Origin of the sequence: Gordonibacter massiliensis (ex Traore et al. 2017), assembly GCF_019731765.1 — a bacterium.
Classification (GTDB): domain Bacteria; phylum Actinomycetota; class Coriobacteriia; order Coriobacteriales; family Eggerthellaceae; genus Gordonibacter; species Gordonibacter massiliensis.
In genome coordinates, this window is sequence record NZ_JAASIO010000013.1 from 1 (window position 1) to 115,343 (window position 115,343).

The window sequence follows — 115,343 nt, forward strand, 5'->3', positions numbered from 1 at the left end:
AAGTCAGCGAGGCCCGCCCTCGTGCCCGAGATCGTGGGGATCGCGCGGGCGACGCGTACTTCGGTACGCGAGTCCGCGGGATCGCCGCGAGATCGGGTGCGAGGACGGGCCGCAGCGTCGAGTCGTTCCGGCGGCCGGCAGGCCGACGGAACCTGGAACGCGAAGTCCGCGGGATCGCCGCGAGATCGGGTGCGAGGACGGCCCGCAGCGTCGAGGGGTTCCGGCGGCCGTAGGCCGCCGGAACTCACCAGTTCCCGAACACGAAACGCTGTATGTCCTGGTTCGCCATGACCAGGAAGAAACCCAGGAACAGCAGCATGCCCGCTGCCGAGACGTAGTTGAGGGCCTTCGTGGACACGACGCGCCGCGAGATCTTCTGGAACACCTCCACCACGAAACGGCCGCCGTCGAGCGGCGGGATGGGCAGCAGGTTCATGATGCCAAGCGACACCGAGATCATGGCGGTGAACTGCAGAACCCCCATGAGCCCCATGTCCACCGCGCTCTTCGACATCACCGCGATGCCGATGATGGACGTGGAGTTCGACACGGTGTCGGCAGCCGTCGCCGGGTTGAACAGGCTGGCCACCATCAGCACCACCTGGCCGATGTAGGAGAAGCCGGCCTGCACCGATTGCAGCGGCGACATGACCGCATGGTAGAAGATGCCCGTGTTCGGGCTCTGCGCCTCGTAACCGATGACGGAGAACATCAGCACGAACAGCAGCACCGCGAACAGCAGGTTCACGAACACGCCGGCCACGAGGATGACCGAGCGCTTCCAGAACGGCAGCGCCCGGTACTGCTGCCGGTACTCGCTTTCGAACAGCGCAGGAGCGTCGGCCACGGGACGCGCCTCGCCGAGCGCATAGGACGGCGGGACAGCCTGCATGGCCGCCTCGGCGGCTTTGACCTGCTTCTTCGTGGGACGCACCTCGACGGCGCGGTACGTGTTGTACTGGTCCTTCTTCGTGGGGCCCTTGATGCTGCCCCATTCCACCAGCTCTTCGAGCGCCTCGTAGGCGTCGTCGTCGGATATGCCGCAGTCGCGCGCGATGTCCTCCATGTTGGCGGTGCCGCGGCGGTACAGCGCGGCGAGCGCCTGCTCCAAATGCGGGCTCATCTCGCCCGCTTCCATGCCGCACACCTTCGCGTACCCGCCGAGCGGCACGGCCGTCACGCCGAAGCGCGTGCCGCCCCGCGTGAAGCCGACGCTGGGACCGGGAAGGCCCAGCATGAACTCCGTCACCCGCACGCCGAACGCGCGCGCCGCCAGATAGTGCCCGCCCTCGTGGATGAACACGAGGAAGCCGAGCAGGATCGTGGCGTATATGATCATCAAAACTATATCCATGAACTCGAATCCTTTCGGGAACGAGACGAAAGCCTGCAACGCGCGGCCACCGCGCGTGCGCCCATTATAGGAAACGGGAAGCCCCGCAGGCCAGAGCACGGGAAAAACCTACAAGCGCTGTGGAAAACGTACACGAGTACGGAACGAAGAGCGCGTGCGGGCACCGGTGATCGGAGGCGCGAGCAAGAAGCGGACCGGAAACGGGGGGGTTCGCGACGAAAGCAAAACACCCGCCGCCGCAGCCAACCTAGCGCACTACGAGGCTGGCGAAGACGTCGTCCCAAAACGCCGGATCGGCGTCGTACTCGTAATCATGGTAGCCGCAAAGCACGAATCCGACGGTATCCCGATCCACCTCGACGAAGTACATCCTGGATATCCCCGTAGCGCCTTCGCGCGCGCTGGACTCGCCGAAAACGAAGGCGCGGCGCCCGTTCAACATGATGGACTCGGGCCCGGAGTAAACGACGTTTCGATAGTGCTCCGCCAGACCCCCGAACATCTGGGCCGATTGCTCCGATTCCTTGGCCTTCTCCTCCAGCATCGCAGCGCGCTCGGGAGCCTGCTCTTGCGCCTGCTCGGCGTATCCCAACAGATCGTCGAAGGCTATGCCCGAGACCTCCCCCACCGTGAACCCATGCGAGAAATCGTCATCGCCCACCAGGGCCTGCGAAACCGCGACCTCCTTGCCGAACAGATCCGTCGTCCTCGGCTCCGACTCGTCGATCACCCACAGGGTGTCGGGGTAGCCCAGGGAAACGCGGCCCACCGTCACCCTGTGGGGGAAGTCGACTGCGCCGTCGACCACCTGGACAAGCGGCGGGTTCTCCGTCGAGGACGGCGCGGAGGAACATCCCGTTGCTAACAGGCACCCGGCGAGCGTCGAAAGCGCGAGGGCGCAGCATGCCGCCCGAACGAAGCCGGGCCGCACCGCCCGTCCATACCTCGCGTCCATCTCGAACCTCCCTGCTGTCGAGTTCCGATCCGCCGCCCTTCGTTCTTAGCGCCCCGCGATCCACGCGCGCGCCTCGGCGCGGGCCCATGCGTCCACGGCTTCCAGCTGCTCCAAGCTCTCCACGCGCTCCACGTCGTGCGCGTCCATGACGGCCTCCACGCACTCCGCGATGCCCAAATACGTGCCCTCTTCAGCCAGGAACGCGGCCACGGCCACCTCGTTCGCGGCGTTCATGGCGCAGGGCAGCGTGCCGCCCCGCTCGCCGGCGGCGCGCGCGAGTGCGAGGCAGCGGAACGTATCGGTGTCGGGCGCGGCGAACTCGAGCGAGCCCAGCTTCGTGAAATCGAGCGGCTCCACCGGCGCGTCCCAGCGCGCGGGATACGACAGCGCGAACTGGATGGGGATGCGCATGTCGGTGGTGCCGAGGTGCGCCTTCACGCTGCCGTCGGCGAACTCCACCATGGAATGGATGGCGCTCTGCGGCTGCACCACCACGCTGATGCGGTCGTAGGGCATGGCGAACAGATGGTGCGCCTCGATGACCTCGAGGCCCTTGTTCATGAGCGTGGACGAGTCGATGGATATCTTCGCGCCCATGTTCCACGTGGGATGCGCGAGCGCCTGGGCGGGCGTGATGCCGCCCAGCTCGGCGCGCGTGCGCCCGCGGAACGGGCCGCCCGACGCGGTCACCCACAGGCGCGCCACCTCGCGCGCGTCCTCGCCCAGCAGGCACTGGTAGATGGCGCCGTGCTCCGAGTCGATGGGCATGAGCGCGCCGGCCGGCCCCGTGTCGGGTGCCGCGCCGTCCGCGCGTCGCTGCGCGTCGACGGCGGCCGCCAGCGGCATGATGAGGTCGCCGCCCACCACGAGCGACTCCTTGTTCGCCAGCGCCAGCACCTTGCCCGCGCGCAGCGTCTCGTAGCTCGCGCGCAGCCCGGCCGCGCCCACGAGCGCGTTCACCACGATGTCGGCCTCGGGCAGGCGCACGAGATCGACCACCGCTTGCGCGCCGAACCCGAGCGAGCCCCCGCCGCGCTGCGCCATGGCCTGGGCCAACGACGACGGCGCGCCGGCCGACGCCCCACGCGCCTGCGCGCGCAGCTCGTCGGCCACCGGCTCGCCCGCCAGCCGCTCGTCGCCCACCGCCAAATGGCGCACGCCGAACTCCCGCGCCTGCGCCAGCAGCTCGCCCGCTCGCGTGCCCACGGCCAAGCCCACGATCTCCAGCTCGTCGGCATGCCGTCGCGCCACGTCCAGCGTCTGCGTGCCGATGGACCCGGTTGATCCCAGAACCACGATGCGTTTCATGCGCGCCTCCTACAGCGATGGTGCATGCGTCCAACCATTCGCATTATCGCAGGTTGAGTATCGGTGTTACAAGTCGTTCGTAGAGTCAGCGAGAAGGCCCCCGGTGCGCCGAATTCGTGGGATCGCGAGGACGAAGCGTACTTTGGTACGCGAGCCCTCGAGATCGCGCGAAGGCGGTGCGCCGGGGGCCTTCGCAGCGTCGGCACGTTCCGGCGGTCGGCAGACCGCCGGAACCTAGTAGGGGATGCACCCTCCCCCAACCAGTAAGATAGCCGAGGTCACGGCCACCAGGAACAACGAGTCGCACCGATCGAGCAGGCCGCCGTGCCCCGGCATGATGGTGCCGGAGTCCTTGAACCCCGAATTGCGCTTGATGCGGCTCTCGGCCAGATCCCCCAACACGCCCATCAATCCGCTGATCAGGCCGAACGCCAGCGCCTGAAACACGCTCATCGTCACGCCGGGAATGAACGACATGCCCCACCAGAACAGCATCGAGGCCACGAGCCCGGCCAGGAAGCCCTCCCAGCTCTTCTTCGGCGACGTGCGCGGCGCCAGCTTGTGCTTCCCGAACTTGCTTCCCACCAGGTACGCGAACGAGTCGTTCGCCCACACGCTCAAGAATATGCCCAACACGAGCACCCCGCCCCACGGGTCGGGCAGCGCGCCGCGCACCACCACGATACCGGACAGCAGCAGCCCGGTGTAGGCGGCGCCGAAGAAGCTCACGCCCACGTCGGGCACGCGCGCCCGCATCCAGAACACGTACCATACGATCAGCGCCAGCAGCAACGCCAGGCTCACGTACAGCGCCCCGTTCAAGCCGAGGAAGAACACGCTCACGGGATACAGCATGGCCGCGATGATGCCCAGCATCTCGTTGGGCAGCTTCGCATCGGATCGCAGCATGTAGTAGAATTCGCCGGCCGAGATGCCGGCCGTGGCCACGAGCAGCGCGAGCGTGGTCCACTCGCTCGCCAGCACGCAGATCACGGAGACGGCGATGTAGATGAACCCCGTGCGGAACCGCACCTGGAAGTTCGTCGGGTTCTTCAGCTTCTTGGGCGTCTTGTCCTGCGCGAAATCCTTGAGCTTCTCCGTGCGCGTGCGCTCGTCGGCCGCACGCTCGGCCTCGAGCTCCGCATCGGGCCGCGCAGCCACCTACTTCACCGCCCCGAACCGCCGGTCGCGTCCCTGGAACTCCAACAGCGCGCGCAAGAACTCGTAGCGGTCGAAGTCGGGCCACAGCACGTCGGTGCACACGAACTCGGCATACGCGATCTGCCACAGCAGGAAGTTCGACACGCGCATTTCGCCGCTCGTGCGGATGAGCAGGTCGGGGTCGGGGATGTCGGCCGTGTACAGATGCCGCGCGAACGACTCCTCAGTGAGTTCCTCGGGGGCGCGCCCCGCGCGCACCGCCGCATGGGCCTCATCCATGAACGAGCGCATGGCATCCATCAGCTCCACGCGGCCGCCGTAGTTCACGGCCACCACGAGCGTCATGCCGTCGTTGTCCTTCGTCTTCTCCCACGCCTTGGCGAACGCGTCGCGCGTCTTCTTCGGCAGCGCGTCGGTGCGCCCGATGGTCATGACGCGCACGTGCTCCTCGTGCAGCCCGTCGACCTCGGCCAGCATGGTGGTGGCGAACAGGTTCATGAGGCCGATGACCTCGTCTTGGGGCCGCTTCCAGTTCTCCGACGAGAACGAGTAGATGGTGAGGTAGCGCACGCCCACGTCGGACGCGCAGCGGATGGTCTCGCGCACCGCCTCGATGCCGGCCTTGTGGCCGAACAGGCGGTTCTTTCCCCGCTCCTTCGCCCAGCGCCCGTTGCCGTCCATGATGACGGCCACATGCTCCGGCACCGCGGCAGCATCGAGCCGCGTCGGATCGAGGTCCGCCGGCGGATTCGGGAATATGTAGTCGAGCGGTTTGTTCATGTAAGGCACGTTTCGAACGAGGGAAGAGGGACGAACGCGGTTCGGGAGGGCGATCTCCCGATCGCCCGTTCGCGCGCTAGCGCGAAAACGCGAACCGCAGCTGCTTTTCCGGCTTCGCCGGAACGGGCGCTCTGGAGAGCGCCCCTACGGAATCAACCTGCGAGGTTTCCTTCGCAGCTAGATCTCCATCACTTCCGCTTCCTTCTTCTTGAAGGCATCGTCCACCTGGGCCACGTACTTGTCGGTGAGCTTCTGCACCTCGGCCTGCGCGCGGCGCTCGTCGTCCTCGGGGAGGTTGTCCTCCTTCACGGAGCGCTCGATGGCGGCGTTGGCGTCCTGACGAGCCTTGCGCACGGCCACGCGGGCCTCTTCGGCGTAGTTCTTGCACTGCTTCACCAGCTCGCGGCGGCGCTCCTCGGTGAGCGAGGGAAACGGCAGGCGGATGCACGAGCCGTCGTTCGACGGCGTCACGCCCAAGTCGCTCTCCATGATGGCGTGCTCGATGGCGCCCAGCACGCCTTTGTCCCACGGCTCGATGACCAGCATGTGCGCATCGGGCGTCTTGATGCCGGCCATCTGGTTCACCGGCGTGGGCACGCCGTAGTAATCGACCTTGATGCGGTCGAGCAGCATGGCGTTCGCCCGCCCCGTGCGCACCGAGCCGAACGCGTCGCCGAGCGACGTGAGCGCCTTCTCCATGCGCTCCTCGGCCTGCAGCATAATATCGTCAACCATAGCGGCTCCTTTCACCCAACTCCCTGCGGTGCGGCGGCGCGCACCGATCGTCCGCGCCGGAGCGCGGATGCATGTCTATTCTACCGTGGTTCCCACGTTTTCGCCCTTCAAAGCGCGCGAAATGTTGCCTTCGACCGTCAGGTCGAACACGATCATGGGCATGTCGTTGTCCATGCACAGCGACGTGGCCGTGGAATCCATGATGTTCAGCCCGCGCGAGAGCACGTCCATGTAGCTGATGCGGTCGAAGCGCTTCGCATCCGGGTTCTTGGACGGGTCGCTGTCGTAGACGCCGTCCACCTTCGTGGCCTTCATGAGGCAGTCCACGTCAAGCTCGCAGGCGCGCAGCGCGGCCGTGGTGTCGGTGGTGAAGTAGGGGTTGCCCGTGCCGGCGGCCAGGATGACCACGCGCCCCTTCTCCAGGTGGCGCACGGCGCGGCGGCGGATGTAGGGCTCGGACACCTCCTGCATGGTGATGGCGCTCTGCACACGGGAGAAGATGCCGTGGCGCTCGAAGGCGTCCTGCAAGGCCAAGGCGTTCATAACCGTGGCCAGCATGCCGATGTAGTCGGCCTGCGCGCGATCCATGCCCTCGGCCGATCCGGCCAAGCCGCGGAAGATGTTGCCGCCGCCCACGACCACGGCCACCTCGACCTCGTCCTCAACGATGTCGGCGATCTCGTCGGCCAGCGCGTCGACCACCTTCGGGTCGATGCCGTAGCCGACGTCGCCCGCCAGCGCCTCGCCCGAAAGCTTCAGCAGCACGCGCGGGTACGCGTAGCCGCGCTCGCGGACGCGCGCCCACTTCTCAAGCTCCTCGACGTTCTCTTCCGCCTTGGCCCTTTCATCCGCCATGAATCCAACCCCTTCGACGACCGTTCTGTGTGCATACGTTGAGCCAATCTTACCCGAAAACGCACGGGGTCGCGCTCTTTGCAGGGCCTTTTTCAGGCATTTCACGCAATGAGCAAACGCTAGGAGGGCCCTGACGCAAGCAGCCCCCTAGGCGAAAACCGAGGGGGCTGCGATGGCGCGTTGTTGCGAACGAGCGGGTGGCGAGGCTACGCCGCGTTCTGGTTGGAGCCGCCGTTTCCGCCGAGCAAGCGCTCGAGCATCGAGGACGACGAGCTGTTCTGCTGCGTGGCGCTCTGGGAGCTGTCGTCGGAGCCCAGCGTGACCTCGATCTGCTTCGTCTCGCCGTTGCGGTTCACCTCCAGCGTGACCTTGTCGCCGGGGTTCTTCGCGCGGATGTCCAGCATGAGGTCGCTCGCGGACTCCACGTTGTTCCCGTCGAACTTGGTGATGATGTCGCCCTTCTCGATGCCCGCCTCGGCCGCGCCGGAGCCGCTGTACACGTTGGCGACGTAGGCGCCGGAATCGACGGACAGGCCGTAGCGCTGGGCGTTCTGCGCGTTGACGTTCGACAGCGAGACGCCGAGCTGAGCGTGGGTGGGCGTCTTGCCGTCGATGATCTGCTGCGCGATGTTCACCGCGTAGTTCACCGGGATGGCGAAGCCGACGCCGGAGTAGTTGCCCGAATACGACGTGATGAGCGTGTTGATGCCGATGAGCTTGCCGTCGGAGTCGACGAGCGCGCCGCCCGAGTTGCCGGGGTTGATGGCGGCGTCGGTCTGGATCATGTTGGCGTAGATGGTGGTCGTGCCCGAGCCGCCTTGCTGGGCCGAACTGGAGCCGTCCATGATCTGGGAGCGGCTCGTGGCCGACACGATGCCGGTGGCCACGGACTGCTCGAGGCCGAACGGGCTGCCGATGGTCATGACCCATTCGCCGATGATGAGGTTGTCGGAATCGCCGATCTCGATGGGCTTGAGGTCGCTCGCGTTCTTGGCCTTCACCACGGCCAGATCGGAGCTGGGATCGGTGCCCACGACCTCGGCGTCGTACTGCTCGCCCTCGATGGTCACCTTGAGCGCGTCGGCGCCTTCCACCACGTGGTTGTTCGTGATGATGTAGCCGTCCTTCGTCAGCACGACGCCGCTGCCGAGCGACGACTGCGTGAGCGTGCCCGACCCGCTGTTGGAGCTGTAGCCGTATCCGTACATGCCGGCCGACTGGTTCGTGTACACGTCGATGGCCACGACGGAGGGCAGCGACTTCTTCGCCACGGCCTCGGGCAGCGTGAGGTCTTCGTCGTTCGCGTTGACGGAGCCGCCGTCCGTGGAGCCGATGACGGTTTGGGAGCCGCCGTTCGAGGACGAGCCGTTCGCGGCCTGCCAGATGCCGAACCCGCCAAGGACGATGACGCAGGCGAGCGCCGCGCCCGCGAAGGCGAGCAGGAACGTGCGCAAACCGTGCGACTTCTTCTCGACGGCGACCTTGCCGGGCGTGTGCTGCGGCTGGTAGGGCTGTTGGTAAGGCTGCTGGTAATAGGGCTGCTGGCCCGTTTGGGCAGCATGCTGGGCATGCTCGTCGCCCGGGTTCGGCGGAACGGGTCCGCCGACGGGGGTGTTTCCGTGCATATCGGTCATGTGGTTCACACTCCTTGGGTATCGTGGTGGTCGATGATCGCCATACTCAGTAGATGATGGCGCTACCATAGCACGTGAGGTATTTGATCAGGCCTCCTTTGACGCAAATGTCATCTTCGCGTCATGGAATTACACCGTTTGGTGTACAAGGCGTACACCGGCTGGATGAAGCCGTGCGAAAAGAAAACCCAGAACATGAGGACACCGACCGCACCAGAGCAACATACATACTTTCTCGTATTCAATAACCCGATATAAGCGTCAATTCATGATAATATACGAAATGGATGATGGAGAAAGACGCCTTTTCAAGGCTTGGACCACGAAAGATTGGGCAACAATGAAAGCGACCTCTTTGACCCTCAAACTCCTTCTCATTTGCCTGCTCGCCCTCGGTTTTTCACCTGCGCTCGCAAGCTGCTCGAGTTCGAACACCGTTTCGAACGCCCCTACTGCAAGGGAATCCGGATCGGATACGCCTGGCGTGAGTAAGAAGACAGATGACCAACAAACGATTTCGCCGAGGGAGCAACTCGTATCGAAGAAGCTCCGCTATTCCGACCAATCGAATTCCCCTTCGGCAACCTTTTATGCCTATGACGAAAACAATCAAATCGTTTCCGAGGAAACCAGCACTGCGTTTCAGCAATGGGAATATGATCTGGATGGCCGCGTTCTCTCTTGGTCGTCGGCCAAGTCAAAAGACGAACCTGTGGATGAAGCGAAATATTATCATTACGATGACTCCGGCTACCTTGCCGAGAAAATACAGGAGGGAGCCGAACTAGCGTGGATTGGGTGGACGCCTGCCATGATGCAGTATTCCCATCGCACGACGTTCGAATACGACAAGCCTTCCGACGTACTCACCATCACAGGCTACGGAGCCGAAGGCCAATTGGTGGGAACCGCAAAAACGTACTACGACGGAGGACGCAAATGGAGTGGACTTTCCGTCGATTTTGACGCAGGGGATAGCCCTGCGCGCATAGAAGTATTCGACCCCAGCGGATCATTGGCATTTCAACGCACCCGTCAATACGATGATTCCGGCAATCTCATAGAACTTACCGACTACTTCGTCCAAAGTGAAAGCACTATAGATACGACGTTTTGCTACGACAACTCGGGCAATTGCACAAGCAAATATCAATCGTATTCCAACGACGGTCCCATCTTGACGAAAATGACCGAGACTTACACTGCCGACGGTAAGCCTCTGCAAATCATGACATTAACAAAGGTGGACGGTGAAACAGATCAGTCGCTGGACATCCAAACATTCACCTACGATAGTTTGGGGAGACTCGCTTCAGAGATCAAATCAAGCGGATATTTGAACTCCTTCGATCCTCGATTTACATACGAAACGTATGAGTACGTTGAAAACAGCAAGTCCGCGGAAGCACCCGCTCTGCCCGATTTCTTCCAAAACCTGAAAAACAAATTCGCCATTGGAAAATGGGAAACCATAGATATGCAAAACGGAGAACCGCTCGTATCGATTGAGCTATTTGAGGACGGCACGGGAACGTTCAACGGAATCTTGGGCACATGGGAAAACGGGGGATCCGAATGCCTAACCTGTACGATAGAGAACAGGGTTCAATACATCATTTCCTTCAACGGAAATTCCCCAACAATATCGGGCTCGGCATCTGAGGGCGTACCCATAGTAGCATCCAGCCTCCAAAGAGAACTCGACGAAGAGGGCTATCCCCTCATCGCTTTTTAATCGTCTCATTCTCTAAAAGACGACTTATATCATCATGAGTATCTCGATCACCCGCGCATGCGCATTCGACCCTTTTTAATGGGAAGCACCTTCGCTGGTACGTACACGACGACACGATATAAGTGAGAAACAATAATAAGGAACAGGAAAAATGAAGCTCAAGTGAACTAAGTATCGAGAGGGAACGGAAGGAGAAACCAATGAAATTGCTTCGTACGGTACTCGCCATCGCCATAAGCGTGAGCATGGGGCTTTTGTCTGGTTGCAGCAACGGTGACGCAAGCAAAGAAGCGAGCTACCCTTCGAATCAAGCCGACGAAAATCGAGACAACGAGAGCGACTTTGTTCCCGAGGTCACGGACGGCTCGATCTCTCTCGACGAAGCCAGCTTTTCCGGCCCCCATACGTACATCGTAAAAAATGGTAGGTGCTATAAGGGATTCACGAGCTTCGCGCTATTCGAAGATCATGGACACATGGGGCTCGTATACGAGGACGGAAGCTTGAGCAAAGACACATACGGCTTCAACGTTGGCAACAGCGGCGACGAAACCTTGCTTACCGTCGACCGCAATAACGGCGACGGAATTATCTACACCTCTTCAGAGTTTTGTATGTATCCCGTCGTAGATTACGGTTATTGCCTCGGTTACGAACCAATAGACTTCGATGAGGTAAACGGAGTCGAAGTGAACGGGGATTATGACGCCACGGCAAAGGCTCTTGCCCAAACAGGTGTGTCTCTGAGAAAAAACTGGGTGACCAAGAGTCAAACGCTTCAATTCGGTCGCTACGTTAAATTTTTGCACTCCCAAACACCGAGCTCCGCCTCAGTCGGTTTTTACAAAGGCAGCCAATGGATAGATATGACTCTCCAAGTTAATCTTCCTTATTATGCATACGACTCCCTCGAAACCAATAATCTGAATTACGAGGACGCGCTTGTTGAAAAAACCAAGGACGGATACTTCAAAATAAATTTAGATAATGTGAGCCCCGGTATTTACATGATCGTAGACTACGATCCGAGCTCCTGGGAATATCTTCCAATCGAAATAATATAAAGAGACTTCAACATGATGCAGAAGAGCAGAATTTTCATTTTCTTTGATCGGAGAACCCTATGTTGAAACGCCTCACGAAAACACTGGCCATGTTGGCAATAGCGGCAACGACGCTGACGGCGTGCGCGCAGAACCCGGCTGATACCGCGACAGAGCAGGCCGATGCGTTTAATCAGGTTCCTGACGCGCTGCGGGCCGAGCCGTACACCGCAGCCACGTCCTTTGCGGCCGGATCGGGAACCGAGAGCGACCCTTACCAGATAGGCACAGCGGAGGAGCTCGCCTTCATGGCCGACAAGGTCAATTCCGATTTCACCGACGACAAGCCGTTCGCATCGGCCCACTACGTCCTCGTTTCCGACATCGTCCTCAATGACACAGGAGATTACGAGACGTGGACCGAAGCGGCCCCCCGCTTCGGCTGGGAGCCCATCGGCAACGGAACCGATCAAGCGCACGAATTCACGGGAACGTTTGATGGTGCCGGGCACGTTATCTCGGGCCTGTATCTCTGCACCGAAAGCACCGGTCACAACGTTTACCCGGCGCTTTTCGGCAAAGCGAACAAGGCATCGATCAAAAACGTCGACATCGAAAAATCGCTCGTGCGCACGTCCAACCAAGTGGGAGCATGTGGCGGATTGGTCGGCTTTGCCTATCGGTCGCAGGTGGAAAACTGCATCGTGGAAGCTGAGCTCGCATGCCAATCGGGAGCCCTCGGCGGAACGGGGGGCATTGTGGGCGAAACCATTAAAACGGACGTGCTCTCTTGCCAGTACAAGGGAAGCGCGACAGCGAACGAGGGCGCCGTCGGCGGCATCGTAGGGAGGTTTTCGGAAAAGTCGCTCGATTCCTGTACGAACAGCGGCTCGGTCACTTCCGCTGGTAGCGCAACCCCGGGAGGCATCGCGGGCGAAATCGCCGACGGAGGGAACACCAACTACAACGAAGGCACGTTCGAGGAAGTTCCCACGATGGTGACGAACTGCGCGAATAACGGCACCGTTGCATGCGATCAGGCCAACAGCGGGAATTTCGCCGGCGGTGTATGCGGGAGCGCATACTCCAGCCAATCATCGATCACTATCGACTCGTGCGAGAATTCCGGAACGGTACGGGCGAACGAGGGCACGCTGGGAGGGATCGCCGGAAAGGCGTGGGTCGACGAACCGCTGAATGCCGCCCTTGCCAACGAGAACCCGACCATCGTGATCTCTCGTTCAAAGAACACCGGATCAGTCGAAAGCGGGACCCCAGACTTCGCGCTTTCCAGCTCGGGGGGCATCGTCGGTTCCGCCCACGCGACAAAATCGGGCAGGTGCCGCATAGAATCCTGCGAGAACGCCGGGAGTATCTCAGGCACCAACTCCACCACAGGAGGTATTTGCGCCACTGCCCTCGTTCAAACCTCCGGTTCGCTGAACATTGACAGCTGCATGAACAAAGGAGAGCTCAACAGCAGCACAAATACCGGTTCCATCAAGGGAGGCATCCTCGGCTGGCTCCAAACCTGGACGTCAGGACAAGCCCCTTCGGATTCGAGCGATTATCTCGAAAACGGCACGCTGCCCGAGCCGCTCACTGCAGATGAGTTGGCATCCATCGACAAGGCAAACGGGGCAATCTCCATCACCGCCTGCTCGAACGAAACCGATGTGGCGCTTGACAAGGGAACGTTCGGCTCCGGCGGCATTGTGGGCATGCTCATGTCTCCCGGACGCCAAGAGTCCATGGCGATAGAGGTGTCACATTGCAACAATAGCGGAGCCGTAACGGCCAACGAATTCTGCTATCTGGGAGGCATTGTGGGAAACATCGCCTCCGAAGCCACTTGCATCACCTTAAGATCGTGCACGAACGATGGGAGCATAGCCACCGTGCTCGACAATCTCAGCAAAGACAATGATGAGATAACCGACGAGCAAGCGCTGCAAGCGCGACGAATGCTGGGCGGCATAGTGGGCGTTGCGCCGAAGCTGCTCACGACCATCGACCAATGTGCCAACACGGGAGACATTCGCATAGAGGGATCCGGCGAGCTCGTTTTCGCTAACGCCAAAAAGCGCATTGCCACCAACGGGGTAGCAGCCTGTCTGTACTAGAAAAGCTCCCGCGCATCTAGTCGAAACCGTCCCGCTCCGCACACTGCGGCTGGGCGGTTTCGCTTTCTCCACACATCAAGCGTGGTATGATGGGCATCATCGTCATCGAGGATGTGCAAGGAGCGCTCATGTCCGACCAAACGCCTCCGCGACGCACCGCCGCGCAGCGCTTCCAAACGCTGTACGTGCGCACGCTGCTGCGCCTGCTGCCGCACCTGCTATCGCTATTCCGGCATACGTCGCCGAGAATCCGCGCCGAAGTCGATTATCTGGCGCCGGGGTACACGTTCATGCTGTCCGTACGCGGGACGAATCTGACCTGCGTGTGCGCACGAACCGCCCAGGGCTCGTTCAAGCGCGTGCCCCCGCGGGACGTGGCCCGCGACGTGGAGCCGGGAAGCGGCCTCGACTCCGCCGACAAGAACGCGGCCACCGTCGACTACGTCATCGACTTCCGCTCGCTCGCCTACGCGTTCCTCTGCTTCTCGGGCGGCATGACGCTTCAGGACGCGCTCGCGCAGCGCGCGTTTTCCACGCGGGGCCCCAACAACACGGGCGTCGCCCTCACCTATATGTTCACGGCGCTGCTGAAGATGTTCTTCGGCTGGCGCAAGGCGTACCGCCCCAGCCCGTCGACGACGGCGACGTCGTAAGAGAGGAAGAGCCTGATTTGCCATAGCCTTCGTTTTTGTCCCCGTCCCGACAAGCGCTTGATCTGCTTTTATACGGAATAGCACCAGTTCATCGCGCTGGACAAAAAAGCGAGCTATGGTAGGTTTCGCACCGAAAGGCAAAGGAGTCAACGTGAAAGCATTCGAGTTCGCCTGCCCCACCAAGATCATCGCGGGAGTGCACGCGCTGGACAAGCTGCCCGACGAGCTGGCGGACCGCGGGGTAACGCATCCGCTGGTCATGACGGACGCTGGCCTGGTGAAGCTGGGAGTGGCGGCGAAGCTTACCGACGTGCTGGACGCGGCCGGCGTCGCCTACGACCTGTTCGACCAGGTGCCGCCCGACTCGTCGATGGACGTGGTGAACGAGGTGGCGCGCCTCTACGCCGAGCGCGGCTGCGACGGGTTCGCGGCCATCGGCGGCGGCTCGGTCATCGACACCACGAAGGGCGCGGCGGCCTCGCTCGCCTGCGAGGGCGTGGACTTCGCCACGCTGCAGGGCTCGGAGATCCTCCACGCGGACCTGCCGCCCTTCGTCGCCGTGCCCACCACGGCCGGCACCGGCAGCGAGGTCACGCTCGTGGCCGTGGTGGCCGACACGCACAAGCACGCGAAGCTGTCGTTCACCTCGTACAAGCTGGTGCCGCACGCGGCCATCCTCGACCCGGCGCTCACCTCGTCGCTGCCGCCGAAGCTCACGGCCACCACCGGCATGGACGCGCTCACGCACGCCATCGAGGCGTACACGTCCATCCAGAAGAACCCCGTGTCCGACGCGTTCGCCGTGAAGGCCATCGAGCTCATCGCGCAGAACCTGCCGCGCGCCTGCGCGCAAGGCGACGACGCCGACGCGCGTGCGAACCTGGCGCTGGCCTCGCTTTTGGCGGGTGCGGCGTTCTCGAACGCCATGGTGGGCGTCGTGCACGCGCTCGGTCATTCGCTGGGCGGCCTCTGCCACATACCGCACGGCCAGGCCATGATGATGCTGCTCCCCCACTGCGTGCGCTTCAACCTCTACCACGGCGTCCACGCGGGAGTGTGCGGCGAGCTGCTGGCGCACCTGGCGCCCGACCGCGCGGCCGAACTGGGTCCAGCGGCGATGCCCGCCGAGCGCGACCTGGCCTTCTGCGACGAGCTGTTCGCGCTGAACGAGCGTTACCACCGCGACTACGGCGTGCCCCTCAGGCTGTCCGAGCTGGGCGTGGAGCACGACCAGCTGGCCGCCGTGGCCAAGCAGGCCCGTTACGACGGCGCGGCCCTGTACAACGAAGTGGAGATAACGCTGGAAGACGCTCTGGAGATTCTGGAAGCGACGTACTAGCCACAAGGACGACCATCGTAGGGGCGGCCTGCTTGCCGCCCCTACGGGAAACCGACGAGCGCCGAGAGCAAAGGAACTGCCATGACCACCGCACCAACCTTCGAAAGCGTCGCCGACGTCGAGGCGCAGGCGCAGCGGATGCGCGATTGCTATCTGACGGGCGCCACGCTCGACATCGAGTTCCGTCGCCAGGCGCTCGTGAAGCTGAAAGCGTACCTCAAGGCCAACGAGGAGCGCATCCTGGCCGCGCTCACCGCCGACCTGGGGAAAGCGCCCTTCGAAGGCTACGCCACGGAGCTCGGCTTGGTGTACGACGAGATCAACGCCTGCCTCAAGCACCTGAACTCGTGGACGCGCCCGCGCCACGTGCGCACGCCCATCGTGCACTTCCACTCCACGTCGAAGGTGTACCCGAGCCCGCTCGGCGTGGTGCTGGTGCTGAGCCCGTGGAACTACCCCGTGCAGCTGGCGCTCGTGCCGATGGTGGACGCCATCGCGGCCGGCAACTGCGTGGGCTTGAAGCCGTCGCGCACGTCGAAGCACACGAGCGAGCTTTTGATCGACATCCTGGCCAACGTGTTCCCGCCCGAGTTCGCGTGCGGGTTCCCCGGATCGGGCGCCATGAACGACTGGCTGCTGGACGTGCGCTGGGACAAGCTGTTCTTCACCGGCAGCCCGAACGTGGGGCACACCATCATGGAGGCGGCGGCGAAGTTCCTCACGCCCGTCACGCTGGAGCTGGGCGGCAAGAGCCCGTGCATCGTGGACGAAACGGCCAACGTGAAGCGCGCGGCACAGCGCATCGCCTGGGGCAAGGGCATCAACTGCGGACAGACCTGCGTGGCGCCCGACTACTTCCTCGTGCACGAGAGCGTGGCGGACGGCCTGGTGAAACAGCTGGACGCATGCTTCCACCAGTATTACGGTGCGGACATCCTCGCGTGCGAGCAGTGGCCGCACATGATATCTCAGCGTCACTTCGAGCGCGTGATGGGGCTCATCGAGCACCGCAACCCGAACGCGTCGGTGGCGTTCGGCGGCCACGGCGACCCGGACACGCTGCGCATCGAGCCCACGTGCTTGCGCGGCGTGACGCTGGACGACCCCGTCATGGGCGAGGAGATATTCGGCCCCGTGCTGCCGGTGCTGACGTACCGCACGCTGGACGAGGCGTTCGCTATCGTGCGCACGTTCGAGAAGCCGCTCGCCACCTACGTGTTCAGCGACGACAAGAACGTGCAGCAGCGCGTGATCCGCGAGCTGCCGTTCGGCGGCGCCACCGTCAACGACGTGGTCATCCACCTGGCGAACAACCACATGGGATTCGGCGGTGTGGGCAACTCCGGCATGGGCGCCTACCACGGCAAGGTGGGCTTCGACTGCTTCACGCACTACAAGTCCACGCTGAAGAAGGGCACCTGGTTGGAGATGCCCATCCGCAACCCTCCCTTTGACGATGCGAAGATGAGGCTTTTGAAGATGCTGATGAAGTAGCGGCTTGGGCGCCCTCGCCCGGGGCTATGCCGTACGGCGCTCCTCACACACTTCGCGAAAGTTCGTCGCACCGCACGGCATAGCCCCGGGCGAGGGCGGCGAGCTTTTTTGTGGCGGCTTACAACCTACGCGGCTGTTGCGGGGAGGGCGGGTTGCGGACTGTTCATAGATGAGAGGGGGTCAACCTACGAATGAGGCGTGAGCTGCGCGACCCATTCGCGTTGCTCGGTCGCTATGCTCGTTCGATGGGCACTTGGATCTCGGTGAGCCAGTCGGCTTCGGGCGTGTTGCTCCATACGCCGTCGATGTAGCTCTCCCGCGGGGTGTCGGCCACGCGGTAGCCGTTCTTCTCCACCCAATCCAGCGCGAAGGCGTAGGCTTGCGGCAGGTCGGCGTACGAGCCGCGGTGCATGACCGACGCCACCGTCACGGCGGGGATCTCGCGGAACACGATGCCGTCGGTTTCCACGCCGAACGAGGTCACGGCCTCGTTGTATTCGAAGCTGATGTCGTGCTCCTTGTATTCGGCATCCAAGTAGCTGATGAAACAGTACTCGGGCACGGCGCACTGCAGATCGGGGTTCGCGGCGGCCACCGCGCGGCCGATGGCGGGGATGACGTCGAAATACGAGCGATAATCGGGCACGGTGAGCTGCTTCGTGAACACGATGCAGCTGGGGATGTCCTTGACGGTTGCCTGGTAGTCCATGATGTTCTCCTTGTCCTCACGGTGCAGAATGAATGCGATGCGCGCGAGCCGCTCTTCGCGCTCGCGGAGTTCCCGGGCCACTTCGGCCTGGCGACGCTCCAGCACGGGCCGGGGATCGGCGCCGTCCACGATGGCGGCGACCTCGTCCACCGACAGCCCCGCCTGCCTCAGCGACTGGATGCGGTGCAGGTCGAACAGCTGCCCCGTGGTGTAGAGGCGGTAGCCGGTCGCACCGTCCACCGCCGCCGGGCGCAAGAGCCCGATGCGGTCGTAGTAGTGCAGCGTCTTGACGGTGGTCTTTCCCATTTTCGAGAACTCTCCGATGTAGTACATGCGCACCTCCTTTCGCATCGCATTCAACAGCCTCCCGCACGGGGAGGGTCAAGGGCTTTTCCAAAAAAATTCGCGCTCCGCGCAAACCGCTCTTGCACGCACGGCCCGCGAGCGGCGCGGCGCCCTCGCGCGCCGTGCGCCCACTGCGGAAATGAGGAGATTCCGCAGCGGGCGAAACGTTCCGACGGCATCGCGCGTGTTCTTGATAGGAGCCGAACATCGTGGAATCGCGATGGGCGGCGCAGGCGAGGGCGCGGGCTTTCAGGTTGTTTTCAAGTTCGAACGATACCCTCGTGGTCTGAGAAACCGCACGAAAGGGCACGCATGGCGGACAGGCAGACGAAACGCCAAAGCACCATCCATGGTATCACGACGTACCGGCACCGACCCTGTGCAAAGGGCTGTCGCCGCGGCAACCGCCCGCTCTTCCGCCGCGGTTTCGCCGACCGCGCAAGCAGCATGCTGGTCCGATGGAAAGCAGCGCTCGCCTGCTTCGGAGCCGGCATCCTCGTGCTTGCGGGCGCGCTCGCGCTTCCGCTGCTCGCCTCTTCCTCCGCAGCGGCCGACGTCGACATCGAGGCGCGGGCGGCGGCAGAGGTGACCAGGCTGCAAAGCGATACTAACAGCAGGGCCCGCAGCGCGGCGCTCGACGTGCCGGCGCTTCCCCAGTACCCCGAGCTCCCCACGGGGTGCGAATCGGTGGCGCTGACGAACGCGCTCATCGCCTGCGGGTTCGACCTGCGGAAAACCGAGATTGCCGAAGCCTGGCTCCCCACGAGCGACCAAGACTTCGTGCGTGCCTTCCTGGGCGATCCCGCCTCTCCCGACGGGAACTCCTGCATGGCGCCCGCCGTCGCCAGCACGGCCGCCGCCTACCTCGAGGCCCACAGAGCCGACCTCGAAGCCGTTGACCTCACGGGCGCCTCGTTCCAGGACCTGCTGGACGAGGTTGCCGCCGGGAACCCCGTCATCGCCTGGTGCACCATCGGCATGGACGAGCCGGGCGACTGCTATCGTACGGCTCAGGTGGACGGCCGCATGTACCGTTTGCTCACGAACAGCCATTGCGTGGTCGTGCGCGGCTACGACCTCGATGCTGGCATCGTGCTGGTCAGCGATTCCTTGGCCGGGCAGGTGGCCTACCCCCTGGACACGTTCGCCGCCCGTTACTACGCCCTGGGCGCGCAGGCCGTGGTGCTGCGCTGAAACGCTATCGGTCGATGCGGGGAACGAGCGTGAGAAAATCCCGCTCGAAGCGATCTTGAAACGAACGGCACGTGTCGAGCAGCCACCCGCGCTCCTCATGGTAGTTCGCCAATCCTCGCAGGTAGAAGAGCTTGCGATCGTCTGCCACGATGAACGGCACGACGCCTGCGACGAGGCACGAGCGAAACATGAGCATGCGCCCCACGCGGCCGTTGCCGTCTTGGAATGGGTGGATGCACTCGAATCGCCAATGGAAGTCGGCGATATCCTCGAGCGATGCCGCATGCTCGTCGAACGAGGCGAGCAACGCGCCGAGTTCGGACTCGACCGCCTCTGGCGCAACGGTAAGAATGCCGCCCACTTCGTTGGGAAGCGACTTGAACGCGCCCGGCTCAAACACGGCATCGGATGCCGCTTGGGCCGTGTTTTGTTTCAGCGTCCGGTGGAACGCGCGAACGAGTTCAGGGGCAAGGGGCTCGTCCGCCGTGTCCAGCATGAGGTCGAACAGCTTGAAGTGGTTCTCGGTTTCCGCGATATCGTCCAGACGGGCATCGCCCGACACGGTGCGCGTTTCGAATATCTGGCGCGTCTGATCGGCCGAGAGGCGGCTCCCCTCGATGCGGTTCGAGTTGTAGGCCAGCTCGACCTGCGTTTTGTGATAAAGGTTGCCCTCGAGCCTGATGGCCTTCTGGCGTCGGTATTCTTCGAGCAGTTGCGTCACGCGGAACCCCCCCCTTCTCAAACAAATTCAATATTACCACTTTTTAATATGACATTAGTTTGCTTGCCATCCACGCACCAGCGGCGGAGCCGAGATTCCCGGCCCCGCCGCCGACGTTCGCTACCCGCGAGCAGGCTCCTGCTGGGTGATGCAGTGGATGTTGCCGCCGCCGTAGGCGATCTCGCGGGTGGGCACGCCCACGATCTCGCGGTCGGGGAACATCTCCTGCGCCTGCTCACACGCCATCTCGTCGTACTCGTCGCCGTACTGCGGGAAGATCACGGCGTCGTTCACGATGAGGAAGTTCATGTACGAGGCGATAGCGTAGTCCTCGGTCGTGCGCGGCAGCGTGCCCTCCACGACGTCGATGGCGTCCACTTCCTCCTGCGACATATAGGTGGGCACCTTCGGCATGGTGAGCTTGTGCACCTTGAGCTGGCGGCCCTTCGCGTCGGTGGCGTTCGACAGCGTGTCGTAGGCGGCGTGGGCGGCCTCGTAGAACGGGTTGTCCTCGTCATCGGTCCAGATGCAGGCCACCTCGCCGGGAGCCACGAAGCAGGCCACGTCATCGATGTGCCCGTTCGTCTCCTCGGGGTCGATACCGTCCTTGATCCAAATGACCTTTTCCGCACCCAGGTACTGGCGCAGGTAGCCCTCGATGTCCTCCTTGGAGAGCTCCGGGTTGCGGCCTTCGGACAACAGGCACATCTCGGTGGTCAAGACCGTGCCCTCGCCGTCCACGTGGATGGAGCCGCCTTCCAGCACGAAGTCGTCCGGGCGGTAGCGCACGGCGCCGGCCAGATCGGCCACCTTCACGCCCACGAGCGCGTCCTGGTCCCACGGGAAGTACAGGCCGTCGACGAGGCCGCCCCAGGCGTTGAAATGCCAGTGCACGGCGCGCACGTCGCCCTCGTCGTTCTTGACGAACGTGGGGCCGCAGTCGCGGATCCACGCGTCGTCGGACTCCATCTCGATGACGAGGATGTTGTCGTTGTCGGACAGCGCGTAGCGCGCGGCCTCGTAATCCTCGGGCTTCACGCCCACGCACACGGGCTCGAAGCGCGCGATGGCGCGCGCCACCTCGGCATAGGCCCTCTGCGCGGGCTTCGCGCCGTCGCGCCAGTTGTCGGGCCGGTGCGGCCACAGCATCCAAACGCGCTCCTGCGGCTCGAACTCGGCCGGCATGCGGTAGCCGTCCTGCTTGGGGGTGGATTCGTTCTCGTATATCGTATTCATAAGTACGTCCTTTCAGGTTTGGTGTCATCCTGAGCGAAGCGCTACAGGATGGGTCTCCCGTCATCCTGAGCTCAGGCGGCGAAACCGCCGGAGTCGAAGGATCCCGCGTGGTGCCAACCGCAAGCGCCATTGCTGTCGCCATACGGGATCCTTCGACTCCGCGCCTGCGGCGCTCCGCTCAGGATGACAGAGGACGGGCGCTCGCGCTCCGCTCAGGATGACAGGGGATTATACCAAGTCGCGCGGTTCGCGGCCGATGAGCTCGTCTTCCTCGATGGCGATCTTCTCCGACTCGGGCATTTCCTCGTAGCCATGGGCCACGTCGAACGCCAGCGGGTCGCCGTGCGATCCCATACCGCCGTAATCGTCCTTGCGTCCGCGTGCCGACAGCACGCGCACGATCTCGCCTATCACCACGAAGCACAGCACGCCGATGAGCATGGGTATCTTCGACAGCTCTTCCTCGGAGCCGTTCAGCGGCACGATGGTGGCGATGATGGCCAGCACCAGCAGCACGACCGGCAGCCACGTAACCACCATGAGCACGCCGCGGCCGCCCGGCACCTTGAACACGCGGTTCGCGGCGGGATCCACGCGGCGCAGCTTCAGGAACGCGGGGAACATGGGGATGTAGCTGATGAGCAGGAACACGATGTTCATGGAGAAGAATATCCAGAAGAAGCCGTCGAACCCGGCCATCTCCATAAGCGGCGAGAGCAGCACGAGCACGCTCGCCACGATGCCGTTGATGATGGCGGCGCCGGTGGGCATCTGGTTCTTCTTGCTCTCGTGCGCGAAGGGCTTGGGCATGTTCTTCTTGCGGGCCGCGTGCTCGGCGACGAAGTTCACGCCGAACGACCAGCTGACCATGTTGCCGAACAGCGTGACAAGGAACACGACGCCCACGGCGATGAACAGCACGCTGCCCACGCCGGACATGATGCCCACCGCGTCCATGATGCCCGAGTCGAGCGACACGTCGAACGTGGGGATGGCCGCGCTGATGCCGAACGAGCTGAACAGGTACAGCGCCGCGATGGCGATGCCGCCGGCGATGATGGCCTTGGGGATTTGCTTGCTGGGATTCTCCATCGACCCCACGTAGGTGGTGATGACCTCGAAGCCCATGAAGTTGAACAGGATGATGGACAGGTACGTGAGGCTGTTCGAGTCGAGGGTGGGCAGGAACGTCTCGGGCGCCATGTCGTTGGCGAAGCCGTAGTTCACGGCGTACCAGATGCCGAGGCCGCCCACCACCACGGCGATGGCCACCTTGAGCACGGCCGCCAGGTTGAGGATCCACGCCGAGTCCGACACCTTCGAAAAGCTCAGGAACACGACGATCCAGATGAACGCCAGCTCGATGACGAGCGACGGCACCACGCCCATCTCCATCCCCGTGATCATGGCGATGGTCTCGGGGAACAGGAAGGCGAGCGACGCCATCCACAACGGGAAGTTGATCCAGTAGTACCAGCTCACGCGGCTGCCCCACTTATCGCCGAACGCGCGGCGCACCCAGTCGTACAGGCCGCCCTCGTCGTCGTAGGTGGTGCCCAGCTCGCTCACCACCAGACCGTACGGCAGCAAAAACGCGATGATGAGGAATATCCACCAGAAGAACTGCGAGTTGCCGATGGCGGCGGCCGGAGCCGCCGCCTCCGCCACGAACACGACCGTGATGACCGAGAGGATCGCGTCGACGAGGCGGAATTTCTTGTTTTTTGCCATGAGACAGGCTCCTTCCGCCTTACGCCACCGGCACTTTCCCGATCTTCTCCAGCATCTCGTTCACGCGGTCGCGGGCGTCGGCCGTGGCGTCCTCGTCCTTCACGGTTTCGGGGCAGAAGTACGCCAGCAGGCCGCGGATGGAATGCTTGCGGTTCTCGGCCTCGTCCCAGCAGATGGACTGGGGGCCGTCGATCACGGCGTCGGTCACTTCCTCGCCGCGGGAGGCGGGCAGGCAGTGCATGAACTTCGCGTCAGGCGCCGCCATGTCCATGAGCTCGGGCGTCACCTGGTACGTGGGGTAGAAGATGGCCATGCGCTCGTCCTTCGACAGCTCCTTGTCGTACAGGCCGTACCACACGTCGGTGTACACGAAGTCGGCGTCCTTCATAGCCGCCTCGCGGTCGTCGGTCACGGACACGCTGCCGCCCGACACCTCGCAGTTCTTCTTGCCGATGGCCAGCAGCTCGTCGCCGATCTGATGGCCCTGGGGGCCGTACTGCACGAAGTCCATGCCCATCTTCGAGCAGATGAACATCTCGGACACGCACACCTGCGTGGCGTCGCCCACGAACACCATCTTGCAGTCCTCGATGCGCTTGCCCTCGGGCAGGTGCTCGATCATGGTCATGAGGTCGCCCATCTCCTGCGTGGGGTGGTTGTAGTCCGACATGCCGTTGATGACCGGCGCCGGCGAGTACTTCGCCAGGTTCACCAGGTCCTCGTGGCGGTCGACGCGGGCCATGAGGATGTCCAGCAGGCGGCCCATGACGCGGGCGGAGTCCTCGATGGTCTCGTGCCCGCCCAGCTGGATGGTGCCCGGCGCGAAGAACTCGCCGGCACCGCCCAGGTCGGTCATGGCCGTCTCGAACGAGATGCGCGTGCGCGTGGACACCTGTTGGAAGATCATGCCGAGCGAGCGGTGCTTGAGGATGAGCGGGTAGGCGCCCGCCTCGATCATCTCCTTCATGGCGAGCGAAAGGTCGATGATGTCGAGCAGCTCCTCTTTCGTGAAATCGTTGGTGTCGATGAAGTCTTTCTTGGTCGAACGTGCCATTGCTTCCTCCCATCGGACGGGGTTTTCCGGTTCGCATCGCACCGATTCTGACCACTCGCCGGCACACGCCCGCTGCCACCTCGTGGGTTGACGATGAGCCGTTGTCCGTCCATCATGGTGGCGTTACCGACCGAAAGGACCCCCGCCATGCAGCTACCCGGACTCGTCACCGTACCGCACGACCAGGCCGCGCTCCTCGACGAGCTCGCCGCCATGGTGGGCACGTGTTTCCTCGAGGAGATGTGGTACGCGACCTGGCTCGAAGCCCTCGACGACCTCGGAGCGGATCGGAGCCGCAAGCTGGCCATCACGCAGGCCGTCATCCGCGCGGACTACGAGGTCACCTCCCCTTACGGATGCGTCTACACGCTGGACGACCGTGCGGGGGCGGCGAACGTGTACCTGCGCAGCGAGCTGGGCGGCGCAAGCTGGCCCGCGTTGGAGGAGCAGTCGGCGCGCCGTTTGGAAAGCGTGCTCACCGCAGACGAGCAGGAGGTGCTCGTCCCGCGCGCCGAGGCCATGGAGCCCCTTTCGGACACGAACTGGCCGCTCGCGCTGGCCGGCGATGACGACTACCTGTACTTCATCTCCGCCGGCGTCGACCCCGCACGCCGCGGAAGCGGCGCGTTCGGGCGGCTGTTCAAACCCTTCCTGGCCTACGCCGACGAGCACGGCTTGCGCTGCTATCTCGATTGCTACACCGACCGCCTCGAAGGCATCTACGGGCATTACGGCTTCGAGACGGTGGAGCGCAAGACGGCCCCCGGCTTCGACCTGGTCGAGCGCTGCATGGTGCGCAGCCCCCGGTAGCGGCAGCGAGAAGGGAGGCGCCGTGCGCTCGAAGGAACTAGCCGACCTGGCCGGCGTCTCGGTGCGCACCCTGCGCCACTACCACGCCATCGGCTTGCTGCCCGAACCCGCCCGCCACGCCAACGGCTACCGCGACTACGGCGCGGAAGATCTTGCGCGGGTGCTGCGTATCAAGCGGTTGGCATCGCTGGGTTTTCCCCTCGACCAGATCGGGAGCATGCTCGACGAACTGGACGTTGCCGCGGACGGTCCTTGCGCCGCCACGGCCCGCCTCGACGAGCTGGACGCCGAACTCGCCGCCGAAATCGAGAGGCTGGAAGCGCAACGCGCCCTCATAGCCCAGATCAAACACGACCACGTGGCGCCCGACCTCCCCACGCGCGGCGGGTATCTCATGAACCTCATGCACGACCTCAAACGCGAGGCGGGCTACGATGTGTCCGCCTTCGAGGAAACGTACGATCGCACGGCTCTCTTGCTGGCATCGCACCTGTACGACGATGACGAATTCGCGGAGATGAAAGAAGCGCTCGTGGCAATCGGCGAGCGCGGATTATCCGACGCGATGTACGCCGTCGGCCAGCGCATCGACGATTTGGCGCCCGATGCGTCGGAGTCGGAGCGCGCAGCCCTCGCAGAAGAGACCGTCGATGTTCTTCTGCAGATGCTCGACTGCTTCAAGCCCGAGAATTGGCTTCGCGATTACAATGCCGGTGAGAAGATCGTCCTCTCCTACACGCGCAGCGCGTTCAATCCAGCGCAGAACGACGTGGTCGAGCGCGTCGAGGCGGCTATCGGGCGGCACATGTACGATCTTTTGGATGATTCTTCCAAGAAGGCGCTTGACCCCGACGCAACGTCGTAGTTTTAGATCGTTCCCGAACCGAACGCACCCGGTAAGGAACGATCATGGCACACCGACCGACCACCGTACGATTCCTCGCCTCGAGCGCGCTGTCGCTGCTGGGCAACTCCGTTGCCGGCGTCGTGCTGCCCCTCGTGCTGCTCGCCCGCACCGGCGATGCGTTGGCGGCGGGAACCCTCGCCCTCGTCTGCGCGGTGCCGCAGATGCTGGCCGGCCTGTTGGGCGGGGCGCTGCTCGACCGGCTGAACCGCCGCAACGTGTCCATCGTGTCCGACTTCGTGTCGGCCGCGAGCATCGCGCTCATGCCCGTGGCGGATGCGGTTTGGGGCTTGAGCTTCGGCTGGTTCGTGGTGCTGGGCCTGCTGGGAGCCGTGGGCGACATCCCCGGCATGACGGCGCGCGACACGCTGCTTCCGGCCGTGACCAAGCGCGACGGCGTGGACCTGCAGCAGTTTCTCGGCGTGAGCCAGTCCCTCGAATCGCTCGTTACCATCGTCGGCCCCGCGCTCGCGGCCTTCCTCATCGGATTCGGCGGCGACATCAACGCGCTGTGGGTCACGGCGATCCTCTCCTGTTCGGCGGCGCTCGTCACTGCCACGCTGCCCCGCGAGGTGGGAGCCGTGGCCAACAGGGCGAGCGCCCCCGCGAGCTTCGGAGCCGCAGCGGACGACGAGATGGAAACGGTCGTCGCCCCCGCCGCCTCTCCCCTGCTAAGCATCGCGGATGCAGCGCGCTCGTCGCTTGTCGACGGCGTGCGCGTCCTCTTCAAGAACGATGCCGTGCTGCGGGCATCCACCCTGCTCACGTTCGGCGTTGTCATGGTCATGGGAAGCTTCCAGGGGCTCGTGCTGCCCGTGCACTTCACCGAGACGGGGCATCCGGAGCAACTGGGCTACGTGCTCTCGGCGCTCTCGGCCGGCATGCTGGCAGGATCGCTCGGCTACGCCGCCCTGGCGCCGCGCGCCCGCAAGCGCGCGTGGTACGTCGCGTCGCTCGCAGGCATGGCGGCGGGCGTGGCCGTTATGGGCACGCTGCCCTCCTTCCCCGTCCTGATCGCCGGCGCGATCGTGATGGGCGTCACCGCCGGGCCCGCCTCGGCCCTGCTCGGCTACTTCGCCTTCGACCGCATTCCCGCCGAGCGCCGCGGCAGCGCCCTCGGCACGCAGAACGCGCTTCTGCTGGCGGCCGCTCCAATCGCCATGTTCGCCACCTCGGTGGTGGTGTCTGCGGCGGGGACGTCTGTCGCTGGGCTCGTGCTGGTAGGGGTTTGGCTGCTGGTCACGGCGGGCGCCCTGGTCGCCAAGAGCATGCGGAAACTGGATTTCCTCGATGGAGGCGAGCCGGCGAACGCCGCCGACCTCGCCCGAGAGCCGGACGCTTCCTAGCAAACGAGGCCCCGTTCCAACCCGTGCGGCGGCCGCCCTTTCAGGTTGATGGCGCGTGCGTTGCGCCTTCGCAACGCACGTAGGGCATCCGGAACGGGTCCCTTCCCAGCGGCGTACCATGCAGGCTCCACGGCCCGGGCGCCGCGCAGAAGTCGGCGCCCCCAACGAAAGGAGCGCCCCATGGCTGAAACCGCCTTGGTAACCGGCGCGACGAGCGGCATCGGCGAATCACTCTGCCTGCTGTTCGCCAGCGACGGCTACAACCTGGTCACTGTCGCCCGCGACGAGAAAGCCCTGAACAAGCAAGCCGAAGAGCTGCGCATACTCGGCATCGACGTGCTGCCCGTCGCCTGCGACCTGTCCGACCCCGACTCCGCGCGCACCATATTCAAGCGCGTATGCGAAGCGGGCAAGCACATTGACGTCCTCGTCAACGACGCTGGCTACAGCCCTGCCGGCCAGTTCTCCGACCTTCCCGTCGCGGACATACGCGCCATGATCCAGGTGAGCGTCACGAGCCTGGCCGAGCTCACGCGCGTGTTCCTGCACCCCATGCTCGAACGCGGGCACGGCCGCATCCTCAACATGAGCTCCATGATGGCGAAAACCCCTTGCCCCTACAACGCGCTCTACGGCGCGGCGAAGGTGTTCGTGCTGTCGTTCTCCACCGCGCTCGCCCGCGAGCTCAAAGGCACGGGCGTGACCGTGACCACCGCCTGCCCCGGTGCCACGCGCACGAACTTCCCGAAGAACGCCGGCCTCCAGAACGCACCGGCTTGGAAGTACTTCTCCATGAACGCCGACGAGACCGCCATCCGCGTGTACCGCGCGCTCATGCGCGGCGAGCTGTGCGCCGTGACCGGCTGGTACAACAAAGTGGGCGCCGTTTCGGTGCGCCTTATGCCCATGGACATGCAGCTGAGCGTGGGCGAATGGCTCATAGGCACGCGCAAGCACCCGCTCGACCACGAAGGCGAGGACCCGAGCAAGGCCCCGAGCAAGGGCGAAGACAAACGCGCCGGCAAGGACGGCAACGAAGCGAAGACGAAGCAACAGGAAGGCGGCGGAAAGGAGGGCAAGCGCTACGCACGCAAGCATCCGCTCGGGCGCGACGGCAAACGCGGTTATTACCACGGCGGCGACGCCGGCACCGACCACCAACCCGAACCGTGGCCCGCAACGGCGCGGCCGCAGGATCCCTGCGGAAGAAGCCATGGCTGGCGCGCGGCCACGATCGGCTGCGCGACGTTGCGCCAGCAAGGCCAAAAGAACCAAGCCGGAACGCAGGAAACGTCCAACAAGCAGAACGAACAAGGTGGACGGGGAGCGCAAGCGCACCAAGGCCGGCAGCAAGCGCAAAGCCAGCAAGGTGGCGGCAAGGGCTTCCACCCCGCCTCCGGACGCCACCACGGCCCCACCAGCGACGGGCTTCCCGCCAGCCTCGGCCGCTTCGCATGGCACGGCCCCTTCGCCAAATAAACTAGCTCTGACCTGCGAATTCATGACCTTATGCCCTCCTCATACCGATGGTATGAGGAGGGCATACATACATAAATCACCTCTCGAAACTTTCATATACGTTCAGCGAGCGATATCCCTACGCGCACCGCTGTGAAACGATGCCAACAGGCTTTGGCCCGACACGGCCCCGCCCTGCGCGACGGCCGCGTCAAAACCAGAGGTTTTGGGGAACATGAAAGGAGAGGGAGCGTGATGGTAGAGAAAAGAGACTACACCACCGTCGAACATGAAAAGCCGTATCGCTACGACGAAGACGGACTGCACGTGACCAGAGGGTGCGGATGGTCCGCACCGGGATGCCATCTGGGTTGCGGCGTCCTGCTGTACACCGACGACAACGGCAAGCTCGTCAAAGTGGAGGGAGACCCAGAGAACCCCTTCAACCAAGGGCGCCTGTGCGTCCGCTGCCTCGATTTGCCCGAGGTCGTCTATTCGCCGGACCGCATCCTGCATCCGATGAAGCGCGATCCCGAGAACCGCGGCAAGAACCGGTGGGAACAGGTGGGCTGGGACGAAGCGCTCGACGAAATCGCCCAGATAATGCTGGGCGTCAAGGAAGAATACGGCCCGGAATCCGTTGCGTTCTACTCCGGAACCGGCCGCGACATCGGACAGTACATCACGCGCTTGTGCTGGGGATTCAACAGCCCTAACTTCGTGTTCATGATGTCGGGCCAGTCGTGCTATTCCCCCCGCGTCGCAGGCTGCTTCTCCACCTCGGGCTCGTTCTGGGTCGGCGACTACGCGCAGCAGTTCCCCGACCGCTACGACAACCCGCAGTGGCAGCAGCCCGAACTCATCGTCATCTGGGGCAACAACCCCGTCGTCTCGAATTCCGACGGCCTGTACGGGCACTGGGTGGTCGACTGCATGAAGCGGGGCACGGCGGCCATCGTCGTCGATCCCCGCCTCACCTGGCTCGCCTCGCGGGCCGAGCTCTTCCTGCAGATTCGACCCGGCACCGACGGCGCCCTCGCCCTCGGCATGGTGAACTACCTCGTGGAAAACGACCTCTACGACCACGAGTTCGTCGATCTGTGGTGCTACGGCTTCGACGAGCTGGCGAAACGTGCCCAGGACTATCCGCTTGACGAGGTTGCCGAGATCACGGAGATCCCGGCGGAAGAGATCGTCGCCGCCGCTCGCCGCATCGGAGAGGCCGAGCGGGCCATCCTCCAATGGGGCGTCGCCATCGACCAGATCAAAGAGACCATCCCAACCGCGCAGGCCGTGCTCGCCCTGTTCGAGATAACCGGCAACATCGGCAAGCCCGGCACGATGCAGCAGCCCGCGAGCATCCTCAACTACGCAGCCGGCTGGGGCTCCGAATTCCTCACGCCGGAGCAGGAGGCGAAGCGCATCGGCCAAGAGGAACATCCGCTCATCAAGATGGGCTTTCAGGAATGCGTGACCGACGACTACATCAGGTGCCTCGAGACGGGCAAGCCCTACCCTATCAAGGTCGCGTGGATGCAGACCACCAACCCCCTGGCCTGCACGGGCGTCGACGCGAAGCGCACCCTCGCCGCGCACCTGAACATCGACACCATCGTGTGCGTGGACCTGTTCATGACGCCGACGGCGATGGCGCTGGCAGACTACTTCCTGCCCGCGTGCACGTACGCGGAGCGCAACGGGCTGCGCATCGGCGACGGCGCGCAGCGTGCCGAGACCATCAACAAGGCGATAGAGCCCTTGGGCGAGTCGAAGTCCGACATGCAGATAGCCCTCGAAATCGGCAAACGCATCTCGCCGGAGGCTTGGCCTTGGGAAACCGTAGAGGACATGTACTCCGACATCCTCGAAGAGACGGGGCATTCCTTCGAGGAAATGCAAGAGCTGGCGCCCGGCTATCCGCCGTTCGATTACCGCATGCACGAGAAGGGGCTGCTGCGCGCCGATGGCAACCCCGGTTTCCAAACCGCAACCGGGCGCATCGAGCTGTGGTGCACCATGTACAACTCCTTAGGCCTCGACCCGCTTCCCTCGTACGAGGAGCCCGTTCCCAGTCCTCGGTCGACGCCGGAGCTGTTCGAGGAGTATCCGCTCGTGCTCACGACGGGCGCCCGCGTTTGGAGCATGTTCCACTCGGAGCATCGTCAGATACCGCGCCTGCGCGCCCTTCACCCCGAGCCGCTCGTGTACGTCAACCCGGCTACCGCCGCGAAGCACGGCGTGAAAGACGGCGACTGGGTGTGGCTGGAGAACCAGCACGGGCGATGCAAGCGCCAGGTGCGCGAAACCCCCAGTGTGAACGAGCACACCATCAACACCGACCACGCCTGGTGGCGTCCGGAGGCGCCCTGCGAGCTCGACGACGGCCTCTACGACCTGTGGGACCTCACCGTCGAGAACCTCCTGCCCTACGATTGCGGCGCATCCGGCTTCGGCGCGAACTACAAGAACACGATCTGCAAGATGTATCCGGTAGGGGAAGGAGAATAGGCAATGGGAGCAAAAGGATTGCTCGTCGATTACGAGTGGTGCTCGGGCTGCCACACCTGCGAGGTGGCCTGCCAGCTTGAGCACGGCTACCCGAGCGACCAGTGGGGCATCAAGGTGCACGAGGTGGGCCCGTGGGAATACGCCCCGAAGACGTGGCAGTACGGCTATCTGCCCGCGCCCACCGACCAGTGCGACCTGTGCGCCGACCGCGTTGCGAAGGGGCATGAGCCCACCTGCGTGAAGCATTGCCAGGCGCAGGTTTTGAAGTACGGGGATCTTGAAAGCCTGGCGAAGGAGCTTGCCTGCAAACCGAAGCAAACCCTGTTCTGCTGCGACGCATCGGCGTAAAAACCAAAACTGTTCGTGTCGGCACCCGGCAAGAGGGGAAACAGATCGGCGCCGGCACCACCAAGAAAGGGGATACCAACAATGAGCAAGAAAAGTCGGGCATGGATACCCGTATGGGCCATCATCATAGCCAGCGTGTTCATCGCGTTCGAGTACGGCAAGGTGCCGCCCGCCGCGCCGAACATGATGGAGGTGCTCGGCATCTCCTACACCACCCAGGGCCTCATGATGACGATGTTCTCCATCGCGGCCGTGGTCATGGCGCTGTTCGGCGGCGCGCTCATGGACCGTTTCGGCGCGCGCAAAGTGGTCAGCATCGCCCTGATCGTTTCCATCGTGGGCAACATCGCGGGTTTGTTCTGGACGAGCGACGTGGGAATCCTGGTAACCCGTGCGCTCGAGGGCTGCGGGTACGGCGCGGCCATGACCGCCGGACCGGGCATTATCGCCATGTGGTACGAGCCGAAGAAGCGCGGGCTCGCCAACGGCGTGTGGGGCGCGAACGTCGGCTTCGTCATGATGATCGTGACGTTGTCCGCCACCCCCATCATGGAGAACGGCAACTGGACCGGCATGTGGGTGTTCGGCCTCGTAGGAGCCGTGCTGGCCTTCCTGCTGGTGATCGTGTGCGTCAAGGCTCCCGCCGAATCCGAGCGCAAGGACTTGGAGGAATCCGTCGACGGCAAAGAGGATTCCGAGAAGCACGGGGTTCTGTGGGGCTACCTTGCGCCGCTCTCCCTCTTGAGCGCCGTCATGTTCTTCCTCGTCGGCGGCTCGACCGACGCGTTCAACGCTTTCACCATTCCGTTCCTGAACGTCGAGAACGGCTGGAGCGAGGGTGCGGCGAACCTGTGCGCGACCATCGCGGCGGCGGGCATGCTGGTCGGCGGCACCGCCATGGGCCTCGTTCTTGCGCGGACGAAGGACAAGGGCATGCTTCTTTTCGTCGATATGCTGGTGTGCGCCATCGGCCTCTTCCTGTGGTTTAATCTGGACATCGGCGTTGTCGGAACGTATGTCGTCGCCTTTGTCCTCGGATGCTTCCTCGGTGCCGCCCCGACCGTGTTCTTCGCGATGGCTCCCGAAGTCGCGCGCTCGCCGAAAACGGTTGGCGCCGCAACCGCCGTCGTGGTGCTCGGGCAAAACGGCGGCACGTTGGCCGTACCCGCGATCGTCGGCATGATTCTCGACAGCGCCGGCTACGGCGCGGCAGCGATAACCATGGGCGCGTTGTCTTTGGCAGCATGCGCGATCTGCCTGTTCGCGTTCCGCCGCATCTACAACAAGAGCAACCGCAGCACGCTCGAATAGCGACAGGCCGAATACGCGGTTTAAAACGGTGGGCGTCGGTTTCGACCGACGCCCACCTTGAAGGTTCGAGATGAGGTAGCGTTATGAGGGAGCATTGCTTTCCGTGCCGAAACTGCGGGAAATGCCATCCCCCCTTCCGCCAAGGTTTGTGCCCCGCCTGCATGAGCATGAACGAAAGCGGTGCGAAGACGTGCAAAACCTGCGGTTTCGTCTTCCCCGGCTTGCCCGGAACGAAAGGCGGTTTGGATGGCTTTCACCGCACGGCGCAGAAAAGACGAGGCTTAGCCGAGACCACAGGAGAAGACCGTTGATCGCTCAAGAGAGGCAGCTATTTCCCGGAAACGAAGACGCGAAGCCAACCGAAGACGTCGCCCGCGACCTGCTCATCGGCAATAGCTCGAGACGCGTCATCTTGGGCATCGTCGCGCTGGCCGCCTACTGGGCCTGGATCTTCTCGATTTTCCATGCGAACGTGCTGAACCCGTTCTCCACGCCGGATTTCAGCACCTATCTTCTGCTTTGCGTTGTCGTTGCAGGCAGCTCCGCGCTCAGCATGATCGTGTTCGCCCTGCTCGGTTGGTATCTGCAGCGTCTCGTCGACCGCGGGTGGTTTGCGGTCGGCGTCGCTTTACTGTCGATTTTGGCGGAGGTTCCCGCGTTTCTCGGACAGGTGGGAGGCGAACTCGACTTCATGCAAGCGGGCGCGCTGTTCGCTCTCGGAGGATTCGCGTCCTCGTTCGTCTATTTGAAGACCGGTCCCTTCTTCGTATGGCTTCGGCGTGCCAAGCTCATGCGCAGCATTGCGCTTGCGTTCCTCTTGGCGTCGCTTTTATACGTTCTGCCGCTGTTCATGAATCCCGTGGTGGGCATCGTCATGATAGCCTCCTTCCCCGTCGTTTCCGTTGCGTGCTCGCACCTGGCGAACAAAGGCATAGGACCGAAGCGGCTCGAGGCCGCCACGTCGTACCGCGCCTACCTCAAAGCGGTGCTCGAACGGTTCCGCGAGTTCGTCCCCACGTTGCCCCGTACCCTTTTGTACGCGCTTGTGTTCGGCGTGACGTCCTACGCCGTGCTCAACCTCGCCGTGGAGAACGGGTTGGTTGCGGTGATCGCCGCCTCGATTGCGGTATCGTCTTTGGCGTTTGCGGTGTACGTGCTGTCGAAGAAAGTGGAGGCCGACTCCGATTTGTACCGTATGCTCCTTCTTCCGCTTATCGCCCTTGCGGTGCTGCCGTTTCCCTATGTTCCAGAACTGCTCAAGATCTTTTTCCTAGCGCTGGTCATTTTTGGGTTCACCTGCTTCGACGCTATAACCTGGGGCGATTTGGCCGACGAGATAAGCGACCGCCAGCTGCCGATATACGTGTCGTACGCGCCGCCCACCATCGGCAACTTCGTGGGCATCTTCATCGGATGGTCGGTGGGGGCGCTGCTGTATGCCGAGCTGGGAAGCGCGGGGTTCGATACGGGATTCTCCATCTTTTCGATAATCATCGTGATCGCGCTGGTGGTGCTGCTGGCGTGGGATCTCGTGAAAAGTCGGAAGGAAGAATCCGGCGAGCCGCAGGCGGACGCGTTTCTGGACAAGTGGAAAGCGGCGTGCGAAGAGATCGCCGAAGCGCACGAGCTGACCAACCAGGAGACGAGAATCCACACGATGCTGGCGCGTGGGCGAAACCAGCACTACATTGCGGAAGAGCTGGTCATCTCGCCGCACACCATCAAGACCCACACCTACCATATATACAAGAAGCTGGGCGTGCACTCGCAGCAGGAACTGATCGACATGGTCGAGGCCAAGCTGTAGAGAGAGGCGGGTAGCCGTCTAACCGCGCAGCTTTCGCAATCGCCCTGTAGGGGCTGTATCAAAAGTGTCGTTTTCGCTAATCGTGTAGGGCAAGGGCTCTGCCCTTGCCGCTCAACAAAGCACGTTACCGCAGGTAGACGGCAAGGCAGAGCCCTTGCTCTACAGGGACAACTACGAGAAACGCGTATTCTGACGACTTTTGATACAGGCCCTACGAAAAGCCGAGCTTGTCGGCGCGTTCGGCGCCTCTCTTTGCTCAGGCCTTTTGCCAGCTCGTGGAGCCTATCTCGCCCAGCGAGAACGCGTGGCCGTCGTAGCCGATGCGGGTGACGCTGGCGTTTGGGATCTTCACCGGGTCGTTGACGCGCGGCGGGTCCAGCAGGTACACCAGCGTGCGAACCACGAACGAGTGCGTGACCACCAGGGCGTTTCCGCCGCCGGCCAGCCTCACGGCCTCCCCCGCTTCCGCGAAGAAGCCGGACAGCCTTCGCTCGATGGCGTCGAAGCGCTCGGCACGGCCCGACGTGTCGGCACGCGCGATGACGTCGGCCACCTCGGGCAGTCGGCGGTTGTGCTCCTCGAAGGGCAGTTCCTCGCCGAACCCGGCGGTGAGCGCCGCATGCAGCAGTTCGCCTGGCTCGCCTTCCAAATCTCCGTAGCACCATTCGCGCAAGCGCGGGTCGTGGGCAAGGGGGAACGGCGTGTCGGCGCAGCGCACGGGACGCAGCCCGCCGTATTCGATGGCCGACGAGGGGCCGTTCGGCACGCAGGTGGGCGGGAACGTCTCGGGCGGCGCGTATGCCTCGCCGCGCTGCACGGCCCGGGCCCCCAACAGCGCGTCGAGCGTCTGCACGGCCCGCCCGCTGTCGCTGGAGAACGCCGCGGCGAACTCCACGTCGGCTAAACCGCGCCCGAGCGCCTCTGCCCCGCGCACGCCCTCATCCGTGAGCGGCGTGTCGCACCAGCCCTGCACCTTGCCCATGACGTTGAACAGCGTCTGACCGTGGCGCACCATGTAGAACGTCACCGGTGCGTTGTCGACGGGAAAGTCGGCGGCAGGCAGCGCGAGCGTCCGGCGAGACGCGGCAAGCCCGTCGGCGCAAGACGCGGGCGCGCCTTTTCCGCATCGCTCCCCCGTCATGGCAGCTTGCACACGTCGACCCACGTGCAGGGCTCGGCGCAGCGTTCCAACTCGTCGGGAGCTAGGCGCACGGCGCTTGCCGCGCTGCCCGCCGCCGGGTACACGGTGTCGAACCGGCGCAGGGATTCGTCCAGGTACACGTCCACATCGTCGTTCACGGCGAAGGGGCACACGCCGCCCACGCCGTGGCCGATGAGCGGCTCGGCTTCCTCGGCTTTGAGCATCTTCGCCTTGCAACCGAACCGCGCTTTGAACTTCGCGTTGTCGATGCGCGCGTCGCCAGCCGCCACCACGAGCGCCACCCGCTCGCCCACGTGGAACGACAGCGTCTTGGCGATGCGCGCCGGCTCGCAGCCAACGGCCGCGGCCGCCAACTCCACCGTCGCGCTCGATGTCTCGAACTCCAGCACGCGGTCGTCCATGCCGCGCTCCCGCAGATACGCCTTCACTTTGTCGATAGCCATGCCGAGCCTTCCATCCCGCAGCCATTTTTCACCACAGTATACCAGCGGATGCACGCTGATCTCCGCGTTCCGCGTCTGCGCGCCCGCGCGGCGCGCGGGCGGCGCCTCCCTCATCGAACCGAAGGAATCCGTGGGCTTTTATCGCGAACCGAGCTGGCAGCTCGACGCAAAGCGCCGGAAGACGGCGGCAGGGCGCCGCCTTGACCAAGCCTTGCCAGTGACGGTTTTGGGGCAGAGGCGCTCCCGCTTGCTAGGCATCGGCATGCGTTGGCAACGATGCCCTCCCGGAAAGAGACAAGCTTTCGATCGCCAACCATCGACGCGCGCTGATGACCGCATGTTCACCTTCAGGAGGGGCGACCTGCTCCGATGCGAGAACGCCGACGAGCTCGCCGACAGCGGTCCGGCGCAAGAGTGCGGGGCGTTTGGTGCAAAAATCACCGATGTCCCCCTGCGACTCGAACCCAAAGGCCCCGCATTGCCGCACCCTCCGCACACATTGCCAGTATTTCCCCAGTTCGCAGCATTTCCGCACAGAATAAATGCTTGCACCAAGAGTGGCAAAACGGGGGTGTCGGTGATTTTTGCACCACGGAAGGCATGAAACGACGCATTGGAGGCTGAAAGGCGCTTTACGCATCTGCCGTACCCAGAACGGCAACCGCCTTATTTCCGGCGCGCCATGCACGACCGGCCAAATCGGGCACGTTGCACGCAGCGATGCCAATCCCGACGCCTATGCGCGGCTGCGCTAATACCGCATACCCACGTGCTGCGGCACCGATCCTGTATGTCAACGTGCGGCGGCGCCAATCCCTCGCGCTATCGCGCGGATGCGCCAGCTTGGCGCGCCGCGCGACCGACCAAGGACAGCGCCTGCACAAGGCTGCCGTCGAGCCGTCTGAAGAACCCGAACAGCAGCAAGGAGCCCGAGCGGCGCCTCGAACGCGAAGAGCCCTACCCTTCGTACTTCGCGAGGAACGCCTTCGTGCGCTCGTGCTGCGGGTTGTTGATAACCTGGTCGGGCGCGCCTTCCTCCACCACGTAGCCGTCCGCCATGAACACGATGCGATCGGCCACGTCGCGCGCGAAGCTCATCTCGTGCGTGACGATAACCATGGTCATGTGCTCCGCCGCCAGATCGCGGATGACCCTGAGAACCTCCTGTGTGAGCTCCGGGTCGAGCGCGCTCGTAGGCTCGTCGAAGTAAAGGATGTCGGGGTTGAGCGCGAGGGCCCGGGCGATGGCGACCCGCTGCTGCTGTCCGCCCGACAGCTCGCAAGGCACCATGTCCTCTTTCCCGGCCAAGCCCATCTTCGCCAGCACGGCACGCGCCTGGCGTTCGGCCTCGGCCTTGTCGCGCTTCTGCACGCGAATGGGCGCGTCGGTTACGTTGCGCAACACGCTGTAGTGCGGAAACAGGTTGAAGTTTTGGAACACCAGGCCGAAACGCGACTTCGCCTCACGCTGCACGGTCTTTCCCGCATACACGGCGCGTCCGTCCACACCGCTTTGCACGACTTCCAGATCACCGTAAGACAGCGATCCGCGCTCGAACGTTTCCAGCAGCGTCGCGCAGCGCAGAAACGTCGACTTGCCCGATCCGCTGGGGCCGATGATGGCCACCACCTCGCCCCGCCGCACCGAAAGGCTGATATCATGCAGCACCTCGGTATCGCCGAAGCTCTTCTCTATGCTCTCGAGGCTGACGACGACGTCCGCCTTCGACCCGCTTGCGGTTTGAGCCATATCAGCGCTCGCCTCCTTATTCATGATAGTAGTCCAGCTTCTTCTCAATGCGGTTCAAAATGACTTCGATGATGAAGTTGAACACCCAGTAGAACAATCCGGCCACGGCGAACGCCCACAGGTTCTTCATGGATGCCACCAGGGCCTTCGCCTCGCTGAACATCTCGGCCACGCCGATGACGAACGCGAGCGACGTGTCCTTCACCAACGTGATGATCTCGTTGCCCATGGCGGGCAGAATGCGCTTGATAACCTGCGGCAGAACGATAAGCATGAACGTCTGGAAGCGCGAGTAGCCCAGCACATGCGCGGCCTCGTACTGCCCTTGCGGAATGGACTGGATGCCGCTGCGGTAGATTTCGGCGAAGTACGCCGCGTAGTTGATGATGAACGCGATGATGCAGGCGGTGAACTTGTAATCGGTTCCCAACGAGATGCCGAACAGGTAGTACGGTCCGAAGAAGATGGCGAACATCTGCAGCATGAGCGGGGTTCCGCGCATGACCGAGATGTAGAAGCGCGTGATCAGGGCAAGGGGCTTGAACCTGCTCATGCGGGCGAGCGCCACCACCACGCCCAGGGGCAGCGCCCCCAGAAGCGTGAGGAAGAATATCTGCAGCGAGACGCCGAACCCTTGGGCCAACATGCCCACCATCGTAGAAAACTCCACCGATCAACCTCTCTCACGACGCGACAACGGGCGGGAACCTCGTCCCCGCCCGTCTCGAACCTTCTTGCCCGCACGCCCTTCGCGGCGCACGCGCGGCGCTTGCGCGGCGGCTGCCGCGAAACCGCATCGGCCTACTTCAGCACCCAGTTGTCGAACGACACGCCGTATTCGGCGTACTTCTCGCACAGCTGCTTGATGGTACCGTCGGCGTACATCTCCTTGAGCGTGGCCGTCACCTTGTCGGCCATCTCGGTATTGCCCTTCTTGAAGCCCACGCCGTAGTGCTCGGACGACAGCGGCTCGGCCAATTTCACGTACTTGTCGTTGCCCGCCATGTTGTAGTCGGCGATGGACAGGTCGCAGGCCACGGCATCGACGGCACCGGACTCCAGCTGCATGAACGCCGTGTTGTAGTCGGCGATGGTGTCGAGCGCGGCGAACTTGGCCACGGCGTCGGCGTAGTCCTCGCCCTCCAGCACGTCGAGCGCGGCGGAATCGACCTGCGTCATGACCGTCTTGCCGGCCAGATCGTCGATCGACTTGACGTCGCTGCCCTTCTTCACCACGATGACCTGCTCGTTGAGCATGTACGGCTCGGTGAAGGCGTAGTCGGCCTCGCGTCCTTCGATGGTGAAGCCGTTCCAGATGCACGTGATGGCGCCGCTGTCGATGAGCGCGTCTTTGGCATCCCAGTCAATGGCCTCGAGCTTCAGGTCCCAACCGTTGCGCTCGCACACTTCCTTGGCCATGTCGAGGTCGATGCCGGCGAACTCGCCGTCGTCGCCCACGAATCCGTAGGGCGGGTACGCCTTGTCGAAGCCGACGGTGAACGTGGTGGCGTCTGCAGCGCCGTCTCCCGCTCCTTCGGACTTCTGCGCGTCGCCGCCGCTGGAGCAGCCGGCCAGCATGACCGCCGTGAGCGCGAGCGTCGCCGCCGCGACGACGAGCGCCTTGAGATTCTTCTTCATAGGTTCATCCTCCCGTGTCCCTGCAGCCGACGCCCGCTTCCCCCGGTCGCGCGCCCCTCGGCTGCTTTTCTACTTTACTGCGCTAAAGTGCTTGCGCCAGTATAGCATACGAATCCGTAACGTACACGTCCCTCCGATATCTGCGCTGGACACGGGCGCCAGCGGCACAGCGTCTTACTTCCGCACGCCGGTCATGGTTTGCTCCACGATGCTGTTCATGACGTCGGCCGTGAGCGTGCCCGCCACGTAACCGAACACGTTGCCGTCCTTGTCGATCATGAACGTGGTGGGGAACGACCCCACGCCGTACGCGGAGAACATCTTGCCGGACGTGTCCATGAGCACGGGGTACGTCATGCCCTCCTTGTCGATGAAGGCCTTGACCTCGTCCACGGACACGTCGCTGTTCTGCGGGCGGTCCGCCGTCTTGGGGTTCGCCACGCCCAGCACCACCAGGTCGCCCTCGTTCTCGCCGCGGTCGCGGTACAGCGCCTCGATGTCGGGTATCTCGCGTTGGCACGGGCCGCACCAGGTGGCCCAGAAGTTCAGGAACACCGTCTTGCCGCGGTAGTCGGACAGCTTGTGCTCCACCCCGTTCTGATCGACCAGCACCATGTCGGACAGCGGGGCCGCTTGGGCGTTCGCGTTAGACGGCGCCGCGCTTCCCCCATCGCCCGAAGCATCCGTCGAGCCGCCGCCCGACGCGCCCGCAGACGCATCGCCGCCCGAACCGGCGGAACCGCCGCCCGCATTATCCGAACCGCCCGCGTCGGCCGGCTGCTCCTGCGCGGTCGGTGCGGCGCCGAACGACGAGAGGTAGCTCGTCACGCCGTTCATCCACCCGGTCGCGGTCATGAGGCCCATGACGATGAGCAGCGCGCCGCCCACCTTCACCGTGTACTTCACCACGTTGCCGTGGGTGCGGAAGAACCGCAGCACCTCGCCGGTGAACAGACCGACCGCCAAAAACGGCAGCACGAAGCCCAGCGTGTACACGCCCACGAGCGCGTAACCCATCGCCGCCGAGGCGCTCGACGACGCCAAAAGCAGCACGCTGGCCAGCACCGGCCCCACGCACGGCGTCCACGCGAAGCTGAACGTGAAGCCCAACACCAGCGCCACCAGCGGGTTCATGGCGAACCGACCCAGGTTGAACGGCAGCCTGCGTTCGGTTTCTATGACGCGCGTCTTGCCGAACGCGCCCAGCATGTACAGGCCGAACGCCGCCATCACGATACCGGCCACCACCGAGAACACGCGCTGGTTGCCCGTGAAGAACTGCCCGAGCGCCGTGAACCCGAAGCCCAGCAGAAAGAACGCGAAGCTCACGCCGATCACGAAGAACAGCGTGTTCACCAGCACCTTCACGCGCGGGTACTCGATGGTGCCGTCGTCGTTTTTCTTCGCCGCGCCGCCGGCCAGATAGCCCACGTACAGCGGGATGAGCGGCAGCACGCACGGAGAGAAGAAGCTCAACAGCCCTTGCACGAACACGGTCAGCGCCGGGACGCTCGTTTCAAGCGAGAAACCCATGGTTGCTCCTAGCGGTCGTCGTCGGCGGAGGGATCCGTCGATCGCGAAAAAACAAGAAGAGGCGTCAGCGCGCCAAAGGCGCAACGTCAGACGGGGAGATAGAACGCCCCTCGGCCTACGGCACGGTCTGCGGTCAGGTGGCTACGCCGACTTCGGAACAGCCGAGCCGTCGCCGAAAATGCGCTTGTCGATGGAGCCGACCGTGATCCGCTCCAAACGCTCTAGGCATCCGGCGTCCAAATCTGCGAAAATATCGTCCATGATACCGGCCATACCCGAAGCCACCAGGCACTTCTTATCGGCGCTGCCGCTGTGCCACCGCGCTTCCACGAAACGCACGCCAAGCGCTTCGGCGACGGAGGCCAAATTGGTCTGGGCCGCATCCCCGGAGAACCGGTAGCCGCCCTCGTTGCCCTCGCGCGTTTCCACGAGCCCGGCGCGTTTCAGGGGCGCCATGATCTTGCGCACGCGCGCCGCATTCGTGCACACGTTCTCCGCCAACGCCTCGCTCGACACGACGCTCTGCTTGTGGTTCAAGAACACCAAGGCATGCACCGCAACAATGAAATCGCTGTTCACTTCCATCGCCCGCCTTCGCACCGGCTCCGACATCGCCGGCCTTCGCTTCAACTGTTTCTATTACTTATACAGTATATTCTGTACAAAAGAAAGGTACAGTTTTGGAAACCCACAAACCTTTGAACCCGATCGGCAGAGGGAACGTTCCGAAACGCACGTTTTTCGTCCGAATGTTGCATCGCCGGAAAGGGGGCGGAGGCCCCGACTTCCGCACCCTTTCATAACGCCTGATCGCGACGTCGCGCCGATGCGTCCTGAAGGGCGGTCGCCGCACCCTGGGTCGCCGGCCGACCCAGCGGAAGCCGAAAACGCAACATAGGGGCGAAAAACGTGCGTTTCGGAGCCGAGCCCTTGCCCTACGGGGTGGGCGTCGGTCGCGATCGGGCCGCCAAGCCGCGCCCGGGGCGCATCACCGCTTCAGGCTCGACAGGATGCCGGGGCGCGCGGGCGGGTTCGGCAGATGGATGAGACGCGGCTCGAAGTCGAACAGCTCGTCGGTGGAAACGACGCTGTTCACCTCCAGGCAGCTCTTCAGGCAGGCGTCGGCGCACAGGTTGCACTGCACGCAATCGGACGCGGAGAACTCCAGGAAGCTGCCCTCCCCCTCCTCGGGCACCAGGTCGCTCTTCTTGAGCGCGCCCGTGGGGCAGAACACCGCGCACATGCCACACGACGAGCAGGCCTCCGCGTCGATCTGCACGCTGCCGAACAGGCGCGTGTCTATCTCGGGCACCACCGACGGCCCCAGACTGTCCATGGCGTCGAGCACGTGCATGCGCCGCACGGGGTTGAACTGCGGCAGCGTGCCCGCGTCGGACATGCGCAGCCGCTCGCGGAGCGTTTGAGCCGCCGCGCCGCCCTTCTTGATGAAGGCCACTTCCACCGTTTTCTCGGCGGCGGTCAGGGCCGTTCCCTTCGCCTGCGAGAAGAAGCCGCGACGCGAGGCGCCGAGCAGGCTGCGCTTGTCCTCCAGCAGCACGTCGTCGGGGAACGCCGATGCGCGCTCGACGCGGATGTCCGAACCCTGGGCGGCCAGCAGCTGGTTCGCCGAGGCCACGGTGGCGTCGATACCGGGCACGTTCGCGCGGAACTTGCAGGTGGAGCACGTGCCGTCCACCAGCAGAATGTCGCGCACGTCGCGGGCGGCCAACTCCAGCAGCACGCTCTCCTCCATGCGCGCGAGGCAGGGCACCTCCGCGAACTTGGACGGATCGCCCAGATGCTTCGATGCGATGCGCGCGCACGCGAACACGGCGCGCCCGCCCGCGGCCACCACGGCGTTGGCGACGGCCTCCGCCAAATCCTCGTCAAGCGGCTGGAGCGGGATCAGCGCCTCGGTGGGGCACACGACCGTGCACGCCCCGCACGCCACGCACAGCTCGCTGTCAAGCGACAGCACGTTGTCCACCGCGCCCACGGCGTCGGTCGGGCACGCGTCGGAGCACTTACGACACGACGAGTGGCGGTTGCGCACCACCGTGCAGCGGTCGGGGGCGAGAAACACGGCCTTGCTCTCCAGAGCCTCGGCCACTTCCACGATGTCGATGAGGTTGGGCATGCCTATCCTTCCAGGAACGACTCCTCGAGCGCGTGCAGCTCGTCAGGAGTGTTCGCGTTGATGAAACATCCGCCCATGGGCTCCGCTTCCAACACCTTGCTCTGGGGAAACTCCAGCACCTTCACGTCGTCGAAGAACGCCTGGGCGCGCTTCTCGCCGCGATCGAGCGCGCGTCGAACGGCCGGCAGGCAGGCCATACGACGGTACATGGCGTGGAACGGCTCGAAGCCGTGCTTGTTCACGGGCACCACCACGTCGGCGCCCGACTCGTTCATGGCCAGCGCCTCGGCCACCACGAGAGAGCCCGAGGCGAACACCATGTCGCACGCCACCACGGCCACATAGGGGTTGCGGGCGGCCTGCATGGCCGTGTAGAGACCCGGCAACGCCCCGCGGTAGTCGAACGCGTCGCAGACGAGCTGAATGCGGTACTGCGGGAACTCGGCGTGCAGGAACGTGAGGTTGTCGGGCTCGTTCGTCGTTATGACCAGGTCGTCGGACACCGGTGCCAAGCGCTCCACCAATCGCGAGATGAGCGGGCGCCCCGCGAAGGGGACGGTGGCCTTGCTGCGGCCCATGCGCCGGCTCTCGCCGCCCGCCTGTATGACCACGGTGACGCGCGGCCGCACGTAGTACTGCTCCACGAAGTCGGCGAGGCCCGCGATGTCGCTTAAGTCGAACGCCGGCACGTTGTACAGCTCGGCGGCGTGGATGGCCTCTTCGATGTCGGTGGCCACCGCCACCGTGTCGGACGTGGGAAGCTTGTTGGAAATGTCCACGTGGTCGGGGTGCTGCACCTTGAAGTGCGCGCCCTCGGCCGTAGGCTCGCCGCCGTCTTCCGTCTGGCTCAGAACCGCGCGCGCCTCCTCGTCGTCGGCCGGCGGCACGGTGCCGCGCGTGAACTGCGTGAAATCGGTGCCCAGGGGCCAGCCGCGACGCGCGCCCTCGGCGAACACGTCCGCCACGCGGGAGTCCGCCTCGTTGCCCGAGCGCATGATCTCGATGGTGGGCAGGCCGCTTTTGCGGTACCCCTCCACGATGACGATGTCGTGGCCGTACATGCTGCGCACGATGTCGGCGCACTCCACCTCGCCCTCGATCGACTTGATGCGCGCGATCTGGCCCGGCGCGGCGATAACCGTCTCACTCGCACCGGCGGCGCGGTGGCGGTAGGAGTCCTTGCCGGGGTAGTCGATGTCGAAGCCCACGTGGCTGTGGTGCTTCACGCTGCCCACGTCGTGGCCGCGCGACACCAGCTCGGCTATGAGCTGCTCGATGAGCGTCGTCTTGCCTGAATTGTGGCGGCCCACGATGGCCAGGGCCGGGCTTGGAATATTCACCATGTTCATGCACTCGTCCTTTCGGCGCATAAGTATAGCATGGCATGTCGGCTGTGCTCGCCCCGACCCAGCACCCGCAACCCTCAACGTTCTTTCACCGAAAAAAAGTGTTGTGATTTTGTGGAGGGGGGTGGTATACTAGGCACTGCATTTACAGAGGCTTAGTTGCTTCGGTAAAGATAAGGGTTCTGTTTTTTGGAGGGGGCAGAACCCTTTGTCTTTTCTTGGGTGCGCAGAGGCCGCCACGCGAAAGCGTGGCGGCCTCTTGCCTTCCCGAAGGGGCTGCAGGACCCGAAGAGGATCGTGCCAAAGGCCCCGTTTCGCCGGTCGTGTAGGGTAAGGACTCCCTTGCCGCTCAACGAGTATCGTTTTCGCAGGTAGACGGCAAGGGCAGAGCCTTTGCCCTACGGTGAGATCGCCAAAGGCGCCTGTTTGTCGGCTTCTTAAGCGCGCCGCCCTACAGCGGTCGGCGCGCCTCGATGGCGCGGCCGAGCGTCACTTCGTCGGCGAACTCCAGGTCGCCCCCCACCGGAAGGCCGCTGGCGGGACGCGTGACGCTCACGCCGAGCGGTTTGATGAGGCGCGCCAGGTAGGCGGCCGTCGTCTCGCCTTCGACGTTGGGGTTCGTGGCCAGCACCACTTCCTGCACCTCGCCCGACGCCAGGCGCTTCATGAGCTCGGCGATGCGCAGGTCGTCAGGGCCGATACCCTCCAGGGGCGACAGCGCCCCGCCCAGCACATGGTACACGCCCGAGAACACGGCAGTGCGCTCGATGGGCGGGATGTCGCGCGGCTCGCTGACCACGCAGATGATGCCCGCATCGCGCTTGGAAGACCGGCAGATGTCGCACAGGTCCTCCTCGGCGTAGTTGAAGCATCGCTTGCAGAAGTGCACCTGGTCCTTCACCTCGGCGATAGCCTCGGACAAACGCAGCGCCGTAGCCCGGTCGGTGTTGAGAATCCAGTAGGCTATGCGCTGCGCCGACTTCGGGCCGATGCCGGGCAGGCGCTCCAGCTCGTCGAGGAGCTTTTGGATGGACGGCGCCGCGTACACGGTTGCTGCCCGCGCCTACATCAAGCCCGGGATGTTCATGCCGCCGGTCACGGAGTTCAGGCGCTGGGCGCTCACGTCGGACATGCCGCGCAGGGCCTCGTTCACCGCCGCGAGCACCATGTCCTGCAGCATGTCCACGTCCTCGGGATCCACCGCCTCGGGGTCGATGACGATGCTCTTGATGGCCATATCGCCCGTGGCCACCACCTTCACCATGCCGCCGCCGGCCGTGGCCTCGTACTCCATGTCCTTGATCTCGTCCTGGGCCTTGGCCAGTTCGGCCTGCATCTTCTGGGCTTGCTTCATCATGGCGCCCATGTTGCCCATGCCGCCGCCTCCGGGGAACCCGCCTCGCTTCGACATTGTCGTCTCCTATCTGGTCCTGTTTTCTCTTTAGTTGGATGCCGCTTGTTTGTCGCGGCCGTTTCTTCGCGCGCTATTCTCTCACTTCTTCGACGATCACGCCATCGCCGAAGCCCGCCGCCAAAATCGCCTCCAGCTCGTCGGGCGACTGCACAGGCGCCATGGTGTCCACGGAGGGCGACGTGCGGGCGTCGGGCTCCGGCGGCAAACCGGGCTGCGCGGAAGCGGCGGGCGCCGGTGTCGGCGACGGCTGCCCCGAAGGAGCCGCGGACCCGCCAGCGCCGGACGGGGCGCCGGACGAAGCCGGGGCCGCACCCGCCCCGCCGCTCTGGGGAGCGGGGGAATCGTAGTCGTCGTACGGCACGATCTCGTCGTCGTACGGCGGTAGGTCGTACGCGTCGAGGGGCGCCGGATCGGGCTCGGGCGGCACCGCCGCGGGCGAGGAAGGCTGGGGCGCCGGCTGCTGCGCGGCGGTCGGCGAAGCCTGGACCGGTGCGGCGGCTGACGCGACCGGGGCGGAAGACGCCGCCGCGGGGGCAGCGGCCTCGGCAACCGGAGCGACCGCGGAAGCCGCAGGCTCCGCACCCGGCCCCTGAACGTACGTGAACGGCAGCGCCGCGCCGCATGCCTGCGTGAGCGCCGTCAGGACGGCTTCCTGCACGTCGGGCTTCTGCACGGCCTTGAACGCGAACGAGTTCTCGGCGGGGAACTCTATGACGAGCAGGCCCTTGTCCGCGCGGTAGAGGGCCTTCGTGTTCAGGAACAGCACCCCGTACGCCGCCTTGTTCTTCTTGAGCGTGGAGAGCGCGGCCTGCCAGATGCGCTGCAGGGCCGCAGGGTTCTGCAGGCTCGCGGCAAGCTCTGCGGACGGCGCCGCTCCCGCACCGGCCGCAGGAGCGGCCTGCGCGACGGCAGGCTGGGACGCGGCAGGAGCGCCCGCCTGCTGCACCGAAGCCGCAGCAGGCTGCGCGACAGCGGGATTAGGTTGCGCAACAGCGGAAGCAGGTTGCGCATCCACCTGGGGCACGCGCGCATCCGCCGCAGGTTGATCTCCCGCGAAAGCCGCAGGCGCAGGTTGACCTTGACCACCCGCAGGTCCACCAACGTCAGCGAGGGTTTCCGCAGTGCCCGATATCGTGGGGATGGCGGAGGCGCCGCGTACTTCGGTACGCAAGTCTCCGGCATCGCCGCGAGATCGGGTGCTGCGGGAAGCCGCAGCGTCGGCTACGCCGCCGTTCGGCAGAACGGCGGCCGTCACGTGCGCCACGGCCGAGTGGCCGCTTTCCAAAGCCTCGACGCGCTCGGCGAGCGCTTCGAGCGTCAAGTCCGAATCGGGGCGCACCATGCGCGTGAGCGCGATCTCGAACGACAGGCGCGGGTTCGTGGACGTTTTGAGCTCGGCCGAAAGGTCGCCCAGCACGCCCAGCAGGCGCGCAAGTCTATCGGCGCCGAACCATTGCATCTCCAGCGTCAACTCGCGCCGCGTGGCGTCGCTCACCTCGAGGGCCACGTCGGCGCCCGCCAACGTCAGCACGTACATGTTGCGCACGTGCTCGGCCAGATCGCGCGTGAACTGCGCGAGGTCGGCGCCCGTCTCGATGTAGTCCGCCGTCCAGCGGAAGCACGCGGCCACGTCGCGCGTGCCGATGGCGCGCATGATCTCGGCCAGGTCGTTCGTGTCCAGCCCGCCCAGCAGGCGCTCGGCCACCTCCAGCGTGACCTTGCCCTCGCCGAACGCGATGAGCTGCTCGAGCGAGGTGAGCGCGTTGCGCATGCCGCCTTCGGCGCGATGCGCGATAAGGTCGAGCGCCTCTCCCTCGAACTCCACGTCCTCGGCCACGCAGATGGCGCCCAGCCGCGACACGATGGATTCCGCCGAGATGCGGCGGAAGTCGAAGCGCTGGCAGCGCGAGTGGATGGTCTCGGGGACCTTCTGCGGATCGGTGGTGGCCAGGATGAACACGACGTGGCTCGGCGGCTCCTCCAGCGTCTTCAGCAGCGCGTTGAACGCCGCCGTGGACAGCATGTGAACCTCGTCGATGATGTATATCTTGTAGCGCCCGCGCGTGGGGGCGAACTGCACGCGCCCGATGATCTCCTCGCGCACGTTCTCCACGCCGGTGCGCGACGCGGCGTCCAGCTCGTACACGTCGGGGTGCTCGCCGTTGGCTATCATCACGCAGTCGTCGCAGGTGCCGTCGGGCTCGGGCGTGGGCCCGTGCTCGCACAGAAGCGCCTTCGCCAGAAGGCGCGCCGTGGTGGTCTTGCCGGTGCCGCGCGGGCCGGTGAACAGGTAGGCGTGGCTCACCTTGTCCTGCTCGATGGCGTTCTTGATGGTGCGCTCGATGTGCTCCTGGCCGACGACGTCCTCGAAGATCTGCGGCCGATATTTACGGTAAAGTGCCTCTGCCATCGCGTATGCTCTCTTCCCTGCTACTCCGTTTCAGACTCCGCCTTCGCATGGGCCCCGCGCGACGCGTCCTGGGCCGCCTTCGCAGCGGGGGACGCGTGCTTGCCGGCGGGGGCGTCTTCCGCCACCGCATGCGCGCCGCGCAGTTCCAGCTCCTCGGCAAGCTCGGCGTCGATCTCGGCCTGGACCTGCGTGCGCCCGTCAGCCGTTTTCTTCTTGCGCGAGCTCGTGGCCGCTTTGATGGCGCCGATGATGGCCGGGGCCACCGACACGGCGACGATGCCCAGCACGATGACCTCGAAGTGGTCCTGCACGAGCGGAATGCCGCCGAAGAAGTACCCCACCAGCACGAACAGGCTCACCCACGCGATGCCGCCGATGCAGTTGAACAGCGTGAACTTAGCGAAGTTCATATGCCCCGTGCCCGCGATGAACGGGGCGAACGTGCGGAAGAACGGCATGAAGCGCGTGATGACGATGGTGAGGCCGCCGAACCGCGCGAAGAAGTGGTCGAGCTTGGCCATGCGCTCGGGCGTGAGCGCCTTCACCTTGCCGGAGTCGATGATGCGCGTGCCGAAGAACCGCGCGATCCAATAGTTCGACGTGTTGCCCAAGATGGCGGCCACGTAGAACACGATGAGCGTGGCCCAGATGTTCAGCCCGCCGCCGTCGGCCGAGAACACGCCCGCCGCGAACAGCAGCGAGTCGCCCGGCAAGAACGGGAAGAACACGAGGCCCGTCTCCACGAACACGATGAGGAACAAAGGCGAGTACACCCAGAGGGGGCCCAGCGCGATGATCCAGCCGGCAATCGCCCCGCGCGGATCGCTGAGCAGATTGACGAAGAAGTTGATGATGTCCATACGCGCCCCTCGAATACCGCAGGTTGGCCGCCCGCAGGTCTGGCAATGTCAGCGAGAAGGGCCGTGGTGCCGGAGATTGCCCCGCCGCGCGGCCGAGCGTACTTCGGTACGCGAGGGTAAGCGGACAAGGGGCAAGATTCGGTGCCACGGCCCTTCGCAGCGTCGAGCTGCTCCGTCGGCCGTAGGCCGACGGAACGAAGTATCTCGAATAGGCAGGGGCGCTCGCCAGCGGTCCCTTATGGCTGCTTCCTCCCGGACCTGACCAGGTTCGGAACATGGCGCCGCCCCGGCCCATTCGAGATACTCAAACAACAACCGCTTCAGTATAAAGGAAGCGCAAAAACCGGTCGAACCCCAACCCCCTGAAGCAACCAAAAGCACACAGACCTGATGATCGCGTAAAATCGCCGAGATCGGCGCGTTCCTTTGCCGCACGGCGCGGCACGGCCGTATGCCGCGCGCCCGAAGCTCTCCCCTACTTCGCCTCGACCGAAGCGCCCTGCAAAAAGCCCTCGACGCCTGCGAGGATGGCGGCGCTCGTCAGGGCGGCCAGGTTCTCCAGCGGCATGTCGGAGTCGATGGCGAGCCAGTGGCGGTACGCCGAGAGCAGCCCGCCGCAGAGGAACGACACGCCGAAACTCAGGTACGGGCCCATGGCCGAAGCCAAACCCAACGCATCGCACTCGACGATGGCCTCGGTGAGCGGGCCCTCCACTTTGCTGAGCAGCTTTTCCGGCGATACGTGCCTCACCATGTTCTCGGTTATCGAATAATCCTGCACCAGCGCCACGCTCAACCGAGCGAACAGGTCCGCAACGTCCACGCCTCCGCCCTGCGCCAAAGATTCCTCGCGCAGCGAGGCGACCATCTGCTCGGCCCTCTCGCGGATGAACTCGTCCAGCACGTCGTCGACAGAGTCGTAGTGCAGGTAGAACGTCTTGCGATCGATGTCGGCCTCGCGCGCCACGGCGGTGATGGTCACACGGTCGTAGTCCTCCGAGCGCAGCAGGTTCAGAAACGCCTCGCGGATGGCCTTCCTCGTGCGCACGACGCGGCGGTCGTCCGATCGCACGGCGCCTTTCCTCGCTCTTTCAACCACGGTGATCGCACCCCACATCCCCTCGAAACGCGGCATAAGCCTCATTCGTTCCCAAGCTGGCAATTGCCCTTCTTCGCTTCGTTACTATAATCAACATAAGATGATTATTCAACATATGTGGAGTAATCGATGCACGAAAGGACGAACGAGATGAAGGCAACCGACCAAATCAAGCACGCGGCCTTCGAGAAGACGCTCGACTACCTCTTGGAGGACCCCGAGCGCAACGCCACCAAGATCATGGACATGCTGGACAAGGTGGCGCCGGCCGACCTGTTCCCCAGCCAGAGAACCGCCTTCCGCACCGCCATCGACCAGCAGAACAACTGGTACCAGCTCATCGAGCGCGTGCTGGAGCTGAACCCCGCGATGCGCAACGACTTCATCAAGACGTTCCTCATCGACGGCAACCTCATGGCCTGGCCCAAGCAGGAGGCCATGCGCGAGAAGCATCAGTGCAACGTCCCATGGGCCATCCTCATGGACCCCACGAGTGCCTGCAACCTGCATTGCACCGGCTGCTGGGCCGCCGAGTACGGCCATAAGGAGAACCTCTCCTACGACGAGCTGGACTCCATCATCCGCCAGGGCACGGAGCTGGGCACCTACGTGTACATCTACACGGGAGGCGAGCCGCTCGTGCGCAAGCGCGACCTCATCGCGCTCTGCGAGGCGCATCCCGACTGCTCGTTCCTCTCGTTCACGAACGCCACGCTCATCGACGAGGACTTCTGCCAGGATCTGCTGCGCGTGAAGAACTTCATCCCCGCCATCAGCGTGGAGGGCTTCGAGGAGGCCACCGACGGCCGGCGCGGCGACGGCACGTTCGGCAAGGTCGTCGACGCCATGCGGCTGCTCAAGCAGCACGGCCTCCCCTTCGGCGTGTCGTGCTGCTACACGTCCGCCAATGCCGATTCCATCGCCTCGGAGGAGTTCTTCGACTGGATGATCGACCAGGGCGTGCTGTTCGCCTGGATATTCACCTACATGCCCGTGGGCGTGGACGCGCCTGTCGAACTCATGGTGCGGGCCGACCAGCGCGAGCACCTCTATCGCTTCGTCCGCGAGATGCGCAGCAAGAAGCCGCTGTTCACCCTCGACTTCCAGAACGACGGCGAGTTCGTGGGCGGCTGCATCGCAGGAGGCCGGCGCTACCTGCACATCAACGCCGCCGGCGACGTGGAGCCGTGCGTGTTCGCGCATTACGCCAACGCGAACATCCGCGAGGTGTCGCTGCTCGACGCGCTGCAATCGCCCATCTTCATGCAGTATTACGAGGGGCAGCCGTTCAACGACAACCTGCTGCGCCCCTGCCCCATTCTGGAGAACCAGGATGCGCTGGCGAACATGGTGGAGGCGGCCGGCGCCCACTCCACCGACCTGCAGGCGAAGGAAAGCGCGCGCGATCTGTGCGCCAAGTGCACGCGCTCCATCGAGGAATGGGCGCCCGTGGCCGAGCGCATCTGGACCGACCCCGCCGACCCGCTGTTCGACAAGCGCCACGACCCCGGCCAGGGCATGGCCGACACCGACAAGAACAAGTTCGCCCGCCTGGGCCGGCAGCGCGAGCCCCTGGTCGACGAGGCACGAGCCGGCGAACCAGCGGCGTAACGGCGAAGCTGTTGGGCGAGAGCGGAAGGCGTCTATCCCAGTCGAGAGCCTTTGCGGGAGCCGCACAAAAACGCTGTTTCGTTTGCCCCGTAGGGCAAGGGCTCTGCCCTTGCCGCTCAACAGGGAATGTTTTCGCAGGTCAACGGCAAGATCAGAGCCCTTGCCCTACGACGCGATCGCGAGAGCCACAGGTTTCGACGGTTTCTCGTACGCGTATTCCAGGGGTCAAGCAAGCGGGACGGCCCCGTTCGCTTCGAAATCAATATCGAAGATCATTGTCGCCCGAAACACGCGGTTTTAGGCGCAAAACCGCGTGTTTCGGGCGACAATGCACGCACCAAGGGCCCGTCAATGCGACGGGCCCTTGGTGCGTTCTTCTGCGGTTTTCCCTACAGGGTGCGCAGGTTGACTTCCTTGAGCTGGCGGCCGGTCACGGCACTCGGGGCGCCGGTCATCGGGTCGCTCGCGGAGCTCGTCTTGGGGAAGGCGATGACGTCGCGGATGGACGCCTTGCCGCCCAGCAGCATGACCAGGCGGTCGAGGCCCAACGCGATGCCGCCGTGAGGCGGCGCGCCCAGCTCCAGCGCGTGGATGAGGTGGCCGAACTTCTCCTCGATCTCCTCGTCGGTCAGGCCGCACGTGCGCAGCACGGCGCGCTGCTCGTCGGCGTTGTGGATACGGATGGTGCCGCCGCCAACCTCGAAGCCGTCCATGACCAGGTCGTAGCTGTAGCTGCCGCATGCCAGCGGGTCGCTCTCGATCTTGTCCACGTCCTCGTCCAGCACATGGGTGAACGGATGGTGCTCGGCGGCGTATTTCTTCTCGTCCTCGTCGTACTTGAACATGGGGAAGTTCACCACCCACAGCAGCTGATGGCCCTCGCGCGGCACGTTCAGCGCGTCAGCCATATGCAGGCGCAGCGCGGAGAGCACGGCGCTCGCCACCTCGTAGGTGTCGGCGGCGAACAGCAAGAGGTCGCCCGGCTCCACGTCCATGGCCTCCTTCAGCGCGGCGAACTCCTCGTCGCTGAAGAACTTGATGATGGGGCTCTTCTCCTTGCCGTCGGTGGTGAACGCGATCCAGGCCATGCCCTTCGCGCCGTTCTCGGCCGCGATGTCGGCCAGCTTCTCCACGTCGCCGCGGCTCCAGTCGCCCGCGCCTTTCGCGTTGATGGCCTTCACCACGCCGCCGGACTGCGCCACGCTCGAGAACACCTTGAAGCCCGTGTTCTTCACGATGTCGGTGATGTCCACCAGCTCCATGCCGAAGCGCGTGTCGGGGCGGTCGTTGCCGAAGCGGTCCATGGACTCGCGGTACTGCATGCGCTCGAGCGGGAAGGCATGCTCCACGCCCACGGCCTCAAGCGTCTCGGCCATGACGTCCTCCATGAGGTTCATCACGTCCTCGCCCTGCACGAAGCCCATCTCGATGTCCACCTGCGTGAACTCGGGCTGACGGTCGGCGCGCAGGTCCTCGTCGCGGAAGCAGCGCGCGATCTGGTAGTAGCGCTCGATGCCGCCCACCATGAGCATCTGCTTGAACTGCTGCGGGCTCTGCGGCAGCGCGTAGAAGCGGCCCGGGTTCGGGCGGCTGGGCACGATGTAGTCGCGCGCGCCTTCGGGCGTGGAGTTCGCCAGGATGGGCGTCTCCACCTCCAGGAAGCCGCGCTCGTTCAGCGCGCCGCGCATAGCCTGGGCTACCTTGTGGCGCAGGTGCAGGGCCTCGAACATTTCAGGGCGGCGGATATCAAGGTAGCGCCACTTCATGCGCGTGATCTCGTCCGTCTCGATGCCGTCCTCGATGGAAAACGGCGGCGTCACGCTCGTGTTCAGCACCTCGACGGACTTCGCCAGCACCTCGATCTCGCCCGTGGCCATGTTAGGGTTCACGGCCTCCGCGCCGCGCTCGCGCACGGTGCCCGCGACCTTCAGCACATACTCGCGGCCCAGGTGCTCGGCCTTCGCGAAGTCGTCGACGCTCACGCAATCGGGGTCGACGACCACCTGCGTGTAGCCCGCGCGGTCGCGCAGGTCGATGAAGATGAGCCCGCCGTGGTCGCGGTTGTGCCACGCCCAGCCCGTCAGCACGACCTCGCGGCCGACGTCGCCTTTGCGCAGCTCGCCGCACGTGGCGGTGTGCATGCAGTACTCGTTCATGAAGTCCGTCATAATGGTGGTTCCTTGCTCCTTGGCGCTGCTATCGGTATCCGCCGCGCCTCTGCGGCGGAATTGCTCAAACTTGGTCATTGTACTGCAAGAAGGGCGCGTCGGTCGGAACGGGGTCGCCATTCCATGCAAAATGCGCCGCCTGCCGAGCCGCCAGAAGCACGCTTCCCTTGCAAGCCGCTAGAACTCGGTGTCGGTGAACACGCAGTTCACCCCGTTGTCCAAGCACAGCTGCTGCAGCTTGCGATCCAGCGTGAACAGCGTAGCCGCATTGCGCCGAGCAAGCACGAAATAGAGCATGGCGTAGGCGGGATGCCGCAGCCGCATCGCTTCTTTCGTGGCTTCGCAGCACTGTGTTTTATCGAGATCGCAGAACTCATCTACCAAAGCGAGCGCCTTCTCTATGTAAGCGCATACCGTTTTCTCATCAAGAAGACCGGCTTTATGGTATTTCCAGAAGGCATTCGACACCTCGATGAGAAAGAATTGAGAGCTGACGACCTCTTCCCCTTCAAGCATCAACTGCCTCAAAGCCCGACCGGACTCGGTATCCCTCACTATGTCAACCGCCGCAGAGCAATCGAGTACTATCATGCTTCGACCGCCTTCTGCTTCTCGGCAGCGATCATCGCGTCGATGATCGCATCCCGCTCCTCGCGACCCTGGCGTATAAGCTCCACCGTATCGGGAAAATCATCGGGAACATCGAATTTCGGCAGCTTGTCGATCTCCGCGAACAGCTCCTTGCGCTTCTCGATGCGCGCGGCCCGCTTCGCCTCGGTGTCGAAATCAGGGATCGGGCGCACGGCGCGACGCAGCCGCTCGCCGTCCCAATAGTGCGACGCCTCCGGATGCGCGAGCATCTGCTCCACAGCCACGATGGTTTGCTGGGCGATGCTGCGGTGCTGGCTGGCGGCGTACGCCTTCAGCTGCTCGTACAGATCGTCGGGAAACTCCCTCACTTGCAACGCCGGCATGGCAGCCTCCTTTTCGAACATGTTCGTTGCATGCATTGTACATGTTTTCGCTTGCTGCCGCAAGCTGACGAGGGCAATCGTTGATACCATCGCTCATGGCAGCGGCGTTTGCCTGCCGGGTGGTGCCCGACGAAAGGAAGGTGCCTTTATGGACGTATTTGAATGCGCGGCTTTGGCTACGATTATTCAGGTTGCGACTTGGCTTCTCCTGGTCGCGATCAAAACGCTCGACCGGATGAGGCGAATGGTGAGAGAGGGCAAAGAAAGACCCGGGACCGCGTCCAAACCGCCCCGGGTTAAGTAAGTGACCCGCACCACCCGGTAGAGCGGGCGCTGCTGTCGCTTTGTAGTATACCGCCCCGCGCCTCCGTGCGCAATCAGAGCGGAGCGCTTCACACCGTTTCTTAACGTTCCCGCGACCCGTTCTCGCAACCTGCTTCCGCTACTCCACTTCAAGCTGCCCGAACACGTCGTCGATGTTCGGAATCGGCGCGCCGTAGGGCTCGCCGCCGAAGCAGGAGAGGAAGTTCTTGAGCGCCGCGATCTCCACCTCGCGTTCGCGATGCGCGCGCATGTTGCGGATGGTGACCGTGCCCCTGTCCAGTTCGTCGGGCCCCAGCACGGCGACCAAGGCGGCACCCATCTTGCCGGCGAGCTTGAACTGGCTTTTCAAGCTGCGGCCCTGGTGATCCATATCGCCCGTGAGGCCGGCGTCGCGAAACGCCTGCATGATGGAGAACGCCTCGGCGCGCACGGAATCGTCCACGCACGCCACGAAGAAGTCGCAGGCCTGCGTCGCAGGGAACTCGCAGCCCGCGGCCTCCAGCGCCAGCACGCAACGCTCGTAGCCCAGCGCGAAGCCGAAACCGGGTGTGGGGCGGCCGCCCACCTCCTCGGCCAACTTGTCGTAGCGCCCGCCGCCGCCGATGGCGTTCTGGCTGCCCATGCCCTCCGTGACCTGCACCTCGAACACGGTGCGCGTGTAGTAGTCCAACCCGCGCACGAGCTTCGGATCCTCCACGTACGAAAGGCCGGCGCCGCTCAAATACGTCTTCACGGCGTCGTAGTGATCGCGGCAATCGTCGCACAGGTGATCGGTGATCTTCGGCGCGTGCTCCATGACGGCGGCGCAGGCGGGGTTCTTGCAATCGAACGCGCGCAGCGGGTTTATCTCGGCGCGGCGCTTGCACTCGTCGCACAGCTCGTCGGCATGGGCGTCCATATAGGCTTTCACGGCATCGCGATACGCGGGGCGGCACGCGTCGCAGCCCATGGAGTTCACCAGCAGCGCCGTGGACTCCACGGGAATGCCGATGGTTGCGAAGAAGCGCATGAGCATGATGATGCCCTCGGCGTCCACGCTGGGTTCCTCGGCGCCCAGGCATTCGATGCCCACCTGGTTGAACTCGCGCTGCCTGCCCTTCTGCGGGCGTTCGGCGCGAAACATCGGGCCCGCGTACACCAGCTTCACGGGAGCGGCGCCCTGCGGCACCAGGTCGTGCTGCACCACGGCGCGCACGACGCCGGCCGTGCCCTCGGGGCGCAGCGACAGACGGCTCTTCGCCTTCACGGTGCCGCCCTCGCGCAGCTTCTTCAGGTTCTCGCCCGAGATGGCGGTGAACATCTCCTTGGACACGACGTCGGTTGCCTCGCCGATGCCGCGCACGAACAGATCCGTCTGCTCGAACACGGGCGTCTCGATGGGTTCGTAACCGTAACGGCCGAACACGTCGGTGGCCACCGCCTTGAAATGCGTCCAGAACTTCGCCTCTTCCGGCAGCAGGTCTTTCGTTCCCTCGGGAGCTTGCAGCGCCATGATGGTTCCTTCTCGTCTCGTGCGATTCGACTGCCCGCTATTGTAACGTATCCGCAACGCGATCGACGCAGTCAAGCGAAAAGGAGCCCCGGCGTGCGCCGAAGCTCCCGAAAACCAACCGTGCGGAAACCGTCGCGCACCGCCGCGCGAAAGGAGGCGAACCGTCGGCGACGCCTACCGAGGAGGCTCGCGCTACAGACCCTGGCGCAGCGCCCGGTACCGCGCGGCCGCCTGCACGAAGCTCGGCGCCCATGCGGGCGACGCGATGGCGTTGACGTGCAGGTACCCGGCCACGATGCCCTTGCGGCACAGGCCGTCGCGCTCGCCGGTCACGCCGCTGCCGCGGCGCATCTCGCAGGCGAGGGGCAGCGCCGGATCGAGGTCGACCACCTGCGAATGATGGTGCTCGTGGCCCTTGAGCACCGTGCCGGCCGGCAGCCAGGAATCGGATTTCCGCACGACGGCGAGCGCGTAGCCGTGGGCGCGCTGCTTCTCGTGCATGACCGTGTCGAACCCCAACGCGCCTGCCATGTCGTAGGTCGCCCCGCGAAAGCTCAGGCGCCGCCCCAGGTACATCAGGCCGCCGCACTCGGCGTAGACCGGCATCCCCCGCTCGGCGGCCACGCGCACGCTCTCCCGCATGCCTGCGTTGGCCTGGAGCCGCGCGGCATGCTCCTCGGGGAAGCCGCCCCCTATGTACAGGCCGTCCGCATCGGACGGCAGCGCCGCGTCCGCCAAGCTGCTCACGAACGTCAGCCGCGCCCCTGCGCGCTCGAGCGCCAGAAGATTCTCGGGGTAGTAGAACGAGAACGCCTCGTCCCGCACGACGGCGATGACGGCGCTCGCATCCGACCGGTTCGGCGCCGACGCCCGCACCGCAGCCGCAGGCCGCGCCTCCTCCGCCGCTTCGCGCGTAAGCGCCTCAGTCGCGCGCCCGGCCTCCGCAACCGTACGGGCGGCTTCCGCAGCCCCCGGCATCGGTCCGGCGCAGCGGGCGATGAACCGCACGGCGTCCAGGTCCACGTGGCGCGCCACCACGGCGGCGATGCCGTCGAGCAGCTCCTCCCGCCCGCGCGTCTCGGGCCCCGTCACCAGCCCCAGATGTCGATCGGGCACGTCCATCCCCGCATCCTGCGGCACCGACCCCACCACCGGGACGTCGCAGTACCGCTCTATGGCCTGGGTGACCAGCTCCCGCTGCCGTTGCCCGCGCACCTTGTTCAGAATGACGCCGGATATCCGCACGTCCGGATCGAACGCGCAGCACCCCATGACCAGGGCTGCCGCGGTTCTGGTCATGCGGGTCACGTCGACCACCAAGATCACCGGGGTCGCCGTCAGCTTCGCGATCTCGGCCGACGAGCAGCTTCCCTCCACGTCGAGCCCGTCGTAGAGCCCCATGGCCGCCTCGACCACGCACATATCGGCGCCGACGGCGTTCTCCAGCATCACCTCGCGCAGCTGGTCGGGCTCCATGAAGTAGCGATCGAGATTGCGGCTCGTCGCCTTGGCCGCAAGCGCATGCCAGCCGGGATCGATGAAGTCGCACCCCTTCTTGAAGGGCCGCACGTCCACGTCGCGTTGGCGCAAAGCGCGCAGCAGCCCCAGCGTCAGAACGGTCTTGCCGCTTCTGCCGTGGGGCGCTGCGATCATCACCCGGGGGATCGCCGCGAGCGGCGTCCCCTCCTTTTCATGCATGGCGCTTCCGCCGTGGAGCGCGCCCTTGTCGCACGCGCCGCCCACGATGCCTACACGCAGCCGGTCGGCTTGAGCAGGCCGGCGATCTTGCAGGCTCCCTTGCCGGGGCCGCTGGGGAACAGCTCGTATATCTCCGCGTTCGACTTGCCGGTGTCCCTCAGCATCTTGCGCACCATGGGCGCCACGCCGAACTCGGCGTAGTAATTGCGCAGGTAGTTGATGATCTCCCAATGCTCGGGCGTCAACTCCACTTCCTCGGTCTTGGCAAGCGCCTCCGCCACCTCTTCGTCCCACAGGCTCGCATCTTCGAGAAAACCGTCCTCGTCGAGGGCGAGCGTGCGATCTCCAACCACCAAATCAGCCATTTCGAACCTCCTTGTCGATCTGTACGTCTTCGTTCTTTATGCCCAGCCGCCGGATAGCCGGCGACGATGCATCGTTCACGATGCGGCCGGCTCCTCGCAGGCAGCGGCCGCCGCGTCGCCGTCGGCCCCGTGCTCGCGCGCCGGTGCGATCTCTTTGGCCCGAACGCCCACGGCCACCTTGCACAGCACCGTCAGCACGAGGAAGCCTATGCCGTACACGCCCAAGATGACCAGCACCTCGTTGATGTTGGGGGTGTACTCCACCACCTGCTCGAACGTGTTCGGCACGAAGCCGCCCAGCACCAGGCCCAGCCCCTTGTCTATCATGCAGGCGAAGAACACGGCCATGAGCGCCGGCACGAGCGTCTTGTAATTGCGCCGGAACTTGGGAACCAGCAGCAGGAAGATGCCGATGGCCGCCAACGCCGTCGCCACCCACATGAAGGGGACGAGCTGCCCGTGCCCGTCCAACCCGACGAACAGGTACTCCAGCGGCGCCTTGTGGCCGGGCACGTTGCTGTAGAACGCCGTGAACACCTCCAGCAGGAAGAAGAACACGTTCGCGATCATGGCGTAGCACACCGTCTTCGCCAGCGAGTCGAGCGCCTTGCGCGGCACGTCGAACCCGGCGGTCTTCTTCAGAATGAGGCACAACACGACGAGCAGCGCCGGCCCCGCGGCGAACGCCGAGGCCAAGAAGCGCGCCGCCATAATGGCCGTGAGCCAGTAGTCGTGGCCAGCCAAACCCGAGAACAGGAACGCCGTGACGGTGTGGATGCCCACGGCCAGCGGTATGGCGACCAGGCTGAGCACGTGCGTCCACTTGGGCGGCGGAAAGCCCTTCTTCTCCGCGCCCAGCACCGTCCACCCGATAACCAGGTTCACGATCAGGTACGACGAGAGCACGCACATGTCCCAGAACAGCATGGAGTTCGGCGTGGGGAACAGTATCACGTTCAGCACGCGCATGGGCTGGCCCAGGTCCACCACCACGAACAGCACCGCCGTGAGCACCGCCGCCACCGCCATGAACTCGCCGATGATGACGATCTTGCCGTACGATTGGTAGTGATGCAGGTAGAAGGGTATGGCCACCATGACGCCCGAGGCCGCCACGCCCACCAGGAACACGAACTGGGCGATGTAGAGGCCCCACGACACGTCGCGGCTCATGCCGGTGAGCGTGAGCCCGTTCATGAGCTGGTTCGCGTAGGCTGCCACGCCCACCGCGATGGCCAGCAGCAAAACGGCGATCCAGACGTAATAGCCTTTGGAGCCGTGCAGGGCTTTCTCAAGCATGCTCCTCAACCCCCTTGAGCACGTAGTAGACGCTCGGGCCGGTGCCGAGCGACGCCCTCCGCCTGATGGAGAACGATTGCGCCAGCGCGCGCCGCACGTCCGAATCCGGGTCGTTCAGGTCGCCGAACAGGATGGAGCCGTTGGAAGCCTCCGCGCACAGCGGCGCCTCGCCCCGGTCGATGCGATCGGAGCACAGGGTGCACTTCTCCACCACGCCCCTGGTGCGGGTGGGGAAATCGGGGTTGACGTGGTCCAAGTGCTTCGCGGGGTCGCTGAAGTTCAGGCTGCGCGCGCCGTAAGGGCAGGCCGCCATGCAGAACCGGCAGCCGATGCAGCGATGGTAGTCCATCTCCACGATGCCGTCCTTGCGCTTGAACGTGGCCTGCGTGGGGCATACGCGCACGCACGGCGGCTCCTCGCAGTGGTTGCAGAGCACCGGCACGCCGGATTCCTTGACGGCGTCGGGCAGGTACGCCTCGTCCATGTCGGCGAAGCTGTCCTCGAAGGGCTCCTCCCAGATCCACTTGATCTCTTCCTTGGGATCGTCGATCGAGGGGATGTTGTAGGCCTGGGCGCACACGGAGCGTATCTTGTCCATGTCGGCCACGCGATTGAACTTCTCCACGTCGACCACGAACCCCCAATGCCGTCCGGGGGTTCCGCCCTCCGCACGTGCGGGCGCGCCTTCGGTCGGGCCGCATCCGCTCAGAGCCCCCAAGCCGGCGGCGCCGAGCGCCGCTCCCGCTATCAGAAAATCTCGCCTTTTCATGGCCAAAACCCGGCTCCTCTCATCGCCTCGCCGAACGCGTGCGCCGCCTCTTCCGTTCACGACGCGGAGCCGTCGTGGCAATCCCAGCAGTACAGGTCGACCCCCGCGTAGTCGTGGCAGGCGTCGCAGAACTCCTCCTTGTTCGAATGGCAGCCGAGGCAGGTGCCGTCGAGGCTCTTCTCGTACACCTGGCCCGAGTCGCTCGTGTACTCGTGCGAGCCGTTGCGCACCACGTCGGTGCGCCACTGGTCGAGCATCTGCATGTGGGAGCTCTTCATGTACTCCGTCTGCGCCACGCACTGCTTCTCGTCCAGCTGGTTGATGGCGGGCGTGTCGGTGCTCACCTCGGGGCCCGACGAAGCCGACGCGCCGAAGGCGTTCGCCCAGAACGGCATGAGCACCACCGCGCAGAACACCACGGCGAAGGCGACGATGCGCTTACCCTTGTACATGGTCGGTTCCCTCCTCGCTCGCCGCGTCCGCGCTTGCGGGCTTGGGCTTGCGCGGCAGCTCCTGCAGGCGCAGATCGAGCGTGCGCTCGCCCTCCCCTTCGAGCACGAGCGCGTTGCCCACCAGCTCGTGCACCCCGGTGACCCGCGTTCCGGGAACCCAGTAGTCCATGAGGGCCGGGAAGGCGGCGCGGTCGATGGCGCAGATGTTCGCCAGCGTGTTCACCCCGTACGCGTCGCGCACCTGCCGCACGGCCTGCGCGCGGGGGAAGCCCCCTCGCATGCGCAGCTCCATGTTCTCGCCGGCGTTCAGGCCGGCCCCGCTGCCGCAGCACAGGGTTTTCTCGCGGATGGTCTCCTCCGCCATCTCGTGGAAGTTGTTGCACACCTTGTTGATGATGTAGCGCGGCTCCTCCAGAAGGCCCATGGCGCGGGCGGTGTTGCAGGAATCGTGGTACGTCACCACCAGGTGGTCGTTGCGGCTCGGGTCGACCTTGATCTTGTCGTGGTACAGCAGATCGGCCGTGAACTCGGTGATGTGCACCATCTTCGTGGACTTGGCGTTCTCGAACCGCGTGCCCGTGACGGGCGACACCGGCACCTCCAGGAAGTCGGCCGGGCCGTTCCAGGTGTCCATGTACTGGTTCACCAGGCGCCACATGTGCCCGCACTCGCCGCCCAGCATCCACTTCACGCCCAGCCGCTTGGCCTCGGCGTACATCTTCGCGTTCAGGCGCTTGGCCATGTCGTTGGCCGTGAAGAAGCCGAAGTTGCCGCCTTCGGACGCGTAGGTGCTCAGCGTGTAGTCCAGCCCCAGCTCCTCGAGCAGCATGATGTAGCCCATGAACGTGTGGGTGCCCGGCTCGGCGTACAGGTCGCCCGACGGCACCACGAACAGGATCTCCGCGCCCTTGCGGTTGAACGAGGGGTTGTAGGTCTTGCCGGTGATCTCTTCGAGGTCCTCCATCATGAACTCGACATTGCTCATGATGGTCTGCGGTTCGAGGCCCACGTGGTTGCCCTTGTTGTAGCAGTTGGCCACCGGCCCTGCTATCCACTCGGTGTTGAGCCCCAGCAGGTTCAGCAGCTCGCGCCCCATCATGGTGATCTCGGCCTGGTCGATGCCGTAGGGGCAGAACACCGAGCAGCGCCGGCATTCGGTGCACTGGAAGAAGTAGTAGTACCACTCCTTGATGACGTCCTCGGTGAGGTCGCGGGCGCCCACCAGCTCGCCGAACATCTTGCCCGACAGCGTGAAGTAGCGGCGGTACACCGAGCGCAGAAGCTCCGCCCTCACCACGGGCATGTTCTTGGGGTCGCCCGACGCCAGGTAGAAGTGGCACTTGTCGGCGCAAGCCCCGCAGCGCACGCACACGTCCATGAACAGCTTGAACGAGCGGTACTTCCCCATGAGGCTCTGCATGCCGTTGAGGACGGTCTCCTTCCAGCCTTCGGGCAGGTGCCAGTCCTCGTCGGCAGGCGACCATGCGTGCCCGTTCGGCATGCCCACCGCCTCGACCGTCTTCTCCTTCGCGCCGTGGCAGTACATGCCCGGCTTGAACTCGACCGGCGTGTGCATCCAGCTTGTCTTGGGAAGATCGTAGGAGAAGTCGAGCAGCTCGTTTTCTGGTATCACTTGGTTAGCCATGTCCCTCACTCCGCATCCAGCGGCAAGCCGGCCTTCGCCATCTTGTCCTTGAACTCTTCCTCGTACTCGGCGTACGTGTGCACTTTGACGTCGGGGTTCCACGGGTTGACGTGGCGCACCATGCGCGAGTCGTTGGCCGCGTTGCGCGTGGGCGACAGCACGATCCCGCCGGCATGCATGAGCTTGCTGAACGGGAAGTACGCGATAAGCGCGCTGGCCAGGAACAAATGGACGTAGAATATCGCCCCGACGCCGTCGACTACGACCGGATGCAGCGTCACCAGCCCCATGGTCATCTCCTTCACGCCCACCAGGTCGATCCTGAACACGTAGCGCATGGCCACGCCGGCCAGCACCACGCCGATGATCAGGAACAGGGGGAAGAAGTCGTTGGGCAGCGAGAGGTAGCGCACGCGAGGAACCACCACGCGGCGGACGAACAGGAACGTGAGCGCCGCCACGATGGTCAGGTCGGTGATGTAGAGCAGGGGCAGGCCCACCTGGAAGAAGGAGTCCGCGCCGTCCAGGCCCGCGAGGAACCCGGGGACGGGATCCGTGAAGAAGCGCAGGTGCCGCACGATGACGAGCAGAAACGACCAGTGGAACACCAACGCGCCCAGCCAAAGCCATTTGGCGGAGCCCACGCCCAGCCGGTCGTCGCGCTTCTCGGTCTTCGTGTTGCGGAACAGCGAGCGGAACACCAGCACCTCGAGGAGCATGCGCCCCACAACGCCCGCGAACGACGAGGGGTTCTCGATCTTGTTCTGCTTGATCCACGGCAGCGACTTCTGCTGCCCGCACGTGGTGGGAATGCGGAACGGCACGGCCGACTTACCCCATTTGAACAGGCGGAAGACGAAGCCGACGACGAAGCAGGCAACGGCGGCGTAGGGAATGACGATGCCGAAAAGAACCTGCAGGCCCAGATACTCCGTGCCCGCCCATGCCAGCGCGGCAAGCAGCGCGGTGAGCGCCAGGGGGATCGCTATCTTCATACGGCTTCTCTTTCGCGCGCGGTGCGGTTGCCTGCCTGCCTCCGCTGCGCGAGGCCCTCGCCTCGCTGCATCTCGGCTACCCTGATCAGGTATATCTTCTCCCTGAACTCCGAATAGCGATCGAAGGCCAGCAGCGCCAGCTCGTCGATGCGGTCGTCCACCTGCCCGAGTTCGGCTCCCTCCCGCTCCTTGCCGGAGGCGGTCAGGGCCGAGCGGATGGCCCGCTTCAAGTCGAAGATGAAGCCGAACGCAAGCGACGGGCTCGCCTCCTGCACGGCCTTCAGACGGCAGAGGTCCACCAAGCTTTCGGGAATGTCCTCGGCGCCCCTCTGATCGACCAGCCACGTGACGACGTCGCTCGTTCCCTCGTTAACCAGATAGGTCACCGAGGCGGTGAAAGGGTTGGCTTTCTTCGTTGACGAAGGGCGCGACTCTCCGGACGCGCCGTCGAGGCCCGCCCTCCATGCTTTGAGGATGGAGCCTCGCCTGGCCTCTATTTCCCCATAGATCGCGTTCATCGGCATTCATCTCCCCTGCTTCGCTTGCGTCCGACAGCATGCTCCCCGCATGGCGAGCGTTTTATTCGGGCGGCGCGACCTTGCCCTTCAGGGCGATGAACGTGGTGGTGATGTAGAGGTACTCCACCTTGTCTTCGAAGGAAAGCTCCTTGACGGCGAGGTCGACGGCGGACTTGTCCTCGGAGATGGCCTTGGCTATCTCCTTGCTCTTCGCCTTTTCAACCGTCTCAAGGTAATCGAGAACTTTTTGCTTGATGGCAGGATCTGCGGCACCTTTTTGCATACTAGCCTCTTCCTCGATGGTGCATGAATGAAAGGGCCTTCTCCGGTGGGAACCGGTTGCCCATTGCACGTGACTACCAGTAAATCACCCTTGTTTCGACCTGTAAAATAAAAGGTTTTCATCAAAGCATTACGAAAGCCGATGACGGAGCGTAACACCTGATGAACGACGTTTTTCAGCGCATGTTGCGCCGTGGGCGCGCACCGGCGGAGCCCATCCGATGGTACAATGGGCGCGCACGGTAGCTTCCCGTCCGACAACGCAGAGCAGGGGGTCGCGATGCCTCGAACGTATCCCGTTTCACTCGTTCTCGAAGGCCAGTCGGTGCTCGTGGTGGGCGGCGGCGCCGTAGCCACCAGAAAGGTCGAAGGGCTGCTGCCCTACAACGTGTCCGTCACCATCGTCGCGCCCGCGCTCACGGACGCCCTGCGCGCGTTGGCGGACGCCGGGCGCTGCGCCTGGCGCGCCAAAACCTACGACGCGGCGGACCTCCACGGCGCCGACATCGTGTTCGTGGCCACCGACGACGAGTCCGTGAACGCGCAGGCGTACCGCGACGCGTCGGGCCGCCACCTGATGATCAACGTGGCCGACCGCCCGGAGCTCTGCACGTTCTTCCTTCCCTCGGTGCTGCGCCGCGGCAGGCTGTCCATAGCCGTGTCCACGGAGGGCGCGAGTCCCCTCACCGCACGCCGGCTGCGCAACGACCTGGAAGAGCGCATACCCGCCAGCTTCGAAGCGTACCTCGATTTGCTGTGCGCCTGGCGGCCGCGCGTCATAGCGGCGCTGCCCGACGAGGCCGACCGCTACCGGTTCTGGCAGCGCGCCACGGACGGCTGCGTGCAGCGCCTCATCGACGTCGGCAAGCTGCACGCCGCAGACGAGCTGCTCGATGGCATCCTGGTCGAGCTGAGCCGGAGCGCGGCGCGCTCCTAAAGCGCCTCGCGCAAGGCCCGCGCCTGCTCCTCGAAGGGCCGCGTCAGCGAAGGGTCCGCAGCGGACACCAGCTCGAACGCCGCGAGCAGAGAGGGCTGGAACGAAGGCTCGTCCACGGCCGCGTGAAACAGGTACGAGAAGAAGCCGCCGTACCGCACGGGCGAGCCCGCGATCACCGCGCCGGCGACTTCCGGCGCCGACCAGGCCACGTTGCCGCCCTCCTCGTTCATCTCCCACAGGCTGCGGCGCACGATTTCCAAGAAGAACTCGGGCATGTGGGCCGACCTTTCCCGCGAGAGCGTTTTGAAGCATACGACGGCGCGAGCGCGGCAGGCGTCGTCGGCCGCGCGCGTGAGCCGCGTCAGATAGCGCCTCACCCGGCTCGGGTCCTCGTCGAACAGCGCCAGAAGGGTTCGCTCGTCGCCGGCCTCGACGAGCGCCCGGACGCCGCTTTTCGTGATCTCTCCCAAATCAGCTCCTCCCTTCGCACGGAAAGGCTCAGCAGCCACGTTGCCTCGGCTCAGGACGACAAGGGGGCCCCTTCCGCCGGCGCGCCGGCGAGTTTCTTCCGGCTTTCCTTCTCAAGCCGCTTCTTCGCCTCCGCGGCGCACCAGGTGGTGCCGCCGTTCTCCGCCGCGTAGGCGAGGCGCGCATGCCGCTCGGCGGGGTCGGCCAGACAGTCCGCCGCCTTCAGCGAGAACAGCACGCGATGCGCGGGAAGGGCTTGGGGGCCGTCGGCGACCTCGCTATACTCGGCCGCCGCTTTGGACGCCTTTCCGTTGATCTCCTTTGCCAGCATCTCGCGCAGGGCGACATGCTCGGCAATGTGCGCGGACGCATCTTTCGACAACCCCTCGCAGGAAAGCTCCTTCAAGGCTTTGACCTCGGCGGTAAGGCCCTTGAGGTCGCGCTTGTCCCATGCGCAGTACGCCATCAGGTTGTGGTAGAGAAACGCGCTCTGAGGGTCCGGATCGTCCTCCAGGTCGCGCACGAGCTTGGCCGCCTCGTTCCACTTCCCCTGCCACCGCAGGGCATAGGCGTAGCTGAACAGCCCGTTGCGCGGGTCCGCGTTCTTCTTGTCCTTTTCGAGCAGCGCGAGCGTCCGGCGCCCGCACAGAAGCGGATCGCAATCCTGGTCGATCAGGCGCGTGAGGCCCTTGTTCACCGAGCCGCGCATGAACACCCCGAAAAACACCGCGACGATCGTGAGCGGCAGAAGGACCAGGGTGCTGACGACGAACCACGGGGTGCCCGACATCCCCATGATCATCATGAAGAACGCGAAGGCGGCAACCCCGGCCACGCGCACCCTGATCGTGTAGTTCCGTCGCACCCACGCGCGCGACTCCTCGTCGGCCCTATCGCCCAGGATCTCCCCGATACGCTCGTAAGCCCTCATCTTGCTTCCTCTCCCGCTCTGCCTCCGCCTTGAAAAGCCGCAGGCAGCCCCGTTTGCGCGAGACCGCCTGCGTTTTCGAGCATGAACCCCAGGAGGCTAGATCATCCCCCATTTGCGCGTGTACTCGCTGTAGAGCGCGTAGTCGTTCTCGCTGATGCCCGCCTCTTCGAGCTTGGGAAGGATGTCCTCGTAAATCATCGTTTCCGTTTCCATCCACACCCCGTCCTTCTTGACGGTGATCTCCCAGTCGTCATGAATGCTCAGCAAAAACTCCATGACGGCCGCGCTATGCGACATGCATCGCTGCGTGTACGCCGCGAGCTCGCGAACGGCATCCGGGGTCGCCTCGATCTTCTTGACGGACTTCCAAGGCGATTTCCCCCTTCGGCGCCATTCCCCCGCTTCGAAGAACGGAAGGAAGAAGCAGGCGCTTTGGATGCAGGTGTGCTTGACTACGGTTGGCTCGTCCATTGCTTACCCAAGTCCCACGGTCGTCCAGTAGTTGTTCAGGATCATTGTGGAGAACAGGAAGCCGAGCGCCACGTTGACAACAACGCCGCAGGTGAAAGCCGCAAAAGGCTTCCAACCAGTGGCGGCAAGGGCCTTGAAGCGCGTGGTGAGGCCGATGCAGAGGAAGCACAGGATGAACGCCCAGCCGCGCAGACCCTTGATCGGGCCGAGAACCTGCTTGTCGATGGTGGCCGCAACGTCGGGAGTGGAGGCAAGCGTCACGACGGTGATGATGATGGAAGCGATGAAGAAGCCCACGACGAACTTCGGGAAGCGCTCCCAGATAACGCCGGCGGACGGCTTCTGGCGGGTGCCGTCGGCGCTTTCGCCCTTTTCCCACATGGTGACGGAGATGATGGCCAGGATGAAGGCCCACACGCCGACGAAGATGTCGCGGCCGACGACCTTCATAAGGGTGAACGTGGTGATGGCGCCGTCTCCGAACTGGGCGGCCGCGGCCATACCGGCGGCATCAGCGAACTCGGACGTGCCGATCCAAGCGCCGGAGGCGCCGTCGGACAAGCCCAGGGCACGGCAGATGATGGGAAGCAGGAACACCATGACGGTAGCCCAGATGACAACCATGGAGATCGAAACGGACACGTGCTCCTTCTTGGCGTTGACGGCGCTGCCGATGGCGATGGAGGCGGAGACGCCGCAGATGGAACCGCCGGTGGCCAGCGTCGCCGCGAACGGCTTCTCAAGCTTGAACAGGCGCGTGGCGCAGAAGTAGATCACCAGGAAGGTGGACACGGCGATGACGGTGGCCTGCAAAAGGGCGACCGGGCCGGACTGAAGGATCAGCGTGAAGGGAAGCGTGGCGCCCATGAGCACGATGCCGGTCTTCACGTAGAACTCGGTGCGCATGCCGGCTTCGAACCAATCCGGGATCTTGACGAAGTTGCCGATGATGATGCCCACGATCAGGGCCATGACCGGCGCTTCGAGGCTGAGCGTCTTGGCCAGGCTCCAGGCGGAGAGGATCTGAACCAAGATGGCCATGATGTACAAAAGCGTGAAGCCCCCGAGGAACTTGGGAACGCTCTTGCCCATGATGCCCATGACGACCGAGAAGATGATGGCCAGCACGACGTACAGGATGATGGCGTTCGGGAAGATTCCGGTCACGCACGGCAGCAGGCCCGCAAAGTCGCTGTAACCCGCGAACTTCACGTTGAGCACGCCCAAAATGCCGGACTGCCCGGTAGCCCACAGGATCAGGGCCACGATAACGATGCCGAGGCCGATCCATACAGCCCACCAGTCTTCCTTCAGGTAGAGGCTTTTGAGCCCGCCTCCGTTGGTCTTGGTGTTGTTTGTTGACATATGTTTTCCCCTTTTCTCTGTTCGGGCAGCGGCATCGCTGCCCGTCCCTCAGATACTCGACCAGCGATAAGCGACATCGTCAGTTATCGCTGATCAATCCGCGTCGACGGGTTCCGCCAATCCCGCCAACGCGGATTGAGAGCTTGAAACGCTAGTACTTGAAGGCAGCCGACGTCCTGAACGTCTCGCGCGAGAAGATGTAGTCGTCGATGTGCTTGTCGGTGAACGGGATGCCCGACATGCTGAAGAAGCGCTCCCACCCGATGCGCTCGATCCACTCGCCCAAACGCTCTCCCCTGCGGGCGTTCTCGATCCAGAGGTCCACGATGTGGCGTACGGCCTCGGTCACCTCGGGCCATCGCGGCGGGTTGTTCGGCAAGAACGGGATGACCATGCGCGAGAAGCTGGGCGCCGTGCGGGCGTTGGAAACCTTGCCGCCCACGAGGATGGCCACGCCGTCGTTCTTGGAGTCCATGATGTGCATGCCGGGCGACATGGTGTAGCAGTTGCCGCAGTACATGCAGCGCTCCTCCACGATGGTCACGCTCTTGTTCTTGGGATCGGGGCGTATGGCCGCGGTGGGGCAGCTGGCCACGAGGCTGGGAATCTCGGTGCCCTTGCGGATGGCGTCGTGGTCCATGCGCGGCACGGTGCGGTGGATGCCCACGAGCGCGATGTCGCTCACATGGGCGGCGCCGCACATGTTCAGGCAGCACGCCATGGCGATGCGCAGCTTGTTGGGCAAATCGTCGCGCTGGAAGTACTCGAACAGGTCGTCCATGACCGCCTTGGTGATGCCGGACGCGTCGGTCGCAGGCGTGTGGCAGTGCACCCAGCCCTGCGTGTGCACGACGTTGCTGATGGACGCGCCGGTGCCTCCCACGGGCATCCCTTGAGCCTCGCACTCGGCGATGAGCGGCTCGACGTTCTGCTCGTCGGACACGAGGAACTCGATGTTGTTACGGCTGGTGAAGCGCAGGTAGCCGTCGCAGTACTTGTCGGCCAGCGCGCACACGTCGCGGATGAAGTCGACGCACACGAGGCGGGGCGAGGCGCAGCGAACGCTGTACAGCGCGCCGGCCGGGCCCACGTGCTTCAGAACGCCGGGGCGGGGCGACTCGTGGTAGTCCCACTTGCCGTAGTTCTGCTCGATTATGGGCGGCAGGTTCTTGCGGTAGTCCGGAGGTCCATTGTCGATCTTGGGCATGTAACTCACCTCATCTTTCAACGGGAACAATATGGTTCACGCGCATCGCGGCGGGCGCGGGAGGGGCGCGGGGCCCGAAAGCGCCGCGAGGGCGATGCGCGGCAGAGCACGACGGCGCGGCGCGCTATTCCTCGATCTCGTCCTTCTGCCAGAACACGTAGGGGTTGGCACGCGGGCGGTACACCATCTGGGGAACGGCGGGGATGCCCGTCGCGCGCAGGAACTCGCCCATGCCCAAGCGGTAGATGAGCTCGCCGATGCGCTCGCGCGTCTTGCCGTTCTCGTCCCACCAGTCCCAGATGCGGTCCATCATCTCCTTGAACTCGGTGTAGGGCGGCTCCATCTTCATGAAGGGGACGACGACCCACGACATGAACGCCGACTTCACGATGGTCGACTTCGCGCCGATCATGATGGTGGCGCCCTTCTCCTTGCCCTGCTTGATGGCCTTGCCCATGACGTTGATGCAGTGCATGCACCGCGAGCACTCCTCGGCGTTCACCGTGAGCTCCTGGGTGTCCTTGTCGTAGGTCAGGCAGTGCGTCGGGCAGCGGTGGCACACGTCCATCTGGATGTCCAGGCCCGCCTCGGCGTACTTCTTCACCTCGTCTTGGTCGATGATGATGGAGTCGCGCCACGTGCCGATGATGGAGCAGTCGGCGCGCGCCTGGGCCGCCACGCAGTCGTTCGCGCAGCCCGACATCTTGAACTTGAACTTGTACGGCCACATGGGACGATGGATCTCGTCTTGGTACTCGTTCGTCAGGTCGTAGCACATGTCCAGCGTGTCGTAGCAGGCGTGCTCGCAACGGCCGGGGCCCACGCAGCAGCTGGGCGAGCGCAGATCGGAGCCGGAACCGCCCAGGTCGAAGCCCTTGTCGCTGATGTCGTCGAAGATGGGCTGCAGCTGGTCGGTGTGCGTGCCCAGCAAGATGATGTCGCCGGTGGAGCCGTGCATGTTCGTGAGGCCGCTGCCGCGCTCCTCCCACACGTCGCAGATGTCGCGCAGCATGTCGGTGGTGTAGAACCAGCCGCTCGGCTGGGCCACGCGCACCGTGTGGAACTCGCTGATGTTCGGGAACTCCTCGGGCATGTCGGTGTAGCGGCCGATGACGCCGCCGCCGTAGCCCTTCACGCCCACGATGCCGCCGTGCTTCCAGTGCCCCACCTTGTCCTCGTAGGACTTCTCGAGCAGCCCCAGCAGGTCGTCGGCCATGGCGTTCTTCTCGCCCGCGCGCTTGATCTGGGTCACGAAGCTTGGCCAGGGACCCTTCTCCAGCTCGTCGAGCTGGGGGGTTTCTCTCTTTTCTGCCATAATATCCTCCTGTTTTCCGGGGGGGGTTCGTTGGCGCTACAGTTCCATCACGGTGATAGCACCGGACGGGCACACCGTCACGCAGGCCTCGCAGCCCATGCAGTCGCACGGGTCGCCTTTTATGGAGGCCTTTTCCCCGTCGAAACTCAAAATGCCCGCGGGACAGCCGTCGGCGCATGAGTTGCACCCCGTGCACGCCTCCTCGTCAAGAGAAACCATATACATACCAATCACCCCCTTCCCGTCTTGAACTCGCTATGGAACCGCACGCACGTGCCTACAGGGCGCGCAGGGCGCGCTCGGCTTGCTCCAGCGTGTACGCAATGTCCTGTTCGCTGTGGGCCGTCGAGACGAACGCCGCCTCGAACTGGCTCGGGGCCAGGTACACCCCCGCCTCGAGCATGGCCCGGTAGTACCGGGCGAACTTCTCGGCGTCCGCGTTGCAGGCGCTCCGGTAGTCCGTCACCGGCTCGTCCGTGAAGAAGGCCGAGAACATGGCCCCCACCCGGTTGACGCAAAGGGGCACGCCGACGCGGCGCGCGACGTCCTCCAAGCCGTCCGCGAGGGCGGCGGCGGTTTCGAACAAGCGCTCGTAGGTGCCGGGCTCTTGCAGCAGCTTGAGCGTCGCCAAGCCGCCGGCCACCGCCAGCGGGTTGCCCGAGAGGGTTCCCGCCTGGTACACCGGCCCTTGCGGGGCCAGGCCCTCCATGAGGTCGGCGCGCCCGCCGAAGGCCGCGAGCGGCAGGCCGCCGCCGATGACCTTGCCCAGGCACACGAGATCGGGCAGCACGCCGTAGTAGCGCGAGGCGCCGCCGTAATCGACGCGGAAACCCGTCATGACCTCGTCGAAGATGAGCACGCTCCCCTGCTCGAGCGTCAGGGCGCGCAGGTCGAGCAGGAAGCCGGGATCAGGCGGGACCACGCCCATGTTGCCCGCGACCGGCTCCACGATGACGGCGGCGATGCGCTCGCGATGTTCCTCGAACAGCGCGGCCACGCTGGCGCTGTCGTTGTAGCGCGCCACGAGCGTCTTCTCGGCCACGGACGCGGGCACGCCGCTCGAGCTGGGCCGCCCGTTGGTGAGCGCGCCGCTGCCGGCCTTCACCAGCAGGCCGTCGGAATGCCCGTGGTAGCAGCCCTCGAACTTCACGATGTAGTCGCGTCCGGTGGCGCCGCGCGCCAGGCGCAGCGCGCTCATGGTGGCCTCGGTGCCGGAGTTCACGAACCGCATCATCTCCACGGCGTCGTAGGCCCGGCGGATCTCCTCGGCCAGGGCCGTCTCCGCCTCGGTGGGGGCGCCGAACGACGAGCCCAGCTGGGCGGCGCGGCACACGGCCTCGACCACGGCGGGATGAGCGTGTCCGCAGATGAGCGGACCCCACGAGCCCACGTAGTCGACGTAGTCGTTCCCATCGACGTCCCAGACGCGCGAGCCCTCGCCGCGCGCCAGGAACACCGGGTTGCGCCCCACCGCGCGCGCCGCGCGCACGGGCGAGTCCACCCCGCCCGGAATCACCTGGCAGGCGAGCCGGTACGCTTCCTCGCTTTTCGTGGTATCGAGCATGCTCGGTACACCTCCTGTTTCCCAAGCCGGCGCATCGCGCCGACGATCGGTCGGTTCTAGTCGCGCAGCCACGCGGCGACGGCGAGGGCGTGGTACGTGATGAGCAGGTCGGCGCCCGCGCGCTTGCAGCCCAGCAGCGCCTCCATGACCACGCGGCGCTCGTCGATCCACCCCTGCGCGGCGGCGGCCTTCACCATGGCGTACTCGCCGCTCACGCAGTAGGCGGCCACGGGCAGGCCGCAGGCCCGCTTCGTGCGGTACAGCACGTCGCCGTAGGCCATCGCGGGCTTCACGATGACGAGGTCGGCGCCCTCCTCCACGTCGAGCATGACCTCGCGCAGGGCCTCGTCGCCGTTCGCCGGGTCCATCTGATAGGTCTTGCGGTCGCCGAACTGCGGCGCCGAGTCGGCCGCCTCGCGAAACGGCCCGTAGAAGGCCGAGGCGAACTTCGCCGCGTAGGACATCACCGCAACGTGCGCAAAGCCGTTCTCGTCGAGCGCGTCGCGGATGGCGCCCACGCGGCCGTCCATCATGTCGGACGGCGCCACGATGTCGGCGCCCGCCCGGGCGTGGGACACGGCCGTGGCGGCCAGCAGCTCCACCGACTCGTCGTTGAGCACGTGCTCGCCGTCCACGAGGCCGCAGTGGCCGTGGTCGGTGTACTCGCACAGGCACACGTCGGTGATGACCGTGAGCTCGGGGCGCCGCTGCTTGGCAAGGGCCACGGCCTGCTGCACGATGCCGTCGTCGGCATAGGCCTGCGTGCCGCGCGCGTCTTTGAAAGCGGGCAGCCCGAACAAGAGGATGGCGGGAATGCCCTTGCCCGCCACCTCGTCGAGCACCGGCCCGAGCCGGTCGAGGGAGTAGTGGAACACGCCGGGCATGGAGGGCACGGGCTCCTGCTTGCCCGCGCCGCTGCACACGAACAGCGGGTAGATCAGGTCGTCCACGCGCACGTGGTGCTCCCGCACCATGGCCCGCAACCCGGCGGTTTCCCGCAGGCGGCGGGGGCGTTTGCGCATCTTCATCGGGGTTCTCCTCCTTGCGAATCGACCAGCGCGGCCACGAGGCCCGCGATGGTGTACTCGGCGGCCTGCGCCCGGGGTTCGAGGCCCGCCTCGCGCAGCGTTTCCGTGGTTACGGGACCGATGGAGTACAGATCGACCCCTTCGAGCAGCGCGGGGCCGTCCAGGCAGGCCAGCAGGTTCGTCACCGTCGACGAGCTGGTGAACGTGACGGCGTCCACCTCGCCCGCGCGCAGGGCGTCCGCAAGCGCGTCCGCGCCCTGGGCCACCGCGCGCGTGCGGTAGGCCGCCACGTCGTTCACCGTCGCGCCGAGCTTCGCGAGCTCGCGGGGCAGCACGTCGCGGGCGTCCTCGGCGCGGGCGATGAGCACGCGGTCGCGCGCGCCCACCTTACCGGCCAGGAGCTCCACGAGGCCCTCGGCGCAGAACTCCCGCGCCACGTGCACCTGCACGATGCCGTGACGGGCGAGCGCGGCCTGGGTTCCCGAGCCGATGGCCGCCACCTCGGCGCGCGCCAGGCAGCGCGCGTCGAGGCGAAGGGACGCGGCCTCGGCGAAGAAGGCGTCCACGCCGTTCGCGCTCGTGAACACGACCCACTGGTACGCCTCGATACCGGCCACCGCCTCGCCCAGCGGGCGCGGATCGGTCGGGGGAACCGTTTCGATGGCCGGGAACTCCAGCACCTGCGCGCCGCGTTCCTCGAGCGCGGACGAGAGCGCCGACGCCTGGTGGCGGGCGCGCGTGACCACGACGGTCTTGCCGAACAGCGGCTTGCGCTCGACCCACGCCAAGCGCTCGCGCAGCGCGGCGACCTGCCCCACCACGATGACGGCCGGGTTCTCGATGCCCTCTTCGCGCACAAGCTCCTCGATGCTTGCCAGCGTGCCGAGCACCGTGCGCTGCATCGGCCAGGTGCCGTAGCGCACGACGGCCGCTGGGGTGGCGGGGTCCATGCCGTGCTCCACGAGGCTGCCCGCGATGCGCCCCAGGTTGTCCATGCCCATGAGGAACACGAGCGTGCCCTTCAAGCGCGCCACCTGCTCCCAGGGGATGGCCGACGCGCTCTTGTCGGCGTGCTCGTGCCCCGTGATGACGGTGAAGGACGAGGCCGCGTCGCGGTGCGTCACCGGTATGCCCGCGTAGGCGGGCGCGGCCACGGCCGACGTCACGCCCGGCACCACGTCGTAGGGGATGCCGTGCGCGCGCAGCTCCTCGGCCTCCTCGCCGCCGCGACCGAACACGAACGGGTCGCCGCCCTTCAGACGCACGACCACGTTGCCCGCCAGCGCCTTCTCCACCAGCAGCGCGTTGATCTCGCGCTGGGGCAGCGTGTGGTGGTCGGGGGTCTTGCCCACGTACACGAGCTCGCAGTCCGGCCGGGCGTAGCCCAGCAAACGCGGGGACACCAGCCGGTCGTACACCAGCGCGTCGGCTCGTTCGATGGCCGCGCGCCCCTTGAGCGTGAGCAGCCCCGGGTCGCCGGGGCCGGCGCCCACGAGGTAAACCTGCGACCCTTCCGTCATCGTCGCCATGTCACGCCTCCGTCCGGCAGGCGCTTGCGGGCAGGATGTCCGCCGCGCCTTGCGCGAAGGCGTCCTCGGCGGCCTCGCGGCCCACGCGCTCGGGCTGCGTGCCCGTGCGTTCCACGCGCACCATGCGGCTGCCGTCCAGGCTGCACACCATGCCCGCGAGCCTGATCACGTCGCCGGTGCACACGGCCAGCGCGCCGATGGGCGTTTGGCAGCCGCCCTCGAGCGCGGCCAGGAAGCTGCGCTCGGCGCGCGCCGCGCGCTCGGACTCCGCATGGTTCACGGCGCGCACGAGCGCCGCGACGTCGTCGCGCCCCGCGGCCACCTCCACCGCGATGACGCCCTGGCCCGCGGCCGGCATGACCACATCGGGTGCCAGGTACTCGGTTATCCGATCGCGCCACCCCAGGCGCACCACTCCGGCCACGGCCAGGATGATGCCGGCCATGCCCTCGTCCTCGTGCAGCTTGCGCCAGCGGGTGGCCAGGTTGCCGCGGATGCTCTCGCACTCCACGTCGGGGCGCACGCGATGCACCTGCGCGGCCCGGCGCAGGCTCGACGTGCCGATGCGCGCGCCTTCGGGCAGGTCGGCCAACGCCAGGCCGTCCTTGCCCAGGAACGCGTCGCGCGGGTCGTGCCGCATGCAGTAGGCGCCGATCTCGAAACCCTCCGGCAGCACGGTGGGCAGGTCCTTCAGGCTGTGCACGGCCAAGTCGATGCTTCCGTCGCGCAGGCCCTCCTCGATCTCAGCCGTGAACACGCCCTTGCCGTCCACGAGCGGCAGCGGGGTCGCAAGGTCGCGATCGCCCGCCGTGTCGGTCTCGGCCAGCTCCACTTCCAGGCCGGGGTGCGCCTCTATCAGGCGGTCGCGCACCCACGCGGACTGCCACAGCGCAAGCTCGCTCTTCCTTGTGCCGATGACCAGGCGTTTCATTGCGCGCCTCCCGTCTGCTTCCCCTCGGCCCCTGCTTCCGCGCGCGCGGGCTCCCCCTCGGGCTGCAGGTGGAACAGCTCCTCCAGCATGGCGGCGTACGCGCGGCTCTTCTCCGAGCCCGCCATGGCGTTCAGCGACGCCACGGGCTCGTGCATGAGCTGGTGGGTGATGGACGTGGCCAGGCACTGCACGACGTTCTTCTGGCTGGGCGTGAGGCCCGAGAGCTTGCCCATGGCCCGCTCCAGCTTGTCGGCCTTGATGCGCTCGGCCTGGCGGTACAGCGCGTCGATGGTGGGAAGGTACTCCAGCGAGCGCTGCCAGCGCTCGAAGTCGGCCGCCGCCTCGTCGATGAGCCGGGCGGCGTTCTTGGCCGCGCGCAAGCGCTCGTTCTGGTGGCGGTTGGCCACGTCGCGCAGCTCGTTGATGTCGTAGCAGCTCACGTTCGGGATGCTGCGCACCTCCGGGTCGATGTCGCGCGGCAGCCCCATGTCGATGCACAAAAGCGGTCGAGCGGGGCGGCGTGCCATGACGGCGGCCAGGCGCGCCTTGTCGACAAGGCAGCCCTTCGCGGCCGTGGCCGAGAACACCACGTCGGCCTGCTCCAGGCAGGCGTCCATCTCGTCGAGCGAGCAGGCGCCGAAGCCGTACTGGCCGGCCAGCCGCTGCGCCTTGTCGAGCGAGCGGTTCGACACCATGGCCACCGACACGTCCTGCGCCACGAGGTACTTCATGGTCAGCTCGCTCATCTCGCCCGCGCCCAGGATGAGCACCCGCTTGTCGGCGATGCCGCCCAGCTCGCGCACGGCCAGGTCCACGGCGATGCGTCCGATGGAGGTGGAGTAGCGGCTGATGCGCGTTTCGGAGCGCACCTTCTTTCCCAGCGACAGCGCGCGCTGGAACCACACGTTGATGATCTTGTCGTTGGCTCCCGCTTTGCAGGACGCCTGGTAGGCGCGGGACACCTGCCCCGCCACCTCCGTCTCGCCCACGATGAGCGAGTCCAAGCCGCACACGACCTCGAACAGGTGGCGCACGGCGCAATCGTCCGCGTAGGCGTACAGCAGGTCGCGGAACCGCCGCTCCTGCACGGCATCGCCCGCCTTGCCCTGGCCCATGATGAAGTCGCGCACCCGGGCGACGCCCTCGTCGGCGTCCTCGCACACGCCGTAGAACTCCAGGCGGTTGCACGTGCTCAGCACCACGGCGCCGGCAAGCCCCGCGGCGGCCTTCACGTCCTGCACGCACAGGGCGTTTTGCGAGTGGTGCACGCTCAGCTGTTCCAGAATCTCGATGGGAGCCCGCTTGATGCTCAGCCCCACGACGATGGTATGCATAACCCCGCTCCCGTCTCATCCCCTGCGGCCTGCCCCACAACAGGCGCGCGCAAAACCCGGTCAACCCCGGGGCCGCACGCAGCGCGCGGCCCCGGGCAAGCGCCTACTCCGCTTCCAGGAACTCGAAGTAGGGCCGGTCCATGCTCGCCAAGCCGTTGACCATGAGCTCGACGATGCCGCCGTACTGCACGTTGTAGCGTGCAGTGGCCTTGTACGCCTGAAGGAGGTCGCGTATCGTGCCCTTGCAGTTGGAGCACGGCGCGCAGACGTACTTCACGATGTCGGGGTTCTCGATCTCGTCTTCGAAGGCGTTCAGGATCTGCGCGAACTTGGTGCGCGCGCTCACCTTGTTGCGGAAGTCGCCGAAGTTGTACGAGTTCATGATGGCGAACCCGCTGCCGCCGCCGCAGCAGTAGTTGTCCACCCCGTGGGGCGTCATCTCGCGGAACTGCGGCGCTATCTTGTGCAGGATGTCGCGCTGGGGCTTCACGATGCCCATCTGCCGCACCATGTTGCACGGGTCGTGCAGCGTCACGGGGAAGTCGTTCTTCGACGGGTCGAACTTCAGCCGTCCGGTTTTCACGAACTCGGCCATCATGGGCAGGAAGCTCTCGACCGGAACGCCGCGCTGGTCGCTGTCGGCCATGCGGTCGGCGCCCACGACGGCCGCCTTGTGGGCATGTCCGCACTCGCCGATGACGATGCGCTTCACACCCAGCTTCTTGGCAGCCTCGAACTGCGCCATGGCCACGTTCTTGGCCTGCACGTCGTCGTACCAGATGCCGTAGTTCACGCTGTCGAAGCCCATCATGTCGGTGCTGAGCGTCCAGTCGACGCCGGCCTCGTCCAGCAGGATGGCGAAGGCCGCAGGGTTCTCGGGCCAGGCCAAAAACTCGCCCGCATTGTGCACGAGCAGCACGTCGGCGCCCTCTTTGTCCAGGGGGAACTTGATCTTGCGCCCGGTGCGCTCCTCGATGTCCTCTTCGATGAACTCCAGCGTGTCGATGAAGGCGGGCTTCGTCAGGCCCGTGGTCGAGCCCACCTTGAGCTGCAGCTGCGTGCCCTTCGCGTGCACGGGCGTGGGCGCCAAGCCCATCTCCATGCTGAATATCTTGCGGATCTCGCGGGCCATCATGCCGTTGTCGAGCCCCAGGGGGCACACCTGCGCGCAGCGGCGGCACAGGTTGCAGCGGTAGGAAAGCTCGCCCAGGCGCGCGATGGTCTCCCAATCCAGGTCGATGTCGGCGCCGGTGAAGGAGCCCAGCAGCTTGCCGGACGGCGTGAAGTACTTCTTGTACAGCTTGCGCAGCACGTCCACGCGGAAGATGGGGCGGTAGATCTCGTCGCCGTCCGTCGCCTGGAACACGTGGCACGCCTCCGAGCACGTGTTGCACTTGGCGCAGTACTCCATCGTCAGGCTCAGGGGCTGGAGGTACTTGTTGTTGGCATCGAGGAACAGCTTCTCCAGGCCTTTGAGGAACTTGGCCTTCAGCTCGTCTTCCTCTTCCTTGGTGGCGGGGCGCTTCATGGTGTCGATGGCGCAGAAGCCGTCGAGCGAGCAGCAGTTCGTCTCCGCCCATTCGGGCTTCGGCTCCTTGAACGCGGGCTCGAGCCCGTTCTTGTCGTAGGGCACGGGCAAGGGCGCCAAGTCGTCCAGGGTGCTCAGAAGATCCTTTTTGCGCGAGATGTCGGTGGTCCTCACCATCTTGTTTTCGATAGCCATGAGGCCTATCCTTTCGACGTTTCAGACGATGCGCTCTGCGGCTTCGTGGCCGACCAAGGCGACGTCACCGGCTGCTGCGCCGCATCCTCGAACCGGCGCTCCACCGCGCTGCCCTTCAGGTTGGGGTCGTTGTCCCACAGCACCTTGTGGAAGCAGAAGAACTTGCCCACGTAGTGGCTCATCTTGGAAAGCGGGATGTACAGGAACATGATGCCCAGCAGCACGAAATGCACGAGCACGATGGGGGGCAGGTCCGTCGCGCTGAGCGTGAACACCTGCGCGGCCACCGTGAAGGGCGACGCGACGAACAGCCACGAGTACGCGCCGGTGAGCAGCACGACGAGCAGCAGCACGATGTTGAAGTACTCGAGCGGCGTGGTGTACTTCGCCAGCACGCGGTCGAACACGCGGCGCACGAGCAGCAGCATGCAGCCGATCGTAGCCAGCGCGAACCCGACGATGCCGACGATGGAAACCACCGCAACGTACCAGGCCGGGTGCCAGGCCACGCTGACGAGCAGCAGCACCGACCACCCCAGCATGACGTAGATGCCCAGGTGCATGGAGTACGATGCCCACCAAAGCGAGCGCTGGTGCACGAACAGCTTCTTGATGAAGAGCATCTCCTTGATGATGTCCACGGTCTCGCTGACCCGGTTGATCTTGCGCGGCTTCGTCCACCACTCGGGCTCCTCCATGTAGGAGCCGCCGTAGGCGGCCCTCCCCGCCCCTTCCTTGGGCACGGGATAGAGGTCGAGGCGCGCGTGGATCTGCATGTGCGCGAACTTGTAGGCTTTCCTCAAAGACAGCGCGAAGAAGCCGAACATGGCGATGATGATGAACACGGACACGAGCGTTTCAGCAGACACGGAAAAGCCTCCTTACGTCCTTGCCCCGGAACAACACCCCCTCAGCGTTACCGCTCCGGCGCTTCTTTAAAACTAAAGCACCGCCATCGGGGTGTAAAATTCTGATTTGCAATCGCGGCATAAAAAGAGGCTATGTCTTGGTGTATCATGGCTGCAGGGGGTTTCGGGTCCGGGTGCCCTCATCTCGTGTTTTCGCTGTTTTACCTGCAAATCCTCGAGCGGACGACCTTGTTTTGCACCGCTGGCGTCAGGGGCGGACGGCTAGCGCGGCACCCGGTGCGTGCAGGGATCAAGATATCCTATATCGCCCTCATGTATTCTTATGGCGGCATTCCTACCCCAGTACTTATAATTTACGTGGGGAATTGAAGCGCATCGTCAAGGGGGAGACCTGTATCGGCCTGGTTGTAAGGGGGGTCGGCATGAGTTCACTAGAGGAATTTCTGGTATTCAAAGACGTTGCCTCGACGGGCAACATCACCAGGACTTCTCAGCGCCTGCACATGAGCCAGCCCAGCGTGAGCATCCAGATCCAGAACCTCGAGCGAGACTACGGGGTTCAGCTCTTGGATCGGACGAACCGCGGCGTGACGCTCACGGAGAACGGGAAGATCCTCTACCGCTACGTGGAGGAGATCATTCAGCTGATGATGGAGGCCCGCGAAGCCGTCTCCTACGCCTCGACCTGCCATCACGGCGGCATTCACATCGGGGCCACGTTCACCATCGGCGAGTACCTCCTGCCCTACCTGGTGCGCGAGTACTGCAGAAGCGAGACCGACTCCGACATAGACGCGCGGATCGCCGACACGGAGGTGCTGGCGCAAGAGGTCATGGACCGCCGGCTGAACGTGGCCCTCATCGAAGGTCCCGTGCCCAACGACCCCAACTTCACCGTGGAAACCTTCTGGCACGACGAGCTGGTCGTGGTGGTTCCCGTCGACCACCCCTGGAGCGAGCGCGGCACCATCAGCTTCGAAGAGCTCACCACCGAAAGGCTGATCACCCGCGAGCAGGGATCGGGCACGCGCAAGGTCATGGAACTGGCCTTCGCGCGGAACAGCTTCAACTACCTGGACCTGAGCATCCGGCTGGAGCTGGGCAGCACGCAGGCCATCAAGCAGGCGGTCAAGTGCGGCATGGGCATAGCCATCATCTCCGCCCTGACCGTGCAAGAGGAATGCCTGCTCAACCAACTGGTCACCCTGCGCGTGAAGGACTGCTCGTTCACGCGCCCGCTCAGCATCCTCACGCACACCAAGGGGCACCTCACCGAAGACGAGCAGTCCTTCGTCGCCCTCTTACGCGATGGCAAGAAGCTGCAGGAGATATTCCCTGCCCCCGTCGTTTCGTGACGGAGGCAGGTCGCTACGTCGAGGAGGCTCGGCGGGGCGTCAGGCCGCTGGAGCCCGAAAGAACGTGACGTTCGCGGCCGTTGTCTGCTCGACCGCGACCGCATCGGCGGACAACGTACCGTCGGCGTTGATGGGAAGCGCTATCATCTCGTCGCTGTACAGGCACGACACCACCAAGTGCTTCTCATCGGGGCTTAGCGCGCACCCGCGCGGCCATGCGCAGTCCAACTCGAGCGCCTGAACGTTGTCGGGAATCCCCGTATCCTGATCGATTTTGAGCACGGCGACCCCTTGGAAGCCGCCGTCGCCGTGAACGCGCTCTTTGCCCACCAGGTTGTCCGAAGAACCCCGGAACACCGTGTACAGGTACGAGCCGTCCTCGGTCATCTTCATGTCTTGCTGCTCGTATTTTCCATCCTTCTCGGGCACCCGCGCGAGCCATTCCTCGGGTACGACGGCCCCGGCCCCCGTACGCTCCAGCACGCCTTTCTCGTCGAAGGAGAACGCAACCACCTCGTTCGCCGATTCGAAGTTGCAGTACATCCACGGCTTCTCGGGGTGAAAGCGCACGTAGCGCGGCGAGTAGCCCTTGCCCAAGCTGACGGTTGACGCGAGCTCCAGCTTGCCCTCGGAGTCGAGAACCATGCTGTAGATATCGCCGGTGCCCTTGTCGGCCACCACGAAGAACTTCCCGTTGGGAGCCCACGTGACGGTATGCAGCTGAGACAAGTGCGCCTCTCCTCGAAACGCCATGATATCGCGCACCTCGCCGATAGTGCCGTCTTCGTTCAGCTCGAACACCACGCAATTCGCGCTCGGACAGGCGGGCGCGATCTGCCAGGCTCCCAGGTCGTCTTGCACGATCTTGCAGGGACAGGGCTTTGCCGTGTGGATGGAGCACAGCAGGTACTTCCCCGTGGGATCTATGCTCACCATCGACGGGTTCGACCCGAACGACGGCGCGCATTGCCTCTCGGTCAGGTCGCCGGTGAGCGGATCGACCTCGTACACCCAGATGCGCCCGCCTCCGCCTGCGCCCATGCCGGCGTCCTTGTCGAAGGGCACGTCGCATTCGTCGGTCACATACAGAAGGCTTTTATCATAGTCTATGCAGATGAATCCCACGCTGATCTCGTCGGTTACCCGCTTCGCGTCGGCCATCTCGCCGGTTGCCTCGTCGAACGTATGAACCCAGAGGCCCTTCTCGCCACCCTTCTCATCCCAGCAACCGGTGTAGACGAACGTTTTGGTTCCGTTCGAGGCGGCGACGCTTGCCGCGCCGTCGCCGCTTCCCGCGCACCCGGCAAGCGTCTCGCTTGCCCCCAGGGCGGCGAAACTGAGACCAAGCACCGCCGCGCCCTTCACGAAGCTGCGACGGCTGTACCTTAGTTTTTCTTGCATGTCGTTTCCTCCTTGATGAAAAGTGACCGGAAGTTCCCGCATGGCGCCGTATCGTCCGACGCGTTCGGTTAGGCTTCGTAAAACGTCACGCTCGAGCACGTGTCCTGCTCGGCGCGCAGCCCCGTGTCGGAGAGCGTGCCGTCGGCGGCGACGGCGAGCGTGGCCACCTTGTCGCTGTACAGCGAGCCTACGAGCAGAAACCTCCCGTCGGGCGAAATATCGCAGCCGCGCGGCCAGTAGATATCGTCGAACTCGCAGCGCTGCACCGTGGCCACGCTGCCGTCGTCCTGATTCACCGCGTACACCGCCACGCCCTGGAAGCCGCCCACATGCTCCCGTCCGCCATCGCCTGTGGGGTTGTCGCCCGAACCCCGGAAGCAGCTGTACACGGTGGAGCCGTCGGCGCTGATCTTCATGTCCTGAGATTCGAAGCGCCAAGCCTTCTCCACCGAAGAGCGCTGTTCCTCGGGAACCACCAGGTCGCTGTTGATAAGCGAGAGCCGGCCCTCGTCATCGTAGCTGAACGCATCCAAGCGGTTGGCTGCCTCGTAATTCACGTAGCACCAGGGCTTCGAGGGGTGGAAGCGCACGTAGCGCGGCTTGTCGCCGGCACCCGTCCGGTACGGCTCGCCTACCAGCTCCAGCTTTTCGTCAGCCGTGATGCGCAAGGTCGAGATGGCCCCCGTGCCCTTGTCGTTCGCGATGAAAAAGTTTCCGCTGGGAGCCCACGTGCACGAATGCATATGGGAGAGCGCTTTGTCCGCTGCCCGGTACGCATCCAGCACGTCGCCAATCGTGCCGTCGTCGTTCATGCGGAACAGCACGATGGGCGCGTCGGCATAGCCCGGCACAATGCGCCATGCGCCGCTTTCGTCCCGCTCGGTCTGGCACGACATGGGAGCGGCTCCATGGATCGAGCACACGCCGTAGCGCTTGTCGGGACTCAGGGTGAACATGGAGGGGTTCGACCCGAACGACTTCGCCTTCTGCATAAGGGTCAGGTTGCCGGTCGCGGCATCCACCTGCCACACCCACACGTTCCCGCCGCCGCCCGATCCGATGCCCGCGTCTTTGTCGAAAGGCGCGTCGATCTCGTCCACCATGTACAACAGGCCGCGCTCGTGATCGACGTAGCAGTTGCTCGTCCTGATGTCGGCGTCAATCTGCCTGCCCTCTCCGAGCGCGCCCGTGGCAACGTCGTAGGTATGGACCCACAAGCCATCGTTGCCCCCATGCTCGCCCCACATGCCGCAGTATGCATAGATTGCCATATTCGCCTTCCTTTCCCCTCGGTCGCTTTACCCCTTCCCCCTCGGGCCGTGCAGGCCGCCGATGCGCAAAAGGGTCGACTCGATGCTACTCGGCCGGAACGCGCCCCCGTAAGGCCGATTTCTCTACGATACGGCAGTTCGCGTGGATGATTTTTCTCACACCCCTGCACAACCAGCGCTTTTGAGCGAGCGCTGCGAAGATTGTCAGGGCACTTGCCCCCGCATCGTTGCTATAGTTGAAAGGCTCCGCGAACCGGAGCATCGCGATGCGGCGGGAGGGGGCATGCATGGGCGCCGATACGAAGCGCTTCAGCGCGAAGGGAACGCTGGCGCTGTATCCCAGCTATGTGGGCATGGGACTGTTTCTGGCTTGGACCGTGGGCAACTCGTTCGTGCTGAACTTCGAGGGCACCGCAGCGATCGAGCATGCGCGCACCGTCGATTTGCTCTGCGCCATGGGGACGAACGTCCTCGCGTTGTTCGTCATCGCGTGCCGGTCGAACGAGATAGGGTCGCTGCTGGCCCGACGGCCGGTTCCCCTCGCGGCGGCCGCATGCGCCTCGCTGGGATCGGCGCTCATGGTGCTGGCAGGCGTGCTCCCCGGCGAAGCGCTGGCCGTGATCGCAGCGGGATCGTGCTTGCGGGGCGTGGGCTCGGCTCTGCTGTTCATGCTGTGGAGCGAGCTGTTCAGCAGCCTGCCCATCAAGCAGACGAGCATCTGCTATTCGGCGGCGTACCTCATCTCGGTGCTCTTGGAGGCGGGCATGCGCTCCATCGACGCGAACGTGACGCTCGTGCTGGAGTGCTTCCTGCCCCTGGCCTCGGCCATCCTCATGGGAATCCCGCTCGCCGGGCACGCCCCCGACGGCGGCGAGGGCGAGAGGGAGCCTGCGCGCGCATGGGCGTTCCCCTACCGGCCCCTTGCGCTGACCATGGCCTACACGTTCGCGGCGTTCTTCTTCCACAGCGCCATCTCCAGCGAGGCAGGGGGCTTCAGCTGGGTGGGCGGAGGCGCGGTGTCGGCGCTGTGCTTGGCGGCGTCGTTGCTGTTCGTGAAGCGGTTCGACGCGTCGAAGCTGCAAAACGTCGCGTTGCCCCTCATGATCGCCGGCATCCTGCTCTGGGTGCTTTTGGGCAACGAGGCCGGCAGCGCCGTCATGATGCTCACCGACGCCGGGAACATCGCGTTCCGCATCTTCATCCTCGTGATGATCTGCAACATATGCTACCGCTACCAGGTGCCCGCGTTGTGGCTGTTCGCCATCGTGCGCATGGCCATGCTCGTTGCCGAGGCGGCCGGAGTGGGCACGGGGATGGCGCTCGCCGCGAACCGGGACGCCACGAGCGACCTGGCGGTGGAGGGCTTCGCGTTCGCGCTCGTGCTGGTGCTGGCCACGGTGTCCGCGTTCGCCACGAACGCCGGCCGCAACCTGGCCGACACCTCGTGGCACATCGTGCCCCGGGAAAGCGGGCGGACCTCGCGCGCCGACCAGCTGGCGCAGGTGATGGGCGGCTACGAGATGCTCGTATGGCGCTGCGCGAAAGTGGCGCGCCTGTACGGCCTGACGCACCGCGAGGAGGAAGTGCTCGGCTGCCTGACGAAGGGAATGACGAAAACGCAGGTGCAGGAAGACCTGTGCATCTCGGAAGGCACCGCGCGCACCCACATCCAACACGTGTACAAGAAGCTGGGCGTGCACTCGCGCGAGGAGATGATCGACATCGTGGAGCAAGTGGAATAGGACAGGCGAGCCGTCGATCCGTTCCCGCAGCCGGCAGGCCGCCGGAACCTCACTCCTCCAGGGAGCGCAGAACGTTCACCAGCGCGTCGTCGGGGCGGTAGTGCAGGCGCAGCGACAGCAGGTTGCGCGCGACCGGGAACAGCCCGGCGTCGACGGCGGCCGCCGCACCCGCATCCAGGGTCTCGAACACCTCATCGACAGGCGCCACCACGATGCCGGCTTCGCGCAGCTCGCCGTCCACGGCCTCGCGCTCGATGGGCTCGATGCCGTACTCGTCGGCGAGCTCCTTCAGCTCGGCCATGGCCTGCAGCGCCACCACGGGAGAGGTCATGACCGACTTGAGGTAGCACGCCGCGCCCGCGCGGGGCCTGCCCGCCTTCCACAGCGCATAGGCGAGCTGGTAGTAGGCCACCGCCACGTCGCCCGGCTGCACGGCCACGTGCAGGCAGGCGTCGAGCACGGCGGCAGCGTTGTCCATGTCGCCCACCAGCATGTAGGCGCGTCCGAGCTGCCGGTATCCTCCGGCCGTGGAGGGGGCGAGTTCTATGGCGCGCTGACCGTAGCGCAAGGCGTCGTCCACGCGCTCGAACGAGCGCTCCAGCAACGTGACTATCTCCAGATGGCAGAGGTAGAACGAGTCGGGCGCGAGCTCGACGCGCTTGCCCGCGTCGGCTGCCGCCCGCGCCGCGAGGGTGGGCACGGCCGGCGACGCGGTCGCGTCCGCGCCGATCGGCGCCGCGTCCGAACGCCCGAGCCGAGCGGCACGCAAGGCGCGCTCGTACAGCACGCGCGCCGCGTACGAGTCGAACGAGCGGTACACCGTCGCGGCGCCGTCGACGTACCCGTCGAGGGCGGCGGTCTCGGCCACGGCGTCCATGAGCACGGCAACCGCTTTCTCGGAATCGCCCTGCGCGAGCGTGCGGGCGCGACCGAGCGCGGCCAGGCAGCGGTCCTCTCCCAAAAAGCACACCACCACGGCGTTCTGGTCCTCGGTGTCCAGCTCCCCCTCCGCCAGGGCCGCCATGAGCCGCGTGCACGCCGATGCGGTCAAATCGTCGCCCCGCGCCTCGGCCGCGTCCTGCTCCTCGCGGACGGCGCGGATGGCCTCGGTGGCGCTCGCCGCGCGCGCCACGCGGTCGGCCAGGCCCTCGCCTATGCGACGACGGCGAGCTTCGGCGGCGATGCGCAGGTCGCGCGCCTCCTCCGCGCCCAAAACGGGCCGCACCGCCTCGGGCAGCGCCCCGTCCTCCATTTCGGGCAGCTCCCGACGCCGCACGGTCGAAGGCAGGGCCGCCACGAGCGCGAACGGATCGGCGGCCGGCAGATCCGCCACCGCCTCGCACAGCGAGAACAGCGAGGAGGGGTCGCCAGCCAACGCGGCGCGGAACCGCCCCTGCTCCTCGTAGACCTGCCGGGAAAACGCCACCTGGTAGTACGCCGTTCCCTCTCGATCGGAGGGGAACTCGCCGCCTCGCTCGGAGGCGACCTCCTCCGCGGCCCCCGCCGCCGGTTCGTCGCCGAGCGGGCAGGCGGCCACGTCGACGCGCCGCAGGGACGGCGAAGCCTCGAACGCCGCCGCGGCGAGCGCGAGGCCGAAGTGCATGGCGTAGCGGCGCGCCTGCGCATCGCGCTGCGCTTCGGCCACGTCGACCCAACCCGACCCCGTGGGCGCGTCGACCCAGGTTTGGGCCGGCATGAGCGCGGCGTCCGGCACGGTCAACATGAACGCGGCAAGACCTTCCGCCACGTTCGCCTGCAGCCGAGCCTCGATGCGCACCGGAAGCTTCAGCCGTTCCAGCACGGCGCTCACGCGGCAACGCACCTCCCATTCGCCGCCGTCCGCGCCCACGGGGGCCCCGGCTATAGGCTCGCCGGCAAGCAGCTGGGCTCCCGCCGTCTCGATCAGATAGGCGTCCCAGCGGGCGCAATCCGCATCCGTCGCCAGGGGCGCCCGATCGCCGAACGCCTTTTCCACCAGCGAGAACCGGTTGAGCGCGGCCTCCAGCGCCCATACGGTGCGCCGACTCACCGGCGCGTCCTCGTCCTCCACGGCCACGTAGTACAGGTTGGCGTAACGCACGGTCTTCACCAGACGCAGCGCGTCGTCGGGCACGGCCGACGCGGACAGATCGTCCAGACCGGCATCCTCCAGCCAGCGGACGAGGCTCCGCGCGAGCGCGGGCGGCCTCACCACGGGGTCCGCCCCGGCGCGCCTCACATCGTCGACGATGGCGCGCAGGCCGGGAAGCAGCTTCTCATCCCTCAGATGCTCGTGCACGAAGCCGATGCCGCGCGTCGGCACCTCGGCGCCTCCCAGCGCGGGACGGTGCACGAAAGCGAGGTAGGCGCGGGCGAGCGCGTCGTCGTAGGAAAGGTCGGCCGCGTACGGTCCGAAGTCGAACCACGTGTCCGAGAACGTGTAGCGGTCGCGTCGGCGCGTGTACTGCGCCACCTGGCGGCCCTCGCCTTCGTCCGTGCGCACCTCCACGCAGCCGCGTTCCTCGCCAGCCGCCTCCTGCTCGGTGAAGCGCGCGAAATCGAGGTCGGGCTTGCGAGCCGGGGGCGAGACGATGGGATGGTCGACGGTGAACACGCGCCCGAACCGGTCGACGTAGGCGAGGATGCGGAATTCCCGCTTGCCAGCGAATTCGACGACGTAGCGGTCGCCCTTGCTCGGCGACGCGCAGGCTCCGGCGATCCAACCGTAGGTCGGCGCGGGCGAGCCCGTGCAGGCGGGCGCGACCAGCACCACGGCGTCGGGCAGCACGCGGCGCGAGGCGCCGAGAAGCGATGCCGTCGCCGTGATCGTGTACGTCCCGCCCTGTTCTTCCGCCTGCCTCACGCGCCGCTCCTCCTCATCAAACCGCGAACGTCCTCGGCCGGCGAAGGCGTCGAAGCGTTTCCCGGCATCGAGCGGTTCCGAAGCCGAGGGCCGTCGGAACGTTAACGAGCAGCATAGCATGACGCACCGACGTTGCGAGGAAAACGCCGAATGACCCCACGCATGAAAAAGCATCCCGAAGCACGGGGGATGCCGTGCTTCGGGATGCGGCTTTGCGGCAACCTCCTCGCAGGAGGCTTTTGCTGGAAACGGGCTCAGTGGCGGCAGGCGTTCTCGGCGCCCATGATCGGCACGTTGCCGGCGGCCACGAGACGGGCCGCGTCGCCCACGTTGGGCGTCTGGTTCTCGAAATACACCGTGATGCCCGCGTCGTTGAAGCCCATGAGCGGGCGCATGCCCATGCCGGCGGCCACGATGGCGTCCACGCCGGCGTCAGCCAGCAGCCCCACGGGGCGCAGGCAGCCGCCCTCTTCGTGCGGCGGGTTGGCGATGGCCGACGTGCCGGTGATCTCGCCGTCCACGATGTCGACCACGGTGAAGCAGTCGCAGTGGCCGAAGTGGCCGGAGCGTTCCGAAGCGAGGTCGGCGGCGCCCATCGTCGGCACCGCGAGTTTCAACGTTTCTCCCATGATGATCCTTTCTTGCCGGGGCCCAACGGCCCCGCTCGTCTTCCGAGGCCTCGTCGCCTCGGGTTATGCCCTTTCCGTTCCGCGTGGCCCCATCGCCAGCTCGGCCGCGTTCGCCCGGCAAGCGCTCGCGTCGGGTCGGCCGGAAACGCGTGCCCGCCGATGCCGGCTCGCGCGTCAGTCGTCGCCCGTCTGCGATGCGACCGGACCTCCGCGCCCGGCGGCGCCCAGCCCGCCTTCCAACAGGTTCACCAGCAGCTCGTCGAGCCGGCGGCGCGCCCGCAGCGCGTCGAGCCACTGCTCGGCCAGCTCCATGCCCTGCTCGGTGAGCTCGTACTCCCGGCGGCGCGGGCCCGAAGCGTCCTCGCACCAGCGCGACACCACGGCGCCCTCGTCTTCCAAGCGCCGCAGCGACCGGTACAGGCCGCCCACGTCCACGTCGACCTCGCCGTCGGTCATCTCCAAGATGGTGCGGCGCATGTCGTAGCCGTAGCCGCCGGCGTACAGCAACGCCGCCAACGCGGCCGGCTCCACCAGGGCGCCGCCGCCCCCGCCGCGCCGTCGACAGCACGGCTGCCGAGCCCCGGCTCCTCCGCAATCGCCTTGCGGCACAAACATCGCCTCCTTGCTTCCCGCACCCGCCCGGAGAGACCCGGACGGCGAGCATGTTTCCCGCAGCTATATGACAACAACATATATACCCCTAAAACATCTATGTTGTCAACATATAAAGTTGTAGTGGTTCTTGAATATGAAAATGAGCAAAGTTTTTTCGTTACAGCCATAAAAACTTTTCATTTTCTATATTTTGTATTGTTATACTAGAAAAACTCTACCATCTTCGAAAGGTACAAGATGATCGACCGACCTCGATACCGCGCAGCCGTGGAACCCTACATAAACATGCCCTTAGTGAAGATACTCGCCGGCGTTCGACGCTCGGGCAAATCGACCATTCTGCGCATGATCATGGACGGGCTTGAGCGACAAGGCGTGGATCGGGCTCGACTGCTGCATTACAGCTTCGACTCCCTCGCCTACGCCGACCTGAAAAGCGCTGCGGAATTCTATCGCATGATCGCCGCACGCATCGCCAACGTGCCGGGACGTGCCTACCTGTTCCTCGACGAGGTTCAGGAAATGCCCGAATGGGAGCACGTGGTCAACAGCCTCATGGTCGATTTCGACGTGGACATTTACGCAACCGGATCGAACTCTCGCCTTCTCGCTTCGGAAATCTCCACGTACCTGACCGGCCGTTACGTGAGCATCCCCGTATACCCGCTCTCGTTCGAGGAGTTCCTCGACTTCAAGCGCGCAAGAGGAGCAACCGTTCTATCGCCACGGGAGGAGCTGCCCGACTTCTTACGCCGAGGTGGCTTTCCCGTAACGAACATCAACGACATGAGCGACGACCAAGCATATCGGATCATCAGCGATATATATTCGTCCGTCGTCTTGAAGGACATCGTGCAGAAAAACGACATCAGAAAGCCGGAGCTGCTCGAACGCATCGTACGGTTCGCGTTCGACAACGCCGGAAAAACCTTCTCGGCGAAACGCATAGCCGACTACCTGAAAAGCCAGCAACGCGAACTGGGCGTGGAGACCGTATACAACTACCTTTCGTTCCTCGAGAAAGCGTTCTTGCTTTACCGATGCTCCCGTTTCGATCTGCGCGGCAAAGAGATCCTCAAGACGCAAGAAAAGTTTTACCTCGTCGACACGGCGCTGCGTCCCGCCCTGTTGGGTTCCGACCCCCTATCCGCAGCGGCCCTTTTGGAAAACATCGTGTACCTCGAGCTGAAGCGGCGCGGCTTCGACGTTTACGTGGGCAAACTCGGAACAAGGGAGATCGACTTCGTAGCGGAACGGCAGGGAGCTCGTCTGTACGTGCAAGTCGCCCGTGAAATATCGCAGACGGACACCGAACAGAGGGAATACGGCAATCTTCTAACGCTGCGCGACGGCTATCCGAAGTACGTGCTGCGCACCGACGCCTTCTCCGAAGGCGCGCACGAGGGCGTGCGCTCGATGCACGTGGCCGATTTCCTCCTGGCCGACGACTGGGGCTAACCAAAAGCCCCCGCTCAGCGCACCTTCGCCACGATGAATGCGAACGTGGCCACGGCGAACGCGGCCGAGAAGGCGAAGGCCATCTGATACGGCAGAGCCGGTGCTGACGCAGAGGCCGAAAGCGATCCCGCCACAGCCATGAGCAGCACCATCGACGACGTGCCGAGCGACGCGCACGCCTGGCGTCCCGCGATGGAGAACGAGCTGCCGTCAGACACGATGCGCCCCGGAAGGCCCGCCAAGCTCCACGAGATGAGCGGCCCCATGAGGCCCGACACGCCGAACGCCCGCACGGCTTGGCAGAGCGTGGTCACGGCGAGCGGCGTTTCCCCGTCGATGAACACCATGAGCACCGAGCCCACGGCCAGCAACAGGCCCGACGCAAGCGTGACCGGGCGAATGCCGAACCGGTCGGTGAGCACGCCGGCCAGCGGGTTCAAGAACAGCGCGGCGATGGTGCCGGGCAGAAGCACGATGCCCGCGTCGAGCGCCGTGCCGCCGCACAACCCCTCGACGTACAGCGGGATGATCAACGTCACGCCCATGAACGAGGCGTGCAGCAGGCACAGCACCACGAACCCGACGACGTACTGCTTCGAGGAGAAGATGCCCATGTCGATAAGGGGGTCGTCAACCCGCTTCTGCCGCCGCACGAACAGCACGAGGAACGCCGCGCCCGCCGCGAGCGGACCCCACACGAACGGGCTGGCGATCGAGAAGCTGCTCGCCTCCGAGAACCCCAGCAGCAAGCCGCCGAAGCCCAGCGCCGACAGCGTGAACGACAGCGTGTCGAACCGCTCGGCGCGATCCCCCGCCCCGCCGCGCACGAGCAGCGCCGTAGCCGCGGCCAGCAGCGCCACCGCAACCAGCAGCAGCACGAAGAAACTGCGCCAGCCGAGCGAGAAGCTCATAGCGCCGCCGATGGTGGGGCCGATGTTGGGTGCGAAGCCCATGGCGATGCCCGCCACGCCCATGGCCGTGGCGCGGCGCCCCTCGGGGAAGCGCGTCATGGCGATGGTCTGCATGAGCGGCAGCAGAAGCCCGGTGGAGACAGCCTGGCAGATGCGGCCCGCCAACAGCACGGCGAAGTTGGAGGCAAGGCAATCAGCCAAGGCGCCCACCAGGAAAAACGCCAAGGCGATGAACACGTGCTGACGGGTGGAGAACCGCTTGGAAAGATAGGTGGCCGCGGGAACCGCAATGCCCAGCACCAGCATGTAGCTGGTGGTGAGCCACTGGCCCAAGCTCACGTCGAGCCCGAACTCCCCCATGATCTCGGGCATCATGGCGTTGACGGCCGTCTGCGAAAGGTTGCCGAAGGCGGAGGCCAGCATCACGATCACGAACAGCGCGTACACGCGACCGCGCTCGCCTTTGATCAACTCTCGCACCATGCCCCCTTCGTACTCGCGCGCCCATGTCACGCAATCTCTCAGTATATAGGCAAAGTAGCCGCGTGTGGGCACCATCCGCATGACAACCGGCGTTTATTCGCCACCGGAAGGCCAACCGCCGCATACCGCACCGAAACGCGAGAACCGAGCAGCGACTCACCCTCGAATTGACAACATCTTGAGCGTGTCGGAGAAGATCCCGGCGTCGGCGGGCTACGTATGGAAGCCCACCGCCCCCGACCCGGTGCGCATCCACGGCAGACTGTTCGACGAGGTCGTCGCCGTGACCAACAAAGAGCTGCTTTACGAAGAGCTGCTCAAGCGAAATCCCCGCATCAGGATCGTGCGGAAGGGCGAAAGCTGAGCCCGCGCAAACGCAGTGTCGCCCGATACGGTCGGTTTGAGCGTGAAAACCGACCGTATCGGGCGACAACTTGCGCACCAGGCTTCGACTCTCAGTTGAACGCCTGCTGCGTCTTTTCCAGGCCTGCCATCACCAGCGAGAGCGCGGCCTGCGCGCCGCGATCGACGGCGTAGGCGAAGTCGTCGGCGGCCTCTTTCTTCGGCAGCGACAGCACCCAGTCCACCACCGGCATGCGTCCCGGCGGACGGCCGATGCCCACGCGCACGCGGTTCCAGTCGCGCGTTCCCAGCTTGTCGCAGATGGAGCGCAGGCCGTTGTGCCCCGCGTGCCCGCCGCCGAACTTCACGCGCACGGTGCCGGGGTCGATATCCAGCTCGTCATGGATGACGATGAGGTGCTCCGGGTCCACGCCGTAGGCGTTCATGAGCTGCTTCACCGGGCCGCCCGAAGTGTTCATGTAGCTTTGGGGCTTCGCCAGCACCAGGTCGTGATCGCGGTAGGCGCCCTTGGCCGTAAGCGAGCCGCACTCCGTCTTCCAGTAGCGCGCGCCCACCTCGGCGGCGATGGCGTCCACCGCGTCGAACCCGGCGTTGTGCCGGGTATGCTCGTACTCCTCGCCCGGATTCCCCAGGCCCACGATCAAAAACATCGAGCCCCTACTCGAACAGGCTGGCCACGGAGCCGTTGTCGTACACGTTGACGATGGTCTTCGCGAACAGCGGGCCCACGGACAGCACCTTCACCTTGCCGGTCTGGCGCTCCAGCGGCACGGGCACGGTGTTCGTTACCACGACCTCCTCGATGCACGAGTTCGCGATGCGCTCGTACGCCGGGCCGCTGAACAGGCCGTGCGTGGCGCACGCGTACACTTCGGCGGCGCCCTTGGCCTTGAGCGTGGACGCGGCCGCCACCAGCGAGCCGGCCGTGTCGATCATATCGTCGTTCAAGATGCAGATCTTGTCCGTCACCTCGCCGATAAGCGCCGTGATCTCGGCCTGGTTGTGCTTCGGGCGGTCCTTGTGCATGATGGCGATGTCGCAGTCGAGCATGGTGGAGAACTTCTTCGCTGCCTTGGCGCGGCCCACGTCGGGGGACACGACGCACAGCCTCTCGTTGTCGAAGCCCTTGCTCTTGAAGTAGTCCACGAAGATGGGCATGGCCGTCATATGGTTCACCGGCAGGTCGAAGAAGCCCTGGATGGCATCTTGGTGCAGGTCGATGGTGATGACGTTGTCCACGCCGGACGCGGCCAGAAGATCGGCCACGAGCTTGGCGGTGATAGGCTCGCGCGGCGCGGCCTTGCGGTCCTGGCGCGCGTAACCGTAATGGGCGACCACCGCCGACACGGATCGGGCCGAGGCGCGCTTGGCGGCGTCCACCATGATGAGCAGCTCCATGAGCGCGTCGTTCACGTCGTAGCCCTCGCCCGCGCACACCGACTGGATAAGGAACACGTCGGCGCCGCGAACGCTCTCCTGGTAGCGCGCGTATATCTCGCCGTTGGCGAACTTCTCGAGCTTGACGTTGCCGAGCGACGCGTTCAGGTCCCTCGCGATCTCGTCGGCGAGCTCGGGGTTGACCGACCCCGAGAACAGGGCCATGCTCTTGTGCACTTCCGTCATCGTCATGCGCGCTCCTTCAACGTCGCTTCCATCTACGCGCCCGCGCAGCATGCGCGGCCGCCCCTATTGTATCCGTAGCCCGACAGGACACGCGGGTAAAACCGAGCCTTCTTCGCATATTGACCGCATGCGGCCGCGCGAAGAAGCGGCCGCGAAACGCCGCCCCGCCGGAAACGGCCCCGGTGCAGCCCGCGCCTACACGTCCAGCGCCGCGTGGTACGCCTCGTACACGGCCGTGCAGATGTTCGCGGGGCGCCGCGCGTCGCCCACGACGCGCACGAAGGGCGCGCAGTCGCGCAGCGCATCGACCGCGGCGCTGCGCGAGCGCTGACCGATGGCGCATACCACCGTATCGCCGCAAACCAGCTGCTCCGACCCGTCCGCCAAGGTCACCACCACGCCGTCGCGGCGCACCTCCTTGCCGCGGGCGTTCAGCACCACGTCGATGCCGGCTTTTTCCACCTCGGCGAGCAGGATGGGGCGGTGGCGCACGTTCGCGTCCACGGCCAAGCCGTCGCGCATCTCCACGAGGTGCACCTTCTTCCCCTGCTGGCTCATGAGCAGCGCGCATTCGCTGCCCGTCAAGCCGCCGCCGATGACGACGACCTCATCGCCCGTCTCCGCGCCGTCCAGGTAGAGGTCGTCGATGGAAAGCACGCGCGCGCCGTCCTCGCAGGGCATGGGCAGGGCGAGGGGCTCCGACCCCACGCACACGATGGCCGCCTCGGCTCCGATCTCGTCGGCCAGCGCCGCGTCGACGGGCGTGTTCAGGCGCACCTCGACGCCCAGCTGCTCGCAGCGTCGAGCGTAGCTCCGCCCCAGCTCGTACATGTCCCGCTTGAACGGCAGCGCCTGCTCGGTGCGCAGGATGCCGCCCAGCTCGGACTCTTTCTCGCACAGCACCACGCAGTGCCCGCGCTCGGCGGCCGTCGCCGCGGCCGTCATGCCCGCGATGCCGCCGCCCACCACGAGCACGTCCTTGGGCTTCGCCGCGGGGACGACGTCCATGCCCTCGAACTCGCGGCCGATGCGGGGGTTGATGGCGCATCGACGCGTCTGCGTGACCGCGCGCTCCGCCATGCACACGAAGCAGCGCAGGCACGCGACCACGTCCTGGCCGCGGTTCGCCATGACCTTGTTGGGGATGTCGGGGTCGGCCAGCAGCGCGCGGCCCATCACCACGAGGTCGGCCTTGCCCGAAGCCAGGATGTCCTCCATCTGCCGCGGGTCGGAAAGGCCACCGATCGTCGCCACCGGCACGTCCACGTGCTTCTTGATCTGCTCGGCCAGATAGACGTTGCAGCCGTGCTCGCGGAACATGGAAGGGTGCGTGACGGAGAACCCGAACTGGTACGAGCCTGCCGAAACGTGGATGATGTCCACCAGGTCCTCGAGCGCGTGCGCGATGCGACATCCCTCGTCCACGTCGTACCCGCCGTCGAACAGCTCGGCCCCGCTCATGCGCAGCTCGATGGGGAAACCCGGGCCCACGGCCTCGCGCACGGCCGCCAGCACCTCGCGCGCGAACCGCACGCGGTTCTCGAGCGGGCCGCCGTACTCGTCGTCGCGCTTGTTGAAGCAGGGCGAGAGGAACTGGTTGACGAGCCAGCCGTGCCCCGCGTGCACCATGACCATCTCGAAGCCGGCCCGTTTCGCAAGCGCCGCCGCCTGCGCGTAGGCCGCCACGATGTCGGCTATCTGCCCATGGGAGAGCGCCTTGACGGGCAGGCCGTCGGGGCGCACCGCATCGCTCGGGCCGTATTGGCAGAGCCCCTGCTTGCCCTTCTTGTCCACCATGTACGTGCCCGCATACTGGCCCGAGTGGGACAGCTCGATGCTGGGCACCGATCCGTGGCGCTTGATGGCGTCGGCCAGGAAGGAGAACGCCGCCAACTGGCCCGGCGTCTTCAGGCTCAGACGCAGCATCTGCGACCCGTCCGTCTCGGGGTGCACCACCAACTCGCTCACGGTGACCACCGCCGCGCCGCCCTTCGCGCGCAGCTCGTAGAAGCCCTGCGTGCGCGGGCCGGGGCTGCCCTCGGCGGTGACGTCGGTGGCCCCCAGGGGTGCCGAGCACATGCGGTTGCGCAGTGTCACCCTTCCCACCGTCAGCGGTTCGCACAGATGCGGATAGTCGCGCTTCATGGCCCTTATCCCCCTTCTCGCAGGGCGCGGCACCGGCCGCGCCCGACCTGCCTGCCGTTTTCCCGCTACCGCCCTTGCCGCTCGCGCTTCTTGGCGGCCCAACCGGGAATCTCGCGCTGCTCGGGACGGGTGAGGGCCAGCGCGTCGGGCGCCACGTCCTTCGCGATGCACGAGCCCGCGCCGATGATGGCGCCCGCGCCGATGCTCACCGGGGCCACCATCATGGTGTCGCTGCCCACGAACGCGCCGTCGCCGATGGTGGTGGGCCATTTCTTCTTGCCGTCGTAGTTGCAGGTGATGGAGCCTGCGCCAATGTTCACGTCCTCGCCGATGGTCGTGTCGCCGATGTAGGAGAGGTGCGGCACCTTCGAGCCCTTGCCCACCGTGGACTTCTTGATCTCCACGTGGGTGCCGGCCTTCGCGCCTTCGCACAGGTGCGCCGCCGGGCGCAGGTAGGCGCGCGGACCGCACGTGGCGCCGTCGTCGATGCGCGCCTCCACGGCCACCGTCTCGTCCACGACGCAGCCGCGTCCCACCTGCGTGTCGGTGAGGCGCGAGTTCGGGCCGATCACGCTGTCCTCGCCCACGCGCGTCGCGCCCATGAGGAACGTCTGCGGCAGCAGCTCCACGTCTTGTTCGAGCACCACGTCGGGGCCGATCCACACCTGGTCGGGATCGACCATGGTCACGCCGGCCGCCATATGCGCGCGGTTGATGCGGCGCTGCGCGATCTTCGTCGCCTCGGCCAGCTGCAGGCGCGAGTTCACGCCCAGGCACTCGGACGGGTCGTCGGTGGGCAGCGCCAGCACGGGGCGCCCGGCCGCGCGGCAGATGGCCAGCACGTCGGTGAGGTAGAACTCGCCCTGGGCGTTGTCGTCGTCCACCTGCTCGAGCGCGTCGAACAGCGCGCGGGCGTCGAAGCAGTAGAAGCCGGAGTTGCATTCGCAGATGGCGGCTTCGGCGCTGTTCGCGTCCCTCTGCTCCACGATGCGCTCCACGGCGCCCACCCGGTCGCGCACGATGCGCCCGTAGCCGTAAGGGTTCTCCAACTCCATGGTGAGCACGACCACGGCCGCGTCGGCCTGCTCGCGCATGTCCACCAGGCGGCGGATGGTGTCGGCGGTGATGAGCGGGCAGTCGCCCGACAGCACCACGAGCGAGCCGTCGAAGTCGGCCAGCGCGTCCTTGCACACGGCCACGGCGTCGGCCGTGCCGCGGCGCTCGGGCTGCACGACAACCTGGGTATCGGCCTCCACCAGCGGTTCCACCTGCTCGCGCTCGTGTCCCACGACGGTCGCGATGCGCTCGATGCCGGCGGCGTGCGCCGCGTCCACCACCCAGCGCACGAGCGGTTTGCCCAGCACCTCGTGGACGACCTTGGGCTTCTTCGACTTCATGCGGGTTCCGGCACCCGCGGCAAGGACGATAGCGGCAGCTTCCATGGTTCCCCTTCGATCGCTCGACGATTTCCGATCATGAAGTATAGCGCACGCCCTGCGAACCGCGCCCGAATCTCACGCAGAAGCCATGCGCTCGGAGCGCCCCGCTATTTCTTCTCGTCGCCGCTCATGCCCGTGACGTCCTCGTCCTCGCGCACGAGCGCGTCCTTGAGCGCGTCCTCCCCGCGCTCGCGCAGCAGCGTTTCCTGCACGCTCTCGAGCGGCGGGCGGGCGGCGTTTCCGTCGAACTCCTCCTGCACCTTCTCCAGCAGGTCGTCCTGGCCTTCCTCGCGCAGCACGCGCACCACCTCGTTGCGCACAGCCTCGCGCACGTCCCCGATGGAGCCCCCGCCCAGAAGACCGGTGGGACCCAGGTCCACGGCGATCTCGAACACGCCGCCGCGCTTCTTCGCGGCTTCGAGCTCCTCTTTGATAGCCGGATCCTCCAGATCGCGCAGCAGCTCCTCGGACTCGCGCGCCGCCTCGTCGCCCGCCGTCTGGCGCGCGATGTCGTCGCCGCTGGCCGAGAGGTACGCCACGCCGCGCTTCTGCGCCGCCTTCGCCTGCAGGAACAGCAGCACGAAGCCCAGCACGCCGGCCAGAAGCGACGCCGCCAGAATGCCCAGCTTCGCGGTGGCCACCAGGCCCTCGTCGGGGAACGCCAGGTTCGCCACGAAGATGGCCATGGTGAAGCCCACGCCGCCCAGGATGCTGGCGCCCAGCATGTGGCCCCAGTTCACGTTCTCGGGCAGCGACGCCAGCTTCGTCTTCACCACGGCGAAGCTGAACAGCATGATGCCCAGCGGCTTGCCCACCAACAGGCCCAGCAGCACGCCGTAGAGCACCGGGCTGGAGAGCATGGCGCCCACGTCCGCGCCCAAGAAGCTCACGTCGGCGTTCGTGAGGGCGAACAGCGGCAGGATGCCGAAGTACACCCACGGGTACAGCCGGTGCTCAAGGCGCGTTGCCGGCGGCACCACCTGGCGCGCCACGCGGCTCAAGTCCTGCACCGTTTCGATGTAGTCGCCCTGCGCGATGACGGGCGTCTCGGGCTCGAACGCGGCGCGCGCCTCGCGCACCTTGTCGCCCGACCACGTGAGGAAGCTCTTGATGTTCACGCGCGACCCCGACGGGATGGTGAACGCCAGCAGCACGCCGGCGATGGTGGCGTGCACGCCCGACATGTACACGCAGTACCACAGCACCACGCCCACCAGCAGGTACGGGATGAGCGAGTAGATGTGGTTGCGGTTCATGAGCACGAGCACGAACAGCACCACGGCCGCGGCGGCCAGCCACGGCAGCGACGGGCTGTGTCCGTAGAAGATGGCGATGACCAGGATGGCTATGATGTCGTCGGCCACCGCGAGCGTGCTCAAGAACACGCGCACGCCGTTCGGCACGCGGTTGCCCAAAAGCGCCAGGATGCCCAACGCGAACGCGATGTCGGTGGCCGTGGGCACGCCCCAGCCGTGCGCCGTTTCCGGGTTCGTGGCGTTGAACGCCAGGTAGATGCCGATGGGCGCCAGCACGCCGCCCACGGCCGCCACGATGGGCAGCAGCGCCTGGCGGATGTTCGTGAGCTCGCCCACCGTGAGCTCGTACTTCACCTCCAGACCCACCAATAGGAAGAACACGGCCATGAACAGGTCGTTGATGACGTGCCCGAGCGACAGGCCAGCAAGCTCGTCGCCGAAGAACACGCCCACCTCCGTGTGCCAGAATTCCAGGAACGCCTCGTACGCCCCCGTGTTCGCCACGATAAGCGCCACGACGGCCGCCACGAGCATGGCGCCCGCGGCCTTCGTCGAGGAGTGCGTGAACTGGATGAGCTTGCGGTAGCGCGCCTGGTGGCCCTGCACCTCGTTGATGAACAGCTTCTGCTCTTTGGTCGGTGTGGATGACATGTCCGCCCTATCTGTTAACAAAACCTAAAGACTGCATTATCCCTTATACACCCTCGCACCCCGCTCGCCCGCCACCCGTTTCCAACCCGATTTCACAACGTAGCGCATTCTCTTCAAGGCAGCGATGCCGTTCTCTGCGCCGTTTTCTCAACGGCTCGAAAATACCCTGCCGCAACCCGGTGTTTTGCGCTATGCTGTACCCATCAGCTTAGGCGTTAGGAGTCGGCTTGGGTCTTGCATGAGCGGCATATCGGTTTCCGCCCGCATGACCAGGTACGGGGTTCTGAAGCCAGGCTGTTTTTTATTCGCCACGAGGTAAGAGGTGAGTGCTATGAGCATTACCGTAGCCGGACGCAAAATGCCCGTAACCGATGCACTGCGTCAATACGCCGAAGAGAAGATCGGCAACTCCATGAAGGTCATGGATATCGACCCGCTGGTTGCCGAGGTCGTTCTGTACGTCGAGAAGAACCCCGCGAACCCCCGCCCCGCCTGCTGCGAGGTCACGCTGCGCACGAAGGGCCACATCATCCGCGTGGAGGAATGCGAAGAGGACATGTACGCCGCCATCGACGTGGCCGCCGCGAAGGTGGTTCGCCAGCTGCGCAAGTACAAGACGAAGGTCATCGACCGCAAGCTGCGCGCCGTGGACGAGACCATCCGCACCGAGCCCGTGCCTGCCAAGGACCTCGACCAGCTCATGGAGGAGCTCACGGCCGACGAAGAGGTCGTGCGCGTGAAGGAGATCGAGTTCGAGCCGCTGACCGAGGAGGAGGCCCTGGTGAAGATCGACCTGCTGGGCCACGACTTCTTCGCCTACACCGACCGCGACACCAGCATGGTGAACGTGCTGTACCGTCGCGACGACGGCGGCTACGGCCTGCTCAAGCAGACGGAAGAGTAAGCGCGCCTCGAAACCGCGCTTGGGAAGCGGCCCTCCGGGGCCGCTTCTTTATGGTAAGGCGGGGCCGCTTCTTCGTTGGGCGCTCAAGCCATGCGGCAAGCCAGCTCCACGTCGCGGCGGTCGAACAGGTCCGCGTAGCGCGGGCCGAGCCACGCTTCCAGCTCGGAGGGACGCAGCACGAGCGGCATGCGGTCGTGCACGTCGTTCACCCAGCGGTTCGGCTCGCAGGTCATGATGGAGAAGTGGTCGTCCTCGTATATGCCCGCGAGGAACGTGACCGGGCTTTCCGGCAGGGTGAACGCGCATTGGGCCTTCACCTCGCGGCCCGTCTTGGGGCTCACGGAGCGCACGGTTTTGTGGGGCTCGAAGAACCCCAACGTCGGCACCGCGCAACGCCGGCGCGCGAGCGACTCGCGCCACATCTCGCCGCGCGGACCGGTGGCGGTGTCCACGCGCGTGTTGAACACCGGGCGCTTCGACCAAGTGACGGGATAGCCCCAGTTCAAGTCGGCGACAGCAAGGCGTCCTGCATCGAAGCCGGGCACCACCACGGACACGCGAGCGCCGGGAAACGCGTCCGCGCCGGCAGCCGGCAACGAAGAGGGTTCGTGAAGAAGCGGCACGTCTTCCTGGGCGTCGAACAGGCCGAGCTGACGCGGCGCGACGGGCCGTTCGGGCTGCACCGGCACTTCGTCCTCGCCGATGGGCAGGCCCGCCTCCACCTCACGCACGATGCGCTCCACCGCCTCGCGAGGGATCATGGTGAACCGTCCGCACATACCGCCTCCTTCGTCCTGCGCCGGGCACACGACGCGCCACCTTTGCCGCGCAGGGCTGCACGCCGCGCCCGCGTCTGCTACCATGGGTGCCGACGTTTTCCGAAGAAAGGAAGGCCCATGGCCACCATCGACACCATCACGAACATCCTGCAGGAGAATCTCGACATCGATCCCGACACCGTCACCGAGGCGTCCACGTTCGAATCCCTCGGCATCGACTCGCTCGACATGGTTGAGCTCATCTGCGATCTCGAGGAAGCCTGCGAGGTGGACTTCGGCGAGCCCGAGGGGCTCAACACCGTAGGCGACCTCGTCTCCTACATCGACTCCCTCTAGCCCGGCCATCGTAGCACGCCGGTCCCGACAGGGAAAAGGCACTGCGCCGAAACCGCCGTTTCGTTGATTGCGATTCTCTACAACGCGGCCTTGAGGGCGGCCACCGAGTACAGGCTGCCGAAGGCGCACACCAGGCCCTCCGGACCGGCGAGCTCGCGGGCGCGCGCGACGGCGTCGGCCATGTCGCGCGCGACGTAGGGGTTCACGCACGCCGAGCAGCCCAACAGATCCTGGCCGGTCCAACGGATGGCCCGCGCCAGCTTGTCGGCCGGCAGCGCGCGCGGGTTGTCCGGGGTCACGGCGACGAAGCCGCTACCGTGCGGCAGGATGGCCTCGAGCATGACCGGGTAGTCCTTGTCCTCCAGCACGCCCACGATGAACACCGGCTTGACGCCGGGAAACACGTCGTCAAGCGACTCTGCGAGCGCGCGGGCCCCCTGCGGGTTGTGCCCTCCGTCCACCACCACGGTGGGACGGCCCTCGCCCGCGTCGACGATCTCGAACCTACCGGGCCATTGCGCCCGCTCCACCCCGGCCCGCTCCGCCTCGTCGGAAACGCTCCAGCCGCGTTCGCGCAGCACGTTTACCGTCTCGAGGGCGAGCGCCGCGTTCGCCGGCTGGTAGCTTCCCAGCAACCGCGTGCGGTACGCACGACCCCGATAGGAGAACGGGCGTGCGAGCGTGACAGATCGCAGGCCGTCGTCCCCAACAGGGGTGGGCGGCTCCCGCTTTTCGTCATCCCGAGCGGAGGTGCGCAGCGCCGGAGCCGAAGGATCCCCGGTGGCGACGGCCGGAACAGCTTTCCGTTGGCACCGCGCGGGATCCTTCGACTCCGCTTCGCTCCGCTCAGGATGACAGGAGTCAAGCGTTTCGGCGGTCTGCTCGGAATGACAGGGGTCAAGCGTTTCGGCGGTCTGCTCGGGATGACAGGATTGCCATTCCACCGGATCCACCTCCAATTGGGAGAAGTCCGGCACGACGAGCGTCGAGCCATGAGCGCGAGCGGCTTTTTCGACCACGGCCATGGCCTCGGGCTCTTGCGGCCACGACACCACGGGCGCGGCGTCCTTCACGATGCCCGCCTTCTCGCCCGCGATGGCGGCGAGCGTGTTGCCCAGCAGCTTCGTGTGGTCCAACCCTATGCGCGCTATGACGGTCGCCTCGGGCGCGTCGATGACGTTCGTGGAGTCCAAGCGGCCGCCCAGCCCCACTTCCAGCACCACGATGTCGCAGGCGCAACGCGCGAAATGCTCCAGCGCCACGGCGGTCATGAGCTCGAACTCGGTGGGATGGTCGCCGGTTTCAGCCGCCATGGTCTCGGCATGCTGGCGCACGGCCAAGGTCGCCGCCATGAGCTCGTCGGTCGAGATGTTGCGCCCGTCCACGCGGATGCGCTCCTCGAACGCCTCGATGAAGGGGCTCGTGAACAGCCCGGTTCGATAGCCCGCCGCCTGAAGGATGGACGCGAGGTAGGCGCACGTCGACCCCTTGCCGTTCGTGCCCGCCACGTGCACGAACCTCAGCCGGTCCTGCGGCCGCCCCATACGCTCGAGCAACTCGCGGATGCGGTCGAGCCCCAGCCGCGACTCCTGCCACCGCGGCTCGTTGATGTACGCGATAGGGTCGAATGCCATACTGGTTTCCTTTCGCTCCACGTTCGTCGGTTGCCCGTAGGGGCGGCCTGCTGGCCGCCCGGTGCGAGCGGCTACGGGTACTGAAACCGAGCGGCGAGCGCACGTGCGAGGCGCGACCCGACGATGCGCTCGCCGCACGACTGGCTTCCTCCAAGCTTTTCGGCGAAGGTCGGCCAGCAGGCCGCCCCTACGGGCAACCGTTCGCGCCCCCGGCGCGAAAACAACCACACGGGTCGAGTCGCGCAGGAGCGAAGCAACCTGCGCTTCGCGCGCCAGCGCGAAAACAACCGCCCAGGTTGGCGCTAGTAAGTCAGCGAGGGCGTCCGTGGTGCCCGAGATCGTGGGGATGGCGAGGGCGAAGCGTACTTCGGTACACGAGCCCTCGGCATCGCCGCGAGATCGGGTGCCACGGACGGCCGCAGCGTCGGCTGGTTCCGAAGGCCGTTAGGCCTTCGGAACCAGATATTCTGCGATGCCAGCCGCGGCGCGCTTGCCGGCGCCCATCGCCAGGATCACCGTCGCCGCGCCGATGACCGCGTCGCCGCCGGCGAACACGCCCGGCTTCGACGTGGCGCAGGTGCGCTCGTCGGCCACGATGAGGTTGCGCGACGTCGTTTCCAAGCCCGGCGTGGTTTTCGCGATGAGCGGGTTCGTCTTCGAGCCGGCGGCCACCACCAGCATATCGATGTCGACGACGAACTCGCTGCCCTCCACGGCCACGGGTCGCCGACGCCCGCTGGCGTCGGGCTCGCCCAACTCCATGCGCACGCATTCCACGCCGCACGTCCAGCCCTTGTCGTCGCCCAAGATGCGCACGGGGTTCGTGAGCAGCTGGAACTCGATGCCCTCCTGCTCGGCATGGTGCACTTCCTCGGCGCGTGCGGGCATCTCCTCGCGACCGCGGCGATACACCACGGTGACGTCGGCCCCCAGGCGCTTGGCGGTGCGGGCCGCGTCCATGGCCACGTTGCCGCCGCCCACCACCACGCAGTGCTTGCCCGCGTACACCGGCGTGTCGTACTCGGGGAACAGGTAGGCCTTCATGAGGTTCACGCGCGTCAGCAGCTCGCTGGCCGCCATGACGCCGTTCAGGCCCTCGCCCTCGATGCCCAGATAGCTGGGGATGCCGGCGCCCGTGCCCACGAACACGGCGTCGAAGCCGCGCTCGTCCATGAGCTCGTCGATGTCGTACAGCTTGCCCACCAGCGCGTTCGTCTCGAACGACACGCCGCTTTCGCCAAGGGCCTCCACTTCGCGCGCCACGAGGTCCTTCGGCAGGCGGAACTCGGGAATGCCATAGGTCAGCACGCCGCCCACCTTGTGCAGCGCCTCGAACACCGTCACGTCGCAGCCGCGCTTCGCCAGCTCGCCCGCGCACGTGAGCGATGCCGGACCCGAACCCACCACGGCAACGCGCTTCCCGGACAGGTCGACGTCGGGAACCACGATCTCGTCGGGCTCGTCGGCGGCAACGGCCTCGGCCGGCGTCTCGCCTACGGCCGCCGCCTCTTCGGCCCGTCGCTCCGCGAGCGCGGCGGCGGCCTTTGCGGCCTCTTCCGGATGCTCGAACGCCCAATCGGCCACGAAGCGCTCCAAGCGCCCGATGCCAACCGGCTCGCCGTTCTTGCCGCGCGTGCACACGCCCTCGCACTGCGACTCCTGCGGGCACACGCGACCGCAGATGGCGGGCAGCGCGTTCGCCTCCTTCACCAGCGCGTACGCCGCGCCGAAGTCGCCTTCGGCCACCTGCGCGACGAACTGCGGGATAGGCACGCCCACGGGGCAGCCGTGCACGCAGGGCGACTTGGGGCACTGGATGCAGCGGCGTGCCTCGTTGACGGCGTCCTCGGCCGCGTAGCCGAGCGCCACCTCCTCGAACGTCCGTGCGCGCTCGACCGGGTCGAGCTCGGGCATGGGCGTCTTTTCCTTCTGCCGGTTCACCTCGTAGCTGGTCGCCATGCTACGCCCCCTTCCGCTCGCCGTCGGCCGCCGCCACCGCAGCCCCGCCGTTGCAGTCGCGCCCTTCGGCCGCGTCGCGCGCGGCGCTCTCGAAGCTGCGGTACATCACACCGCGCCGCATGGCGTCGTCGAAGTCCACCAGATGCCCGTCGAAGTCCGGCCCGTCCACGCAAGCGTGCAGGTACTCGTCGCCCACCTTCACGCGGCAGCCGCCGCACATGCCGGTGCCGTCGATCATGAGCGGGTTCATGCTCACGAGCGTCTTGATGCCGTAGGGCTTCGTGGTGGCGGCCACGAACTTCATCATGATGACGGGGCCCACGGCCAGCACCAGGTCGTAGTCCGCGCCCTCGTCGATGCGCTGCTGCAGCGCTTGGGTGACCAGGCCCTTGTTGCCGTTGGAACCGTCGTCGGTCATGATGATCTGCCGCGTGGAGCACGCGTTGATCTCGTCTTCCAGCAGCACCAGGTCCACGTTGCGGAAGCCCGTTATGACGTCCACTTCCGCACCGTACTCGTAGAGCCATTTGGCCTGCGGGTACGCGATGGCCGTTCCCAGGCCGCCGCCGATGACGCACGCGCGCTTGGCGCCCTCGAGCTCCGTGGGGTTGCCCAGCGGGCCTGCGAAGTCCAGCAGCGCGTCGCCCTCCTTCATCTTCGCCAAGCGCATCGTGGTGGCGCCCACCGCCTGGAACACGATGGTGACGGTGCCCGCCTCCGGGTCGCAATCGTTCATGGTCAGCGGGATGCGCTCGCCCACTTCGTCGATGCGCAGCATGATGAACTGGCCCGGCTTGATCTTGCGCGCGATCTCGGGCGCGCGCACCACCATGCGGGTCACCTCCGCGTTGAGCGGTTCCACTCGTTCGATGGGATACACGGCTTTTGCCCTCTCTCGTCTCAGATACAGAAGCAGCACCGGACGATGCACGGTGCCGCTTCCCATAGAAGTATGGCCGACATTATAGCAACATGCCGTCCGCCTCCATGTTTCGAACGTGTTTCCAAGCGGTTAAGGGCAGGAAAACCACCTGCTTGCGGAGCAACCCTATAATCGAGCAGGCGGCGAAAGACGAGCAGAGGGGGCAGCATGGCAAAAAAGTACCTGTTTCGCCCGCATCTGACGCCCGTTGCGCTGAACGAGCCCGTGAAGCCCGACGACCAGGTGGTCGAGGTCATCTCCTCGGAAGAATTCGCCTCGCTCGGGCTGGGCGATGCCGAGCTGCAAGACGCCCTGCGCGCCCTTTCCACTGTGGAGAACACGTACCTCGACGTGTACCCCGAAAGCCTCATCGGGTCCTTCGCCGTGCCCGACAAGCACCATGTGCTCAGCGATCCGCTCTGCTTCGCCTTTTATCTGGACAAGCGGCACCTCGTCTTCATCGACGAGCGCGACACGTGCGTCAAGCTGCTCGACGTCATAGCGCAGCAGCAGGTGGTGAAGCGGCCCACCGTGGCACACTGCCTGTTCGAGTTCATGAAGCTCCTCGTGAAGGACGATCTAGTGTTCCTCGCCGACGTCGAAGACCGCATGGAAGACGTGGAAGAGCAGATCCTCGATCGCTGCGGCAACGTGGCGAACCGCAAAATGCTGGGCTTCCGTCGCAGGCTTCTGCGCATCGACACGTTCTACCAGCAGCTCGTCGACATGGCGGGAACGCTGGGCGACAACGAGAACAAGCTGCTCAGCCACGAAGAGAGCCGTCTGTTCCAGTCGTTGGAGAAAAACGTGGAACGCCTGCTCAAGCGCTCGCAAACGCTCAAAGAATACAGCCTGCAGCTGCGCGAGCTCTACCAGACGCAGATAGACATCCAGCAGAACGAGACCATGCAATGGTTCACGGTCATCACGACGCTCTTCGCCCCGCTCACGCTCATCACCAGCTGGTTCGGCATGAACTTCGCGAACATGCCCGGCCTGGATTGGGAATGGGGCTACCCCGCCATGATCGTGCTCTGCGTGGTCATCGTGGCAGTGGAGCTGGTCATCTTCAAGCGCAAGAAGTGGCTGTAAGGGCGCGCCGCGCCGAGCGGCTCTGCCCCGGTTCGCCGACGTCCCCCTCCCAGAATGCGAGAGCAGGCCACACGACCCGCAGCCCAACGCCCAAAGCAAGAGTTTTCCCAGGTCGCAAATCGTGCTCACGGCAGGAAAGCATGGCTTGAGGGTACCCTCAAGGGGGGCATCGGCAATTTTTGTGCAGCGCGCACGTTCTCCGCTGTTAAATCGCCATTGACGCGTCTCTGCGGAGCGCCCGACGGCGATCTGACGCCCCGCAGAGACGAGCGGGCATGTGCCAATTTTGGTTTAATAGCCGAGCACTTCCCGGCGACTCCGTCGCGTGCTACAGCAGCGGCGGCTGCTCCACCTGGGGAGGCTCGGCGGCTTTGGCGGCCTCGTTCGCAACCTGTTCGGCCTTGCTCGCAGCCTGCTCGGCGTCACTCGCGCGAAGAAGCTCGCCCAGCGTGGCGAAGTCGTTCTCCAAAGCCTCGCGCTTCGAGCCGTCGTAGATGGCGGCGGCCGGGTGGAAGATGGGGAACACCTTGAACTTGCCGGCGCGTTGCAGCGTGCCGTGCAGGCGCGTGATGCCGATCTCGGTCTTCAGGATGAACTTCGTGGAGAAGTTGCCCAGCGTCACGATGAACTCGGGGTCGATGGTGCGCGTCTGCTCGCGCAGATACGGCGTGCAGAGCTCGATCTCCTCCGGACGCGGGTCGCGGTTTCCGGGTGGGCGGCACTTCAGCACGTTCGCGATGAACACGTCCTCGCGTGCGAGGCCCGCGATGGACAGCAGCTCGTTCAGGTACTGGCCCGCCTTGCCCACGAACGGCTCGCCCTGCAGATCCTCGTTCTTGCCCGGGGCCTCGCCCACGATGAGCACGCGCGCGGAGGGGTTGCCCACCCCGAACACCGTCTGCGTGCGCCCGTCGGCCAACGTGCACTTGCGACAGCCTTCAACCTGCGCGCGGATGTCCTCCAACGGAATGTGCGGCTTGGGCATGTGCCTCCCCCTTCAACGATCGATCAACCTTCCCCGACGCCGAAACGCCTCTCGACACCGGGCCTTTCGTAGGGGCGCTCTCCAGAGCGCCCGTTCCGGCGAAGCCGGAAAAGCAACCGAGGGCCGCGTTCTCGCGCTCCGCGCGAGCGGGCGCTCTGGAGAGCGCCCCTACGAAGCTCCCGGCGAAAGGAACCACCTCGATCAAGAAAGCCGCCCCAAGGCGAGTCTCCCTACACGTACACCCGCGGCATCCTTTGCGCGAAGCCGATGGCCAGCTCGTAGTGGATCGTACCCAGCGTGTTCGCCATGTCGTCGAGCGTGACCACCGAGTCGCCCTGACGGCCCACAAGGATCACCTCGTCGCCGATCTGCGGATCGATGCGGCGGCGCGTTCCGTAGATGCGCATGTCCACCTCGAACATGCACTGGTCCATGCAGATGTTGCCCACTTGGCGGAACCGCTGGCCGGCCACAATGAAGTCCGTGCGGCCCGACAACCCGCGACGCAGGCCGTCGGCGTAGCCCACGGGGATGGTGCATATCTTCACGCTGCCGGGGCTTCGGTAGTTCATGCCGTAGCTCACGCCCTCGCTCATGGGCACGAGCCGCGTGTCGGTCACGCGCGCATGCACGCTCAGGGCGGGCCTCAGGTCTATCATGGTGCGCGTCTCCGAGCACGGATGCAAGCCGTAGAGCGCGATGCCGGGACGCACCATGTCGAAATGCACGTCGGGGTAGCGGATGGTGGCGGCCGAGTTCGCCGCGTGGATGATGCCGGGATCGACGCCGGCCACCCGCATGGCCTGGATGGCCTCCAAAAAGCGCTTCGTCTGGATGTGGAAGTCCAGCGTCTCGGCCGCGTCGGCGGTGGCGAAATGGGTGAACGTTCCCACGAGGTCGAGCGCACGATGGAAGCTCACCTGCGACAGGAACTCCACCACCTCGTCGTGGCGCACGCCGATGCGGTTCATGCCCGTGTTCACGGCCAGATGGTACGGAGCGCGGATACCGTAGGCGTCGGCCGCCTCGGCGTAGCGGATGGCGAAGTCGGGCGTGTAGACGCTCGGCATGACCTTGTAGGCCAGCAGCAGGGGAATGGCCTCGTCGGGAGGCTGCGAAAGCACGAGTATGGGGGCATTCACCAACGCCTCGCGCAGTTCGATGGCCTCGTTCACTGTGGCTACGCCCAGATAGTCGGCGCCGGAGTTCAGCGCCGTCTTCGCGCAGCGCACGGCTCCGTGCCCGTAGCCGTCGGCCTTCACCACGGCCATGACGCGCACGCCGTGCCCCACGTGTTGCTTGAGCGCGGTCATGTTGTGGCGCACGGCGTTCAGGTCGATCTCGGTCCACGCCCAGCGACGGTCGACGGCCGGAATGAGGCGCAGCTTGTCGGGGTCGAAGTTCGCCGCGCCCGCGTCGGGCCGCGCGTGGTCGCGCGCGTACTGGAAAGCTCCCTGCGCGCCGCTGCCGTACGAAGCCGGCACGCCCGCCAGCGCGGCTCCGCCCGCTGTGGTGTAGCCGCCCACCGGCGTGTGTCCCACGCTGGCGCTGGCCGGCTCGAAGCCCGGCTTGCGGTTCGCGAATCCGGTGAATCCGTTCGGTAGGTCTTGTGCCGTCATGCTGAAGTCGTCCTCGCTCGTCGCCCGTTCTTTTCGCGCACCAGTATAGCACTGACGGGTTCCGTCGGCCCGTCCGCCAACGGAACCTGCAGGGCTTCCGCGACGATGGTTTCGACAACCGTCATCCCTCCGGATCGTGCAACATGTCCAGCAGCTCCTGGCGCTTGTGGATGTCGAGTTTCGTGTAGATGTGCTTCGCGTGGGTGCGCACGGTGTTCTCGCTGATCACCAGCCGCTCGGCTATGCTCGCCATGCTGTTGCCGCGCGCGATGAGCTCCATGACCTCGGTCTCGCGCGTGGACAGGCCGTAGGCCTCCTGCAAATCGCGGCACTGCTTGGACGTGCGGTCGCGGATGGTGCCGGCGTCGTCCGAGGCGGAAGGCCGGTTGCGGCGCTTCTTCGGCAACGGCTTGACGGACGGGGCAGCATTCGCGCCCCCGCCCTCGCCCGCAGCGTCGGGCGATCCCTTGGGCATCCGCACGGCGTAGTGCTCGATGCGCGGCGCGCGCGTCGAGTCGAGGGGCAAAAACTCGATGGGATCCGCCGTGACGGTTCCTTTGGACGCCACCGCCTTGAACAGAGTACCCGTGGAGGCCAGCAGCGTGATGCCCAGCACGTAGCTCGACACCATGGCCACGAAGAACAGCCAGTCGAACCCGTCCACCGAGACGAAGTCGCTCACCCACCCCAGCAGAAAGCCCACGGCCTGCATGAGGTACACGACGGCGCCGAAGAACGCGTAGATGAACACCGGGTTGATGCCTCGGTCGCGCGACACCTGCGCGCACTGCATCATCATGAGCATGAGCACGAGCGAGAACACCATGTACGTGAACGCCGCGAACAGGTTCAAATAGCCCGCGCCCAGAAACGGCAGCAGCAAGAAGCCGGTGATGACCAGCGGATACACCACGCGAAACACCGACGTGAGCCCCAGGCGGAAGCTCATGCGCCGCCACAGCAGCAAGAGCACCGCCGCCGACACGAACGAACCCAGCATGGACGCGCTGTTCACCACGAGGCTGATCTCCTGATGCAAAAGCGCAATGCCGCGGATGACACCGCTGGCGAACGCGAGCGACCCCACGCAGAGAGCGCTGCGCCAGTAATCGGCCACTACCTGGCGGTACACCTGCGGATGGTCTCGCGGCACATCCTCGAACATGGGTTGGTCCATGCGCATCTCGCGCACCGAAAGCGCGATGCACAGACCGCACAACGGCACGAACACGAGCGGTACGAGGAACGCCGTGAGCGCGATGGGCACCAAATACAGCGCGAAGTAGATGAACGGGGCGATGGCCGTGCCCACCACGAGCCGCACGTTGCCTTGGGCCGGCGGCAGCGACGCGAAGTAGCGCTGCCACAGCATGAACATGCCCGCGCACCCAATACCCAGCAGCACGCCGCCCGCGGCCACAAGCGCAAGCGCCGCCTCGAAGACGTACATGGCCCCGATAAGGCACGCCGATCCGGCGAACACGAGCAGCGCGCTCAGGCTCACCATCATGCGCCGAGCGGCGTGGGGAAAGCGGTACGATCCCACGGTGCTCGCCACGAACGCGCCCCAGAACGCGAGCGACTGCGCGAGGAAGAACGTGAGCGTGACCTCCGCCGTCTGGAACTCCATCGGCAGAAACGGGAACACGCCGCCCCAGATGGACGTGGCGTTCACCGTGAGGAAGCACGCGTACCCCCAACTGGACACGTGCGTATGCGCCGCGCTGCCGCTCACGTGGTTTCGGCCCTCCCCGCCTCGCCCTCCCGATAGTTCAGCGCACCCATTATAGTATGAAGCGGCTCGGAAGATGAGCGCACGCCGCTAGGCGGCAGGGGCCGACTATGTGGTATCACCCTTATCTGAACTGGTAAAACGCTTAAATCACATGCAAAGTGTGATCACCGTACCCTCGGTTTTGGTACCGTGTGCCGTGGAGGAGTTACCAAGAGAAGGAGGGAACCATGGCATTGAACGAAGCAGCGACGCTGTCGCGCCGCACGTTCGTGAAGGGCTCGCTCGCCGGGCTCGCGCTGGCCGGTGCCGCCGGAGGCGCGCTGTACGGCTGCTCGCCGAAGAGCGAGGGCGACACCAAGAAGGACGGGGGCGCCGCGACGGCCAACGACGAGATCGTCTGGAGCCAGTGCAACGTGAACTGCGGCGGACGCTGCGTGTTCCAGTGGCACGTCAAGGACGGCAAAATCGCCTACATGGAGACCGACAACACGGGAGAGCCCGAGGGGCTGCAGGCGCGCGCCTGCCTGCGCGGCCGCTCCATGCGCCGCTGGGTGAACCACCCCGACCGCCTCATGAAGCCCATGAAGCGCGTCGGCAAGCGTGGCGAGAACAAGTTCGAGGAGATCAGCTGGGACGAGGCCATCGACACCATCGCGACGAAGCTCAAAGACGTCATCGAAAAGTACGGCAACGAGGCCGTATACATCAACTATGCCACCGGCATGTACTCGGCAACCGGAAAGACCACGGCTCGCCTTATGAACGTGCTGGGCGGCTATCTGGGAAGCTACGCCGACTACTCCACGAACATGATGAGCGTGGCCATGCCGTACATGTACGGCGAGGAATGCACGCCGTACGACAGCGTGTACGCCTCGTCGGCCAGCGAAGCCGAGAAGAGCGACCTCGTGCTCATGTTCGGCAACAGCCCGGCCGACACCCGTATGGGCGGCGCGAACGCCGTTTGGGACTTCACCAAAGTACGCGAGGCGGGCGCGAAGATCTACCATATCGACTACCGTCTGAACGAGACGGCTTCGGGCCATCCCGAGGAGTGGATTCCCATCCGCACCGGCACCGACGCCGCGCTCGTGGCGGCCATCGCCCATGAGCTGATCGCGAACGACCAGGTCGACGTCGATTTCCTGCACACCTACTGCGTGGGCTTTGACGAAGAGACCATGCCCGAATCCGCCAAGGGGCAGAACAAGTCCTACAAGGACTACATCATGGGCACCGGCTACGACATGGTGGAGAAGACCCCCGAGTGGGCCGCCCCCATCACGCAGATCCCGGCCGAGCGCATCCGCTCGCTCGCGGCCGAGCTCGCCGCCGCTAAGGCGCCGTTCGTCGTGCAGGGCTGGGGCCCGCAGCGCCACACGAACGGCGAGAACACGGCCCGCGCTATCTGCCTGCTGCCCTGTCTCTTGGGCAAGGTGGGCTTGCCGGGCACGAACACCGGCATGCGCGAAGCCGAGCCGAGCGCTCTCGTGGGCGGCATCCCCAACGGCAAGAACCCCGTCAAGGCGTCCATCAACGTCTACCAGTGGCTCAACGCCGTCGACCACGGCGAGCAGATGACCGCGAAGAACGCAGGCGTGCACGGCGTCGACCAGCTCACGACCGGCATCAAGTTCCTGTGGAACTACGCCGGCAACTGCATCACAAACCAGCATGCCGACATCAACAAAGTCCATGAGATCCTGCAGGACGAAACTAAATGCGAGTGCATCGTGGTCACCGACACCGTCATGACCGACTCGGCCAAGTACGCCGACATCCTGCTACCCGACGCCATGCGCGCAGAGCAGCTCAACATGTCCACGAACGGCTACTCCGAGTTCTACCTGGGCGTGTGCATAGGCGGACCCGCACAGGAGGCTCCGGGCGAGTGCCGTCCTTCCTACGACGTGAACGCCGCCATCGCGGACAAGTTCGGCAAGAAGGACGACTACACCGAAGGCCGCACCCAGGAAGAGTGGGTGCAGTATCTCTACGAGGAGGGCGCGAAGGCCGACGGCGATATGCCTAGCTGGGACGACATCCAGAAGCAAGGCCTGTACAAGCGCGAACTCGAACCCGTTGTGGGATTGAAGGATTTCCGCGACGACCCGGCGAAGAACGCACTCAAGACCCCGTCCGGCAAAATCGAGATATACTCCGAAGAGCTGGAGAAGCTCGCCGCCGAATGGGAGCTCGAAGAGGGCGACGCCATCACCCCTATCCCTTCGTTCCTTCCCGGCTACGAGGGATACGGCAGCGTGACCGAGGAGTTCCCGCTGTACTGCTCCGGCTTCCATTACAAAAGCCGCACGCACTCTTCGTTCGGCTTCATCGAAGAGCTCAACCAAGCATGCCGCCAACAGCTGTGGATCAACCCGCTCGACGCGGAGAGCCGCGGCATCTCCCACGGCGACCTCTGCTCTGTCACCAGCCCGGTCGGCGAAATCACCATCGAGGCGAAAGTCACGTCCCGCATCGTGCCCGG

At 65.3% G+C, this 115,343-nt stretch carries 97 protein-coding genes and 1 other RNA gene (1 of these 98 running past the window's edge); 25 read left to right on the forward strand and 73 right to left on the reverse strand.

All coding sequences use genetic code 11. From position 1 onward, the window contains the following. Positions 1 to 244: 244 nt before the first annotated feature. From HCH03_RS12865 to HCH03_RS12900, 8 genes are all read right to left on the reverse strand, one after another. On the reverse strand, positions 245 to 1,354 hold the full coding sequence (locus HCH03_RS12865) for a site-2 protease family protein (protein WP_221689821.1): 1,110 nt from the start codon (positions 1,352 to 1,354) through the stop codon (positions 245 to 247). 247 nt (positions 1,355 to 1,601) lie between these two features. Further along, entirely contained in the window at positions 1,602 to 2,309 is a 708-nt protein-coding gene (locus HCH03_RS12870; protein ID WP_221689822.1) for a hypothetical protein, read from the reverse strand. 45 nt (positions 2,310 to 2,354) lie between these two features. After that, positions 2,355 to 3,617, reverse strand: a complete 1,263-nt coding sequence (gene dxr, locus HCH03_RS12875) for a 1-deoxy-D-xylulose-5-phosphate reductoisomerase (protein WP_221689823.1) — start codon at positions 3,615 to 3,617, stop codon at positions 2,355 to 2,357. 234 nt (positions 3,618 to 3,851) lie between these two features. Continuing rightward, positions 3,852 to 4,778, reverse strand: coding sequence for a phosphatidate cytidylyltransferase (locus HCH03_RS12880; RefSeq protein ID WP_080143690.1), 927 nt, complete (start codon positions 4,776 to 4,778; stop codon positions 3,852 to 3,854). Continuing rightward, on the reverse strand, positions 4,779 to 5,558 hold the full coding sequence (locus tag HCH03_RS12885; protein ID WP_080143691.1) for an isoprenyl transferase: 780 nt from the start codon (positions 5,556 to 5,558) through the stop codon (positions 4,779 to 4,781). Between the two features lie 177 nt (positions 5,559 to 5,735). After that, a complete protein-coding gene (frr, locus tag HCH03_RS12890) occupies positions 5,736 to 6,293 on the reverse strand; it encodes a ribosome recycling factor (protein ID WP_221689824.1) in 558 nt (185 codons plus the stop codon). A 75-nt stretch (positions 6,294 to 6,368) separates the two neighbouring features. Continuing rightward, positions 6,369 to 7,148 (reverse strand): UMP kinase, encoded by a 780-nt coding sequence (gene pyrH / locus HCH03_RS12895; RefSeq protein ID WP_246600025.1) that lies wholly within the window; start codon positions 7,146 to 7,148, stop codon positions 6,369 to 6,371. Between the two features lie 206 nt (positions 7,149 to 7,354). Further along, positions 7,355 to 8,782, reverse strand: coding sequence for a S1C family serine protease (locus HCH03_RS12900; RefSeq protein ID WP_221689825.1), 1,428 nt, complete (start codon positions 8,780 to 8,782; stop codon positions 7,355 to 7,357). Positions 8,783 to 9,050: 268 nt separating this feature from the next. On the opposite strand from HCH03_RS12900, the gene HCH03_RS12905 reads away from it, so the two are divergent. The 6 genes from HCH03_RS12905 (at position 9,051) to HCH03_RS12930 (ending at position 17,169) form a co-directional block, all read left to right on the forward strand. After that, on the forward strand, positions 9,051 to 10,517 hold the full coding sequence (locus HCH03_RS12905) for a DUF5052 family protein (RefSeq protein WP_221689826.1): 1,467 nt from the start codon (positions 9,051 to 9,053) through the stop codon (positions 10,515 to 10,517). A gap of 200 nt (positions 10,518 to 10,717) precedes the next feature. Then, entirely contained in the window at positions 10,718 to 11,581 is an 864-nt protein-coding gene (locus HCH03_RS12910) for a hypothetical protein (protein WP_221689827.1), read from the forward strand. A 59-nt stretch (positions 11,582 to 11,640) separates the two neighbouring features. Continuing rightward, the gene (locus HCH03_RS12915) at positions 11,641 to 13,683 is read left to right on the forward strand and encodes a hypothetical protein (RefSeq protein ID WP_221689828.1); all 2,043 of its coding nucleotides are present in this window, start codon (positions 11,641 to 11,643) and stop codon (positions 13,681 to 13,683) included. 128 nt (positions 13,684 to 13,811) lie between these two features. Beyond that, positions 13,812 to 14,336, forward strand: a complete 525-nt coding sequence (locus HCH03_RS12920; protein ID WP_185904619.1) for a D-alanyl-D-alanine carboxypeptidase — start codon at positions 13,812 to 13,814, stop codon at positions 14,334 to 14,336. 151 nt (positions 14,337 to 14,487) lie between these two features. After that, the gene (locus HCH03_RS12925; protein WP_221689829.1) at positions 14,488 to 15,675 is read left to right on the forward strand and encodes an iron-containing alcohol dehydrogenase; all 1,188 of its coding nucleotides are present in this window, start codon (positions 14,488 to 14,490) and stop codon (positions 15,673 to 15,675) included. A gap of 81 nt (positions 15,676 to 15,756) precedes the next feature. Continuing rightward, positions 15,757 to 17,169, forward strand: coding sequence for an aldehyde dehydrogenase (locus tag HCH03_RS12930; protein ID WP_221689830.1), 1,413 nt, complete (start codon positions 15,757 to 15,759; stop codon positions 17,167 to 17,169). A 232-nt stretch (positions 17,170 to 17,401) separates the two neighbouring features. Here the strand turns inward: HCH03_RS12930 and HCH03_RS12935 are convergent, their stop codons facing one another. Further along, positions 17,402 to 18,211, reverse strand: coding sequence for a MerR family transcriptional regulator (locus HCH03_RS12935; RefSeq protein ID WP_185904616.1), 810 nt, complete (start codon positions 18,209 to 18,211; stop codon positions 17,402 to 17,404). A gap of 324 nt (positions 18,212 to 18,535) precedes the next feature. On the opposite strand from HCH03_RS12935, the gene HCH03_RS12940 reads away from it, so the two are divergent. Next, positions 18,536 to 19,417, forward strand: coding sequence for a C39 family peptidase (locus HCH03_RS12940; protein ID WP_246600027.1), 882 nt, complete (start codon positions 18,536 to 18,538; stop codon positions 19,415 to 19,417). Between the two features lie 4 nt (positions 19,418 to 19,421). Here the strand turns inward: HCH03_RS12940 and HCH03_RS12945 are convergent, their stop codons facing one another. From HCH03_RS12945 to ptcA, 4 genes are all read right to left on the reverse strand, one after another. After that, positions 19,422 to 20,138, reverse strand: a complete 717-nt coding sequence (locus HCH03_RS12945) for a Fic family protein (RefSeq protein WP_221689831.1) — start codon at positions 20,136 to 20,138, stop codon at positions 19,422 to 19,424. A 120-nt stretch (positions 20,139 to 20,258) separates the two neighbouring features. Continuing rightward, positions 20,259 to 21,374 (reverse strand): agmatine deiminase, encoded by a 1,116-nt coding sequence (gene aguA, locus HCH03_RS12950; protein ID WP_221689832.1) that lies wholly within the window; start codon positions 21,372 to 21,374, stop codon positions 20,259 to 20,261. A gap of 228 nt (positions 21,375 to 21,602) precedes the next feature. Next, a complete protein-coding gene (locus HCH03_RS12955; protein ID WP_080143701.1) occupies positions 21,603 to 23,105 on the reverse strand; it encodes an APC family permease in 1,503 nt (500 codons plus the stop codon). A gap of 19 nt (positions 23,106 to 23,124) precedes the next feature. Beyond that, positions 23,125 to 24,159 (reverse strand): putrescine carbamoyltransferase, encoded by a 1,035-nt coding sequence (gene ptcA / locus HCH03_RS12960; protein WP_080143702.1) that lies wholly within the window; start codon positions 24,157 to 24,159, stop codon positions 23,125 to 23,127. 147 nt (positions 24,160 to 24,306) lie between these two features. Here ptcA and HCH03_RS12965 point away from each other — a divergent pair, with 147 nt between their 5' ends. From HCH03_RS12965 to HCH03_RS13000, 8 genes are all read left to right on the forward strand, one after another. Beyond that, positions 24,307 to 24,969, forward strand: a complete 663-nt coding sequence (locus HCH03_RS12965) for a GNAT family N-acetyltransferase (RefSeq protein ID WP_221689833.1) — start codon at positions 24,307 to 24,309, stop codon at positions 24,967 to 24,969. Positions 24,970 to 24,991: 22 nt separating this feature from the next. Continuing rightward, positions 24,992 to 25,834, forward strand: a complete 843-nt coding sequence (locus HCH03_RS12970; protein WP_221689834.1) for a MerR family transcriptional regulator — start codon at positions 24,992 to 24,994, stop codon at positions 25,832 to 25,834. Positions 25,835 to 25,878: 44 nt separating this feature from the next. Further along, positions 25,879 to 27,219 (forward strand): MFS transporter, encoded by a 1,341-nt coding sequence (locus tag HCH03_RS12975; RefSeq protein ID WP_221689835.1) that lies wholly within the window; start codon positions 25,879 to 25,881, stop codon positions 27,217 to 27,219. A 180-nt stretch (positions 27,220 to 27,399) separates the two neighbouring features. Continuing rightward, entirely contained in the window at positions 27,400 to 28,698 is a 1,299-nt protein-coding gene (locus tag HCH03_RS12980; protein ID WP_221689836.1) for an SDR family NAD(P)-dependent oxidoreductase, read from the forward strand. Positions 28,699 to 28,932: 234 nt separating this feature from the next. Further along, a complete protein-coding gene (locus HCH03_RS12985) occupies positions 28,933 to 31,185 on the forward strand; it encodes a molybdopterin-dependent oxidoreductase (RefSeq protein WP_221689837.1) in 2,253 nt (750 codons plus the stop codon). A gap of 3 nt (positions 31,186 to 31,188) precedes the next feature. Beyond that, on the forward strand, positions 31,189 to 31,533 hold the full coding sequence (locus tag HCH03_RS12990; RefSeq protein ID WP_185904607.1) for a 4Fe-4S dicluster domain-containing protein: 345 nt from the start codon (positions 31,189 to 31,191) through the stop codon (positions 31,531 to 31,533). 81 nt (positions 31,534 to 31,614) lie between these two features. Next, a complete protein-coding gene (locus HCH03_RS12995) occupies positions 31,615 to 32,844 on the forward strand; it encodes an MFS transporter (RefSeq protein WP_221689838.1) in 1,230 nt (409 codons plus the stop codon). A 307-nt stretch (positions 32,845 to 33,151) separates the two neighbouring features. Next, a complete protein-coding gene (locus HCH03_RS13000; RefSeq protein WP_221689839.1) occupies positions 33,152 to 34,651 on the forward strand; it encodes a response regulator transcription factor in 1,500 nt (499 codons plus the stop codon). A gap of 256 nt (positions 34,652 to 34,907) precedes the next feature. Here the strand turns inward: HCH03_RS13000 and HCH03_RS13005 are convergent, their stop codons facing one another. From HCH03_RS13005 to HCH03_RS13075, 15 genes are all read right to left on the reverse strand, one after another. Then, positions 34,908 to 35,804: a histidine phosphatase family protein gene (locus HCH03_RS13005; protein WP_368042456.1), complete on the reverse strand. Its 897-nt coding sequence runs from the start codon at positions 35,802 to 35,804 to the stop codon at positions 34,908 to 34,910. Next, on the reverse strand, positions 35,789 to 36,256 hold the full coding sequence (locus HCH03_RS13010; protein ID WP_221689840.1) for a YbaK/EbsC family protein: 468 nt from the start codon (positions 36,254 to 36,256) through the stop codon (positions 35,789 to 35,791). Before HCH03_RS13010 ends, HCH03_RS13005 begins: the two co-directional genes overlap by 16 nt. Positions 36,257 to 37,213: 957 nt before the next feature. Further along, entirely contained in the window at positions 37,214 to 38,005 is a 792-nt protein-coding gene (locus HCH03_RS13015) for an amino acid ABC transporter ATP-binding protein (RefSeq protein ID WP_221689841.1), read from the reverse strand. Between the two features lie 16 nt (positions 38,006 to 38,021). Then, positions 38,022 to 38,675: an amino acid ABC transporter permease gene (locus tag HCH03_RS13020; RefSeq protein WP_080143714.1), complete on the reverse strand. Its 654-nt coding sequence runs from the start codon at positions 38,673 to 38,675 to the stop codon at positions 38,022 to 38,024. A gap of 131 nt (positions 38,676 to 38,806) precedes the next feature. Then, positions 38,807 to 39,643: a transporter substrate-binding domain-containing protein gene (locus tag HCH03_RS13025; RefSeq protein WP_080143715.1), complete on the reverse strand. Its 837-nt coding sequence runs from the start codon at positions 39,641 to 39,643 to the stop codon at positions 38,807 to 38,809. A 174-nt stretch (positions 39,644 to 39,817) separates the two neighbouring features. Next, positions 39,818 to 41,176 (reverse strand): redoxin family protein, encoded by a 1,359-nt coding sequence (locus HCH03_RS13030; RefSeq protein WP_221689842.1) that lies wholly within the window; start codon positions 41,174 to 41,176, stop codon positions 39,818 to 39,820. Positions 41,177 to 41,317: 141 nt separating this feature from the next. Next, complete coding sequence (locus tag HCH03_RS13035) at positions 41,318 to 41,761, reverse strand: RrF2 family transcriptional regulator (RefSeq protein ID WP_246600028.1); 444 nt, start codon at positions 41,759 to 41,761, stop codon at positions 41,318 to 41,320. 403 nt (positions 41,762 to 42,164) lie between these two features. Further along, the gene (locus tag HCH03_RS13040) at positions 42,165 to 43,313 is read right to left on the reverse strand and encodes a 4Fe-4S binding protein (protein WP_221689843.1); all 1,149 of its coding nucleotides are present in this window, start codon (positions 43,311 to 43,313) and stop codon (positions 42,165 to 42,167) included. Positions 43,314 to 43,315: 2 nt separating this feature from the next. Continuing rightward, complete coding sequence (gene mobB, locus HCH03_RS13045; RefSeq protein ID WP_246600029.1) at positions 43,316 to 44,662, reverse strand: molybdopterin-guanine dinucleotide biosynthesis protein B; 1,347 nt, start codon at positions 44,660 to 44,662, stop codon at positions 43,316 to 43,318. 448 nt (positions 44,663 to 45,110) lie between these two features. After that, on the reverse strand, positions 45,111 to 45,707 hold the full coding sequence (recR, locus tag HCH03_RS13050; protein WP_221689844.1) for a recombination mediator RecR: 597 nt from the start codon (positions 45,705 to 45,707) through the stop codon (positions 45,111 to 45,113). Positions 45,708 to 45,722: 15 nt separating this feature from the next. Continuing rightward, positions 45,723 to 46,070 carry a YbaB/EbfC family nucleoid-associated protein gene (locus tag HCH03_RS13055; RefSeq protein WP_080143719.1) on the reverse strand — a complete coding sequence of 116 codons (348 nt, stop codon included), beginning with the start codon at positions 46,068 to 46,070 and terminating at the stop codon, positions 45,723 to 45,725. A gap of 73 nt (positions 46,071 to 46,143) precedes the next feature. Next, positions 46,144 to 48,483: a DNA polymerase III subunit gamma/tau gene (dnaX, locus tag HCH03_RS13060; RefSeq protein ID WP_221689845.1), complete on the reverse strand. Its 2,340-nt coding sequence runs from the start codon at positions 48,481 to 48,483 to the stop codon at positions 46,144 to 46,146. Between the two features lie 20 nt (positions 48,484 to 48,503). After that, entirely contained in the window at positions 48,504 to 49,343 is an 840-nt protein-coding gene (locus tag HCH03_RS13065) for a VTT domain-containing protein (RefSeq protein WP_221689846.1), read from the reverse strand. Positions 49,344 to 49,545: 202 nt separating this feature from the next. Next, an RNA gene (ffs, locus tag HCH03_RS13070) (signal recognition particle sRNA small type) lies at positions 49,546 to 49,641 on the reverse strand. A 177-nt stretch (positions 49,642 to 49,818) separates the two neighbouring features. Beyond that, positions 49,819 to 50,415, reverse strand: a complete 597-nt coding sequence (locus HCH03_RS13075) for a TetR/AcrR family transcriptional regulator (protein WP_185904597.1) — start codon at positions 50,413 to 50,415, stop codon at positions 49,819 to 49,821. A 177-nt stretch (positions 50,416 to 50,592) separates the two neighbouring features. Here HCH03_RS13075 and HCH03_RS13080 point away from each other — a divergent pair, with 177 nt between their 5' ends. Beyond that, positions 50,593 to 52,053: a radical SAM protein gene (locus tag HCH03_RS13080; RefSeq protein ID WP_221689847.1), complete on the forward strand. Its 1,461-nt coding sequence runs from the start codon at positions 50,593 to 50,595 to the stop codon at positions 52,051 to 52,053. Between the two features lie 389 nt (positions 52,054 to 52,442). On the opposite strand, the gene aspS is transcribed toward HCH03_RS13080, so the two are convergent. The 13 genes from aspS to HCH03_RS13145 all read right to left on the reverse strand — a co-directional run bounded on the left by aspS (position 52,443) and on the right by HCH03_RS13145 (position 65,035). After that, positions 52,443 to 54,221 (reverse strand): aspartate--tRNA ligase, encoded by a 1,779-nt coding sequence (aspS, locus tag HCH03_RS13085; RefSeq protein WP_221689848.1) that lies wholly within the window; start codon positions 54,219 to 54,221, stop codon positions 52,443 to 52,445. Between the two features lie 177 nt (positions 54,222 to 54,398). After that, the gene (locus HCH03_RS13090; RefSeq protein WP_221689849.1) at positions 54,399 to 54,812 is read right to left on the reverse strand and encodes a type II toxin-antitoxin system VapC family toxin; all 414 of its coding nucleotides are present in this window, start codon (positions 54,810 to 54,812) and stop codon (positions 54,399 to 54,401) included. Further along, positions 54,809 to 55,195: an argininosuccinate lyase gene (locus HCH03_RS13095; protein WP_221689850.1), complete on the reverse strand. Its 387-nt coding sequence runs from the start codon at positions 55,193 to 55,195 to the stop codon at positions 54,809 to 54,811. The genes HCH03_RS13090 and HCH03_RS13095 overlap by 4 nt, the downstream gene beginning before the upstream one ends. A 442-nt stretch (positions 55,196 to 55,637) precedes the next feature. Next, the gene (hisS, locus tag HCH03_RS13100) at positions 55,638 to 57,011 is read right to left on the reverse strand and encodes a histidine--tRNA ligase (RefSeq protein WP_221689851.1); all 1,374 of its coding nucleotides are present in this window, start codon (positions 57,009 to 57,011) and stop codon (positions 55,638 to 55,640) included. A 192-nt stretch (positions 57,012 to 57,203) separates the two neighbouring features. Next, entirely contained in the window at positions 57,204 to 58,709 is a 1,506-nt protein-coding gene (locus HCH03_RS13105; protein ID WP_221689852.1) for a cobyrinate a,c-diamide synthase, read from the reverse strand. Positions 58,710 to 58,759: 50 nt separating this feature from the next. Beyond that, positions 58,760 to 59,074 carry a TusE/DsrC/DsvC family sulfur relay protein gene (locus tag HCH03_RS13110; RefSeq protein ID WP_080143727.1) on the reverse strand — a complete coding sequence of 105 codons (315 nt, stop codon included), beginning with the start codon at positions 59,072 to 59,074 and terminating at the stop codon, positions 58,760 to 58,762. Between the two features lie 75 nt (positions 59,075 to 59,149). Then, a complete protein-coding gene (gene dsrP / locus HCH03_RS13115; RefSeq protein ID WP_221689853.1) occupies positions 59,150 to 60,373 on the reverse strand; it encodes a sulfate reduction electron transfer complex DsrMKJOP subunit DsrP in 1,224 nt (407 codons plus the stop codon). After that, on the reverse strand, positions 60,366 to 61,142 hold the full coding sequence (gene dsrO / locus HCH03_RS13120) for a sulfate reduction electron transfer complex DsrMKJOP subunit DsrO (protein WP_221689888.1): 777 nt from the start codon (positions 61,140 to 61,142) through the stop codon (positions 60,366 to 60,368). The genes dsrP and dsrO overlap by 8 nt, the downstream gene beginning before the upstream one ends. 56 nt (positions 61,143 to 61,198) lie before the next feature. Next, complete coding sequence (gene dsrJ / locus HCH03_RS13125) at positions 61,199 to 61,594, reverse strand: sulfate reduction electron transfer complex DsrMKJOP subunit DsrJ (protein ID WP_221689854.1); 396 nt, start codon at positions 61,592 to 61,594, stop codon at positions 61,199 to 61,201. After that, positions 61,581 to 63,239, reverse strand: a complete 1,659-nt coding sequence (gene dsrK, locus HCH03_RS13130; RefSeq protein ID WP_185904589.1) for a sulfate reduction electron transfer complex DsrMKJOP subunit DsrK — start codon at positions 63,237 to 63,239, stop codon at positions 61,581 to 61,583. The genes dsrJ and dsrK overlap by 14 nt, the downstream gene beginning before the upstream one ends. Positions 63,240 to 63,244: 5 nt before the next feature. Next, positions 63,245 to 64,234: a sulfate reduction electron transfer complex DsrMKJOP subunit DsrM gene (gene dsrM, locus HCH03_RS13135; protein ID WP_185904588.1), complete on the reverse strand. Its 990-nt coding sequence runs from the start codon at positions 64,232 to 64,234 to the stop codon at positions 63,245 to 63,247. Beyond that, positions 64,231 to 64,752 (reverse strand): RsbRD N-terminal domain-containing protein, encoded by a 522-nt coding sequence (locus HCH03_RS13140; RefSeq protein ID WP_185904587.1) that lies wholly within the window; start codon positions 64,750 to 64,752, stop codon positions 64,231 to 64,233. The genes dsrM and HCH03_RS13140 overlap by 4 nt, the downstream gene beginning before the upstream one ends. A gap of 61 nt (positions 64,753 to 64,813) precedes the next feature. Further along, positions 64,814 to 65,035, reverse strand: a complete 222-nt coding sequence (locus tag HCH03_RS13145) for a hypothetical protein (protein WP_080143734.1) — start codon at positions 65,033 to 65,035, stop codon at positions 64,814 to 64,816. A gap of 279 nt (positions 65,036 to 65,314) precedes the next feature. On the opposite strand from HCH03_RS13145, the gene HCH03_RS13150 reads away from it, so the two are divergent. Then, entirely contained in the window at positions 65,315 to 65,971 is a 657-nt protein-coding gene (locus HCH03_RS13150) for a precorrin-2 dehydrogenase/sirohydrochlorin ferrochelatase family protein (protein WP_221689855.1), read from the forward strand. On the opposite strand, the gene HCH03_RS13155 is transcribed toward HCH03_RS13150, so the two are convergent. The 14 genes from HCH03_RS13155 to HCH03_RS16465 form a co-directional block, all read right to left on the reverse strand. After that, the gene (locus tag HCH03_RS13155) at positions 65,968 to 66,441 is read right to left on the reverse strand and encodes a DVU0298 family protein (protein WP_221689856.1); all 474 of its coding nucleotides are present in this window, start codon (positions 66,439 to 66,441) and stop codon (positions 65,968 to 65,970) included. The two genes, HCH03_RS13150 and HCH03_RS13155, sit on opposite strands and share 4 nt — an antisense overlap. A gap of 50 nt (positions 66,442 to 66,491) precedes the next feature. Next, on the reverse strand, positions 66,492 to 67,370 hold the full coding sequence (locus HCH03_RS13160) for a hypothetical protein (RefSeq protein ID WP_221689857.1): 879 nt from the start codon (positions 67,368 to 67,370) through the stop codon (positions 66,492 to 66,494). A gap of 96 nt (positions 67,371 to 67,466) precedes the next feature. Continuing rightward, the gene (locus HCH03_RS13165) at positions 67,467 to 67,841 is read right to left on the reverse strand and encodes a hypothetical protein (RefSeq protein ID WP_221689858.1); all 375 of its coding nucleotides are present in this window, start codon (positions 67,839 to 67,841) and stop codon (positions 67,467 to 67,469) included. A gap of 3 nt (positions 67,842 to 67,844) precedes the next feature. Further along, positions 67,845 to 69,206 (reverse strand): YeiH family protein, encoded by a 1,362-nt coding sequence (locus HCH03_RS13170; protein WP_185904582.1) that lies wholly within the window; start codon positions 69,204 to 69,206, stop codon positions 67,845 to 67,847. Positions 69,207 to 69,357: 151 nt separating this feature from the next. Next, the gene (gene dsrB, locus HCH03_RS13175) at positions 69,358 to 70,413 is read right to left on the reverse strand and encodes a dissimilatory-type sulfite reductase subunit beta (RefSeq protein WP_185904581.1); all 1,056 of its coding nucleotides are present in this window, start codon (positions 70,411 to 70,413) and stop codon (positions 69,358 to 69,360) included. A gap of 124 nt (positions 70,414 to 70,537) precedes the next feature. Further along, positions 70,538 to 71,728 (reverse strand): dissimilatory-type sulfite reductase subunit alpha, encoded by a 1,191-nt coding sequence (dsrA, locus tag HCH03_RS13180; RefSeq protein WP_080143741.1) that lies wholly within the window; start codon positions 71,726 to 71,728, stop codon positions 70,538 to 70,540. A gap of 36 nt (positions 71,729 to 71,764) precedes the next feature. Then, positions 71,765 to 71,953: a 4Fe-4S binding protein gene (locus tag HCH03_RS13185; RefSeq protein WP_114601624.1), complete on the reverse strand. Its 189-nt coding sequence runs from the start codon at positions 71,951 to 71,953 to the stop codon at positions 71,765 to 71,767. Positions 71,954 to 72,005: 52 nt separating this feature from the next. After that, the gene (gene hemL / locus HCH03_RS13190; RefSeq protein ID WP_221689859.1) at positions 72,006 to 73,292 is read right to left on the reverse strand and encodes a glutamate-1-semialdehyde 2,1-aminomutase; all 1,287 of its coding nucleotides are present in this window, start codon (positions 73,290 to 73,292) and stop codon (positions 72,006 to 72,008) included. Positions 73,293 to 73,348: 56 nt separating this feature from the next. After that, the gene (hemB, locus tag HCH03_RS13195; RefSeq protein WP_221689860.1) at positions 73,349 to 74,320 is read right to left on the reverse strand and encodes a porphobilinogen synthase; all 972 of its coding nucleotides are present in this window, start codon (positions 74,318 to 74,320) and stop codon (positions 73,349 to 73,351) included. Beyond that, entirely contained in the window at positions 74,317 to 75,849 is a 1,533-nt protein-coding gene (gene cobA, locus HCH03_RS13200) for a uroporphyrinogen-III C-methyltransferase (RefSeq protein WP_246600030.1), read from the reverse strand. The genes hemB and cobA overlap by 4 nt, the downstream gene beginning before the upstream one ends. Position 75,850: 1 nt before the next feature. Next, entirely contained in the window at positions 75,851 to 76,780 is a 930-nt protein-coding gene (hemC, locus tag HCH03_RS13205; RefSeq protein WP_221689861.1) for a hydroxymethylbilane synthase, read from the reverse strand. After that, complete coding sequence (gene hemA / locus HCH03_RS13210) at positions 76,777 to 78,114, reverse strand: glutamyl-tRNA reductase (protein WP_221689862.1); 1,338 nt, start codon at positions 78,112 to 78,114, stop codon at positions 76,777 to 76,779. The genes hemC and hemA overlap by 4 nt, the downstream gene beginning before the upstream one ends. Before the next feature lie 103 nt (positions 78,115 to 78,217). Continuing rightward, positions 78,218 to 79,837, reverse strand: coding sequence for a (Fe-S)-binding protein (locus HCH03_RS13215; protein WP_185904576.1), 1,620 nt, complete (start codon positions 79,835 to 79,837; stop codon positions 78,218 to 78,220). A 5-nt stretch (positions 79,838 to 79,842) separates the two neighbouring features. After that, positions 79,843 to 80,706 (reverse strand): respiratory nitrate reductase subunit gamma, encoded by an 864-nt coding sequence (locus tag HCH03_RS16465; protein ID WP_221689863.1) that lies wholly within the window; start codon positions 80,704 to 80,706, stop codon positions 79,843 to 79,845. Positions 80,707 to 81,128: 422 nt separating this feature from the next. On the opposite strand from HCH03_RS16465, the gene HCH03_RS13225 reads away from it, so the two are divergent. Beyond that, entirely contained in the window at positions 81,129 to 82,061 is a 933-nt protein-coding gene (locus tag HCH03_RS13225; protein WP_185904574.1) for a LysR family transcriptional regulator, read from the forward strand. A gap of 39 nt (positions 82,062 to 82,100) precedes the next feature. On the opposite strand, the gene HCH03_RS13230 is transcribed toward HCH03_RS13225, so the two are convergent. Together HCH03_RS13230 and HCH03_RS13235 are read right to left on the reverse strand one after the other, a co-directional pair. Beyond that, on the reverse strand, positions 82,101 to 83,462 hold the full coding sequence (locus HCH03_RS13230; RefSeq protein ID WP_221689864.1) for a lactonase family protein: 1,362 nt from the start codon (positions 83,460 to 83,462) through the stop codon (positions 82,101 to 82,103). A gap of 68 nt (positions 83,463 to 83,530) precedes the next feature. Then, positions 83,531 to 84,733, reverse strand: coding sequence for a lactonase family protein (locus HCH03_RS13235; RefSeq protein ID WP_221689865.1), 1,203 nt, complete (start codon positions 84,731 to 84,733; stop codon positions 83,531 to 83,533). Positions 84,734 to 85,020: 287 nt separating this feature from the next. Between HCH03_RS13235 and HCH03_RS13240 the strand changes: the two genes are divergently transcribed. Continuing rightward, on the forward strand, positions 85,021 to 86,475 hold the full coding sequence (locus HCH03_RS13240) for a helix-turn-helix transcriptional regulator (protein ID WP_221689866.1): 1,455 nt from the start codon (positions 85,021 to 85,023) through the stop codon (positions 86,473 to 86,475). Between the two features lie 49 nt (positions 86,476 to 86,524). Here the strand turns inward: HCH03_RS13240 and HCH03_RS13245 are convergent, their stop codons facing one another. The 3 genes from HCH03_RS13245 to HCH03_RS13255 form a co-directional block, all read right to left on the reverse strand. Beyond that, positions 86,525 to 89,317, reverse strand: a complete 2,793-nt coding sequence (locus HCH03_RS13245) for a hypothetical protein (protein ID WP_221689867.1) — start codon at positions 89,315 to 89,317, stop codon at positions 86,525 to 86,527. A 254-nt stretch (positions 89,318 to 89,571) separates the two neighbouring features. Then, positions 89,572 to 89,946, reverse strand: a complete 375-nt coding sequence (locus HCH03_RS13250; RefSeq protein ID WP_080143755.1) for a NifB/NifX family molybdenum-iron cluster-binding protein — start codon at positions 89,944 to 89,946, stop codon at positions 89,572 to 89,574. 174 nt (positions 89,947 to 90,120) lie between these two features. Beyond that, positions 90,121 to 90,561: a PadR family transcriptional regulator gene (locus tag HCH03_RS13255; RefSeq protein ID WP_221898904.1), complete on the reverse strand. Its 441-nt coding sequence runs from the start codon at positions 90,559 to 90,561 to the stop codon at positions 90,121 to 90,123. 237 nt (positions 90,562 to 90,798) lie between these two features. Here HCH03_RS13255 and HCH03_RS13260 point away from each other — a divergent pair, with 237 nt between their 5' ends. Next, positions 90,799 to 92,019, forward strand: a complete 1,221-nt coding sequence (locus HCH03_RS13260) for an ATP-binding protein (RefSeq protein ID WP_221689868.1) — start codon at positions 90,799 to 90,801, stop codon at positions 92,017 to 92,019. 14 nt (positions 92,020 to 92,033) lie between these two features. Here HCH03_RS13260 and HCH03_RS13265 read toward each other — a convergent pair whose 3' ends face one another. Next, the gene (locus tag HCH03_RS13265) at positions 92,034 to 93,413 is read right to left on the reverse strand and encodes a DHA2 family efflux MFS transporter permease subunit (protein WP_185904568.1); all 1,380 of its coding nucleotides are present in this window, start codon (positions 93,411 to 93,413) and stop codon (positions 92,034 to 92,036) included. A gap of 64 nt (positions 93,414 to 93,477) precedes the next feature. On the opposite strand from HCH03_RS13265, the gene HCH03_RS13270 reads away from it, so the two are divergent. Then, positions 93,478 to 93,777: a hypothetical protein gene (locus HCH03_RS13270; protein WP_221689869.1), complete on the forward strand. Its 300-nt coding sequence runs from the start codon at positions 93,478 to 93,480 to the stop codon at positions 93,775 to 93,777. A gap of 91 nt (positions 93,778 to 93,868) precedes the next feature. On the opposite strand, the gene pth is transcribed toward HCH03_RS13270, so the two are convergent. The 5 genes from pth to nhaA all read right to left on the reverse strand — a co-directional run bounded on the left by pth (position 93,869) and on the right by nhaA (position 100,890). Continuing rightward, on the reverse strand, positions 93,869 to 94,426 hold the full coding sequence (gene pth / locus HCH03_RS13275; protein WP_221689870.1) for an aminoacyl-tRNA hydrolase: 558 nt from the start codon (positions 94,424 to 94,426) through the stop codon (positions 93,869 to 93,871). A 7-nt stretch (positions 94,427 to 94,433) separates the two neighbouring features. Continuing rightward, positions 94,434 to 95,399: a ribose-phosphate diphosphokinase gene (locus tag HCH03_RS13280; RefSeq protein ID WP_185904707.1), complete on the reverse strand. Its 966-nt coding sequence runs from the start codon at positions 95,397 to 95,399 to the stop codon at positions 94,434 to 94,436. Between the two features lie 195 nt (positions 95,400 to 95,594). Next, complete coding sequence (locus tag HCH03_RS13285; RefSeq protein ID WP_221689871.1) at positions 95,595 to 97,544, reverse strand: NAD(P)/FAD-dependent oxidoreductase; 1,950 nt, start codon at positions 97,542 to 97,544, stop codon at positions 95,595 to 95,597. Positions 97,545 to 97,609: 65 nt separating this feature from the next. Next, a complete protein-coding gene (gene glmU, locus HCH03_RS13290) occupies positions 97,610 to 98,986 on the reverse strand; it encodes a bifunctional UDP-N-acetylglucosamine diphosphorylase/glucosamine-1-phosphate N-acetyltransferase GlmU (RefSeq protein ID WP_221689872.1) in 1,377 nt (458 codons plus the stop codon). Positions 98,987 to 99,090: 104 nt separating this feature from the next. Beyond that, positions 99,091 to 100,890: a Na+/H+ antiporter NhaA gene (nhaA, locus tag HCH03_RS13295; protein ID WP_221689873.1), complete on the reverse strand. Its 1,800-nt coding sequence runs from the start codon at positions 100,888 to 100,890 to the stop codon at positions 99,091 to 99,093. 331 nt (positions 100,891 to 101,221) lie between these two features. On the opposite strand from nhaA, the gene hpf reads away from it, so the two are divergent. Continuing rightward, positions 101,222 to 101,794, forward strand: coding sequence for a ribosome hibernation-promoting factor, HPF/YfiA family (gene hpf, locus HCH03_RS13300; protein WP_185904562.1), 573 nt, complete (start codon positions 101,222 to 101,224; stop codon positions 101,792 to 101,794). 83 nt (positions 101,795 to 101,877) lie between these two features. Here hpf and HCH03_RS13305 read toward each other — a convergent pair whose 3' ends face one another. Continuing rightward, positions 101,878 to 102,573 carry an SOS response-associated peptidase family protein gene (locus HCH03_RS13305; protein ID WP_221689874.1) on the reverse strand — a complete coding sequence of 232 codons (696 nt, stop codon included), beginning with the start codon at positions 102,571 to 102,573 and terminating at the stop codon, positions 101,878 to 101,880. Positions 102,574 to 102,690: 117 nt separating this feature from the next. Between HCH03_RS13305 and HCH03_RS13310 the strand changes: the two genes are divergently transcribed. Further along, the gene (locus tag HCH03_RS13310) at positions 102,691 to 102,909 is read left to right on the forward strand and encodes an acyl carrier protein (RefSeq protein ID WP_080143766.1); all 219 of its coding nucleotides are present in this window, start codon (positions 102,691 to 102,693) and stop codon (positions 102,907 to 102,909) included. A gap of 77 nt (positions 102,910 to 102,986) precedes the next feature. On the opposite strand, the gene HCH03_RS16470 is transcribed toward HCH03_RS13310, so the two are convergent. The 3 genes from HCH03_RS16470 to HCH03_RS13330 all read right to left on the reverse strand — a co-directional run bounded on the left by HCH03_RS16470 (position 102,987) and on the right by HCH03_RS13330 (position 107,382). Continuing rightward, entirely contained in the window at positions 102,987 to 104,543 is a 1,557-nt protein-coding gene (locus HCH03_RS16470) for a bifunctional folylpolyglutamate synthase/dihydrofolate synthase (protein WP_246600031.1), read from the reverse strand. A 444-nt stretch (positions 104,544 to 104,987) separates the two neighbouring features. Next, entirely contained in the window at positions 104,988 to 106,502 is a 1,515-nt protein-coding gene (locus tag HCH03_RS13325; protein ID WP_221689875.1) for an FAD-dependent oxidoreductase, read from the reverse strand. Position 106,503: 1 nt separating this feature from the next. Then, a complete protein-coding gene (locus HCH03_RS13330; protein WP_221689876.1) occupies positions 106,504 to 107,382 on the reverse strand; it encodes a sulfide/dihydroorotate dehydrogenase-like FAD/NAD-binding protein in 879 nt (292 codons plus the stop codon). 210 nt (positions 107,383 to 107,592) lie between these two features. On the opposite strand from HCH03_RS13330, the gene HCH03_RS13335 reads away from it, so the two are divergent. Further along, positions 107,593 to 108,516, forward strand: a complete 924-nt coding sequence (locus tag HCH03_RS13335) for a magnesium transporter CorA family protein (protein ID WP_185904558.1) — start codon at positions 107,593 to 107,595, stop codon at positions 108,514 to 108,516. Between the two features lie 328 nt (positions 108,517 to 108,844). Here the strand turns inward: HCH03_RS13335 and HCH03_RS13340 are convergent, their stop codons facing one another. The 3 genes from HCH03_RS13340 to HCH03_RS13350 all read right to left on the reverse strand — a co-directional run bounded on the left by HCH03_RS13340 (position 108,845) and on the right by HCH03_RS13350 (position 112,855). Then, the gene (locus HCH03_RS13340; RefSeq protein WP_185904557.1) at positions 108,845 to 109,501 is read right to left on the reverse strand and encodes a uracil-DNA glycosylase; all 657 of its coding nucleotides are present in this window, start codon (positions 109,499 to 109,501) and stop codon (positions 108,845 to 108,847) included. A gap of 230 nt (positions 109,502 to 109,731) precedes the next feature. Further along, on the reverse strand, positions 109,732 to 111,120 hold the full coding sequence (alr, locus tag HCH03_RS13345; protein ID WP_221689877.1) for an alanine racemase: 1,389 nt from the start codon (positions 111,118 to 111,120) through the stop codon (positions 109,732 to 109,734). 121 nt (positions 111,121 to 111,241) lie between these two features. Continuing rightward, complete coding sequence (locus tag HCH03_RS13350) at positions 111,242 to 112,855, reverse strand: LuxR C-terminal-related transcriptional regulator (protein ID WP_221689878.1); 1,614 nt, start codon at positions 112,853 to 112,855, stop codon at positions 111,242 to 111,244. A gap of 227 nt (positions 112,856 to 113,082) precedes the next feature. Here HCH03_RS13350 and HCH03_RS13355 point away from each other — a divergent pair, with 227 nt between their 5' ends. Next, positions 113,083 to 115,343: the 5' portion of a DMSO/selenate family reductase complex A subunit gene (locus HCH03_RS13355; protein WP_221689879.1), read on the forward strand. 160 nt of this gene lie beyond the right edge of the window; only the first 2,261 of its 2,421 coding nucleotides appear in the window; the start codon lies at positions 113,083 to 113,085; its stop codon lies beyond the right edge, outside the window.

Coding starts and splice junctions, on each gene's coding strand:
- HCH03_RS12865 (WP_221689821.1), bottom strand. CDS start 1,354: ATGGATATAGTTTTGATGATCATATACGCCACGATCCTGCTCGGCTTC.
- HCH03_RS12870 (WP_221689822.1), bottom strand. CDS start 2,309: ATGGACGCGAGGTATGGACGGGCGGTGCGGCCCGGCTTCGTTCGGGCG.
- dxr (WP_221689823.1), bottom strand. CDS start 3,617: ATGAAACGCATCGTGGTTCTGGGATCAACCGGGTCCATCGGCACGCAG.
- HCH03_RS12885 (WP_080143691.1), bottom strand. CDS start 5,558: ATGAACAAACCGCTCGACTACATATTCCCGAATCCGCCGGCGGACCTC.
- frr (WP_221689824.1), bottom strand. CDS start 6,293: ATGGTTGACGATATTATGCTGCAGGCCGAGGAGCGCATGGAGAAGGCG.
- pyrH (WP_246600025.1), bottom strand. CDS start 7,148: ATGGCGGATGAAAGGGCCAAGGCGGAAGAGAACGTCGAGGAGCTTGAG.
- HCH03_RS12900 (WP_221689825.1), bottom strand. CDS start 8,782: ATGACCGATATGCACGGAAACACCCCCGTCGGCGGACCCGTTCCGCCG.
- HCH03_RS12905 (WP_221689826.1), top strand. CDS start 9,051: ATGATAATATACGAAATGGATGATGGAGAAAGACGCCTTTTCAAGGCT.
- HCH03_RS12910 (WP_221689827.1), top strand. CDS start 10,718: ATGAAATTGCTTCGTACGGTACTCGCCATCGCCATAAGCGTGAGCATG.
- HCH03_RS12915 (WP_221689828.1), top strand. CDS start 11,641: ATGTTGAAACGCCTCACGAAAACACTGGCCATGTTGGCAATAGCGGCA.
- HCH03_RS12920 (WP_185904619.1), top strand. CDS start 13,812: ATGTCCGACCAAACGCCTCCGCGACGCACCGCCGCGCAGCGCTTCCAA.
- HCH03_RS12930 (WP_221689830.1), top strand. CDS start 15,757: ATGACCACCGCACCAACCTTCGAAAGCGTCGCCGACGTCGAGGCGCAG.
- HCH03_RS12935 (WP_185904616.1), bottom strand. CDS start 18,211: ATGTACTACATCGGAGAGTTCTCGAAAATGGGAAAGACCACCGTCAAG.
- HCH03_RS12940 (WP_246600027.1), top strand. CDS start 18,536: ATGGCGGACAGGCAGACGAAACGCCAAAGCACCATCCATGGTATCACG.
- aguA (WP_221689832.1), bottom strand. CDS start 21,374: ATGAATACGATATACGAGAACGAATCCACCCCCAAGCAGGACGGCTAC.
- HCH03_RS12955 (WP_080143701.1), bottom strand. CDS start 23,105: ATGGCAAAAAACAAGAAATTCCGCCTCGTCGACGCGATCCTCTCGGTC.
- ptcA (WP_080143702.1), bottom strand. CDS start 24,159: ATGGCACGTTCGACCAAGAAAGACTTCATCGACACCAACGATTTCACG.
- HCH03_RS12965 (WP_221689833.1), top strand. CDS start 24,307: ATGCAGCTACCCGGACTCGTCACCGTACCGCACGACCAGGCCGCGCTC.
- HCH03_RS12975 (WP_221689835.1), top strand. CDS start 25,879: ATGGCACACCGACCGACCACCGTACGATTCCTCGCCTCGAGCGCGCTG.
- HCH03_RS12980 (WP_221689836.1), top strand. CDS start 27,400: ATGGCTGAAACCGCCTTGGTAACCGGCGCGACGAGCGGCATCGGCGAA.
- HCH03_RS12985 (WP_221689837.1), top strand. CDS start 28,933: ATGGTAGAGAAAAGAGACTACACCACCGTCGAACATGAAAAGCCGTAT.
- HCH03_RS12990 (WP_185904607.1), top strand. CDS start 31,189: ATGGGAGCAAAAGGATTGCTCGTCGATTACGAGTGGTGCTCGGGCTGC.
- HCH03_RS12995 (WP_221689838.1), top strand. CDS start 31,615: ATGAGCAAGAAAAGTCGGGCATGGATACCCGTATGGGCCATCATCATA.
- HCH03_RS13010 (WP_221689840.1), bottom strand. CDS start 36,256: ATGGCTATCGACAAAGTGAAGGCGTATCTGCGGGAGCGCGGCATGGAC.
- HCH03_RS13015 (WP_221689841.1), bottom strand. CDS start 38,005: ATGGCTCAAACCGCAAGCGGGTCGAAGGCGGACGTCGTCGTCAGCCTC.
- HCH03_RS13025 (WP_080143715.1), bottom strand. CDS start 39,643: ATGAAGAAGAATCTCAAGGCGCTCGTCGTCGCGGCGGCGACGCTCGCG.
- HCH03_RS13030 (WP_221689842.1), bottom strand. CDS start 41,176: ATGGGTTTCTCGCTTGAAACGAGCGTCCCGGCGCTGACCGTGTTCGTG.
- HCH03_RS13035 (WP_246600028.1), bottom strand. CDS start 41,761: ATGGAAGTGAACAGCGATTTCATTGTTGCGGTGCATGCCTTGGTGTTC.
- HCH03_RS13040 (WP_221689843.1), bottom strand. CDS start 43,313: ATGCCCAACCTCATCGACATCGTGGAAGTGGCCGAGGCTCTGGAGAGC.
- mobB (WP_246600029.1), bottom strand. CDS start 44,662: ATGAACATGGTGAATATTCCAAGCCCGGCCCTGGCCATCGTGGGCCGC.
- HCH03_RS13055 (WP_080143719.1), bottom strand. CDS start 46,070: ATGTCGAAGCGAGGCGGGTTCCCCGGAGGCGGCGGCATGGGCAACATG.
- dnaX (WP_221689845.1), bottom strand. CDS start 48,483: ATGGCAGAGGCACTTTACCGTAAATATCGGCCGCAGATCTTCGAGGAC.
- HCH03_RS13065 (WP_221689846.1), bottom strand. CDS start 49,343: ATGGACATCATCAACTTCTTCGTCAATCTGCTCAGCGATCCGCGCGGG.
- HCH03_RS13080 (WP_221689847.1), top strand. CDS start 50,593: ATGAAGGCAACCGACCAAATCAAGCACGCGGCCTTCGAGAAGACGCTC.
- aspS (WP_221689848.1), bottom strand. CDS start 54,221: ATGACGGACTTCATGAACGAGTACTGCATGCACACCGCCACGTGCGGC.
- HCH03_RS13090 (WP_221689849.1), bottom strand. CDS start 54,812: ATGATAGTACTCGATTGCTCTGCGGCGGTTGACATAGTGAGGGATACC.
- HCH03_RS13095 (WP_221689850.1), bottom strand. CDS start 55,195: ATGCCGGCGTTGCAAGTGAGGGAGTTTCCCGACGATCTGTACGAGCAG.
- hisS (WP_221689851.1), bottom strand. CDS start 57,011: ATGGCGCTGCAAGCTCCCGAGGGAACGAAAGACCTGCTGCCGGAAGAG.
- HCH03_RS13105 (WP_221689852.1), bottom strand. CDS start 58,709: ATGCATGAAAAGGAGGGGACGCCGCTCGCGGCGATCCCCCGGGTGATG.
- HCH03_RS13110 (WP_080143727.1), bottom strand. CDS start 59,074: ATGGCTGATTTGGTGGTTGGAGATCGCACGCTCGCCCTCGACGAGGAC.
- dsrP (WP_221689853.1), bottom strand. CDS start 60,373: ATGCTTGAGAAAGCCCTGCACGGCTCCAAAGGCTATTACGTCTGGATC.
- dsrO (WP_221689888.1), bottom strand. CDS start 61,142: ATGAAAAGGCGAGATTTTCTGATAGCGGGAGCGGCGCTCGGCGCCGCC.
- dsrJ (WP_221689854.1), bottom strand. CDS start 61,594: ATGTACAAGGGTAAGCGCATCGTCGCCTTCGCCGTGGTGTTCTGCGCG.
- dsrK (WP_185904589.1), bottom strand. CDS start 63,239: ATGGCTAACCAAGTGATACCAGAAAACGAGCTGCTCGACTTCTCCTAC.
- dsrM (WP_185904588.1), bottom strand. CDS start 64,234: ATGAAGATAGCGATCCCCCTGGCGCTCACCGCGCTGCTTGCCGCGCTG.
- HCH03_RS13140 (WP_185904587.1), bottom strand. CDS start 64,752: ATGAACGCGATCTATGGGGAAATAGAGGCCAGGCGAGGCTCCATCCTC.
- HCH03_RS13145 (WP_080143734.1), bottom strand. CDS start 65,035: ATGCAAAAAGGTGCCGCAGATCCTGCCATCAAGCAAAAAGTTCTCGAT.
- HCH03_RS13150 (WP_221689855.1), top strand. CDS start 65,315: ATGCCTCGAACGTATCCCGTTTCACTCGTTCTCGAAGGCCAGTCGGTG.
- HCH03_RS13160 (WP_221689857.1), bottom strand. CDS start 67,370: ATGAGGGCTTACGAGCGTATCGGGGAGATCCTGGGCGATAGGGCCGAC.
- HCH03_RS13165 (WP_221689858.1), bottom strand. CDS start 67,841: ATGGACGAGCCAACCGTAGTCAAGCACACCTGCATCCAAAGCGCCTGC.
- HCH03_RS13170 (WP_185904582.1), bottom strand. CDS start 69,206: ATGTCAACAAACAACACCAAGACCAACGGAGGCGGGCTCAAAAGCCTC.
- dsrB (WP_185904581.1), bottom strand. CDS start 70,413: ATGCCCAAGATCGACAATGGACCTCCGGACTACCGCAAGAACCTGCCG.
- dsrA (WP_080143741.1), bottom strand. CDS start 71,728: ATGGCAGAAAAGAGAGAAACCCCCCAGCTCGACGAGCTGGAGAAGGGT.
- HCH03_RS13185 (WP_114601624.1), bottom strand. CDS start 71,953: ATGTATATGGTTTCTCTTGACGAGGAGGCGTGCACGGGGTGCAACTCA.
- hemL (WP_221689859.1), bottom strand. CDS start 73,292: ATGCTCGATACCACGAAAAGCGAGGAAGCGTACCGGCTCGCCTGCCAG.
- hemB (WP_221689860.1), bottom strand. CDS start 74,320: ATGAAGATGCGCAAACGCCCCCGCCGCCTGCGGGAAACCGCCGGGTTG.
- cobA (WP_246600030.1), bottom strand. CDS start 75,849: ATGGCGACGATGACGGAAGGGTCGCAGGTTTACCTCGTGGGCGCCGGC.
- hemC (WP_221689861.1), bottom strand. CDS start 76,780: ATGAAACGCCTGGTCATCGGCACAAGGAAGAGCGAGCTTGCGCTGTGG.
- hemA (WP_221689862.1), bottom strand. CDS start 78,114: ATGCATACCATCGTCGTGGGGCTGAGCATCAAGCGGGCTCCCATCGAG.
- HCH03_RS13215 (WP_185904576.1), bottom strand. CDS start 79,837: ATGGCTATCGAAAACAAGATGGTGAGGACCACCGACATCTCGCGCAAA.
- HCH03_RS13225 (WP_185904574.1), top strand. CDS start 81,129: ATGAGTTCACTAGAGGAATTTCTGGTATTCAAAGACGTTGCCTCGACG.
- HCH03_RS13230 (WP_221689864.1), bottom strand. CDS start 83,462: ATGCAAGAAAAACTAAGGTACAGCCGTCGCAGCTTCGTGAAGGGCGCG.
- HCH03_RS13235 (WP_221689865.1), bottom strand. CDS start 84,733: ATGGCAATCTATGCATACTGCGGCATGTGGGGCGAGCATGGGGGCAAC.
- HCH03_RS13240 (WP_221689866.1), top strand. CDS start 85,021: ATGGGCGCCGATACGAAGCGCTTCAGCGCGAAGGGAACGCTGGCGCTG.
- HCH03_RS13250 (WP_080143755.1), bottom strand. CDS start 89,946: ATGGGAGAAACGTTGAAACTCGCGGTGCCGACGATGGGCGCCGCCGAC.
- HCH03_RS13255 (WP_221898904.1), bottom strand. CDS start 90,561: ATGTTTGTGCCGCAAGGCGATTGCGGAGGAGCCGGGGCTCGGCAGCCG.
- HCH03_RS13260 (WP_221689868.1), top strand. CDS start 90,799: ATGATCGACCGACCTCGATACCGCGCAGCCGTGGAACCCTACATAAAC.
- HCH03_RS13265 (WP_185904568.1), bottom strand. CDS start 93,413: ATGGTGCGAGAGTTGATCAAAGGCGAGCGCGGTCGCGTGTACGCGCTG.
- pth (WP_221689870.1), bottom strand. CDS start 94,426: ATGTTTTTGATCGTGGGCCTGGGGAATCCGGGCGAGGAGTACGAGCAT.
- HCH03_RS13280 (WP_185904707.1), bottom strand. CDS start 95,399: ATGACGGAAGTGCACAAGAGCATGGCCCTGTTCTCGGGGTCGGTCAAC.
- HCH03_RS13285 (WP_221689871.1), bottom strand. CDS start 97,544: ATGAAGCGCGACTATCCGCATCTGTGCGAACCGCTGACGGTGGGAAGG.
- glmU (WP_221689872.1), bottom strand. CDS start 98,986: ATGGAAGCTGCCGCTATCGTCCTTGCCGCGGGTGCCGGAACCCGCATG.
- nhaA (WP_221689873.1), bottom strand. CDS start 100,890: ATGTCATCCACACCGACCAAAGAGCAGAAGCTGTTCATCAACGAGGTG.
- hpf (WP_185904562.1), top strand. CDS start 101,222: ATGAGCATTACCGTAGCCGGACGCAAAATGCCCGTAACCGATGCACTG.
- HCH03_RS13305 (WP_221689874.1), bottom strand. CDS start 102,573: ATGTGCGGACGGTTCACCATGATCCCTCGCGAGGCGGTGGAGCGCATC.
- HCH03_RS13310 (WP_080143766.1), top strand. CDS start 102,691: ATGGCCACCATCGACACCATCACGAACATCCTGCAGGAGAATCTCGAC.
- HCH03_RS16470 (WP_246600031.1), bottom strand. CDS start 104,543: ATGGCATTCGACCCTATCGCGTACATCAACGAGCCGCGGTGGCAGGAG.
- HCH03_RS13325 (WP_221689875.1), bottom strand. CDS start 106,502: ATGGCGACCAGCTACGAGGTGAACCGGCAGAAGGAAAAGACGCCCATG.
- HCH03_RS13335 (WP_185904558.1), top strand. CDS start 107,593: ATGGCAAAAAAGTACCTGTTTCGCCCGCATCTGACGCCCGTTGCGCTG.
- HCH03_RS13340 (WP_185904557.1), bottom strand. CDS start 109,501: ATGCCCAAGCCGCACATTCCGTTGGAGGACATCCGCGCGCAGGTTGAA.
- alr (WP_221689877.1), bottom strand. CDS start 111,120: ATGACGGCACAAGACCTACCGAACGGATTCACCGGATTCGCGAACCGC.